General features: G+C 44.8%; 99 protein-coding genes and 4 pseudogenes (1 of these 103 running past the window's edge). 36 read left to right on the top strand and 67 right to left on the bottom strand.

Annotated elements, in window-relative coordinates; all coding sequences use genetic code 11:
* On the bottom strand, positions 1-1424 hold the 5' portion of the coding sequence (locus QUB77_RS14490; RefSeq protein WP_333323180.1) for a DUF1998 domain-containing protein. The gene continues 445 nt to the left of window position 1, outside the view; 1424 of the gene's 1869 nt are visible here — the first part of the coding sequence; its start codon is at positions 1422-1424; its stop codon lies off the left edge, out of view.
* Between the two features lie 111 nt (positions 1425-1535).
* Positions 1536-5336 (bottom strand): DISARM system helicase DrmA, encoded by a 3801-nt coding sequence (gene drmA / locus QUB77_RS14485; protein WP_333323179.1) that lies wholly within the window; start codon positions 5334-5336, stop codon positions 1536-1538.
* Positions 5337-5494: 158 nt separating this feature from the next.
* On the opposite strand from drmA, the gene QUB77_RS14480 reads away from it, so the two are divergent.
* Together QUB77_RS14480 and QUB77_RS14475 are read left to right on the top strand one after the other, a co-directional pair.
* Positions 5495-5911: an element excision factor XisH family protein gene (locus QUB77_RS14480; RefSeq protein ID WP_333323176.1), complete on the top strand. Its 417-nt coding sequence runs from the start codon at positions 5495-5497 to the stop codon at positions 5909-5911.
* A complete protein-coding gene (locus QUB77_RS14475; protein WP_333323174.1) occupies positions 5899-6246 on the top strand; it encodes a XisI protein in 348 nt (115 codons plus the stop codon). Before QUB77_RS14480 ends, QUB77_RS14475 begins: the two co-directional genes overlap by 13 nt.
* 73 nt (positions 6247-6319) lie before the next feature.
* Here QUB77_RS14475 and QUB77_RS14470 read toward each other — a convergent pair whose 3' ends face one another.
* The 15 genes from QUB77_RS14470 to QUB77_RS14400 all read right to left on the bottom strand — a co-directional run bounded on the left by QUB77_RS14470 (position 6320) and on the right by QUB77_RS14400 (position 26598).
* Positions 6320-6922 carry an REP-associated tyrosine transposase gene (locus QUB77_RS14470; RefSeq protein ID WP_333323172.1) on the bottom strand — a complete coding sequence of 201 codons (603 nt, stop codon included), beginning with the start codon at positions 6920-6922 and terminating at the stop codon, positions 6320-6322.
* A gap of 112 nt (positions 6923-7034) precedes the next feature.
* On the bottom strand, positions 7035-11300 hold the full coding sequence (locus tag QUB77_RS14465) for an Eco57I restriction-modification methylase domain-containing protein (RefSeq protein WP_333323170.1): 4266 nt from the start codon (positions 11298-11300) through the stop codon (positions 7035-7037).
* Positions 11301-11323: 23 nt separating this feature from the next.
* Positions 11324-11926 carry a hypothetical protein gene (locus QUB77_RS14460; RefSeq protein WP_333323168.1) on the bottom strand — a complete coding sequence of 201 codons (603 nt, stop codon included), beginning with the start codon at positions 11924-11926 and terminating at the stop codon, positions 11324-11326.
* A 51-nt stretch (positions 11927-11977) separates the two neighbouring features.
* Positions 11978-15130 (bottom strand): DISARM system SNF2-like helicase DrmD, encoded by a 3153-nt coding sequence (gene drmD / locus QUB77_RS14455; protein WP_333323166.1) that lies wholly within the window; start codon positions 15128-15130, stop codon positions 11978-11980.
* A 307-nt stretch (positions 15131-15437) separates the two neighbouring features.
* On the bottom strand, positions 15438-16835 hold the full coding sequence (locus QUB77_RS14450; protein ID WP_333323164.1) for an AAA family ATPase: 1398 nt from the start codon (positions 16833-16835) through the stop codon (positions 15438-15440).
* Between the two features lie 367 nt (positions 16836-17202).
* Positions 17203-17397, bottom strand: a complete 195-nt coding sequence (locus tag QUB77_RS14445; RefSeq protein ID WP_325314622.1) for a hypothetical protein — start codon at positions 17395-17397, stop codon at positions 17203-17205.
* 385 nt (positions 17398-17782) lie between these two features.
* A complete protein-coding gene (locus tag QUB77_RS14440) occupies positions 17783-18097 on the bottom strand; it encodes a hypothetical protein (RefSeq protein WP_015211720.1) in 315 nt (104 codons plus the stop codon).
* A complete protein-coding gene (locus tag QUB77_RS14435; protein ID WP_333323162.1) occupies positions 18069-18416 on the bottom strand; it encodes a hypothetical protein in 348 nt (115 codons plus the stop codon). Before QUB77_RS14435 ends, QUB77_RS14440 begins: the two co-directional genes overlap by 29 nt.
* A 100-nt stretch (positions 18417-18516) precedes the next feature.
* Positions 18517-19101 carry a hypothetical protein gene (locus tag QUB77_RS14430; RefSeq protein WP_333323160.1) on the bottom strand — a complete coding sequence of 195 codons (585 nt, stop codon included), beginning with the start codon at positions 19099-19101 and terminating at the stop codon, positions 18517-18519.
* Between the two features lie 100 nt (positions 19102-19201).
* Positions 19202-19810 (bottom strand): hypothetical protein, encoded by a 609-nt coding sequence (locus QUB77_RS14425; RefSeq protein ID WP_333323158.1) that lies wholly within the window; start codon positions 19808-19810, stop codon positions 19202-19204.
* Between the two features lie 473 nt (positions 19811-20283).
* Positions 20284-20829 carry a tyrosine-type recombinase/integrase gene (locus tag QUB77_RS14420; RefSeq protein ID WP_015211723.1) on the bottom strand — a complete coding sequence of 182 codons (546 nt, stop codon included), beginning with the start codon at positions 20827-20829 and terminating at the stop codon, positions 20284-20286.
* 55 nt (positions 20830-20884) lie between these two features.
* Positions 20885-21088 carry a hypothetical protein gene (locus QUB77_RS14415; RefSeq protein ID WP_333176454.1) on the bottom strand — a complete coding sequence of 68 codons (204 nt, stop codon included), beginning with the start codon at positions 21086-21088 and terminating at the stop codon, positions 20885-20887.
* Between the two features lie 236 nt (positions 21089-21324).
* The gene (locus QUB77_RS14410; protein WP_333176456.1) at positions 21325-21918 is read right to left on the bottom strand and encodes a hypothetical protein; all 594 of its coding nucleotides are present in this window, start codon (positions 21916-21918) and stop codon (positions 21325-21327) included.
* A gap of 606 nt (positions 21919-22524) precedes the next feature.
* Complete coding sequence (locus QUB77_RS14405; RefSeq protein WP_333176458.1) at positions 22525-26301, bottom strand: DUF3987 domain-containing protein; 3777 nt, start codon at positions 26299-26301, stop codon at positions 22525-22527.
* Positions 26302-26424: 123 nt separating this feature from the next.
* Complete coding sequence (locus tag QUB77_RS14400) at positions 26425-26598, bottom strand: hypothetical protein (protein WP_333176460.1); 174 nt, start codon at positions 26596-26598, stop codon at positions 26425-26427.
* Positions 26599-27142: 544 nt separating this feature from the next.
* Between QUB77_RS14400 and QUB77_RS14395 the strand changes: the two genes are divergently transcribed.
* Entirely contained in the window at positions 27143-27466 is a 324-nt protein-coding gene (locus QUB77_RS14395; protein WP_333127736.1) for a helix-turn-helix transcriptional regulator, read from the top strand.
* A 152-nt stretch (positions 27467-27618) separates the two neighbouring features.
* Positions 27619-27894: a lipase gene (locus QUB77_RS14390; RefSeq protein ID WP_333176462.1), complete on the top strand. Its 276-nt coding sequence runs from the start codon at positions 27619-27621 to the stop codon at positions 27892-27894.
* A gap of 346 nt (positions 27895-28240) precedes the next feature.
* On the opposite strand, the gene QUB77_RS14385 is transcribed toward QUB77_RS14390, so the two are convergent.
* From QUB77_RS14385 to QUB77_RS14325, 13 genes are all read right to left on the bottom strand, one after another.
* Positions 28241-28993 (bottom strand): hypothetical protein, encoded by a 753-nt coding sequence (locus QUB77_RS14385; RefSeq protein ID WP_333176464.1) that lies wholly within the window; start codon positions 28991-28993, stop codon positions 28241-28243.
* 126 nt (positions 28994-29119) lie between these two features.
* Positions 29120-31117 (bottom strand): hypothetical protein, encoded by a 1998-nt coding sequence (locus tag QUB77_RS14380; RefSeq protein WP_333176466.1) that lies wholly within the window; start codon positions 31115-31117, stop codon positions 29120-29122.
* Positions 31118-31131: 14 nt separating this feature from the next.
* Positions 31132-31848: a hypothetical protein gene (locus QUB77_RS14375; protein WP_333176468.1), complete on the bottom strand. Its 717-nt coding sequence runs from the start codon at positions 31846-31848 to the stop codon at positions 31132-31134.
* Positions 31849-31872: 24 nt separating this feature from the next.
* Positions 31873-33003: a hypothetical protein gene (locus QUB77_RS14370; protein WP_333176470.1), complete on the bottom strand. Its 1131-nt coding sequence runs from the start codon at positions 33001-33003 to the stop codon at positions 31873-31875.
* A 265-nt stretch (positions 33004-33268) separates the two neighbouring features.
* Positions 33269-34225, bottom strand: a complete 957-nt coding sequence (locus QUB77_RS14365; protein WP_333323155.1) for a hypothetical protein — start codon at positions 34223-34225, stop codon at positions 33269-33271.
* Between the two features lie 5 nt (positions 34226-34230).
* Positions 34231-37482 (bottom strand): hypothetical protein, encoded by a 3252-nt coding sequence (locus QUB77_RS14360; RefSeq protein ID WP_333323153.1) that lies wholly within the window; start codon positions 37480-37482, stop codon positions 34231-34233.
* A 16-nt stretch (positions 37483-37498) separates the two neighbouring features.
* Positions 37499-38215: a hypothetical protein gene (locus QUB77_RS14355; protein ID WP_333323151.1), complete on the bottom strand. Its 717-nt coding sequence runs from the start codon at positions 38213-38215 to the stop codon at positions 37499-37501.
* A 21-nt stretch (positions 38216-38236) separates the two neighbouring features.
* Complete coding sequence (locus tag QUB77_RS14350; RefSeq protein ID WP_333323149.1) at positions 38237-40603, bottom strand: hypothetical protein; 2367 nt, start codon at positions 40601-40603, stop codon at positions 38237-38239.
* A 110-nt stretch (positions 40604-40713) separates the two neighbouring features.
* Positions 40714-41136: a plasmid mobilization protein gene (locus QUB77_RS14345; protein WP_333323147.1), complete on the bottom strand. Its 423-nt coding sequence runs from the start codon at positions 41134-41136 to the stop codon at positions 40714-40716.
* 437 nt (positions 41137-41573) lie between these two features.
* A complete protein-coding gene (locus QUB77_RS14340; protein ID WP_333323145.1) occupies positions 41574-41831 on the bottom strand; it encodes a hypothetical protein in 258 nt (85 codons plus the stop codon).
* 798 nt (positions 41832-42629) lie between these two features.
* Positions 42630-42959 carry a XisI protein gene (locus QUB77_RS14335; protein WP_333323143.1) on the bottom strand — a complete coding sequence of 110 codons (330 nt, stop codon included), beginning with the start codon at positions 42957-42959 and terminating at the stop codon, positions 42630-42632.
* Entirely contained in the window at positions 42947-43363 is a 417-nt protein-coding gene (locus QUB77_RS14330) for a XisH family protein (protein ID WP_015211743.1), read from the bottom strand. The genes QUB77_RS14335 and QUB77_RS14330 overlap by 13 nt, the downstream gene beginning before the upstream one ends.
* 319 nt (positions 43364-43682) lie before the next feature.
* Complete coding sequence (locus QUB77_RS14325) at positions 43683-47561, bottom strand: hypothetical protein (protein ID WP_333176483.1); 3879 nt, start codon at positions 47559-47561, stop codon at positions 43683-43685.
* Positions 47562-47706: 145 nt separating this feature from the next.
* On the opposite strand from QUB77_RS14325, the gene QUB77_RS14320 reads away from it, so the two are divergent.
* Positions 47707-47937: a hypothetical protein gene (locus QUB77_RS14320; protein WP_333132173.1), complete on the top strand. Its 231-nt coding sequence runs from the start codon at positions 47707-47709 to the stop codon at positions 47935-47937.
* Between the two features lie 315 nt (positions 47938-48252).
* Here QUB77_RS14320 and QUB77_RS14315 read toward each other — a convergent pair whose 3' ends face one another.
* From QUB77_RS14315 to QUB77_RS14255, 13 genes are all read right to left on the bottom strand, one after another.
* The gene (locus QUB77_RS14315; RefSeq protein ID WP_333176485.1) at positions 48253-49848 is read right to left on the bottom strand and encodes a DUF2357 domain-containing protein; all 1596 of its coding nucleotides are present in this window, start codon (positions 49846-49848) and stop codon (positions 48253-48255) included.
* Positions 49820-51484: an AAA family ATPase gene (locus QUB77_RS14310; protein ID WP_333176487.1), complete on the bottom strand. Its 1665-nt coding sequence runs from the start codon at positions 51482-51484 to the stop codon at positions 49820-49822. Before QUB77_RS14310 ends, QUB77_RS14315 begins: the two co-directional genes overlap by 29 nt.
* Positions 51485-51545: 61 nt before the next feature.
* Positions 51546-52376, bottom strand: coding sequence for a ThiF family adenylyltransferase (locus tag QUB77_RS14305; RefSeq protein ID WP_333323141.1), 831 nt, complete (start codon positions 52374-52376; stop codon positions 51546-51548).
* 22 nt (positions 52377-52398) lie between these two features.
* The gene (locus QUB77_RS14300) at positions 52399-53130 is read right to left on the bottom strand and encodes a hypothetical protein (protein WP_333323139.1); all 732 of its coding nucleotides are present in this window, start codon (positions 53128-53130) and stop codon (positions 52399-52401) included.
* Positions 53123-53770: a hypothetical protein gene (locus tag QUB77_RS14295; protein ID WP_333323137.1), complete on the bottom strand. Its 648-nt coding sequence runs from the start codon at positions 53768-53770 to the stop codon at positions 53123-53125. Before QUB77_RS14295 ends, QUB77_RS14300 begins: the two co-directional genes overlap by 8 nt.
* Positions 53771-53802: 32 nt before the next feature.
* Complete coding sequence (locus QUB77_RS14290) at positions 53803-54615, bottom strand: hypothetical protein (RefSeq protein WP_333323135.1); 813 nt, start codon at positions 54613-54615, stop codon at positions 53803-53805.
* Position 54616: 1 nt separating this feature from the next.
* Positions 54617-54865: a hypothetical protein gene (locus tag QUB77_RS14285; RefSeq protein WP_333323134.1), complete on the bottom strand. Its 249-nt coding sequence runs from the start codon at positions 54863-54865 to the stop codon at positions 54617-54619.
* A 2-nt stretch (positions 54866-54867) separates the two neighbouring features.
* Positions 54868-55065, bottom strand: coding sequence for a hypothetical protein (locus tag QUB77_RS14280; protein WP_015211755.1), 198 nt, complete (start codon positions 55063-55065; stop codon positions 54868-54870).
* 28 nt (positions 55066-55093) lie between these two features.
* Positions 55094-55795 carry a hypothetical protein gene (locus QUB77_RS14275; RefSeq protein ID WP_333323132.1) on the bottom strand — a complete coding sequence of 234 codons (702 nt, stop codon included), beginning with the start codon at positions 55793-55795 and terminating at the stop codon, positions 55094-55096.
* A 61-nt stretch (positions 55796-55856) separates the two neighbouring features.
* Positions 55857-56123 carry a hypothetical protein gene (locus QUB77_RS14270; RefSeq protein WP_333323130.1) on the bottom strand — a complete coding sequence of 89 codons (267 nt, stop codon included), beginning with the start codon at positions 56121-56123 and terminating at the stop codon, positions 55857-55859.
* Between the two features lie 109 nt (positions 56124-56232).
* On the bottom strand, positions 56233-56928 hold the full coding sequence (locus QUB77_RS14265) for a siphovirus Gp157 family protein (RefSeq protein WP_333323128.1): 696 nt from the start codon (positions 56926-56928) through the stop codon (positions 56233-56235).
* Between the two features lie 3 nt (positions 56929-56931).
* Positions 56932-57183 carry a hypothetical protein gene (locus QUB77_RS14260; protein WP_333132183.1) on the bottom strand — a complete coding sequence of 84 codons (252 nt, stop codon included), beginning with the start codon at positions 57181-57183 and terminating at the stop codon, positions 56932-56934.
* Positions 57184-57225: 42 nt separating this feature from the next.
* Positions 57226-57720, bottom strand: a complete 495-nt coding sequence (locus QUB77_RS14255; RefSeq protein ID WP_333132184.1) for a hypothetical protein — start codon at positions 57718-57720, stop codon at positions 57226-57228.
* 196 nt (positions 57721-57916) lie between these two features.
* On the opposite strand from QUB77_RS14255, the gene QUB77_RS14250 reads away from it, so the two are divergent.
* Entirely contained in the window at positions 57917-58921 is a 1005-nt protein-coding gene (locus QUB77_RS14250; protein WP_333323126.1) for a hypothetical protein, read from the top strand.
* A 31-nt stretch (positions 58922-58952) separates the two neighbouring features.
* On the opposite strand, the gene QUB77_RS14245 is transcribed toward QUB77_RS14250, so the two are convergent.
* The 5 genes from QUB77_RS14245 to QUB77_RS14225 all read right to left on the bottom strand — a co-directional run bounded on the left by QUB77_RS14245 (position 58953) and on the right by QUB77_RS14225 (position 65009).
* The gene (locus QUB77_RS14245) at positions 58953-59444 is read right to left on the bottom strand and encodes a hypothetical protein (protein ID WP_333200657.1); all 492 of its coding nucleotides are present in this window, start codon (positions 59442-59444) and stop codon (positions 58953-58955) included.
* 416 nt (positions 59445-59860) lie between these two features.
* Positions 59861-61945, bottom strand: coding sequence for an ATP-dependent DNA helicase RecG (gene recG, locus QUB77_RS14240; protein WP_333323124.1), 2085 nt, complete (start codon positions 61943-61945; stop codon positions 59861-59863).
* A gap of 468 nt (positions 61946-62413) precedes the next feature.
* The gene (locus QUB77_RS14235) at positions 62414-64105 is read right to left on the bottom strand and encodes a relaxase/mobilization nuclease domain-containing protein (protein WP_333323122.1); all 1692 of its coding nucleotides are present in this window, start codon (positions 64103-64105) and stop codon (positions 62414-62416) included.
* A 57-nt stretch (positions 64106-64162) separates the two neighbouring features.
* Entirely contained in the window at positions 64163-64540 is a 378-nt protein-coding gene (locus QUB77_RS14230) for a hypothetical protein (RefSeq protein WP_333176512.1), read from the bottom strand.
* 190 nt (positions 64541-64730) lie between these two features.
* Entirely contained in the window at positions 64731-65009 is a 279-nt protein-coding gene (locus tag QUB77_RS14225; RefSeq protein WP_150111731.1) for a hypothetical protein, read from the bottom strand.
* Positions 65010-65359: 350 nt separating this feature from the next.
* Here QUB77_RS14225 and QUB77_RS14220 point away from each other — a divergent pair, with 350 nt between their 5' ends.
* From QUB77_RS14220 to QUB77_RS14200, 5 genes and pseudogenes are all read left to right on the top strand, one after another.
* A complete protein-coding gene (locus QUB77_RS14220) occupies positions 65360-66541 on the top strand; it encodes a ParM/StbA family protein (RefSeq protein WP_333176515.1) in 1182 nt (393 codons plus the stop codon).
* Positions 66534-67013, top strand: a complete 480-nt coding sequence (locus tag QUB77_RS14215; protein ID WP_333176517.1) for a hypothetical protein — start codon at positions 66534-66536, stop codon at positions 67011-67013. Before QUB77_RS14220 ends, QUB77_RS14215 begins: the two co-directional genes overlap by 8 nt.
* A gap of 158 nt (positions 67014-67171) precedes the next feature.
* A complete protein-coding gene (locus QUB77_RS14210) occupies positions 67172-68053 on the top strand; it encodes a mobilization protein (protein ID WP_333176518.1) in 882 nt (293 codons plus the stop codon).
* Positions 68050-68733 (top strand): DUF6753 family protein, encoded by a 684-nt coding sequence (locus QUB77_RS14205; RefSeq protein WP_333176520.1) that lies wholly within the window; start codon positions 68050-68052, stop codon positions 68731-68733. The genes QUB77_RS14210 and QUB77_RS14205 overlap by 4 nt, the downstream gene beginning before the upstream one ends.
* Positions 68734-68967: 234 nt before the next feature.
* Positions 68968-69694 (top strand): annotated as a pseudogene (locus QUB77_RS14200) (IS1 family transposase).
* A gap of 144 nt (positions 69695-69838) precedes the next feature.
* Here QUB77_RS14200 and QUB77_RS14195 read toward each other — a convergent pair.
* The 13 genes from QUB77_RS14195 to QUB77_RS14135 all read right to left on the bottom strand — a co-directional run bounded on the left by QUB77_RS14195 (position 69839) and on the right by QUB77_RS14135 (position 83345).
* Positions 69839-70813, bottom strand: a complete 975-nt coding sequence (locus tag QUB77_RS14195; protein WP_333176522.1) for a hypothetical protein — start codon at positions 70811-70813, stop codon at positions 69839-69841.
* 198 nt (positions 70814-71011) lie between these two features.
* Complete coding sequence (locus QUB77_RS14190; RefSeq protein WP_015211780.1) at positions 71012-71206, bottom strand: heavy-metal-associated domain-containing protein; 195 nt, start codon at positions 71204-71206, stop codon at positions 71012-71014.
* A gap of 546 nt (positions 71207-71752) precedes the next feature.
* Positions 71753-72166: a MerR family DNA-binding protein gene (locus tag QUB77_RS14185; RefSeq protein ID WP_333323120.1), complete on the bottom strand. Its 414-nt coding sequence runs from the start codon at positions 72164-72166 to the stop codon at positions 71753-71755.
* A gap of 178 nt (positions 72167-72344) precedes the next feature.
* The gene (locus tag QUB77_RS14180; protein ID WP_333323118.1) at positions 72345-73322 is read right to left on the bottom strand and encodes a cupredoxin domain-containing protein; all 978 of its coding nucleotides are present in this window, start codon (positions 73320-73322) and stop codon (positions 72345-72347) included.
* A gap of 441 nt (positions 73323-73763) precedes the next feature.
* The gene (locus QUB77_RS14175; RefSeq protein WP_333323116.1) at positions 73764-76022 is read right to left on the bottom strand and encodes a heavy metal translocating P-type ATPase; all 2259 of its coding nucleotides are present in this window, start codon (positions 76020-76022) and stop codon (positions 73764-73766) included.
* A gap of 45 nt (positions 76023-76067) precedes the next feature.
* Positions 76068-76268: a heavy-metal-associated domain-containing protein gene (locus QUB77_RS14170; RefSeq protein ID WP_333323114.1), complete on the bottom strand. Its 201-nt coding sequence runs from the start codon at positions 76266-76268 to the stop codon at positions 76068-76070.
* Between the two features lie 890 nt (positions 76269-77158).
* A complete protein-coding gene (locus QUB77_RS14165; RefSeq protein WP_333323112.1) occupies positions 77159-77515 on the bottom strand; it encodes a XamI family restriction endonuclease in 357 nt (118 codons plus the stop codon).
* Between the two features lie 95 nt (positions 77516-77610).
* The gene (locus QUB77_RS14160; RefSeq protein WP_333323110.1) at positions 77611-78345 is read right to left on the bottom strand and encodes a response regulator transcription factor; all 735 of its coding nucleotides are present in this window, start codon (positions 78343-78345) and stop codon (positions 77611-77613) included.
* A gap of 94 nt (positions 78346-78439) precedes the next feature.
* Positions 78440-79519, bottom strand: a complete 1080-nt coding sequence (locus QUB77_RS14155; protein ID WP_333323108.1) for a hybrid sensor histidine kinase/response regulator — start codon at positions 79517-79519, stop codon at positions 78440-78442.
* Positions 79516-80130, bottom strand: a complete 615-nt coding sequence (locus tag QUB77_RS14150) for a hypothetical protein (protein ID WP_333176390.1) — start codon at positions 80128-80130, stop codon at positions 79516-79518. The genes QUB77_RS14155 and QUB77_RS14150 overlap by 4 nt, the downstream gene beginning before the upstream one ends.
* A gap of 581 nt (positions 80131-80711) precedes the next feature.
* Positions 80712-81638 carry a ParB/RepB/Spo0J family partition protein gene (locus QUB77_RS14145; RefSeq protein ID WP_333323106.1) on the bottom strand — a complete coding sequence of 309 codons (927 nt, stop codon included), beginning with the start codon at positions 81636-81638 and terminating at the stop codon, positions 80712-80714.
* Positions 81628-82389 carry a ParA family protein gene (locus QUB77_RS14140; RefSeq protein ID WP_333323103.1) on the bottom strand — a complete coding sequence of 254 codons (762 nt, stop codon included), beginning with the start codon at positions 82387-82389 and terminating at the stop codon, positions 81628-81630. Before QUB77_RS14140 ends, QUB77_RS14145 begins: the two co-directional genes overlap by 11 nt.
* A 164-nt stretch (positions 82390-82553) precedes the next feature.
* Positions 82554-83345 carry a hypothetical protein gene (locus QUB77_RS14135; RefSeq protein WP_333323101.1) on the bottom strand — a complete coding sequence of 264 codons (792 nt, stop codon included), beginning with the start codon at positions 83343-83345 and terminating at the stop codon, positions 82554-82556.
* Between the two features lie 390 nt (positions 83346-83735).
* On the opposite strand from QUB77_RS14135, the gene QUB77_RS14130 reads away from it, so the two are divergent.
* Positions 83736-85313 (top strand): hypothetical protein, encoded by a 1578-nt coding sequence (locus QUB77_RS14130; RefSeq protein ID WP_333323099.1) that lies wholly within the window; start codon positions 83736-83738, stop codon positions 85311-85313.
* 554 nt (positions 85314-85867) lie between these two features.
* On the opposite strand, the gene QUB77_RS14125 is transcribed toward QUB77_RS14130, so the two are convergent.
* Both QUB77_RS14125 and QUB77_RS14120 read right to left on the bottom strand, forming a co-directional pair.
* Positions 85868-86905, bottom strand: coding sequence for an IS701 family transposase (locus QUB77_RS14125; RefSeq protein ID WP_333323256.1), 1038 nt, complete (start codon positions 86903-86905; stop codon positions 85868-85870).
* A gap of 281 nt (positions 86906-87186) precedes the next feature.
* Positions 87187-87628: pseudogene (locus QUB77_RS14120) on the bottom strand (transposase); the annotation flags it as partial.
* Between the two features lie 65 nt (positions 87629-87693).
* Between QUB77_RS14120 and QUB77_RS14115 the strand changes: the two are divergent.
* The 4 genes from QUB77_RS14115 to QUB77_RS14100 all read left to right on the top strand — a co-directional run bounded on the left by QUB77_RS14115 (position 87694) and on the right by QUB77_RS14100 (position 91479).
* Complete coding sequence (locus QUB77_RS14115; protein WP_333323254.1) at positions 87694-87963, top strand: SRPBCC family protein; 270 nt, start codon at positions 87694-87696, stop codon at positions 87961-87963.
* Positions 87964-88212: 249 nt separating this feature from the next.
* A complete protein-coding gene (locus QUB77_RS14110; RefSeq protein WP_333323097.1) occupies positions 88213-89562 on the top strand; it encodes an HlyD family efflux transporter periplasmic adaptor subunit in 1350 nt (449 codons plus the stop codon).
* 26 nt (positions 89563-89588) lie between these two features.
* On the top strand, positions 89589-90794 hold the full coding sequence (gene devC / locus QUB77_RS14105) for an ABC transporter permease DevC (RefSeq protein ID WP_333323095.1): 1206 nt from the start codon (positions 89589-89591) through the stop codon (positions 90792-90794).
* A gap of 13 nt (positions 90795-90807) precedes the next feature.
* Entirely contained in the window at positions 90808-91479 is a 672-nt protein-coding gene (locus QUB77_RS14100; RefSeq protein ID WP_333323093.1) for a DevA family ABC transporter ATP-binding protein, read from the top strand.
* A 662-nt stretch (positions 91480-92141) separates the two neighbouring features.
* Here QUB77_RS14100 and QUB77_RS14095 read toward each other — a convergent pair.
* Positions 92142-93062 (bottom strand): vitamin K epoxide reductase family protein, encoded by a 921-nt coding sequence (locus QUB77_RS14095; protein ID WP_333323091.1) that lies wholly within the window; start codon positions 93060-93062, stop codon positions 92142-92144.
* Positions 93063-93123: 61 nt separating this feature from the next.
* Positions 93124-93468: a metalloregulator ArsR/SmtB family transcription factor gene (locus QUB77_RS14090; protein ID WP_333323089.1), complete on the bottom strand. Its 345-nt coding sequence runs from the start codon at positions 93466-93468 to the stop codon at positions 93124-93126.
* A gap of 143 nt (positions 93469-93611) precedes the next feature.
* Here QUB77_RS14090 and QUB77_RS14085 point away from each other — a divergent pair, with 143 nt between their 5' ends.
* From QUB77_RS14085 to QUB77_RS13995, 19 genes and pseudogenes are all read left to right on the top strand, one after another.
* A complete protein-coding gene (locus QUB77_RS14085; protein WP_333323087.1) occupies positions 93612-96053 on the top strand; it encodes a heavy metal translocating P-type ATPase in 2442 nt (813 codons plus the stop codon).
* Positions 96054-96700: 647 nt separating this feature from the next.
* The gene (locus tag QUB77_RS14080; RefSeq protein ID WP_333323085.1) at positions 96701-97417 is read left to right on the top strand and encodes a DUF305 domain-containing protein; all 717 of its coding nucleotides are present in this window, start codon (positions 96701-96703) and stop codon (positions 97415-97417) included.
* Positions 97418-97490: 73 nt separating this feature from the next.
* Complete coding sequence (locus QUB77_RS14075) at positions 97491-99440, top strand: efflux RND transporter periplasmic adaptor subunit (RefSeq protein ID WP_333323083.1); 1950 nt, start codon at positions 97491-97493, stop codon at positions 99438-99440.
* Positions 99441-99523: 83 nt separating this feature from the next.
* The gene (locus tag QUB77_RS14070) at positions 99524-102649 is read left to right on the top strand and encodes an efflux RND transporter permease subunit (RefSeq protein ID WP_333323082.1); all 3126 of its coding nucleotides are present in this window, start codon (positions 99524-99526) and stop codon (positions 102647-102649) included.
* A gap of 55 nt (positions 102650-102704) precedes the next feature.
* Positions 102705-103181 carry a DUF2808 domain-containing protein gene (locus QUB77_RS14065; protein WP_333323080.1) on the top strand — a complete coding sequence of 159 codons (477 nt, stop codon included), beginning with the start codon at positions 102705-102707 and terminating at the stop codon, positions 103179-103181.
* 101 nt (positions 103182-103282) lie between these two features.
* Positions 103283-103777 carry a hypothetical protein gene (locus QUB77_RS14060; RefSeq protein ID WP_333323078.1) on the top strand — a complete coding sequence of 165 codons (495 nt, stop codon included), beginning with the start codon at positions 103283-103285 and terminating at the stop codon, positions 103775-103777.
* Positions 103778-103828: 51 nt separating this feature from the next.
* On the top strand, positions 103829-104755 hold the full coding sequence (locus QUB77_RS14055) for a cation diffusion facilitator family transporter (protein ID WP_333323075.1): 927 nt from the start codon (positions 103829-103831) through the stop codon (positions 104753-104755).
* A 246-nt stretch (positions 104756-105001) separates the two neighbouring features.
* Entirely contained in the window at positions 105002-105469 is a 468-nt protein-coding gene (locus QUB77_RS14050) for a hypothetical protein (protein WP_333323074.1), read from the top strand.
* The gene (locus QUB77_RS14045; protein ID WP_333323072.1) at positions 105459-105689 is read left to right on the top strand and encodes a hypothetical protein; all 231 of its coding nucleotides are present in this window, start codon (positions 105459-105461) and stop codon (positions 105687-105689) included. Before QUB77_RS14050 ends, QUB77_RS14045 begins: the two co-directional genes overlap by 11 nt.
* 238 nt (positions 105690-105927) lie before the next feature.
* Complete coding sequence (locus tag QUB77_RS14040; protein ID WP_333323070.1) at positions 105928-106419, top strand: hypothetical protein; 492 nt, start codon at positions 105928-105930, stop codon at positions 106417-106419.
* 99 nt (positions 106420-106518) lie between these two features.
* On the top strand, positions 106519-107025 hold the full coding sequence (locus QUB77_RS14035) for a hypothetical protein (protein ID WP_333323069.1): 507 nt from the start codon (positions 106519-106521) through the stop codon (positions 107023-107025).
* A complete protein-coding gene (locus tag QUB77_RS14030; protein ID WP_333323067.1) occupies positions 107000-107416 on the top strand; it encodes an acyltransferase in 417 nt (138 codons plus the stop codon). The genes QUB77_RS14035 and QUB77_RS14030 overlap by 26 nt, the downstream gene beginning before the upstream one ends.
* A complete protein-coding gene (locus QUB77_RS14025; protein WP_333323251.1) occupies positions 107379-108179 on the top strand; it encodes an acyltransferase family protein in 801 nt (266 codons plus the stop codon). Before QUB77_RS14030 ends, QUB77_RS14025 begins: the two co-directional genes overlap by 38 nt.
* 16 nt (positions 108180-108195) lie before the next feature.
* Positions 108196-108327 (top strand): annotated as a pseudogene (locus QUB77_RS31740) (peptidoglycan-binding domain-containing protein); the annotation flags it as partial.
* Positions 108328-108618: 291 nt separating this feature from the next.
* Complete coding sequence (locus QUB77_RS14015; protein ID WP_333323063.1) at positions 108619-109095, top strand: DUF2808 domain-containing protein; 477 nt, start codon at positions 108619-108621, stop codon at positions 109093-109095.
* A gap of 96 nt (positions 109096-109191) precedes the next feature.
* Entirely contained in the window at positions 109192-109455 is a 264-nt protein-coding gene (locus tag QUB77_RS14010; RefSeq protein WP_333323061.1) for a hypothetical protein, read from the top strand.
* A 392-nt stretch (positions 109456-109847) separates the two neighbouring features.
* Positions 109848-110484, top strand: a pseudogene (rppA, locus tag QUB77_RS14005) (two-component system response regulator RppA).
* Between the two features lie 204 nt (positions 110485-110688).
* Positions 110689-112059, top strand: coding sequence for a two-component system sensor histidine kinase RppB (rppB, locus tag QUB77_RS14000; protein ID WP_333323059.1), 1371 nt, complete (start codon positions 110689-110691; stop codon positions 112057-112059).
* A gap of 580 nt (positions 112060-112639) precedes the next feature.
* Complete coding sequence (locus QUB77_RS13995; RefSeq protein ID WP_333323057.1) at positions 112640-112861, top strand: hypothetical protein; 222 nt, start codon at positions 112640-112642, stop codon at positions 112859-112861.
* A gap of 20 nt (positions 112862-112881) precedes the next feature.
* On the opposite strand, the gene QUB77_RS13990 is transcribed toward QUB77_RS13995, so the two are convergent.
* Together QUB77_RS13990 and QUB77_RS13985 are read right to left on the bottom strand one after the other, a co-directional pair.
* Complete coding sequence (locus QUB77_RS13990; protein WP_333323055.1) at positions 112882-113067, bottom strand: hypothetical protein; 186 nt, start codon at positions 113065-113067, stop codon at positions 112882-112884.
* A 24-nt stretch (positions 113068-113091) separates the two neighbouring features.
* Positions 113092-113247 carry a hypothetical protein gene (locus QUB77_RS13985; RefSeq protein WP_333323053.1) on the bottom strand — a complete coding sequence of 52 codons (156 nt, stop codon included), beginning with the start codon at positions 113245-113247 and terminating at the stop codon, positions 113092-113094.
* A gap of 478 nt (positions 113248-113725) precedes the next feature.
* On the opposite strand from QUB77_RS13985, the gene QUB77_RS13980 reads away from it, so the two are divergent.
* The gene (locus QUB77_RS13980; protein WP_333323051.1) at positions 113726-115327 is read left to right on the top strand and encodes a reverse transcriptase domain-containing protein; all 1602 of its coding nucleotides are present in this window, start codon (positions 113726-113728) and stop codon (positions 115325-115327) included.
* The last annotated feature ends 16 nt before the right edge of the window (positions 115328-115343 follow it).

The raw sequence follows: 115343 nt of genomic DNA, 5'->3' as shown, positions 1-115343 counted from the left end.
CCGGGAAAATTAGTATCAGGATCTAAGGAACGCGCCCTGCGCCAACGACGATGCGCTTCTAAGCTTTGTTGTTCGTATGTTTTTAATCGAGGTGTACTGGATAACCATTTTTGTAATATTTGCTCTTGAAATTGCATAAAAATACCTTCGCCGCGCACTTCACAAGCTGGCACCCATGTAGGTTTAGAACGACTCAAAGGAGCCCAGTATTCTTCGGGTAATTCTCCTGTTTCAGCATAGTCATTAGGAGATTCGATGCGCGTAAAACCAACTAAAGCACGAACTTCTCGCAAGCGTTCTACTAAGACAACTTTTTCAAAATAAGCTTCGTAACCATCAGGGGCGGCGACAGATGTTAACCGAAAATCAGCGTTATTTAAACTGGTGTTTACGTTAGAAAAAACTTGCCATTCTGGAGTTTTGATATCTTTCACATCCAGAAGGGGGGCTTCATCAGCCCCCTGACGTTTTTGTGCGATTTCTTGCCAGATTTCAGCATCTGAATATTTAGCAAATTCTTTGAGTTGACCGATTTGGCGGAAAGCAGCTAAAATGTCAATTGTAATCGCTTTTTCTAACACCGTCCAATGTTTATCAATCAGTTGCCCAAGGTGATTAATAGTAGTAGGAATGGAGAGCACGGAAAGGGTGATGGGAAACCAGCTATTTGATGCACCGAGTAATATACTTTTCATTTGTTCGGTACATCCGTCTTCTGCAAAGTTGCGTAAATGGGGATGGCGGCCGCGACATTGAGGCATATTCATTTTACCAAGTTCGCCAAAGGCATCGGACAGCCGACGAGATTTACTGCAACCATCGCATTTTACTTCAATATCGGTGGCAGAACCAGAGATGCCCTGTTCGTAGAGACGCAGAGAACCTTTGCAATTACTATTACCTTTATGAACGAAGTAGCGCCAGGGAAAATCATCTAAGTGTCCGTGTTGACAAGCTACTAAAAATCTGGCAGGGATGACTGTTGGAGAAAATTTGCGACAATTACTATGAATATAGCGATTTTGGTCGGGTCGATGGCGGTCGGTTTTTAACTCAAATAGTCCCGATTTTAAAGGTGCAAGTAATCGACATTGGGGACAAACTACCCAGGTGGGGAAAGGTGAGACGGGAATTCCTACTTGGGCGCTTTCATCAAATAAGTTAGGGATGAGGTTGTTTGATTCAGATATAGGTGGCGTTAGCAGTTTTTTGACTTGATTAAGGTTTTCTTTTTTTTGCACTGCTGCTAGTAATCGGGCTTCTCCTAATTCTGAGGCATGAGTGAGCTCCCAATCATCTAATCCCATTACCATTGTTGATAAGTTGGGTAAATCTACAATAGAACCAATGCCTGAAGAGAATAAAATTTGGCTGGGTCGGAGTTCGCCGACTTTGTTTTTAGAAGAAGATTGATTTGTTGTCATTGTATTAACTAATATATGGCGAACCTAAATGATTTGTGCAAATATCTAGCGGTGGTGCCGGCGGCGCGCCCGCCCGCCGGCCCACAAGTGAATCGTGGGGGATTGCTTCTACTACAAGTCTAAATCAATTGGGGTAGTTTCACTCATTGGTTGGGTTGGACGATCGTCATCATCGGGGATGCGATCGTCTAAAATTAATCCAATATTGGGTTCAACATTTCTCAATGAATTTAAACAAGTAAATGATTGCCAATTGCTTTGTCCTGGTTGTTCTAATAATCCCATTGTCACCCCATCTTTTTTAGTCTGATATCCTAATACTTTTCCTCCCGTTGTATCCGCTTCTGCTAACCAATAGTCTAATTTAGCTTCTAATTCCTGTTTTACTAAATCGCGGGTCTTAGTATCTCCTACTGCTAAAGCCCGATCGCAAATCGCATTAATAGCAGCTTCCACATAAGGATGATGGCGAGAAATCCTACCGGCTTTATCATTGGCATTTAACTCGCTACCTGCCAAACGCACTAAAGAAACGAATAAAGCAGCTAACCCTCGGTCAATAGCCCGGGGAGCAAAAGGAGTAATTGAGAGGGCTTCAACGTGCTGATAGAAGGTAGCATGATAATGTTCAAATTGCTCGTAATGAGATAAATCTCTCGGTCGTGCCCAGTTATAAACAGTAAATACTAAACCGGGGAAACTTCGCCCTACCCGCGAGGTTGCTTGGATGTATTCAGCAGTGTTTTTGGGTTGACCTGTCACTACCATTACGCCTAAACGTTTTACGTCTACGCCAACAGAAATCATGTTAGTAGCTAGTAAAACATCTAAGGGTTTGCGCTTGTTAGTTTTGGTGGACTTCTCTGAGGAAAAAGGAGTTTCTAACCAATTTAATACGATGGGAATATCGGTAGAATTTTTGCGCGAGGTCAATTCTTCTACTTCCAGTCTCAGACGTTTTGCTAACCCTCTGCGATCGGTTTTTCCTAAGCGAGATTGAATGTCATCATCCACTAAACGCCGAGTTCCTCCTAGTTCCCGCATTGAATTAAAATAACCCACTAAGGTCATCCAAGGGTCAACCACATCGCCCTCTTGGTCAAATAAATATTGAGAGGCTGCCAATACTGCTGTATATACGCGAATTAATGCTGCTTTTAATCGCCTTCCTGTGGCACAAATCCCCAAATATCGCCGACCGGGATAATCCTCTGAAGGCGGACGCTGACAGGAAAAGAAGTTATCTTCAATATCTAATCCTTGGGGTGGAAAAACTTGTACTTGGCGCAAAAATAGGTTATGCACTTGGTCGCGGGCTTGTCTAATTGTCGCAGTGGAAGCGATTACTTTGGGACGGACTATTTTACCGTTGACTTCCCACGATGCAAGCTGATCTACGGCGGTTTCATACAGTCCGACTAGGGTTCCCAAAGCGCCACTAATTAAGTGCAATTCATCTTGAATAATTAAATCGGGCGGCCTCAAGGCATTAGTCGAAATAGTTTTAGCAGTAGGGAGTCCGTATTTACTGGGGTGAGAGTCTTTGTCTTCGATTTCAGGAGAACGAAAACCGTGACGGGTGCAATATCCGTCTACTTGTCCGAATAGCATTTGTACGGCACCATTCCAGGGCATTTGGGCAAATTTGTCAACAGTTGCTATGACTAATGTTGGCAAACGACGATAAATTTCTTCATCTACAACTACGATGGGTAAACCTTCGGTGGGAGATTGTTTTTGGGTAAATAAACATTTGCCTAAAGCATCACCACAGTAAATTAAAGTGCGTCCCGATCCTTTGGCAAAGGATTCTACTTTAATATGTTGTTTGCCGGGGTCAATTTGAGAACCACACCAAGGACAGTTAGTTAATTGATGGGGGGAACCGCTGCTAGTGGGTTGGTATTGTCCGAGTTTTTGTTTGAGAAATTCATTGCTTTGTTCGGTTCGGTTTGGTGTGGTTTTCATCCCTACCCATAACCCAATTCTAAACGGTTCTTTACCCCATTTATTTTCATCTTGGCGACGGATTTCTTCGCAGGCACAAATTAAGGTTGTGGCGCGTTGAAATTGTTGTAATGTTAAGAGGCGGAGGGTGTAGCGCATGAGGACAGCAACGCCTGCTGCGCCGGAACGTCCGGCAATATTTCCTTGCAATCTTCTCAGTCCAATGGTGTAGGCTGTTAATCCTAGATAGGCTTCGGTTTTACCGCCGCCGGTAGGGAACCAAAGTAAATCTGCGATCGCATCTGTGGGATGACATCGATCTGGGTGGTCTAATTCGGTGATACTGGGAAGATTTAGCAGGATAAAAGCTAACTGAAACGGTCGCCAGGTGCGATTCTTGGGAATATCAATATTATCCCATTCGCTGGCTTCGCCGCGCCGTTTATTTTCTGCATAAATTGAGTGAATCCGCTGTTTCCACATGGCGACATTCATAAATCGGAACGCTTCAGCAGCCTGAGAATCTGTTTGTAATAACGTGATTCCTGCTTGAATCCGATCGCAAGTTATTTGACAATTTGCCAAGGCCGATTTTGCCGCATCCTGATAATCCTCTAAATCGGCGGTGGAGTCGGCAATTTTCGCAGTTTGTTGGGCAATCCATTCACTATAAGCAATAGTTAAAGAACTTAAAGCAGTTGATAAATCGGGAATTTCTGCTAGTTCTTTCATATCTAAAATTAATCCCGCCAGTCCCGGTATTTCCTCAATAGTTGGTGGCGTAGTTTGGGGAATTTCGTAAGCAGGGACGACTTTAGTCTCAAGGCGGATAGCCCGATGCTTTTGGCTGGCTTCGCGATCGCACTTTCCGCCTGAAAGTTCCGCGTGTACGCCTGTCCCGTGTCCGACGGCAAATTCTATGCAGTTGCGGTACTGCATCGCCATTGCTTGTTCTTCGGCAAATAAGACGGGGTTGAGTTTACCGACTTGGCGTTTCAGCCGCCGTTTAATGAAAATATCGGGATAATTGGGGTCAGCAGATTCAACGCTTAATTCTGGTTGAAATAACCAAGCGCTATCGCGTCTAATTTTCGGTTCTTTTTGTCCGTTAACTAAGAAGAGAGTCACGATCCAATCTTGATGCTGTTGGCGAATTTGACCTTGAACAAATACTGCTTTTTCGGGATCGATTTGCCAAGGATTAATCGCGCCTACTTTTAAGATAATATCCGGTGAGGTTCCTCGAATCGGGTAGCGCCGCCACAAGGTTTTTGCTTCGCCAGTCGAAGTTTGGGCGCTTTCGCTTTTCCCTTTTTCGTATTGTCCCCACCCTGCTTTTACTTTAATTGCTGTGGCATTTCCATCAACACAAAAAGTCATGCCAATTGCCGAGGGAAACATTTTCTCGGCGGGGAGAATGTTACTTTCGGTTGTGCCTTCTTCTGAGGTACCGCTACCGGAAATGGCTAATTCATCCATTTGTTCGGGCGTTTCTTCGAGTTCTTCGGGTATGATATGCCGATCGCTAGGTGCGATTAATCCGACGAGATAGCGATCGCTAACTCGCATTTCGTCTATTTCTTCATAGTCTCCCCCCGCTGGGCCGAGTAAATCATCTAATATTGCTTGTTCTAATTCTGCCCGAATTTGATAATAAGTTGGCGTTTCTAAAAGAGAAGGATGATTATTTTTACTATTTTGATGGGTATTTTTTTCAATATTTGGATGGGTATTGAAATAATGTACAACTTTTTGAGCAATGTTATCGGACATTGTAGGATTTTCTAAGTCGATGACATCGCTATCATCTAAGCTAAGACCCTTTAATAAAACTGCTAAATGTTGTTCGTTGGCAGAAACTACGCTACTCCAATCTAGTTGGGCGGCGCGATTTTTTAACTGTTCGTTAATCGCTGCGAGGTCTAAGTTGCCAGGTAGTATAGCAGGGAGTTGGATAATATTCATAACATTGCAATATTTCGTAATATTCATAAATTAGCAATTTAGCATTTTAGCATAATACCACATTTAAATACATAGGGTGCGTCACGGCTACGCTTAACGCACCATCTTTCACTAAATGTGATAGTTTTAAATTGCACCTTTATATCAAATCGTCTATTGTGGCTAAGGATCGTTTTCATCAAGTTGTTAAAACTGCTCTTACTAAGGATGGGTGGAATGTTACTCACGATCCACTTAAAATTAAAGTGGGCGGTGTAGATATGGAAATTGACTTGGGGGCAGAAAGATTACTGGCAGCAGAGCGAGGAAATGAGAAAATTGCGGTAGAAGTCAAAAGTTTTTTAGCTAGTGCATCGGCAATTTCTGAGTTTCATACAGCACTGGGGCAGTTTATTAACTATCGGGCTGCATTGCGTCGTGAAGAACCAGATCGCATTCTCTATTTAGCCATACCCGATTTAATCTATAACAGCTTCTTTCAACGGGATTTTCCAGCAGCAATGCTGCAAGAAAATTCCGTAAAATTGATTATTTACGACATTGAACTGGAGCAAATTTCACAATGGAAAAACTAACGGATCAATTAACCAACTATCAGCAAATTGTACAGCAATTATTGATGGGTTACGCAGAAATTAAGCCAGCTTATGGTGATATTGAAGTTGAAACTATCTTTGATACACAGCGAAATCACTATCAAATTGTGCATCTGGGTTGGCAGCATAAACGCTGGGTACATGATTGTATAATACATCTTGATATTCGCAATGAGAAAATCTGGATTTTTTACAATTCAACAGAACATGATATTGCAGCAGATTTAGTCAATTTGGGTGTACCAAAACAAGATATTGTGTTAGGTTTTTATCCTCCTTTCATGCGGGAAATGAGTGATTATGCAGTGGGCTAAAAGTAGAATAAAGTTCGTAGTAAGCACTTTAGTGCGATTTGGCGTTAAAACGCCTACTACAAACTTATGCGATTTAACAGGGAAAATCATCCCAATTTTTTCCGTAATCAAGTACAGGATATCTCACCCAAGAATCTCTCAACCATTCCCTACCGAAAGTTTCAAAATACCAGTAAACACTACTTTCTACCCAATCATAAGGAGAATTAACAAAACCATGTTTCACCGGATTATAATGTATATAATTTAGAGTTGTATAATAATGCCTTTCTGAACGAATAGCCCGATCGCAAAATCGATACCATACCTTGCGCCCAGTTGCATTATCCTCAATATTCCACTCACGAGAAGTCGCACCGTGATTTTTTCTAAATATTTCACTCAACACATCAAAATTAGTCAAATGTACTAACAAATGATAGTGATTAGGCAAAACCACCCAAGCAAGTATTTCTACACCATTCATTACAAACCTTTCAAAAATCAAATTTAGCATTTGCTGACGACGAGATTGAGAAAACATGATTTTTTTATGTTCGTAACAAGTAGCAGTTAATAGATAAAATTCTCTATCGCGCACTTGATGAGGTGGTTCGTGAGGTGGAAAACCTCGTGCTAAACGTTGTGCAACTAATTCGGCGCGTTGTTCTGGTGTAAGCTTGCGATATTCGTACATAAATTTACTCCTTGGGTTAAGCACTAAAGTGCTTACTACGAACGTTTGTAGTAAGCACTTTAGTGCTAAAGGGACTTCAGTCCCTACTACGAACGTTTGTTTCATCTGCTAATCAAAATAAGCTTAACTGTCCCTCAGATGATACCTGTTTTTTAGCAGTTTTCCCCCCACTTTTCCCCTTTTTCTTCCCTTTGTCGTGCAACCCTTGGGCCTTTTCTTCGTCGTAGCGTTCGTGATTCAGCAGCAAGAGTCTATCTAGCACTTCCCGCCGTGCGGTTTCGCTGATGGTGTAGCGCAATCCTTGTTTGGTTTCGTGGAAGTCATGCCCTAAGTCTATGTCTTGCCAACCATAAGCGGCGGCAACGGCATTATCCATTTCTACGTGCAATTCTCGCAGTTGTTGAATATCGGCGGCGGTTTCGTCTCTGTTGTGGAAGCGGTTGTAGGTTTTGGTTAATCCTTCTTGGCGAGAAAGCATGATGGATTGGCGGTGGGTGTAATATTTTTCGCCAGTATCTTCTAGGTTTGTAGGAAACACTTTAGTGCTTGAAGGACTGAAGTTTTTACTACAAATGTGTGAGGGGAAGGGGAAGGTTTCAAAACAGTCTGAGGGAGTGTATCGAGTTCCTGCACCAAGAGTTGAAGAATGGTAAATAAACCATTCCGTATGTGCCATTGATTGCAAAATCGCTAATGAAGTATAATCTTCAAAATCAAATACTACTATCATCTCTGACATAACTAAATTTGTTGTCACAAATGTGATAGAGTTAGTATTGCTAACACGGGCACGGACTAAAACTCGCTTCTTATTTGCGATCGCATCATAGAGTGCTGGACGTTTGTCTGCATAAATCCACCACTTTTGCGGTAGCGGTGTCCTAAGCACAAATTCCCCGTTTTCTTTCTGCCGTGTTCTCTCAGGCTTAACCTTCTCTTCTACAACCGCCAAACAATCAGAATAATCAACTGCATAAGGTCTACCCTTCGGCTTCTTCGGATCGTCATGTTCAGCATCCAACGCCCAATCGTGGAAATTAATCACCCAGCGATTCGGTGATTGGTCGGCGTTAGTATTCAAATCCTGACCGTTTAGATAAGGAAATAAAACATCTTTGTTGCAAGGGTCTTTTTCAATTAATGCTTGGGCTTCTTCTGGAGTCAGGACAAAACCCATACCTAACACATATGAACCTATGAAAGATTTATCCTGGTTCGTTGCTAAACGATAAGGGTTTCCTACCACTTTTGCTGATGTTGTCAGAAATGGCGTAATTCCATAAACAGGCTTTTCATCTAAGATAAATTCACCTTGCCAGCGCCCCTGATGAACCCAAACATGAGCGACTTCTAAACTAGCACTTCCTTCCCATTTGCGACTTGGTACAGCACGGGGAATTACACAACCATTTGCAACTAATTGATCTAAACCTACCTCGCGGGTATCCCCTTGAGCAATTGTATTTGTCGCAACTAAACCAAATCCACCATGAGAACTAAGTAGCTGTTGCGCCTTTAAGAAAAAATAAGCACATAAATCAGCATTTCCTCTTTTTCCACTTGCAATCCTTTCTACTAGAAAATCTCGATAATCCGTACCGAGTACGCCTGTAATCTTTTTCCCTCCCTGAAATGGAGGATTTCCCACCAACGCATCAAACCCCAACTTTGAAGCACTAAAGTGCTTACTACGAACATCTTTTCCCCCGTTCGTAGTAGGCACTTCAGTGCCTCCAATCAAAAACACTTCTGGAAATTCTAACGCCCAATGAAACGTTTTTCGAGGCGGTTGTTCCACAGGTTTCCCAATATCTAACATTCTTTGCGCCTTAGCATATAACACCTCAATTTGTCGCTGTCTTTCCTCACCCTTCACCGCCAAAACTCCCGCCACCTGCTGAGATAAAACCGCCAAATCCTCAGCCACCAAATTACCCGTTTTACCCGCTTGCATCAACGCTTCTCCCACCAGCAAATCACCAATAAACCGCACCTGATTTAAAGCTGTTTCCGCTTCCTTCAATAACTCATCCTTCCGCTGCAAATCCAGAATATCATTAACCGAAAAACCTTCTAACTCTTGACGTTTAGCAATAGCTTCTTGCAACAAAGGTCTACAAATCGTCGAAATAATCGGTAATTGATTTCCCTCTTTCGGATTAAGGTGGAAAAACTCAATTTGCTGGGCATCCGTCACCCCCAACAGCGAATCACCCCATTTCAAAGCATGATTTAAAAACGTAAACGGTCGCCCCTTTGCCAAAGTTATCAACCACAAAGATAACTTCGCCATCTCCGCCGCCAAAGGATTTTTATCAACACCATAAAGACAGCGTTCCGCCACAATCCGCCGCGCCACCGTCAACCGTTCGTCACTATCTTTCGGAATCGGACATTCATCAGGACGAAACTTAGATAAAGTCCCCTCCGGCGCAATCACTACCTGACCCGGATTTTCCCGTTCCGCCACTTCCCACGCCTCCACCAAGCGTTCCGCCAAATAGCGACAAGTCTGCACCAAAAACGCCCCACTTCCCATCGCCATATCGCAGACTTTGAGTTGCAGTAACTCCTTCGCTGACTTGAGTCGCCACTGTTCCTTCGGCTTCCCCTCTGCCACCCCTTCATAAACCAACGGTTCCAGGGTATATTGCACGATAGGTTCAGTTAAACTGCGCGGTGTATAATGCGTCCCCGTTTCCCGACGATTTGAACCTTTCGTGACGTAGACACTGCCCTCTGGAATCACCATTGGGTACTCCAGCGTGTCCAGGCGAATCAATCCGGCAAACGGCAAAACGCGCTGATACAAATCCCCATCATTATTGCAAGCCGCCCGCAACCGCTCCTGCACCCTTGGCAAAATCCCCACTGAGAGAGCCTTACGCAGCGCAGCAGGGGACTTATTCGACTGCTCTTTGACAAATTTGACCAAATCCTCCTCGCCCTTGGCTTGCAGCCGCTCCAACTCCCAAAGCGCCACCTCTGGTTCCCGTTCCCGCGTCCCAATCAATCCTAAAACCGGAGACGTTGCCCTGACCGCCGTATGGTCGAGCAAGCCTTCATAGACATGACCGATTTGCTCAATATCCAGCGCCCGAAACGAAAGTCGGCGCGGTTCCAGCGTCCCGCCCACTCTGATTTGCAAAATTTGCAACGCTTCCAACAAATGCAACACAATCCGATTGTTCACCGGGATAGGTTCAGCAGAAATCTCCTGCCATCGACTTCCCTGCACTCGCCCCTCCAAAAACGGGAATCTGTCCGGGTCGAACAAACTGCCGCCATAGGCGGGAATATCCAGCAAATCGTGGCGAATTCCCCCATGCACAGCGCGAAACGTCGCCAACAACCGACACCACGCATCGCTGCGGCGTTCCAACACCTCCTCACCAAACTTATCCGCATCGCTGCGTAACTTAGCGGAAATGGTAGAAACCGCATAATATTCGTGATAAAGCGCTTCTCCCCCCGCCGAAGGAATCAACTTCCGTTCCTCCGCTGAAAACAGAAACACCAGACGCATCATCACCGTCAGCGCCGCTTCGTAAAGCTGAGGTTCCGAAATATCTTGCAAAAGAGTGCGATTTCTATCTTGGTCAATGCGGTCTAATGCCTGTACTAACACTTCCACCGCCCGCCGTACCTGATAACCCAATTGGTCAGTAACTTCTTGCTGGTCATTAATACTTTGAGTTAGCAAAGTTTCCAGTATTTCCGAGTCATCCACCCCAAAAAACCGCCGCACCCCCAACAAACTGCGAAACGCCCGCAACGTCAAATGTTCTTCCAACCACAGCGTCCCATACCAAGAAATAAAACCCGTGGTTTCACCTCTAGGCGCATTAACTAACATCCAATGTTCGCCATTAGTTACTAACCCCAACCGCACATTAGCAGCGTGCAATAATTCCATCATCCGAGTCGCGGGACTTGCTTTCCAGCGTTGTCCTGCCAAAGGTTTCTCCAAATCCTGTTCCGCAGGTACAATCTGAACTAATAGCCGGGGTGTCCCTGCATTAGGTGTTTCTTGAGGATTAACAATTACCCAATCTGGCCGGAGAGTTTCGCCCTGTTGTGCAACAGTGGTTTGCAACCCTGGCGGAATGCGCTGCCCTTCTAACAATACCTCCTCCGGCAATTCCAAAGTCTGCCGCAAAACAAATTCCACCCAAGCGCGATGAATCGCTTTTTCAGGACGCGCCCCGAGTTGATTATCCTGCCATTCTTCATAGGCTAACCGTAACAGCTTAAAATGTTCCGAGTCATGGGCATCTAACCCGCTGGGAAACACTTTCAGCAATACCGGTAAACTTAAAAAAGGCCCGGAAGCTTCAACCAGAGATAACCATTCAGCGTGGTGACGTGCGGTAGACATGATGGGTAATGGGGAATAGGTTTTTATTGCTGTTGAATGGCGCTGACTAAGATACCTAAAATTTTCTTGATATCCTTAATATAATATTCGCTTAGATCGATCGAAATTACTTTATCCTGTAACTTTAGAAATTGCCAAATCGTGCCGATAGTGATTACTCCATAAATACTTTTGATTTCATTTCCTTGTCGTTCATTAAATAACTGTGCTGCTACCATTTCCGCAATACACTGCGCCAACCCCGATTTTAAGTTTTCATTCTTCGTCTCCACCAGCGTAATTACCGGGGCGCGAACAAATAACTGTTCTTTCGATGAACTAATGATAAAATCACAAAAGCCATTTAAACCTTGTTGGACATCAACCGTAAAATCCACCCCCGAAAATAAGCTAATTTGACCCTTAAACTTGCGCCTAATCTCTAACAAAACTGGACTAATAATCATTTCCGAACGGGCTTTTTCCGTATTAATCGCCACCGCCAAATCGACATTTTCACCGAGAATTGTCACCAGTAAATCGCTACATTCTGCTTCCGGTACATCCGCAAACATTCCCGATGCTTCATTCACCGTCAATCCAAACCGTTGACTTACTTCATTTAACTTAAAATCGCTGTACGCCATTTGCCTCACTCCTAAAAATTGATGATAAATTCCCTCAATCAATATGATAATTTACATCACAAGTTTCTGTGGAACTAAATAAGTAACCGCCAAAGGAAACAATCGCGGCGTTGGATTAGCAAATCTCGCCCTAATCAGATCCGTTTCCTGTTCAATCTCGCGAGGAATTTGCTCAATCCTCAACTTTAAACTATTGACATTTCGCTCAAACTGTGCCTTTTCCTCCGTATTAAATAACTCCAATTGCTTAAACTCCGGTTCAACAAACTCTTTTTCAATACTAAGCTTTAACTCAGTTAAAATAGCCGTAATATCCGCCACCTCTTTATCAGCCCGGTTCTGCAAATCCCGCTGTAAACTAGCAGTTCTCTCACTCATCCGCGCCTGCAAAGTTTTCAGCAATTCATCGGCATAATTCGGCCAAAAATTTGCTAATTTTTGTTGAACGCTATCTGGCGCTGCGTCTGGTAAAACTGCATTTAACGCCTTTTGCAATTGCATCACTCTCAACCGGGTAAATTTCCCATCCTTCAAGATTCCCCCCGCCGCAATCACCTCTTCATGTAACCGTTGTTGGTCGGTTCCTAAAATCACCAATCTACCATAAGCAACCACCGCCGGAGTTTCCAACCCCGAACTAGCAGAAACTAACCTCGCCGTCACGCGATGCAAGCATTTTCTTTCCTCCCCAGACCACACCTCAGCCCGCAACAAGCGCAAACACATTTGTACTAACCGATGATTCAAATGTGCTAACACCACATTATCTTTACCCTGGGCTAATTCGGGGTCAAAAACAATGGGACGAATCGCCTTGGTATGGGGATGGGCTAACCCTTCGCTACACATCGCCCAACTGCTTTTTAGGGCTGGTAAATAAAAAGCTTTTCCTTTTAAACCTGCTACCTGAGTTTCTATCAGTGGCGGTTGTTCGGCTAACTCTAGCCCTATTTTTACTACTGATTCTATATTATCAGGAGTCAACCGTAAATTTTGGCGAGTTTCGTTTAATTGTTCCCGCAATTTATCAATCTGTTCTCTCACTTTGCGCTCAAACTTTAACATCCGTCGCACAGGTTCCGATTCCCGTTCAGATTTGCTAGTATCTAAAGTAGTCCGATATCCTAACATTGCTTCTTCTACTTGCTGGGCAATCACCATACCCACTTTACCCAAATCTTCTCTAATATTATTAACTTTTAATGCCGCCCGCATTAAAAATTCTAAATCACCTTCTAAATCACCCGGTTTAGTTCCCGTTACCGAATTTTGTTTATAATCTTTGCCGACAAAATGATAAACTAAAACTTCCTGAGCTTTTTGTCCGTGACGGTCAATTCTGCCATTCCGCTGTTCCATCCGATTCGGATTCCAAGGAATTTCATAATGAATCAACTTAGAACAATAATTCTGTAAATCTAACCCTTCCGAAGCTGCATCAGTTGCCAGTAAAATCCTCACAGGGGAAATATCAGGGTCGGTTTGAAAAGCTGCTTTGACTTTTTCCCTATCTTCCGAAACCATGCCGCCATAAAGAGTCATCAATCTGTCTCCTTCGATTAATCTTTCGGCTGCTAATAAATTATACAACCATTTTTGAGTAGCGCGATATTCGGTGAAAATAATAACCCGTTCTTTCGACCATTTCCCATTAGGTTTGATCTGAGTATGAATCCAATTCAATAACTCTTGAGCTTTGGCATCCGGTCGTTTGGCGGCATCTTCTGCCCATTGTCGCATTTCTTGTAATAATTGTTGTTCTGCTGCCGAAAGTGGGCGAAACAATCTGCTAGTATTAGTAATTGCCTCATCGGTTGCTTCTTCGTAAACCGCATCATCGGCAAATTCTTCTTCAACTTGCTCTAATTGACGGCGTAAAATTCCTTCAGTTGGTCGTGATAAAGTGGTAGCAGTCCGGCGGCGGGCAGAAGTTAAAGATTTTTCGTGCTGGGCTAAGGTAATCGCAAAAGCTTCTGGTGAAGAAAACAAGCGTTTCTTTAACAGTTTTAAAACAAATTCAGTAGCATACTTTTCTGTATTATCTGCCACACCTTTACCGCGTAATTCGGTGTAATGTTTTAAAGCTGCGTGCGCCCTCCGTTCTCCGGCGGGATAATCAACTAAAATAGGGGCTAAATTCCGTACTGGAAATAAAGGCGAACCATCCCAGTTTTGCATCTCCTGTTTCAGTCGTCGCACCATGACAACTTGCAGTTGGTTTTTGTCAGGAGAAACACCCCTAGCAAATCTTTGGGAGTCTAACAATTCTAATAAAGCGGTGAAACTTTCGGGATAACCGTTATGGGGAGTGGCGGTTAAAAATAATTTGTGTTCAAAATGAGGAACTAATAATCTAATTGTAGTGGTTCGGAGCGAGTCAACTGCATATTTTCCGCCGCCGGATGGTGCGACGTTGTGCGCTTCATCGACAATCAGCAAGTCAAAACGGCGGGGATAGAGGGGTTCGCCTTCGGCGGGGAGGAGTTCGCGAAAAAGACGCAGGGGGCGATCGCGCTTGATAAAATCGATCGAAGTAATCAATCTGGGAAAATGCTGCCAAGGATTAACATGAATCCCGCGAGAACGCCGTAACTCCTTCATCAGATTACTATCCACAATCCGGAAATCTAAACCAAATTTATCCCGCATTTGGTCACGCCATTGAATTTGTAGCGCTGAAGGGCAGATAATCAAAATACGGCGGCAACGATGGCGAATTGTCAACTCCTGCGCGACTAATCCCGCCTCAATGGTTTTCCCTAATCCTACATCATCAGCAATTAGTAAGTTAACGCGGGGCATTTGAATGGCACGCACAACGGGGTCAAGCTGATAATCTTCAATATCAATACCGCTGCGAAAGGGAGATTGTATAGTACGAATATCAGCAGTTGAAGCGCCCCCCCAGCGTACCGCATCCAAAAAAGCGTCTAATTTAGCGGGTTCATCAAAACCTGTAGGTGGCGGTAGTTCCATCCGTTCGCGAATAAAAGCCCCCGGTTCTAATTCCCAGATTACCTGTAATTCTTCCCCCAAAGCGTCATCTTCCACAGAGGAAAGCATCACCAGGTTTTGCAACTGCTGTAACCCTGGTAGCATGGGATTAACAGGTATGGCAGTTGGACGTATTTCGGTGACGACGTATTGGCGCGATCGCACTTTGACTAACTGACCCAGTTCTGGAATTGCTCTAGTTAAACTCATACCATCCTCTGGAAAACTTTGGCACTACTTCCGTCTGTGTGGCACTGTTTTAAGTTGGTGCAACTTTTTTGATGAGATAAAGAGTGCGATCGCAACCTAACAATTTTCTCAGCTTTTAGTCCCGTATTGTTATTGTACCCGATGCTATCTTTATATAAACATTACTGTAATCGCCCTTGAGTACGATTAAAAAAGTAGCACATTTCAAGGGCGATCGCGCTTGCGCTGACTCGATGGCGGAGGCGTAGCCAGCCACAGGCATCGCCCTTAAACTCTAAAAGTGCCATTCACCAAATATAAAATGGGTTCACTTAGTAACAAAAACCCGGTGCTTCGCACGACTACAACTCACGTACATAAGCTGATTGTGCGCTCGAATACTGTCGCGGTATTCTTTGACAAATTGAGCTTTTTGACTAGGGAAAAGTTGAGCGAGATACAGCAATTTACTAGCGACTTTCCTGCCGATATCACTGCTATCAATTCCCACCTCCGTGAAAGTAGAGCCTTGAGAATTGTGTACAGTAATTGCCCAACAATTTCTCATATCTGCAAAAATTTCACAATGGTCGTACCATGCCTTCCATAAGCTCGGATTGCTTTTAGCATTTTGCAGCAACCTAGCATTGTCCTGTTGGAATCGGCAAGCGTCACTTTCGTGGAGGATGTAAACTTGGCGTTGGTCGCCTGCATCGGTTTTAACCTGGAGATTCCAGGCTTTATAGCCAGAGTACCTATCCTCTTGAAATTCGGCAATTTCCACTTCTGCTGATGTGGGCAGGATGACGGTTTTGCCGTCGGGAGCAATAACGGGAGCTTTAGCAATCAACCTCTCTCCAATAATAAATCTGGGAGCATTTTTTCCGTAGATTTTGGCTCTGATTTTGCTATTCCAGTAGGCGACGCGCTCGTTAGTGTAGCAGAGGATGCGAAAGCAATCAGGGTCTTGAGGGAAAGTAGAAGAGAACTTTTTTAAAGCGTATTTCAGCAGCGTTTTTTCTCTGACTAAGAAGGCTCCGTTTTTTTTATCAAGGCTGAATTTGGAGAAGGGTTTGAACGCCTCTTTGCTCTTGACAGCCGTGCGGCAAGCTGTTACGAATTCTAGCAGGGGGCTGCCCGCACCTTGCCTGACGACCTCTGTTAAAACGGCTTTTTCAGGCACGCTGAAGGATTGAGATTTTTTCTCTTCTATGAAGCCATTATTAACAGGAGGCAATTGTGCGGGGTCGCCCATGACAATAAGCTGCCGATTGCTGCCGATGAGTAAAGCGCTAGCAATTCTTTCTTGAATAATATTCCACAGTTCTGCTGTAACCATACTGCACTCATCGAGAAAAATGGTGTCGTACAGGTGAAGGAAAGAAGGAGAAACTTGTTTGAGGATTTTATTTTGCCCCTGTTTGACTGGAGCTAACCCCAATAGCTGGTGGATGGTCATAAAGTCTACTCCTCTCAGTCCTTTTTCAGCAGCCATCCGTCGCAATACGCCTACAGCTTTATTGGTGGGAGCGGTGAAAGCGACTCTCTTTCCGGCGCTGACTAATTGTTCTGCTACCAGGTTGACAAGGGTTGATTTTCCCGTACCTGCATATCCAAATAGCCCGAATACCCGTTTAGAACTTGCTACAAATTGTTCGAGGAGTTGGAGGGCGTTGTTTTGTTGAGAAGTTAATTGAAAATTCGGTTTTACCAGTGTTTGAATCATAGGGTTGGTTTCTTCCACTATCTTTCAAACACTAATCAGCGCTAGCTGAAATTTACACAATCATTAATTGATGGAGACGATAATAATAACTCTAACAGGACTTACGCATAACCTCTATATGTAGGGTGAGCCATAAGCACCTTACCGCTACCAATAGTGTATTTAAACACTTGGGGCGTAAGTCTTGTATAATTTGTTCTGTTGATTTGACTGCTACTCAAATTTTTCATAGTTAGGACTTATGCACCCATCAAAAACTCTCCCAGTTATCAGTTGGATTGATAACTAGGAGAAATTGTGGAGAAGCGGAGTTATTAATCTAATGCAGGTACTTTGACTAATTCGACTTCAAAATAAGTTTTGCCCATCAATCTTGAGGCAAAGCTGGCTGTTCTTGACTATCAAAAATAATCACAAATGTGCGATGTTTAACCAACCGTTGCAAAACCCGCAGATGCTCATCTGCATCGTTTCTCTTGCGAAATCGCGCCACAACAATACGCTGGCAATTAGGAAGTAAGCGAATTAAGCACCACGGGTGCAACTTCTCAAAATAGGTCATTTTAACCTCCTGATAACAGTAACAAATTGTGTTTGTGTTTGATTACCTGCCATTACCTTAATTGAAACAATATTGTCAAAGACAGGTCACGGTGATATTGACAATTGACTATATTTGTGCTGAAACCCGCTCAAATTATTTTTTGATGCTGAAAAGGCTTGATGTATATAAAATCAAAAACAATAGTGGCGCGTCTATTTGGAAATGAGGCATTAGAAATCTCCTCAGAAACTCGCAGGGGAGAACGGGAGAACGGGAGAGGGGGAGAAAGAGTTTCTTTGATCCATAACGGGTGCTGGGTCTCCGTGAAATGCTTTGAAGTTTATCAATTTGAGAAAACACGGGCAATTGTTCAATGCACTAATTTCAAGCAGACGCGCCACTACTAATGCACGCTATTATCTTCAGAAAGCCGACATAGCAAGGTTGCTAGTGCCTCTGGAATTTCCTCAAAATGTTCCAGCAGAAAGTCCATTACTGCCAGATGACGCAAATCGACAGGAGTAGGAAATCTTCGATTTTTCCCCTTTTTAAACCAACCCCGCACTGTAGAATTAGAACGGGAACAAATAAAAGCGATTTCCTCGTAACTCACCGCCCACTTGCCATAAAACTGCTTCGGCGTCATTCCCAATTGGCATTGGCTGTAAGCTGCAATTAAATTGCGCTCTCTATCTGTCAAAGTCTGCGGCTTTTTCATCCTCAAACCCCTCCAAATCTTCCTCCCGCGCCGTATCAAACTGACACCAAGCTGCGCTCTTGGAATTAGCAGCCAGCCAAATTATGTAGCACCACATCCAGCAGCAACGGGGCGGTTCGTAGTTGTAAAATTTGCCGATAACTATTCCCCAATCGGCTTCTTCGCCAACATCAGCCCAGCGCACCATCTCGCCGCACTCAAAGCGCGGCGTGTGAATTTTGGCAAAATTAGCAGGCAATTCGATTGAAGGTGGCATCCCCTTCAAATCTCTTAGCAACAGCGCCGAAATCAAATCTCGACTTCCTTTTAAGATTGACATAAGTTCATAGCTGTGAATCGATTGCACCTGACTTTTTTTGACAGGTTTTCCGGCAAATTTCTTGATAAAGAAATTGCAGCGCGATATTCCCCTAAATCAATCAACTGAAATCAAGCTGTGTAAATTCCTTTCTCCGGCATAATTGCCCTGTTTTGAAGTTAAATGCTAAGCCGTGACCCGGACAGGTTCCTAAATTAGGGTGCTTGGTATTTGGCAAAAGTTTATAACCTTTGTGGGGGCAAATATTACCAGGCAGCAAGGAGCAGTTCGAGTAAGCTTCCTCCAAGCGTGGCAAGAAGTTGTAGTCGGCTGAAAGGATTGGTATATTGCGGTAGCACAAGCGCACCACTTGTTTTATTTCGATAACTTCACAAGCTAATTGAACTCGTGCTTGCCAATCTTCAGCAGTTTCCCCATCTGTGAAGAATAAGTTGATAAGTCGGTCATGCCAAAAGCGAAAGTCAAAGTGATAGTGGAGCGGTTCAAACTTGAGAATTTCTGCATCAGAGTGCGGTCGCTCAGGAAGTATAGGAATCCAGAAAGGGATGATTTCCCCTGGAAATCTTGATTCCCAACTGGGAGGACACCAGCTTTTAACGCATTGTACAAGCGCTCTTTCTCCAATGGCTACTACTTGATTTTGTGTTTTATTTTTGTTACAGAAATAGGCAGAGTTTTTGGTCATTAATTAGTGTTGCTAGGAATTGGCACTAATACCAATTCCTCTCATAGTTACAAGGAAAGATTGCGTTCGCTTAAGGGTAATGATTCTGCTGTACCCAAATTTAATGGATGCGTTGCAAAAATCTTTGCAGTACAGAAATCGCTGTCCAATTACCTTTATTAGCAGCTTCGACGTATCGCCGGATCGAATCTTCAGTTAGTTGTTGGTCAAGCCAATGCCCCAATTCCACTAGCTCCTGCTTTTGTTGTTGATTGTGCCCTGCCAACAACTCAAACATCCCCAACTTCTGGAACGTAGAAATGTCAAAGTTTGCCAGTTCTTCCTCAATCCTTTGCCGTTGCTGTTCAACTTCTTCTGGTGACAGAGTGGGCAGCGGCGGGTGCTGGATGTTGAGAAATTTCTCTACTTCTGGGTAATCTCCGACGTACATCTTTCCTTCCAAGCGATCGCACACAATTGCATGGGTGGGAAATTCATCATCGGAACCGAGGTGGTATGGTTCCAGATCGAGGGCGAGAGCGGGATGTTCAGTAAGTGGCTCGTACACGGCATAATAACTGAAGGTCCCTAACCCTCTACCATCAGTCCAAGTAGCTTTGCTGCCCATATAAAACATGGCGAAGTATCGGGAATCACCAACGATACCCACCATTTCTGGCAGCATGGGCGGTAGTGGTACTGGCAGTAAATTCAAGTTGTTTCCGTTCAAGGCGAGATAGCCTCCCTCTTTGAATTTTGTGTGGTTAATTGAAAGGGAGCCAGTTAACTGAAATAGAAGTCAATCATAATTCTTAACAGCTAACTGGCTTTTTTGAGGGCGATCGCCCGTGATGAAGGCTTTCCTAGGTGAATGCGTTCGCTATTGTTAAGAATGGATGAAACTTAAATGAGCAGGTCACTCCCAATAGCGGCGATAGCCGCTCTTTGACCAGCCCGCTGGCTGAGTGCGATCCTCTTCTCCGGCTGCGCTAACGACGTATTTACGTCATCCTAGGTACTCGCAATCGATCGGAAACAAGATTTATTGTCGATCGCGGTTGAAAAAAATCAGAGCGAGCGATCCTCTTCTCCGGCTGCGCTAACGTCGTCAACAACCAAATGGAAGGTGTTTGAGAGCCTTCTTCACGCGCGCGTGACAGGGCTGCTGTTGAAACAATCTGGCGAACCAAAGTCGCGATCGCCTCACTTCAGAATCCCGAGCGCCTTGACAAGCTGTTCCGGCTGCACTTCTAAATAGCGCTGGAGGCTCGACAAATTTTTGTGACCTGATATCTCCATAATTACCCGCAGCGGCACCCCAGCATTGCTCAAGTTCGTGAGTGCTGTCCGCCTCATCGAATGTGTGGAAGCTCCCTTAATTCTTACCCGTTTGCAAGCTTCTTTAAAAATCAAGTCTGCCTGAGAGCGTGTCAAAGGCTTCGTACCCTCTCGCCCCGGAAACAAAAAACCCGCATCTGGATTGTAAGCCAATAAAAACTTAGCCAACATAGGATGTAGCGGCAGCGTTCGCGTTGCTGACTTGCCCTTAGTTGTCGCTTTCCGCAGCGTCACCACACCGCCAACAATGTCCTGAGTTGTTAAAGCTAACGCCTCTGAAATACGACAGGCACAATAAAAAGTCACAGCAAACAAAAGCCTATCTCTTGCTGTAACAAAACCCCGGTCGAACAGCCTAGATATTTCGGCGGGCGTCAAAATCTTAGCACGCCCGTTGCCTTGAACCTTCACGGCGCAGCCCTCCAAAATGGAAGCTCCCTTATTATTGGACGAAAGTGCGCTTTCGTCAAGTCTGCCGAAAAGCTTTTATCGCTTGATGGGCCACTTGCGGGGCGCTGCGCCGAGGATGCCGGAACCCGCGTCCTTTATTGCAGTTAGATTGGCTTTTATTGCTACTCAACTGACTTAAATTCTCAGGAAAGTTGATAATTGGCAAGGTGGCGATCGCGTCTATGAGGTCTCGGAAGGTAACAGGTTTAATTGCCGCCATAACAGTACGCTCAAATAGAAGTGGCGCTTGTAATAATTAGATTATACTATTTTTTGATTCACTTTGCAAGTTGTTTTGCTAGTTTTGTTTCCCTTTAATAAAAATTTATGATTTTATTGGAAAATCGCTTATTCTGGTCAAAAGAACTGCCCAAACCTTATGAAGGCTTGGGCATTGTTATAAGTTTCGGAGGGTAAACGAGTACGCTGGTTGGTTGAGAAACTTTTCGTTCGCTGCTAGGACACTGAACGCGCACTTTCACCTAGTTCGGAAGTAGCAGATGCTAGGGTATTTGCAATCACCGCTTTGGGAGCAAGCTTGAGGATGATAGGCATCACAATTAGGGGATAATTTTCCAGCCGATTTTTGATTTGAGCCTGCAACCATTCAATAGAGGAATCAGAGCCGTTAACTTTTTGCTTGAACCCCAGTTCTGGCGCAGCAGCTTTGATGGCGCTAGCAATTTTGCGAGCTTGCCTAAGTGAAATCAGCGAAGTATTAACGGCAGGAAGTGAGGTTGTGCTTGCGCCTGAATGTGCGGCAAAATCAATTGGTTTTGCTGGTTTGTTTGGTGTTTTTTTGCCTGTGGTCTGATGGCGAGTGTGATGGGAGCTGGCTGGTTTCTCAATTTCAATTGTTGCTCCATTTACCTCGCTGTTGGCACTGTCAGATTGCGCTGCGGCTGTTGCCACATTTACTTCAGTTCGATTGTTTGTGAGTTCTTCCGATTGGACTGCTTCAGGCTCGTGCAGGAATGCTGAGGCTAAGCAAAAAAGGGTGGTAAAAAGGAAAGGCGGAAATAGTACATCGTTAATAGTTTCGATAGTCATCTGAACAAAAAACTCCCAATCAAATTTTTCGCGGTAAGCATTGCTAACCTTTTTTAGATTGCAACAGTTGACAACATGGTGCAGCATGGCTACACGGGCTGAAGAACCGGAGAATTAACTTCATCCTTTTGGATGATTAACTGAGGAGAAATCCACCTAATCTGATAATTTATTCAACGGTTCCGGCCTGCTATACAAGGATCTAAGCGGTTTCAGGAAAGCGAAAAGTTGTGTTTTCTTTCTTTGCGATCGCCTCGCGCGTGACGGGCGCCAATGCGAACGGGACATTGGCGGATGAGCATTCAGTCGTCACAATTAGCACTCTCTGCGGAGAGTGGTTTCAGTAGCTGACTTTTTTAGCTGCTCCGCGACGGTAGGCGCGGAGGTTAATCAAAAATTAATCGGACATTACCGATTTTACGGAGTGGTGCGTCCGTGAGAAAGGCAATGGAAAATTTTCCATCATCGACAAGCTGACAGGAGGCGCGCGATCGCGCGGCCTTCCATCCCACAGAAATGGAGTTCAACTTGGACAGTCACGTTGTCTAACACGATCCGCAAATTGCCTGTAGGCGTCATTATTCCGTTTTTCGGCTACGCAAGTCGTTACGGGGAACTCGCCTCACTTTCGCCCAGGGTTGGGCGTTCGGTCAGTTCAACAGTGGGGCAAGGTTGGTCAGCAGGTGTTGTGGAAGTCTGCGGCTCGATGGGTAGAATAGCGGGATTGGGCAGAAGATCGGGGCTATCGCTCACTGTGGTAGCCTCCTTGTCACTATTGCCTCGGACGCTAGACGCGCCTGGAGGTGCTAGTTCCGTAGTGCCAATGCGGTCGGGCGGTGCAGTCGGTTTTGGCACGCGATCGCCGTATAGCGGGTCGCTATCCAAGTCTGAATCGTCACCTGGATCTAACTCACCCTTCCATTCGCTGTTGGTATCGTCACTTGGATCTAACTCACCCTTCCATTCGCTGTTGGTATCGTCACTTGGATCTAACTCACCCTTCCATTCACTATTGGCATCGTCTCCTTCACCGCCTAACTCGTCGGAAATTCCGACTTCGTTCCGACCATTTTCCGACAGATTTTCATCGCCTACAATTGGCTCTGGCTCAACTTCTGAAACCTCATCGATGTCAGAATTCCGACAATTCCGACACATTTGAGCAGGCGGCGAATCCTCTTCTATTTCTGATTCGCTCACCGTTGGCGCTGCGGTAGCAGGTGGCGACTCCTCTTCTATTTTCAATTCGCTTGCTGTCGGCATTGCAGTAGCAGGTGGCGAATCCTCTTCTATTTCCAATTCGCTCGCTGTCGGCATCGCAGTAGCAGCTTCCGATACCGAGGCGCACATGGATGATGCCGGACTCACCCATTCATCTTGTAAATTGCCGGAGCGCCGCGCTGGAGTGTCGGAATTGCCGGAATAGCGGGGGAAAGGGGGTTCAACGTTAACCATGGCAAGTGCTTGGGCCATTTCTGGGATGCCGGAACTTTTGCCGGAATCTGTCGGAATTCCGACGCGAGTTTTAGATAATGGAAGCGCTCGAATGCGGAGGTCTTTTCCCTTGCCAGAGAGAAGTGCATACCCGTTTTCTGTGAGAACGGCGAAGTTGGAGCGAATTTCAGCTAATGTGGGTTTGCGCTTGCACCGTTTGAAGACGCTGTTCTGGATTTGAGCGGCTGAAACCTCCTCCCCCTTCCGCAGGGCATAGGTGTAAATTAAGGAGAGATGGGCTCCGGCCGAATCGGAGGCGTGGTTATTCGTTTGCAAGATGCGGAATTGCCCGATGCTGAACTTAGCCGCCGCGATCGCCCGCTCTAAGGTATCGAGGCCGACGCGCAGCGGGTCTGGCTTTTCTTCGTACTTCAATTCCATGCAGTGCAGCAGGAGGGCTAACCTCAAGGTTTGAGACAGCATTTTGCCCAAATAGGCAAAAAATGCTGGGTCTTCAAATTCCACTGCTTGTTGGTTGCGCCTGACTTCTTCCCACCACCGCTTCCACCGCAGATGAGCCTCGGTCGTAAACGACAGCAGAACGGGGGGCAATTCTCCACCTTCACTCGCGGCAGACAACCCCGCTAGCTCTCGGAGATCGCCGTGGAGCGATCGCAGGTGGTCGTACAATTCTTGCAATTCCCCGGAGATTGCAACTTGCGAGTCTGACCAAACTGCAAAGTTATCAGGAGTTGACGGCACCGCTATTAAAAAGCGGCTGATTAGCCCGTCGCCGTCGTCGGGGTCGCTAAACAATTGTTGGACTTTGGATAATTGAGTAGCCCCTGTCAAATTCAAGCACAAATCTTTAAGTTCAAAGGCATCTTTATCGTCAGCCCGTTCAAATTCAATATCTGCAGGCGAGTTCCACATTTGTAGCAGGATTTGCCGAGTATCTCCCCCCTTGTCTTTATACTGATCCAGCTTCAACAACCGCACCAATTCGTCGAAAACCCAAGCGCCGCCACTCCTGACCGGGAGTTCGCTCATCCGCCGCAGAACGCCTTCGGGACTTCCTGCTTCAATAAGTTGCTTGGGCACGGGGGGAGGCATTGAAGCTTTAAAGACTGCGGGATCTGACAAGCTATTTTTGAGTTTTTCTTTCTCTTGAGTAGATTTTTGTTGCCACGCTTCTTCTAGTTTTCCTAGCTGTTCTTTGAGCCGTCGATATGCGGATTTTGCTTGCTTGTAACGCTGTTTGACACTGCCAAAAACTGAGCGCATTGTCTGGCTTTTGCCAGCCGAAGCTAAAGCAACTACCATTGTCCAGAAGATAGGATACTCTACCCAACTGTCGGCTATTGTTGCACCTTCTTTGCCAATCATTCCAATATGCCCCCCCATTTGGCTACCGCAAGCGGAGAGGAGGTACTGGTAAATGTAAATGGGGTCGATGCGGTCAGAAGCGGCTTTAGTCAAAATTGAAGCGGCTAGAGGAGCGGGCAGAATTTGAGCGATGTCTAGTTGCTGTTGGCGGTAATTGAGGATTTTTTTGAGTTTTTGAACTTCTTGTGCGTGAGTTTCTCCATAGCTAATATGAGTTTCTACTTCGGTGGCTAAATCTTTTACTCCTTTCAAAGGAAACCTTTCACGGGCGGATAGTTCAATTAAAGCGGCTGTCTGTTGGGGCGGGTTGATTTCACTGTTAATAATGTCAGTGACGCGATTGTACAAGTAGTGATCGTTGTTGGATCTGTTGACACCGGAGCCGTTAGAAGAGGAACCAGGATTAGGTTCGCTGCCGCCCGTGCGATCGCTCTCTTCAGAGATTTGGTTAGCAGGATTTAGTTCGCTCGTATTGCTAATGTTTTGGGAATTTTGAGTTGCTTTCTGCTGTCCATTTTTTTGACTGTCGGCTGCACTGTGTCCCTTAAATGGTGAAGTCCACCCATCCTCTTTCGCCCAGTACGCTAGCGTGCCGATGCCCACCCCACTGCTTTTGAAACTCCTCCATTTTTTGTCGCATTCTCCCGGCTTGTATTTGGGGGATTGGCGGCTCCACTTGTCCCATTCATAGAGGAGAGAATCATCGATGGAGTTGAGAACCATGCCCACGACGCACCATTCGTCGTAGTTATCGGCGCGGCCGGGAGACAGAGCAGCTAGGTAGGATAGCGCCCAATCGATATCAGTCCACTCGGGTTCTGGGCGGTGAGTGCGGTGTAGGTGTGGCCGGCGGGGGGCGGGAGCGGTAGAATTGGCTTCAGCTTCTTCTAGAGCTTTTTCTAGAGGGAGGTGTTCAGAATTTTCTGATTCCCCCAGCGGTTCGGTCAGCATTTGTTCAACGATCCACTGGGGGGCTAATGCCACGCTCGTTTCATCGGGAGCGCAGCCTTTGAGCCAGACGTACTCGCCAGTAGTCGGGTGGACGCTGTTCGGCAGGCAAGATTGCAACCCCGCCCAGCGGAGTTCGAGCTGTTCGCCTTTGCCGTCGTCTCCGATAGCGTCTGTGGGGAATTTTTTGGTGCGGATAGCTCCGGCGTATTGTTCTGGGACTAGGAATAGGTATTGGCAGCGGCCGGGCCGATTGGAGGTAAATGCGACGGTGTGGGGTAATTCTTCGCCATCGGACAGTTCAAGGATTTTCGCTCTAGCACTAGCTCCGTCTTGGTCTACTGCCATTAAATAGTAGGTGCTCCCGTTGGCAGCGATCGCAGTTCCAGTGATCAACCCATATCCTTTGGGGTAGCAGCGGTATTGAGTGCCGTCGGCTCTATCTACCATTTGGCCAAGAGTTACAGCTTCTTTCATTTGGGCGGGACTGAGCGGTTTTTGCTGCCAGCCCGTGCCTTGAGGGACTTTCTTGCCGTCGAGCAAGCAGAGTTGCCAGTCTTGAGGAATCCGCGACAAGCCCTGGTACAGGCGGGTGCTTAGGTCGTTGTAGTGCATTTTGGCTCCTATTCCAAAGGGTAGAGGAAGCCGAATGTTGGAGCAGCAAATGTCTTAAATACTAGAAATTATAAGACATACCTATTGATTCAGTGCTTCTAATGGTTTAATATGGAAAAACCATCAAGGCAGCTTCAACAAGTCGGCCAGAGATGTACTATCAAAAGCTGGCTCTAACAAGTCGGCCAGAGATGTACCATCAAAAGCTGGCTCTAACAAGTCGGTCAGAGATGTACCATCAAAAGCTGGCTCTAACAAGTCGGCCAGAGATGTACCATCATCAAGAGTCGGCTCCAACAAGTCGGCCGATAGATGTGATGTACCGCCATCAAAAGTCGGTTAAGTCCGACCGATGGAAGTACAGTCAAGAGTCTGCCCGATCTGGCAGTTAACTCTAAGTCAGATGACAACTTCAGTAGCTCCGGTGGCGATCGCTGTCAAACAGCCGTCGGTGTTTAATGTCTGGGAAGAGTTCAGTTCAGAAAAAAATCAGAATGGGGATTCTAAGGTTGTTTTTCTGTACAACTGTATCTCTTCCACTGGTAGAATAGCCTCACTTGCGATTCAGACTAGGATTAGGGTGAGGCCAAATTTTTAGAGGATGTGATAAAAGTATTTATCATTTAACCAGCATATAGCCAAGTTTAACTTTTATCAAGTAAAGAATTGTTACGTTTTGGGTCAAAGTATTAGTGGCTATCATTATCCCCTCTAAGGCTAGCGATTGGAATTTAGATTAAGTTAGGCGAATCATACTATTGACTGTAAAACGAGTTATTCTGGTATAATACAGGCGATACAATTATGCCTGTGGCAACTCCTTAGCTATTAGAAAACAGGAATGTCAACGAAAGTAGAGGAAAATTTAGCGTTCGATAGTGGAATCCAGAAACGTCTCGGTCAGTTAATAGAGGCGTTGGTGGAGGATGAGCGCGTTGGTAGTTCTAGGGAACTAGGAAGGATTACAGGAGTTTCATTCAACACGCTGGTGAACTGGAGCGAGGGCAAAGCCGATCCCAGATTGCAAAAGTTAGTCCAGTTTGCCTATGCGATCGGTTGGTCTATGACAGAGTTGATGCAATATGCGGAAGGGGATGAAGATCCCTATGAGGCGATCACTCGTAAAAAAAAAGCACGACAGCAGAAGTATCGGAAAGCGTCTTAACAAGAGAAAAAGATCCATTTATTCAATATTTCAAGGCCACGGTAACTGCCGAACAAATTCAGAAGCGCGACTTATTTTTACAACGTATTAAAGCTGATTTATTACCGGATATAACATCCCGCAAAAGGCTTTATGTCTTGTTAATAGACAGCATGGCAGTTAAGGGTATTTCCGAATTAGATATCTTTGAAAAAACTTCTATTACAGAAAAATTACTGTCGAAGATTCGGAATCTCGACATGGAATTTCAGTTCGGTCGTTCCTACTTAGAACAGTTAGCGCCCTATCTTTTTCAAGTGGAGGATTGGGAAGAGTTAAGACCTGTTTTTAAGGTGCCATACATCTCTTATCAGGGGTGGGTTGATAATCTGATTGAAGACTTACAAGTGGCTGAACCCCTATCTATAGCTATAGCTTCAATGAGATAGTTCCTAAAAAATGACCGATAAATTTGAGATGGGAAAGTAGGAACTGAGGTCAAACTTAGAGTAAAATAACCAAGTTTTGTGTTGCTGAATTGAGGTAGGATTTAGCAATCGCGTGCGGTGAGTAATGCTCGATAGGAATAATTAATTGAATATGGAACGGGAACATCACTTCGGACAGTTTTAGAGTGTCAACCATAGAATGCGGGTTTTAGCCCGAGCTCAAAGCAAAACTACCAACAAAAAATCAAGGATTTCAGGCTTTGAGCTAAAAACTGTCCGGACTATTGCTTGATACGAAGTTGAAATTTTTGGTTGAGCAAACGGATTTAATTTCCTAGAGTTCGAGTTAAAGGGAGAGCTTTTGAGATGGCGTTTTTGGAATTTCAAACAAAGGTTCGCGGCTCAACCCTAACTGCCCTAGTGAAATAACAACAGACATTGATAGATTAGTTTTCTCAGCAGCTTTAGCAATAGTTGTGCCATTTCGAGCTAGAGCGATGAACTCTCGAACTTTGAAAACAACGGGATCATTGGGAGGCGTGTAACCTCTTCGGATGGCAATGTCTAATCCCCCTTCGATGTCCCTGAGCGCCGCCGTTCGATTGTCTGCTAAAGTTACGCTTGGCTCCTGCCCGGGCACTACCGTAGAGATGGCAATGCCATTATTAGTAGGTTGCCCGTCCCGGTGAACGACATTGAAAGTATAAAGGCGTTCAATTCCTTCAGGAGAGCGAGTTTTAATGAACAGGTTAGTAATGTTTGCTGTTGTAGCGCCCGGAAATTGTAAGGGTTGAATCGGTTGGACAAATATGGTTCTAGCTTGGTTAGTTTTTAATTCAGCATCAGTGTTAAAGACAGCCCTGGACGGATCTGCCAACCGGATGTACGTAATGACTTCACCAGTCTGGCTAAAGTCAATAACGCTGGAACGACCAGACCATACTTGAAGGTTGGTAGTTGCATTTGTTGCTGCATCTCTTCCTACAATTTTTAGCGCCGATGCTTGAGCTTGCCCAATATTGACATTGCTGAATGCAGTGGCAATTAGTAAGGCAGGAGAAAGTAAAGCCAGACGAATTTTTCGAGTGAGTTTTTTCATGGTTATATTACCTCCAAGATTTTTGTATAAAGCCCGGTGTGAGTAAGCCGAGTCATGGAAAGAGGGAGTCCAAGAAGTGATTCTTGGAATCTCCGTTCCTTTAGGGCGGGGAAGATGTCAACTCCGTTATCTCTGCACTGTGACAAAGGCATTGACAAATACTGAAACTTGAGTTCCTTCTGGTACGATCGCCACATTGCCTCGCTTCAAAAGTTCTTGCGCGTCGCGATCCGCTCTTTCTCGCAGCCGTTGGGCAGTAGGTGTAAAGAATCCCTCTAAAGCGGCTGCTAGGATGTTGGGTTCACGCGAGGTTGTTGTTTTAATAGCCGTACTTCCAAAAAAGCCGCTCTGCTGGCTGAAATTTTCTTGGGCGGGTCGATTAATTATTTCTCCTACCCGCCCCAAGCTGCCGAGAATTCCCACTAAAATATCAGCCTTGGCTATTTCAGAACCTCTGTCAAATAAACTGTCGGCAATGAGAGGTTGGTTATCGGTTCCGCGAACGATTAAGTATCCGGGAGGAATGGGTACTTGTTGGATGCGGCCAGCAGAATCGGGGTAAACAAGCGCCACCACGCTTTGAGAAACCAGGCGATTTCCGCGCGTGACATTTTCTACTTGAGTGATTAAGACGGTGCCAGATGGTAAGGCGATCGCCCCGTCAGTTGCTATCACGTCCTCGGTCAATTGGACGGCAAACCTTCCGGCTGTTGGGCTTTGGCCTGCTTCGTCCCAAATCATCGGCACGATTACCTTGGCAAGAGCAGATGACCCGATGGCTATCTCTCTCATTGCTGTGCTGCCTTCAGTGTTTTCGTCGGCGGTCGTGCGGTTGAGGATTCCAGCTTCTCCAGGACTCATGACCTTGGCGTTTACAGCCGAGCCAGCAGCTCCAATTGCGATCGCGGGTATCTCTTGCATTGGTGCAGCCGATTGTGGGCTTTTTGGCGAACTGACTAGCACTGGCTGCGGGTTTTGAGAAATCGGCGGCACCGGCTGCTGTTGGGACAATGGTACCGGTGCTGCTACTGGCGCAATTGCTACTGCACTGGGGGGCGGTGCCGATACTGGCATTGCTGGCGGCACGGCAGGGTAGCTTGCCGCTGTCATCCCCGGCGCGATTGCGCTAGGAAAAGTTGCGGAACTGGCAGAAATACCTCCAGCATTTAGCTCTTTAATTGCTTGACCTCTGCTTTGCCCCAGAGAAGCTAATTGCGCCCAGCGCTCGTAAGGGTCTACTTTTTCTGGTGAAGGCGACCGGGGTGGTGGCGCAGGTCGAAGTGCCAGCAGTGCGGGTGGCGGCACAGGGCGCGGTAATGGCGTCGGACGAGGGCGAGGCGGGGGCGGTGCAGGTGGCTGTGCAGGGCGCGGTAACGGCGGCTGTGGAGGAGGAATGGTCTGTACAGTCCTTGGCGGTGGCGGATTAAAGTTTTGAACCGGCCTCGGGGTTTGAGACCTTCTAGCGGCTGGTGCAGGTTTTGGTGCAGGCGTCGGTTTGGAAGCAGGGGTCGATCGATTTTTAGGTTCAGGCGGCTGAACTTCTAGCGCCCGCTGCTGATCTTGAAATGCCAGCCGGCTTTTTAGTTCTCCTGACTCGTCTTTAGAAACTTGAGTCGGTTTAGGGTTCGGCGTCTTTGCCTGTTGGCGGACAGGTTTAGGAGCAAAGAACACAAACCAAAAGAATCCCAAGATGCCGAGAACTGCGCCAGTACCCATTAATACTGAAAACGTCCGAACTTCGGGCTTCTCAGAAACAGGATGAGTTTCTGCTCCTTCGTTGTCCTGTTTAATTCTGTGTTCAGAGGTCAATAATTCATCGGTTTCTCCGTCATGTCCAGCTAATTCTCTTTCCTCCTCACGGCTCAACTTTTTACCATTGCTGCTAGCGCCATTAGAAGCGTTAGCTGCCTGAAAACCGTTAGAACTGTTGGAAAAGTTATTGGCTCCATTAGAGGAGTTGTTGCCATTAAAACTGTTGGAAAAGTTATTAGCTCCATTAGAGGAGTTGTTGCCATTAAAAGGGTGGCTAGTTGTGCTGCTAGGCGGCGTACTGTAGGAACTTTCTTCAATTTCATCGGGTTCGCCATCAAATTCGCGCCAATTTTGAAGTTCTGTTTCGTTCATGTTTTTACCTGCTATTAATTGGGTTTAAATTCGGTAATTTTGTTGATTTCTAGGCCCGCCGAGCGAAGCTCATAAACTTTTTGTTCAAAAGCTGAGGCTTGGCTACCTAGCGGCGGGGTTTGGATTTCTACAGCTTTGATTCGGAAAGTGCGATTGAAAGGAATTCTTTCATCGATTCCTGACGTGCGATCGACGAGCAACCGGGTAGCAATCATGTCAATTTCCCATTCGCCCGGACGGACTTCTCTGGGTTCGGATAAAAAAGAAATGATGACAGTTGCTCGCAATTGACCCGTAAAAACTTTATTGGGGACGAGTTCAGCTATGTCAGGGAGAGAAGCTTTGCCAAAATTGGGTTCTAGGAGTAACGAAGCAAAATAACTGCTGGTAGGAACTCGTTTGGAATTGACTTTAATTCCTGAATCTGTATCGTTAGTTCCTGGTATTTTATTGTCCCAATTGAAGGTTAACTCTGCCCAAGTTTTGACAAAATTTTGGATAACTGAGGGATACCGAAAAAACCGATCTCGTTCCGCTACATAGTAAGTTTGACCGTTGATTAGCTGGACTTGCGTTGTCTTCATAGCAGCTACCGAGTTGATTCGGTACGCGACGAACAGGTGCAGAATTAGGGAGAGGATATTCACTCCAGTTAAGATGAGGAAGCACAATGCCAGTAGATTTTTAGCTTCTGGCAACAATGCAGTTTGTGAAAATCTTTGTAGTTTCATAAAATCTTTCGGTAATTAGTGACATCACTTAAATCCTTTGTTCATTGCCAAATTAGCGGCTGCTCCTATAGCGTTGCTCAAAACATCGATGAGTTGTTTGGCATTGCTAGCGATGCCGCTGTACAGGGCAATTCCTCCTCCGCCGGCGATTAATAGAGCTAATCCGGGTGCGAAAATGCTGATTAAAAAGAGAAAGGCAACATCGCTAGCTAATTCGGCTCCAGAATTGACTAGCACGGTGGCTGCCAATCCGACGACGATGTTATATCCAAGTTGGACGCCAAATAAACTCAGAAATCCAGTTGCCCAAGCCCAAATCGGTCGGCCCTGCAAGGGAAGTAGCGACAGCCCCATCGCGATCGGGGAAAAGAGTGCTGTTAGTAAGAGCGCTGCTTCCAGGATGTTGACAAACGCCCACTGGATGCTATACAGAATGAATCGGATGATTGGCACTGCTTTTTCTCTAAACACTGAACCGGGGTCAGTTATAAAAGTCGCGGCATCTTGAGCAGCGCCGGGCAAGCTATTATTCCAGAGGATTTCAGCAAAAGCCCGCAGCGCTTGCAGAGGGGCTGAGCCGGCGGCTTGCCTTTCAGCTTCGCTAACAATTTTCTGAGCAGCTTCTTGCTTGGAATTCCAGCAAGTAACCAGCTCTTCTCCTACTTTATTTCGGCATTCGCCGTAGAGATTTTCTAGTTGTTGCCGGCCGATGTTGCTGATAGTGACGTTGGCGATCGCGTCCCTAAATGTCATTTCTCCTAGTTGCGCTTCGAGGACACCTTGGACTTGCCTGTAAGCAAAGCTCCTGGTAAAAATGACGGTATTTGCTAGCAATTTGCCGTTAGCGCCGAGGAACAGCATGATGACGAGCGGCCAGACGAACAGTGCTGCCAGTTCTGACCATGACTGCTTTTCGATAATGTCTTTCCCGCTGCTTAGAGTTAAGAAGAGGATGCTGACGGCTGCTAGGGTGATGCCGAGCGATACTAAACCGACCCACAGCCCAGAAGCGATCGGGTCAATCGTGCTAATCCAAACTTTGTCCCAAGATTCTGAGGTAGTCTTAGCCAGGTTAATTGACTCGCTAACAATGTCCAAGGATGACCCTTCTGCGCCACTCGTCGGTGGTGTAATTTGTGCTAGAAATTCCATCATTTGTTTTTAGGGAAAAACTTCAAATTTGTATTCAACAACACGGTCAGTCTGCACGCAAACTAGGCAATAGTCATCGGTGATGCCTGCTTGCTCCCCAACTTTGCATTCAAGCCAGCCGTGTTAGAAGCGCTTGACAAACTTTTTAAGAGCGATGCTTGACAATTTTTTTTAGAGCGATACAGTCAACAGCTACGCTCAATTTGTGTTGTCAAAATCTTTGCTAAGCCAAGAGACGATCGCCGATTCAATTTAGCTGCTCGGAGCATTAATCGGGAGCGACGAACCTGTTAGCTGAAATCGGGGTTGTGCTGCTGCCACTCGGTTTTCCCAAGTAGCCGCCGCCGGGGAGCATCAGCATTCCCGCCTGGTAGCTGGCTTGGTTTCCAGACGCAGTGCTGCCTCGGCGATCGCCCGTGTTGAGCGCGGATATTTCCTTAGCAGCTTGCGACAGCAGCACGTTATTAATGGCCCGATCTGTGCGAGCTTGCTGAGCTTCCTGTAAATTTCGCATCTGGACTTGTGCGCCCAATGCGGTCTGCTGCGAGAGGTTTTGGAGAATTTGTTGAGTAACGTCGAGGCTCTGCGATTCTTCGCCCAATTGGACGTTTTGTTCGGTATCTTGTCGAGTTGCTTCTAACACTTGGAAGCTGTTGTTTTGAGCTTCTTTGCTGAGGGTTGCTCCGTCAGCTATGCCGATAGCGGCGCTGCGCTGAGCTTGAGCGTCTAAGTCAGACATGATGGTATATGAACCTTTGCCGTCTAATTTGCTCGACTTAGTTTCGAGTAAATCTGACAGTTTCGTTCCTTCTGTCTGGGACGTTGGAGCTTTAATAATTTGGCTGCTGACTTGGCTCAAATCAGGAATTTGGATAGCTCCGAGAGAAGAGGAAAGGAGTTCGTTTAAAGAGCCAAATAGCTCGTTTTGCACGAAACCTTGGATGTCGCCGATAAAATCGTTGACTTGTTTGAAAACATCTTCAATGGGAGCTAAGAAACTTCCTGCAGTTGGGGCTGGATATCTCACAGCCGATTCTTGTGTATTTGGTACGAAAACGCTTGGGGTTGGAGCTTTCACGGCCGCTTCTTGTGTACCGGGCACGAAAGGAGGAGTTGCTTGAGCTAAACTTGGCGTGACTTGAACGATTAATTCCAAGCTGGCTAACAGGGAAACTGCTGCTAGTTTTGTAGCAGGTTGCTGCATCAATTGAAGTCGGTATTTCATGCGAGTTATTTTGGTATTTTTGCAAAAAATTGAGAATTGTTGCTGTGAAAGTCGGATGCCATTTTTTGCTGAGCATTGGCAGCTATGGTAGTAATTTCTAAATTTTGACCAATGTGGTCAAAGCCTTTTCCTTCTTTCACTGCTGCAATGTATTCTTGGGTGAAATGCTTTAGCCCTTGAAGCTGCCCTTTGAGGGTAGGAGGATATTGAGCCATGATGCGATCTCGGGCTTCTTTTTCATTTTGATTGTTAGCAACTGATGCCAACATCATCTCTCCGGGGTAGAATCGCGATCGCCAAAATCTTCCTCCTTTCTCAATCAGCCAGCACGAGTAGAGGTCAGCAGCTCTTGGCAGAAAAGATTCCGTTGCATTTGAACTGATAATTTGCGGGTCGTACCCCAAATATTTGTGAGCGGCTGCCACCCCAGAATTGGTTATTCTTCCGGTAATTCGGTAGACCATATTTTGCAGAATTTGTGTTCCTGCGGAACATTCGCAGATAGCATCAAAATCTTGGCTCAATAGCAAGACAGCTATGCCATCTTTTCTGCCAGTGGCGCAGAGTTCGCCGACAACTGATGCAAAACCATCTTTTTTGAGTAGGACGCTCAATTCATCTCCAATAAATAAGCTTTTGGGGTGAGAAAGAGCGTTGCGGATGCAAGCAGCATGGGCGTTAATTGCCATTAAATAGGCATCTTGTTCGTTAGACAGTCCCGATAGGGCAAAAAACTTAACAGCAGGTTCCGGCGAAAACGTGCTGGGCTGACCGATCGCTTTTCCCAAGCGGGATGTTAGCAAAGCATTTCCTTGGCTGAGGATTTGATTGATGGCTAGCCTATCCAGTTCTTCAAACGATTTGAGGTTGAGCCTTTCTTTGCTGCAAAACCTCAGCAAATCTTGGAGAGTTGGCATTTGCTGCCATTCGGGAGATTGCCACCCTCTTTCAAATGCCTTGTTGTAGCGAGCGATGATTTCTGGATCTCTAAGGTACATATCGAGCATTCGCAGGATAATTGAATCTACCCGCTGGGCTAAGTGGGGATGGTGAATTTTGCCCATTGCGATCGCCACCAGAGCTTTGCGGATAAATTCTTTCCAAGATTCCATCCGCCGCTCTCTTTCGGCTTTGTCGAACTTGCGGAGGTCTGGCGGTTCTACTAAATTGCTAGATCCTTGACTGATGTCGTAATATGCGCCTTGGTCGCCCAAAAGTTCGATCGCGGTTTTGAAGGTACTGTTACCCCCGCTGCTGATGTCCATCCCGACAACAGGGATATTATTCGCCAGAGCTTCAGCGGTAAAACGCCACCCCAAAACGCTCTTGCCTGAACCAGATTCGCCAGTAATTAAAGCGCGGCTAATTTGGCTGTAGAACAAGTCAATAAAAATTGGCTTTCCGCCTCGATGGGTAATAAATTCAACTCCTTTTTTATCCAAATCGCGGGGAACTGTTAGTGGCAGAATTCCAGCAGCAGTTTCAGTGTCGAGGGTGAGGCGGCGTTCGCTCAAAAATGAACCGCTATGCAGCAACCATTTCCAAGTAATGGGCAGGCATTGCAGCCAAATATCCCAGGCAACGTTCCGCTCGCGGATGACTTTCGCAGTTCCAAAACTATTAGAGAGTACGTTACAGGCTTGGCTTAATTCTTCCGCAGTGTTTCTGTACACTAAAAAGGCAACGGCTGCATTGAGGGGTACGGCTCCTTGGTAAAGCCGACGCTGGGCGTCGAAAGATTCCTCCTGTTTAATTTCAGCGCCAATATCGCGCCCTTGCCCTTTAGTTATAGCTCTGCTGCTAGCGGCTTTTGCTCCTTTCGCTTGTCGGGCCAAATTATCATTAATTACAAGGGAATTTCCGGCGCTAATTTCTACAATAGCTTCTGTATCGCGGACGTAGCTTGAGGACATCACCTCCCAAATCCATTTCAATTGCTGGCGGGTATTAATCCAGCCTGCGGGCGCGTCATACATTGTCAGAACAGCGCATTCTTTTCCCTTTCCCGTCAGATAGACGCGGTTGTTGCTCTTGCGGTGTTCTGGGCAGGAGGATACGCCATTCGTTCCTTCAATCAAAACTGTACAAATGTGTTTGTCAGTCGTCTTAATTTCGCTGAGTTGATAGCCAGAAGGCGTTTCTTCAAGTTTAACAACTTGAGGGATTTGCGGTGGTTTACTGCTGTTAAATCGCTGCCACAGCCACTCCCAAAGTTCAGATGAATTCATGGGACTAATTTCGAGTCCCATTTTGGTATTCAGGAGAATTTCCCAGCGGAGGAATCCTTGTTCAAAAGAGTTGAGTAGCAGTTTCGTGTAAAATTGCTCTCTGTAAATTCGCGTGTTGCCCGCAATGGTTTCCACAATCGAATCGCACAATTTTTTGACCCCATCAATGGCTTTGCCAATGAAATCCCTGGAGATGGTTTCGCCTTCGTTATCGGCCGTCCAAGTACAGAAAGCAATTTGCTCCCATACCTGCCTGGTACCTTGATGAGTTTGTTGGCGGAGGCGGTACTGTTCGTTTCGGAGCAGTACAGATACAGGTTGGAGTTCAGCGGTGTCAGCCAATTGCTCTAACTCTTTTTGCCTCGCAGCATCACTGCTGTAACAGCCGGCGCAGAAAGTAATTTTTTCACTGGGTGGGATGTCTTTCATTCCTTCTTCAAGAGAAGCTGCAAATGCCGACACTTCGTTCCTAAACAGTAGGTTGTGAAGCCCTCGGAGGCGGAATCCAAATACCAGTTGGTAGTTAGTCCCGTTATTGAGGAGCATCCCAGACACTTGCCTGCCATCTTTTTCAATTTCCACCAAACAGCAGAGGTTAATTTCATTTTGGAAAGGCATAAATTTGCTCCTTCCACCATATTGATTGGGTACAATTTTGGGCTTCAATTTGACTCGCATTTGCGAATCGTAAGGCTTGCCTTGGATGCTAGGAGGGCGCAGGGAAGAGATGGGAGAAATATAGAAGCTGTCGCCGCTGCACCACTCATCTCCGGGGGGCTTGCGGAACTTGTCAGTAAAAAGGTGGGGTTGATTTCCTGTTAGGAGCCACCAGCTTACAATCAGCCAAAGCGAGACAGTGAAGAACCAACCCAGTCCCAGGCTAAATAGACCCATCGTTAAGATGTATGCAATGGCGGTCAAGAAGCACCAAGGTAGAATTTGATTGGCTGGAATAAACCCGATACTTGCTTGTTTGCCCAGGATTTTATTGACTCTGATAAAGTCTTTTTCGGGATCTTGCAAAGCCATTGGTGACTCCTTTTTCTTAGTTCCAAAAGGTCAGACTTGTAATCACTCCCAGCGGAGGAAGGTTGGGAACCAAGCCGGCTGTAGTACCGCTGCCGTCGCCGACGAACAAGAACGTTATTACGTCTATGGCAATCACAATGCCGAAGGCGAGGGCAATTTGGGTGACAATTGGACGCCAATCATTGCCTTGTTGCGCTTGGTTGTAAGCGAATAAAGCTGCGGCGGCTACTAGCAAGAGAAATACGCCTCGAATGGCATTGAAAATTAAAACGATCGTTGATTCGTCAATGGCTGTTCCTCCTCCTGCTGCTCCAGCTTCGCTTGCTAGATTGGTCATAAACGCTTGGAGACCGCTTAGAAAAATGGCTTGTGCTGGGGTCTGAAAGTTATTCAGGAACATTGTTACTGTTATGACAGCGACAGCTAAATGCCAAAAGCGAATTTTGCTGCCCAGCAGTTTTTCGAGGATGGGAACGCTGCGGGTAATTTGCCATAGTCCGAAGAACACCAGAGATGCACAGCTAAATACGCTGACAAATAAGGGCTGGACAAGAGTTAGATAAATGGCTGCAATTAGGCAAATTGCAATGAAGGCTAAATCGGCGTTATTGAGCTTGAATTTACGCATGAATGTGCTAAAATGGCTGCGGCGCTTGTGGGTAATGCCTAGGTTAGTAACCCTTGCGCGATCGTTATGAGAGCGGTAGTTGTTGTTCAAGTAATCGTTTTGCATTGAATTTTTCCTCAAAGTGGTTTAAGCTTGCAATTCGTTGCGGTCTTCTCGCGACTGTTCTTTGCGTCCTGGCGAGGTATAGTTGTAGTCTTTAGATGCTTGAGAATCTCTAAATTGAGTTTTTTGTGGCTCTGGGGAGCCGACTACAGCTTCCATTTCTTCAACAGCAATGTGGCACTGCCGAACCTCTGGTGGCTTTCCTTTGACCAGAACGGCATCGAACACTTGTGCGTCACCTTGGCGGGGGTCAGTTCCTATCAGTTGTTTTGACCCGTCTGGCAGATCCAGGATTTCAAATTCGTATTTGACTGCCCCGGTCGTGCCGTCTTCGCGACGCGATTCTTTCCAAGGAAACACTGGATCTTTTTCCCCGCTAAAGCGTTTGGGGAAGGTGTCCTGAAACTTTTCAACTAAAGCCTGGGCAGTTGCTAGCTTGTTGTATTCTTCTTCCGACTGAGGCAATTTGAAAATGGCTTCTCTTTCTTCAGGAGTTAGTTTGTCCCGATCCGGCTCAAATTTCCAGCGAGATCCATTCTTGGTTCCCGAAAAAATTTCGGTATTATCGCTGCCTTTTACAACAACTTTAACTTCGTTGTTTTCAGCAGTTACATTCAAGCTGCCGCCACCATCAAAAGCAATACCCGATTGGGGAGACTGCCCCGTAGCGAAAGCATAATTGACCAAGCAATCTGCTACAGTTTCTCGCTGCTGCTGTACTTTTGTTTGAGCTACCATTTTACTAAGAAGATCCTCTGGTTCGCTTTCCTCCTTGTCGATACTGTTAGGTGCAGTAACGGTTGGCTGAATTTTTTGACGAGTTTCTGGTCCTTGTGAATTAGGATTAAATTCTGATTCAACAGGCATCTGAACGGTCATTTTATGTTCCAGTTTGTCAACGATACTTTCAAGGCGATCCAACCTCTTTGAGAGGTGGCCTAAATAGTCTTGAATTTGGTCTAACTGTTCGCTGATGCTGGTATCTTTATCGAGCTGTAGAGGCTTAGATTTCTGGGAGTTTGGGTTGAGCTTGCTCTCTAGATCGCCAATCTTTTCGCCAATTTGAGCTGCCTTGGTTTCGGGATTGTTGATTTTAACTCCCTCGGTGACCTTGGCTTCAATGTCGCGCTCGCTTCTCTGAGGCTGGCTCGTTTCCAATTCCTCGGGTTCAGTTGCAGCAGGCGGTTCTAATACCTGCTTAGCCCGTTCAGCCAGTTTTTCAGTGCGTGTATCTATCGCCTCTATGCCGGAAATGACATCAGCGTGTTTAGCACGAGTCGCAACTCGGTCGGCGCGATCGTTTAATGAGTCAATTTGTTCGAGAATTTTTTCGAGTTTTTCTGCCTGTTCCTTTTCCCTCGCTCGTTCAATGTAATCAATTAGATCTCCAATACTCTTGGCTCCAAGTAGACCCATTAAAGAGACAGTTTGGACGGTTAAGCCACTTACGGTTAAGCCGTTAATTTCGCTTCCCATAGAAGCGACACTTGCACCTTGACGATCGGTTTCTTTTAGAACAGTTTCAAGGGTGTCGAGGAAGGGATATTTTGCGTCGGGCTGTTCAGCAAGTTTTTGCTTGATTTGTCCGTTATCATTCTGAGTTATAACGCGGCGATTTTTAGCTATCTTGCCCAATACACCATTGGAGATAGGAGTATCTTCATCATCAGAAAGTAGTTCTTCAATATTATCTTCTTCCTCCTTTTTTTGCGTTTTGCTGGCATTTTTTTGAGAAGCTACTGACTTTCCTAGCTGGCGTTTGGACTGCGATGACTTGCGAGTTTGCGTATGGTGGCTGGGAAAGTCTGCATCTTCTTCTAAATCGCTTAAGTCATCTTCCAATTCATCATCTAGTTCTAAATCGCTTAAGTCATCTTCCAATTCATCATCTAGTTCCTCATCAAATTCTTCGGAAATGCCGTCCTCCTCTAATTCATCACTGGCATCCAGCCCGATTAAGTCCATAATTTGGGATGGAGTATAGTAATTGTTATTGTCTTTCGTTTCAACGCCAGCCTGTTTCAAATTTTTAACTAAATAGACACCGCTGGTTCTCTGGCTGGGGTCTTTAGTTAAATAGAAAACAAAGCCAGACACCTCGCCTCCTTTTCCTTCAGTAACTAAATCCATGCTGACACTAGCTTTCTGATTGCCAGAATCATTGATTCTGTCGGGTCGTTTGTTGAAGGATTCAACGAAGTTTTTGAAATCTTCCCAGTCCTCAATGCCACCTTCTTCTTGGATTGTTTCTATGGCAGCATCGAGGGTTTCCTGAATGTGTTCCAGTTTTTTGACGTGTTTGGGATCTGTGGCTGTTAGGACAGACCAAGTACGTTTTGGGGCAGAAAATTGTCTTTTGGAGTTGGGTTTAGTTGAGAGTTTTGCCGCCATTTTTTCTCACCTCCTACGAGAAAAATTGAGGTTATCATTAGGTTTTAGCTTGAACTTTCAGCAGCACTTGAGATTGTCAAACAAGACTATTGGCTAGTTGAGCGATCGCTTTATTGGTAATCCACAAGCGGGGGTATTTGTTCGCAGGTTTCGCTCAAAAGTTCTCTCCTGACTTTGCCTCTTAGTTCTTGGTGATATTCGCCTAGCATTCTGCTGAATTTTTGCAGAAGTTCTAGGCTTTGTTTGGGTAACTTTCCTGCTTTTACTGCTGTCTCTACACCTCTGGTCATTTGGCAAATGTGCGCGCTCATTTTTCGCAGTTGGGCACAAGTTGCTTCATCGATCGCGGGGACTGTACGGTCAAGGCTAAAGGCGCGTTTGCGCAAGTAGTCAGACAGGCTTTTTTCACCTGATTCTGCGGCACGTTTCACTAAATCTGCCTTTTCCAAGGTGGTTAGGCGCACTCGGACTACTTCAGTCTTTCCGTTGGGTTTGGAAAGTTGGTTTTTGGGAAGAGTTGCAGTTGTAAGCACATCAATTCTCTAGGGCTAACTAACGGTTTATTAAGGCCAAGTTAAACAGCAAGGGATTAGGTCAGAGCGGTTGTTGGCATCAAGTTAACTTAATGCTGAGCAACCGATGTTCGCTACAATTTCCTGAACCTTGATGGCAAGGTTTGCGCCGTAATTCATCCATTGCTTTTATTGATTCAATTTTCAGCAATTCTGTTGGAGATGAGGCTGTTTCTTTCGGTTTATGTTTTGTTCGGTCACAAGTCGCATTAGTGAGAAGTGACCGGAGCAGTTTTTATCATCCAGATGGCTGATTCGAGGGTGGATACTGCTGCCTGGATTGCTTGTAGCTTTTGACTGTCAAAGTCGGACATGCAATCGTGCTTTGTTGTTGAGGACGGCTCTTAGTTTTGCGATCACCGCCGCTCAACAAAGTCTTAATATTTCGTGCTGGGAGTTTAAGCAAGTCTGAGTTGATATTCCCAGAAGAATCGCTCTGTATTGTTCGGGGTGCGACACAAGTATTTCCAAATGTCCAAGTGTGTGTCCATTGCCAAACCTATGACGATATAAGATTCTTCATTGTCTGTCACTGCATCCCCAAAGTTAAAATCCGGTTGCACCCAATGGTCAGGCAGGGCGATCGCATTCGGTTCAGGGGCAGTAGCATTGGTTGGATGCGCCATTTCAGTGGGCGTGTAGTGTTTTTGTGGCATTCGGTCGATTTTAAGGGCAAGTGAGCGCCCTGCTTACTGGCGGTAGCCAGAGAAGAGGTATCCGTCAGCCACTTGTGCTGAAGCGAAGATATGTCGTTGCCCTTTGCACAAATTCTGACAATTGGGTGATTTGGGCGATTTACTCATTTTTACCCCCCTATAACGTCTATTTGACATGGCTTGCTATGCGACTGGCGTACTAACTAGGAGGATTGAGGAGGTGTCGGAGTACAAAAAATCTATTAAAAAGCAGCGAAATTTAATTTAATTTAATTAAGATTTGTGAAATTTGGAGGAAAATTTAGGAAATATTAGGGAGAAGTAGGAGATATTAGGGAATATTAGGAAATATTAGGAAACAGAAGGGTTAAAATATAAAGCTTTTTGTGGCTTTCAGTAACAATTGTGGTGTTATTTCTCACAAAAAGTTGCACCCTCTGTGTGGAGGATGCAACTCATGCTTTTTGTTAGCAGGTGCTATTTCTTAGAAGAACCTGACCTTGGTCGTAACATCAGTGGGGTTAGTACCTGAACCAGCGAGGCAACAGAGCGGATTAAGATAGCGATCGCTAAAATGAGTCAGCGGATTTAGGCTACATCCCTCTAGCTATTGAGACTTGCGATTATGCCTTATCCATTGCTACAGAATTAGGCATCCCATTAGCCCAAGAATGTCAGGAGTTGAAAGAAAAATTGCTAAGCGAACAAACATAAACTGTGACGAATCAGTGGCAAATGTTTAATAGGAGAGTAAAGAGGGATATTTATCAAAATGACTAAATGCGATCGCTCCCATTTTCAACTCACAGCAAACTCAGTAAATTTTCGTTTATAGGGAGCTTTAAACGCTAAAACTATATCTAGCTTAGGAACTCCAGCTTCTACTAATTCGTTAGCAACTCCCATTTCTGTACCATCCCGTTCGATCCAAATTTTGCCATCTTTTATTTCCACGTAAATGATACAGCCAAATACTCGTGTTAAATCTTGCCAACCAATATTAAGAACTTGATAGCGATCGCGTTCCGTATCAAATATCAGTTGGACTTCAGTCTGGCTATTTGACCGATTTTTGGCATGACTTTTAAGAATTGTTTGCACTACTTCACGGTAATTCATTCCTTCCATAGAACAATATCCTCTCGTTCGGGGTTAAAAATAAGCAATTTGAGTTGATGTTCTGCAATTACTCTTTGAATAAATTTACGACTAAAAAATTCATCGTAAATATCAACTGTAATTGCTAAATACAAAGTTCTCTCTGGCTCTGTCAATCTCAAGGCTGAACGGTAGTTGAGGCATTGACCAAGTGCTATGTGAAACTCAGTCACGTCTGACGCTCCTAGAAAAGATTTTACCTCTACTGCTATCTTTTGACCAGTTTTTTCAGCAGCTAGGATTCTCTCTGCTGCTAAGTCTATGTAAAAATCAATATCCTCAGCTTGAATAAATAGAGGATCGTCTGTAATTGTCCACCCATCTTTTTCGAGAGATGTTTTAACTGTATTGTGAAAGAAATCTTTAGCTGACATTAAGAAACTTTGTTTTCAAGCTAATTGTTAGGATAGCACAAGTATACTACAGAGATTTGCGAAGCGAAGCGTTGGTCTAGGACGAGGGTAAAAAGTGGTTTAAGTATAATCCATAACATACTTTTAGCTGTGCGTACAACAGAAGTCAATGGAAAATTTTCCATTGACTCCTAGGCGATCGCCCCCTAATATCAATTCCGGTTAGACCGGAATGATGGTCCGTGGTCCGTGGTCCGTGGGGGAATGGGGAATTATTGACCTTGACTTTATCATTCCCATCCAACCGGAAACGATATAAAACCCAGCCACCCCCACTCGACTAAACCATTTCCAACTCCCTCGGTTTCGATTCAGTCGCAGGCGTGAGAATAGTTCGGGACTGGGCCAAATCTTTTTCCCGTTCTACAATCATCTCTTGAAAACGAGCCGCTGCTTGCTCTGTCAGGGGAATTTGAACCTCCCCGGTGTGAACGTTGGCTTTAAACACGGTGCGCTTGGACTCGTTTCTGACAAAGCAATCCCCGTTCGGCTGCACGTAAGCGGTCCATTGGTTGTCGCCAAACTTGAAGTGCTGGGTGCTATGGGAAGGAAGGTGCGATCGCCGTTGCTTGTAGGTTTCCGAGACGACGCCCAAGAGCGTGTCTTGCAGAGAAAGCCGCCAGTTTTCAGCTTTAGCGTTAGTGGTGTCGCGCTTTCCGTTATTAACTGCCGTTTCTGGTTTTGAAGCAGGTTCTTGTTGGAATTTTGGCGGTTGGTACGTGCTACTGTTTTGAGCAATTCCTTTTGGGCGAAGCGCTTCGCCAATCCCGCTTTGTGCAGGCTTCGCCAACTCAGAAGTCTGAGATACTTCAGGTGAATCGATCGATGGCAATTGAATTTCAGGCAACCGAATCGATTCGCGATCGACTTTCAGCATAACCGACCGGCCGCCTTTGTCGGGGGAAAGCGTCGCCTCAAAAGTGGTTCCAGGGGGAAATTTAGGACTTTCAGGGGAAAATGTACCCAAGTTTTTCCCGGTCAACTGGATAATGGGAGTGCCTTGAAATCGGTAATATTTCTCGTGAGTGGGAGGTAAATCTATCGTTCCCACTTGCAGAGTTACTTTCCGATCCTTCCATTTTGACTTGGAGAAATCTTCCTCTGAGTAATCGTTATCGGGATGTTTGACATTGACTACTTCTATTTGATTTACCCGATAATTTGACAAAGCATCGGAGATTTCATCCATGAATAATTTGTAGACAAGTGCGCCTCTACCTGCTTTATCTTGAGACTCAATCCACCGACAATCGACGGGAGGGACGATGAGGAGTCTGGTTTCATTACCGGAGTAGTTTGTTACCTTCAAAGAGTCGGTGTCGATATGGTCGTTGGAATTATCTCCATATTTGGCATCTAGTTTCGCCACCATGCTTTGGGGTAAGTTTTTGAAGGCGAATTCAACTAACGGCAATTCGGGATGAGCAGTGGCTTCGTATGCAATCCCTTTGCTATCGAGTGCGTCTTTCCATTGGTTAGGAAGGTCAATGGTTCTGCCGTCTTTAGTTTTCACTTTCTGGAAAGGAACTTGTAGGACGTAGACATCTCGCGGTAAGGCTTCGTGGAGCAATTCGTAGTCTTCTTGTAGGGAAAAGGTAATTTCTAAATCCTCTGCTACCTTCTGGCAAATTGTCCGGTGTTTGCTCAGGTTATCGGAAGTGTGGGTAGCTTGGAATAAAGCATGAGCAGCCCTGGTTTTTCTTTCAGGAGTATCCCAAATTTCGTCAATCTCGGCTCGATAACTGTCATAAAGTTTCCCCATTTCCTCTTTTCGAGCTTTGATATCGCTGCCAGTGCGATCGTAGATAATGCTTTTGTCCTCTTGAAAGCGCTGCACCAGGTCTTTCGCCCATTGCAATTCGTTTTCTTCCCAATGCAGGTCATTTTCTTTGCTGTGTCGGTACTCGATTCCTCTCTCTACTAAGGTATTTTTGTACTCATAGAAAACGTGCAATTCTTTCCCTTCTTTTTCATACTCAATGCCTGCTGCATCCAGTTGCTGGCGATTGTCTTTCGACACGATTAAATGAGCCGGAATTGGGGGAAGAATGTGCTGAAATTCATCTCGGTTGCGGTGGATGAGCCGCGTCTGTTCCCAATAAGGGTTAACGGCCTCTTTGGCTAAGACGTAAACAGGATTGGGAAAGTCAGCAGGCATGGGAAATTGTTTGTACAGTCGCTCGTCTCCTTTGTACTGGAAAAAGTAAGTGCAGCTTTTGTGTTTCTCGCACCATTCATCTACTTTTTCTAGTAAAGTGTCGGGATTTAGATTTGTTTTCTCTTTCACTTCTTTGGCATCTTTACCCCGCAGCGAGTTTTTCTGGTAGTCAACTTCGTACTGTTCCATAATGCTGAGAGCAGCGATAAATCGCTTTTGCTGCTTGAGAAATAGCTTTTCATCTTCGCCGGGGTTGGGGAGTGCTGCTGCTACTTTGCCAATGGCTAAGGCGACGATTCCGACTTCATTTTGAGAGCTGGCAACTCCAATTTGTTCTAGGGTAGTAAATTTGCGTTGACCTGCTTTAACTTTACCTTCTCTGACTTCAGGGTCGTCTTCTCGATACCGAGCTTTAGTATAGGGAACTTTCTCGGCTTGTACCACTTCTCCGAAGTCAAATAATCCGTCTTGTGCTGGTAAGATTTGTTGGGCAATTTGAGGGATTTTTCGAGATTCGATGCCAAACGGTTCGTCACCGTCAAAGTCTCCTTGATGGAACTTTTCTAAGTCTTTGGGATTGAACCAAATTACCCCTTTGATTTTCGACATGACAGCACGGGTTTCCTCTGAAATATTTTCCAGGTTTTTTGCGTGTACATTTTGATATATCCTCAGACCATCTTTGTTGAGAATTGGGAATCGACCTTGAACGCATTCTCCTTCTTCTAAATGGTTAGCGCAAACCGTGCCTTTGGGTAAATCTTCGCAGGGTAGAGCCATTGCAGAAGTCATTGATAAAGCTCCCCTGGTTGCCAGATTTCGCCATTTGGATGCCAGCCACCTTTCTGCCATATTGGTGAATTCGGGACTGCCTATCATCAGTCCGAATTTATCGGCTTTGAGCATCTGGATGTCCTGTCTTTCCCGCTTTTTATCCTCGGTACTTTCCTCGCTGTCACCGTTAATTTCGTCGTCAATTGTAGTTGATAGTTTTTCCTGCTGTTCTTTGAGTTTTTTTTCATTCAAACGCGCTAAAAATGCTTCGCGCTTGTCATAATCTTCAATCATCGCTTGGCGCAATTTCATGGGGTCGCGTTGCAGTGCTGCCAGTCTTTGGGCTTCGGCTTTAGTTGTTGGTACTAAGTCTTGCCTTTGGGCTTCTTCGTCGAACCAAACTCCAGTAGACTGCCAGCTTGTTTGGGTGATGCCGATTTGACTGTTTTTGCGGTTTCCAAGGATGGCTTTTGGTAATTCGTAATCGCCACAAGGAATGAGTTCTTTGAGTTGTTTTTTATTGATGCCTTTGATGCTGGAACGGTCTAAAATAAGTTGAGGTTTGTTCCCTTTAGAGTCGGCGTCGGAGTCGAGTAAATTGTCATCGGGACGGAGGGTTCCTTTAGCCAGAAAGCTGACTTGGGGTGTGGATTCTGTATTTTCTGTATTCCAACTGCTCAGCCAAGCGAAACGAAATTGACTGGCTCGATTTTTCTCGCCGCCGATGCTTTTGAGTAATTCGGAACTGATGGCACCGTGACAGTCTCCGGTTCGATATTTAGCATATTGCGGGTCGGTGAAATCAACAATTTTTACTCGCAGATGGTCGCATTCTGATACGCCGGACATACAAGTGCTGACTAGAAGGGAACCGTAGCGACAGGCGGTGTCTTTTTCGGTTACGAATAAGTCTCCTATCTTTTTGGCTAGGGTTTCGTCACCAAAATAATAGCTGTTTCCAGATTGAAATATCATGCGTCGCTTGATGCCGTCTTCAGGGTCGTGGATGCTGGCGCGTAATTGGCTAGGATCTGGATTGGATTTGTCAAGTTTGACAATCATTAATGTCTTCAGTTCCTCTGGTTCAAATATTGCTTGCAAAATCGAGTGCCGCAGGATTTCTGGGTTGTTGAAAAATTTTCCTACATTTCGACCTTTGGCATCAGTGTAAGCGGCATCAAAAACGGGAATCTTGAGTCCTTGTTCGGTACAAACTGTGGCGACCATGAGTTGATTTCTCCCTAGAATCGAGGTGTTATAATAGGAATTGTTGAAACAGTTGGTAAGGCAGGTAAGAAAAGTCTATCTAAGCCTTAACAGGTTGAAACTCGGTCAAGTGTTGACCGTTGGAAGTGTTTTTGAGGTGATTGAAATGGAACTAAAGGTTGATACAATTGTTAATCCGGCTCTGTTTGAAGATGAAGATACTGAGCTGGTGGAATTGGCGATCGCTCCTGAAGATGAGGATAAATACCCATTCGTGCGTCCCAGCAGTGCTCCTGCGGATTTGATGGACAGACCGGGGAGGGTTATTGAAGAATGGGAGAATATGGACTTCGACGAGCGAATTCAGGCTGACCCTACATATATCGATAGGGTCTAGGCGTAGGGGGACACATAGCAGAGGCATGGGGTGTTTGGTTCGATGGGGCGGCGGTAGCCGCCCTAATATGATCTTTGAGCTTGGCTAGGCTCAATGGAAAATTTTCCATTGAATAAGCAGTTGCGGTGGGACAGTTTGCGACCAAACGTTCTTTGGAGAGTTTTCATGCAGGTTTGATTGTTTAGGTTCCTGCTCATCGTAAATTTTTACAACAAATTCGCGTTGTAGGTATAGGAAATATGAAGCATTTCGATTAGGTATTGGCTTAATAGGATAGGAGTTTTTACTTTCCTAATTGCAGCACTATTTCCTTAATTAGAAATTCATCGCCGATTCAAAGACTCGGCGGAGATGTTTGTGCAGTTCCCCAACTAACAAAGGGTCTGTGGGTAGTGCTTGTAACCCCTCATCATATTGCTCATAATTTCCAGGGTACAAGATAGCTGCATATTGAACTACTCGCACCCCACCAACTCCACGAATGGCATCTCGATAGCTGTGCATCTTGTCAATGTCCTGTTTGAGAGGAACTTTACAACCTTCTCGCGAATCTACCTTGTACTTCGGATCGAATAGATAAATGCTAGGAACCTGGCTAGACGGATGCCTTACCTCTACGACAATATCTGGACGCTGGTCAAAGCTAATGCTGTAGGTGGCTGCACTTGGGTCGGTTGCAAAGGTACGCTCCGGGGTAAGCGTCACCGATACTTCGGTCTGTGGATGCACCAGTTCTACGGCTATTTCTCCGTTTGGTAGCACCACCACCAACTCGTTTTCAATCGGGTGTGTCAACCGATTGTGCTTTAACCGATATCCTTGCTCTGCTGCAACTTTCAGCAATACCTGGATTACTTGAAGTGTTCCCCATAGTTGATACAGGTATGGTAGATTTTGCAACGGCACATCCAGCGCCGATTGCTCCAATCGGACTTCCATCTGTCTGCAAAACTCCAAAAAGCCCTCTAGGGCTGCCCGGTAAGCAGGACGCTTTACGAACACCATTGTCAACTGGTTGCTCAAAGACTGCGGTAAGCTGACTTCCGAGAGAAAATGTGCCTGTCTCTTAGCATCGCTTAGACTCTTTACCAACCTCTGTAGCTCTTGGATACAGTCGCTGTAATCATTGCGGGATGGCAGCAACATTAGCTCATTCAGCCACCGCTCTAGTCGCAGCAATCGCCGCTCAACTTGATGCACGTACAACTTCACCAGACGGTTTTCATACACATCCAACGTATGCTCCACCCGACAGTCGAGGACACGCACTGGTTTACCAAATTTGTCCAGATTGTGACCCCGCATTGCCTGGGGTAATCCGCTGATGGAAAGCCGCCGTGCCTGAGCCTGCGGAACCCATACCTCCTGCGATCGCAGGACTTGATGCGGGTCAAGTGCTAACTTTGGTAAAAGACTTTGCAATCCGGGTCGTTCCTTTGTACCCAAAATCGTTCGTCGTAGGCGGTTAAGTTCCTCTGCTACCGTCGTTTCCTGTGGCATTCGGAACACTAAATTGCCAAATGCTCCAACCCGTTGTAGTGCCACTGCCACTGCTGCTGGCAACTCCATTGATAAATCGGTTAGTAATTGAGTAAAGGCATCCAGTGTAATCTTCTCCGGTAGAACCGTGACGATCCGCTCTTCAACTGTACTTCCACACTCTAAGCGCAACTGATAATAGCCAGGGTCTGACCGTTCCCACTCTGCAACTATGCAATCCTGACCGTGGATAATGCGCCGTTGCACATCTAGCTGACGACCTTGCCGAAACAACTTTACCTGTGACCACTGGTCAAGTGGCAAACGCACCTCGATCAGCGCTCGTTGCCACTCCTTTGGCCTATCCAAACTCTCGCCTTTGTCGGTGCAAAACCCTAACTTACTAGAAGTATGAGGTAAATCCATGTTCATTAAATTTATTCCGCATATCTTCGGCTTTTTTAAGGCTCAGTTCCAAGTTATTGTTATTTGCAATCTTTAAAAACTTTTTTAATGCTTCTCCAACACGGCTATCTCCTCCTTTAAACTTAGGCAATACTTTTTGGAGCAACTGTTCATCTAAGGCTTCATTCCACGGCACGCTCAGTTTTTCAGCTTCTTTTACGTATGTTACTATCTCATCCATGACCCGGAATGCAAACGGCGCAACAGGGTGAACATCCTTCCAGACTTCCATCAGTACCTTAGCACAGTCACTATTACAAGCTGTTTTTACCAGATAATCCCTCAACTGCTGCTCATTAATAGTCAATTCAATTAGTTGGGCGCGATCGTAAACTTTATCCGCAAAGCCATGAGTTGTCTCATCCACATTGACTGTACCAATAAAATAAAGGTTTGGTGTCAATAATACCTCACTCTTCCCTGTTTCTTCGTTTGGCCCTAGCTCTATTCGCGCGGTTCCCTCTCGCATTCGCACTTCCATTGCAGACAGAAACTTTGCAAAGTAGTACTCCACCTTCGCTAAATTCATTTCATCTAAAACTAAGTGATAAAGCTTTGGTTTTCGGCCTTCCTCTTGTGCCTGTTGATATTCCTTCGCTGCTGCTTTCAAAAAGCGGTTGAACTCCGTATCATGATACTTCTTATCAATCGGATTGAAATATCCTAATAAGTCTTCATTGGTTAGCCAGTTGGGGGCTACTGGCACTAACAGGTATTCTGCACTTATGGCTTCTGCATACGCCTTAGTCAACCAGGTTTTTCCTGTCCCGCTAACCCCGGACAAGATGACGAACTTTCGAGTCTCTAGCCCTAAGTGATAACGCCGTAGCAAACGCTCATCTATTCGCAATCCCAGTTCGGCAACTTGTTGTTTGATGTCCTCAAAATATGTAGTAGTCATCTCTCGTCCGAACTGTTCCCGGTTTACTGACGCTTGCACCTGTGCTGCTAGCTCATCCCCATCCCCAGTCCACTCTAGCAATCCTTCACTCAGTAATTTCTCTCGTTTCTCTGAGTTAAACAATGCTTCTACAAGTGTTTGGTGATAAATACTCTGCTTTATAGAAAATTCATTTTCCTCTAGCTCCTTGTAGATACTCAACGCTTTCTCATATGCTGTCTGTGTGTCGCCATACCAGCCATTTTTTTTCTTCCACTTCTTTAGGTACTTAGTTTCCACTTGGTCATAAGAGTCTTTCAGTTTCTCTGGTATTCGGTGATACTGTGGTGCTTTTTTTCTACCCATCTTATCCTCTCCAACGAAAGGAAAAATAAGTTTATATTCAGACGGTTTTGAAAAGGTGCATACTCGCCAACCCTTGAAATCAAGAACCAAAATCCACTGACTGCAACACCAAGATTTGTTAAATGACTCTACATTATTTTTATAATGAGAATCTTCAATACTCTCCACTCCTATTGGTTTCAGCGCCTTAAGAAGATAGCTGTGGTCTATGCGGGAACCGGGTTCGATGCTCAAACAGAACTGCGGATCTTCTGCATTATTAACACCTAAGAACTTTAGAGTGTCTTTTAAGTAGTCAAATGCTTGATTTGCCTCTTCCTCATCTGAGAAGATTTCTGAAAACGGCTTTGCTAACATAAATCAATCATAAATAGGAACTAGCTCTAGTATTCCCTCTGTCTTTTCCAAAAGCTTTATATCAAGCATTGGATTTCAAAGCTGCACACACAGACTGCTGAGTAATGTAAAGCGATCGCGCCGTCCCACTCTCCAAATCAAAATAGGTCGCAAACCGCTTGAGATTGCCCGCAGCCATCCGGTACAAATAATCCGCCGCCTCAGCCGCCACTCGAACATTCACGCTCTCGCTCTGCACATTCAGCACTGCCATCTCAGCACAAGATAGATTATTTGTCAACTCTTCAGGTTTCGGTTTCAAAAGGTCAGGAGCCAGGAGCATCGGAGATGGCAGCCTAGCACATCCCAGCCCCCCAAAATGATAGAACTCCGGGTCAGTTTCCAAAGAACTGCCCAGCAAGATTTGTCCGGCTGCTGCATGATTTCCGCAATCGAGATACCACACGCGGGGAATTTCAGAACGGCTGTAAAATTGGTTTAACTCCAGAGCCTGATTAATTCCCGCTCTCCCGGCTGCTGTATCCACGCACCCCACCAGGATGGTCAGTTTGTCGTAGGCGTAGCGGATTAGCTTGGGGTCAAATTCCTGCACGAAAGCCGTCGTGTCAACTCCCCAAGCGATAGAGTATCTCAACGCTAGAGCCTGCGCCTTGGGCAGTCCAATTTCCTTATCGCAGAAAGCTTGCCTGCTGATGTTGGCGAATTCAACTCGATCGGGATCTGCGATCGCAAATTGCACCTTTTTCCCCGACTTACCCAAACTCCGTGCCAGCCGCGCAATGTGATACGACAGCCAAGAACCCGTTCCTCCCGCCCCAATTAGCCAAAAATCAATCGAATCAGCTTGTCTGACAATCAGAGGCGAAGCTTCCAAATAATCATAATTAAACATGGGGTAAATCTCCAAATCTTGTTTACAATTCGATTGGGTCATCTAACAAAGATGGCGCAACAGAACTGGAGTAGAATTTATCAATCAAATCGTCTTTTTCTCTACCAACTGTGACATCTACAATGAAACTCGGTAATTCAAATATCCAGTCAGCCGGAACGTGCCAGAACTGTCGATAAACTCCCACGCGGCAAATAATTTCAGCGCTCGATTCAGTCACTCTCCCTAAAACTACGAAAATGCGGAAACCCCCTTCATCTGCATCATCTGCACCTGAAAAGAAAGCTGCCATCCGATTGTGCGAATGTACCTCTACAGTGGCGTTAATGTACGAAGAATCTAAACCGTATTCAATTGCTCTACATTTAGCAGAACTTTGCGTTTGCTCGGGAATTACGAGCCGCCATTGTCCTTGTTCCTGATGAATGTGGAAAGTGATTTCTAACGGTGGTTCTGCAAGCGCGGCGATACAACTTTCTTTCCACATTTGGATGAGTATCTGCTGAGGGATTCGTCCGGGAGTTAATCGGACTAAAGGCTCAATCGGTTCTAAACCTCTGATTGACGCGGTAAAAATTTCCACCGGAATTATCACTTCTAACCCCAGTCTAACCGCTCTCACAAAGATGCCATTGCTGCCAATCAGATACTCGAACATACTGCTAGAGTGAGACGGCAGATTGTCTCCGAGTTTGACAATCTTATATTCGACAAATTCTAAGTTGTAGTGATTCAGTTTAGGTAGTTCAATCATCAGTTATTGCTGAAACTAATTTGGCAATTGTTTGGTTCGTGCTGACTAAATCTTTAACTGGGTAAGATGAACGTTTAACTACTTTTTCGAGCTGCAAGCGCACGTCACTGGGTTGTGTCCTAGATTTGCCGTCACTCAAATGTCCGTTGAAGGGACTAGAGATGAACAATTCCCAAGCTTTTTTTATAGTATTGGGCGAAGCTACAGGCGGTTTATTATCTCCCCAGCAGATGCGTCCACAGGGTTGATAGGAATGCAAATAGACGTTGGGCAGCGGAACGTGAAAAGCATCTGCTTCCGGGTCAAATTTAGAGCCTTTAATTGCCCAAACCCAGTAATCAGATTTCAACCCCAAGAACACCAATGCTGGTAAACAAACCAAGTGCTTTGATTCCAACAAATTTATTTCGTGTTTCTGAGGTAGCACGAATTTGATTGTCCATTCCCCGGCGCTGCCAGTTCCCCAACGTACTATCCCCGATTCAGGGTTTATCCAACCCGAATCAATGGGTGTATTGGCAAAAGCTGCTCGCAGAGTTGCTGGAGACAGGCATTTGTACTTGGAACTGTCCCCCGATTGATAGTGAAAAATGTAAGTACCGCCCTCAATAAAGAGAAGTTCGGCTTGAATAGTGGACAATTTTCGGGGGGCTACCTCCAGTACCTCTCGAATTATTTCAGATGTAATGTCAGATTCCATAATGCTAAGAGGTGTGAGAAATTGGTGTTAGGCTCAGATTCAATCCAGTCAATCAAGTCGCAGGCTTTATCTAGTAGCTGAGTGGCTTTCTTCCATTCACTTGCTAGGAATTTAATGTCTTCAATTGTCCAGGGTCTTGATTCAAAATTGCGATTCCAGTAACTTTCACAGCAAACACTTTGGTCTAGCCAAATATTTCCTGTTTCCAAGTCAAGGAGTGCTAATGCTGTCGGCAAATCGCTGATAGGAGGTGCAACACGACGGGCTAATCTTTTAAGAAGTTTGAAGTTAGTTTTTTCGGGATGTGCAATGTCTTTCAAGCTGTATCCAAACGTGCATTCGTACCACGATTCCCCTTCCTCACCTGCTATCGATTCCAACCACCATCTACCTGACTGCGAAAGCGGCAGTAATATCTGCCATCCGCTTCGCAATGCGTCAATTCCTTCTTCATGGTCTTGCCAATCTACTCCTTTGGGCGAGACAGGAATTTGATAGAGGCGCTCTTCATAAGCGCCCTCTAAAATTATGTCGTCAATCGGAAATAAATGTTCGTTAACTAGCGAAATAAACTCCAATTCCTTGGGACTGTGATTTTCATCTTCCGAGTAGAGTTCCGCTTGGCTTTTTTCCCATTCCAAAGGAAACAATTGTTGATAAAGACTGAGTAGCTGATAGGTGTTCAGTTTATCTAACAAATAATCTGTTGCTGATTTAAAATCGATGATTGGTTGGCACTGCTGTAATATTTGCAGAGCGGATTTAGCATTCCAAATTGCAGCCATATTAAAACCCCATTGGAACTGCACCAGCTACAGAGCGACTATTTAACAGTCGTTCCTTGGTTTGCTCAACTGCTCTCACGTCGTCTGTCCCTTTTGAAATAGCTAAGTCAATAGCTTTTACCATTTCTTTCATAGTCGCGCTATCGAGTTCGCCAGAAAGCTCTAACCGTTGTAGTTTCCGGCACATAGATAGTGCTGGATTGACTTCTTCTGGTGCATTGATGAGGAATTCTAAAGGAGTCATTTTCATGGTTATTTTACTCCTTTAGAGCCGTTGCGTTTGGCTACTGTAATCAATTCTCCAGGTTTTCTAATGATGTCGGCGTTGGCGCAATCGGGGTAATAAGTTGTGAGCAATTTGCGGAGTTCGTTATCATCATTTGCTATTTCCTCATCAACAGGATGCTGTTGCCCCTCGAAGGAAATTAGCACTTTCTTTTTTGAAGTCATTTTCTTATCCCAAAAGTAGGTATGTTGTTCAAATCCCAAATAAGGTCAGTTGCGTTCCAGTAGTTTTAGACTCTGTAGAAGTTGTAGACGTAGTGGTGCTACTTGCTTCGCTTCCAGGTTTATTTGGGTTAGCGCTTCTTTTCTTTTGGTTGCGAGCATTAGCAATCTGTCGCCGCACTTGGCAATTAGGAAAATCTGCTACAAGTTCCTTCAGCAGTTCTTTGAGAGGTGGCGGTAATTCTCCCAATGATGACTCTCTTATCTTTTCGCTAACTGGAAAGTCCCTGTGACTACTTGCGGAAATAATTACAATTCGTCCGTCTGGATGGCCGTCATCTGGTTTAAATGTCAGGTGCACTTCGACAGTACATTTCTCTAAGATATAAGGTTCTTCTTGATGTTCGGATTGTAAATTGTGGGATCCTTCAGTTTCAGAGACAGCATTTTCTTCATCTTCCTCTGCCCAATTATCATCATCTATTGATTCTGAATCGCTTGCAGAGGTTGATGATTCAGTAGCGACTGTTTTTTTAACTTTAGCTGGCGAGAGGAGACCTAGATAATGTTTTTTGGCTTGCCAGCGATCGCGGTCAAATAGCAGTCCAATCTTTTGGAATTTTTCCTCTATTGTTTCTTCATCTTCGGCTTGAATTGTATACTCAATTAACTCTTCGCTCGTTACCGATAAATTAGCAGCCGCGACTGCCTCTTCTGGTGTCAACCATTTCATTTTTGCTATGCTATTTAATAGCTTGTCATACTACTTATGGGCGTTAGCCCCCTTATTGGTATTAATTAAACTTATTCAAAGATCCACTTAATAATAGTAGCGGCTCATCCGCGTAGGCTTCTACTTCCAAGTAATCGGTCATTGCTTCAGCTACAGCAGCTCTTATAGAACCAAGGAGGACGAATAATCGCCCATCTTTTATGGGAAACGATATATCGAGGCGATTGTCTCCATCCTCAATTAAGATGGCAAGTTTCCCTCGATGAATCCGGTAGGTAATTGTGTCAAATGTTGAAATATCAAAGGAATGGTTGTTTTGTTTATTCATGGATTAAGCTGTCCTAAATTACTTCAAAAAAATGGTTTAGCAGATAGCGATATAACAACTATCTGCTGTTAGTTAAACCTCCCACGCTTGTTTGTCTGAAGATTTACCCCTAGCCGGCTCGTGCTTTCATCTTCTTGTTAGAACCATCAACGCCTTTAGCGCTCGCCTTTTCTTTTCGCCTACTATTTTGTGTTATAGTTGAATGATTCTCCTGAGTATTTGGTGCTGCAGCACGATTAGAAATTACCTCAGTTGCAGAGGTCAGATTTGATGGTACTATTCCGTATTCAACTCGGAGTTTACGCTCAATTCGAGTGCCATCAACGGGAATGCCTTGTTTCCAATCAGCTACGATTTTGCGTTTGTTGGGTGTAACGACTAGCTTTTCCGTGCGGTACTCTGTTGGCAATTCACAAGGATTGATTAATACTTCGCAACTCGGCGGATTTTCCTTGAGTCGGATGTGACGCGAGATCCCCACAATCTCTGTGGGAATTACTCCCATTGAATGAAATTGTAGTAGGGTTTTATCCAGACTGTTGCGCCAACGTTCCAATCGTTCAATTGCCTTATTATGCAGTTCTACTAAGTGTTTTAAGCGTGCTTTGACGGCACAAATTTCAGCATCTAGTTGATCTGCTAGTTCGGCTTGCGTGTCAGCAGCAATTTCCTGGTTTGTCTGGTTTTCCCAGATTTCTTTGAGAATAGCCTCCTCTTCTTCGGGAGTTTCAGCAGTTTCCAATTGATTCCAGAGTTCGACTGCTTGTATCGAATATCTGGCTAACAAATCTTTGGCTAAATACATTAGTTACCACCTTCCGCAACAATGAAAATACTCATCAAAAGTTTCAATGCGAGCGAGTATGTCTAGCGTTCCTGGCGTGAGTTCGTCTTCCAAACTATGAGAGTCAATGCTTTCATCGCCTACTTCCAAAATTTCCGTCTCTGGGATAAGTTCTAGGGAGTCGGATTTGAAATCCACTCTTCCCAGCAAAGAAGTATTAGTGTAGGAAATGAGTGTATTTCTTGTGTCGTCAGCTTCACATTGTTGTAGGGACACGGTTGTGTAAAACCTCGTCTAGGATTTCAAATTCAACAATGCTTAATAGTGCTTTCCATTTCGCGTAGAAGCCCTTAAGCTTTCTACTTTTTTCAAAGCAGGAACCCGCTGCTTGCGAGAAGGAAGTTTTTCTTCAGATACATCTGATAATTCTTCTGAAAAGTTATCTTCGTCGCCTTCAAGATCGTCGTTAGTGAAATCAGCATCGTTATCCTCATCCGCGTCATCCACTTCGCTTTCATCTGTCTGAACTTCTGGTTCTGGCGATGCAGCAGCAGGTGAGGCAGTTGAGGTAGCGATGATGTCATAGCCGAGTTCTAGGATTAGCGATCGCACGACGCTTTCCATCTGCTGTTCCGATAACCCAGGAGTCGTTCTTTTGAGTTCCTGCCGTTTCATTAGCATCCACACTTCCAGAGTTTCTTCTGGTGTTGCAGTCTTCAATGCCAATTTGATTTTTCTAGTCAGTTTGTCCCGCGTGGATTTGAGACGGTCTGTGGCAATTTTTTGTGTATTATTGGGCTGATTTGTAGGCATAAGTAGTGGCGTACCAAATTATTATTTCCACCCCACTCTCTGGGCGTTAGCCCATTTATAAGTGGATGACATCGGAAATTAGGTAGAGGAGTTTGTCATTCCTGGGCATGATGTGATACGACACGCATATTTAATAGGTTAAAGGCTGAAAATACACATAGCCTGAGCTTATATATCGCCTACAAAAAGCATAACCATGAGCCAAATAAGAGGCTTTTACCCAGTTATTCTTCTCCCGGATTCCATTCGTCAGTTCTGCGCGGATAACCCGATACCTATTTTGGAAGAAAGTGCTTCTTCTACAAAAAAAATGCCTTTTCCGCCGCGACCGCCAGTTTCCAATAATTCTCGTTATTCTCTGGTAATTCAACTTTGGATAGCTAGTGTTGCGGTAGTAATGTTGGTTAACTGGCTGTTTGGCATGAGTGTTATGGCTTTCTGGTCATCGCTGACCTGTTCCTCAGTGAGTGCAGTAGCGACTTTCTCTTATCTGCGGTTTGTTGATTTTCAAGTGCGCGATCGCTACAAGCAACGACTGGCTGACTACCAACAACAATTATCCAAATACGAAAGTTATCAATTGTGTCGCTTGCAGCTAAATCACAAGGAAACTGAGCAATATAATTCTCTGTTGCAGGAACGATCTAAGCTGCTTAATAATTTGTTGAAAAAGATTGTTCAACCGCCAGCAAGTCAGGGTAAGGGAGGAGTACAACAAGGGGTAAGTGAAAAGCAATTTTTTATTTACTTATGTCGTTATTTCTCTGGTTTTTATGACTTCTGTATGGGTGGTGAGTTTCCTATACCCGGTACATCTTTTCGTTACACCGCTGACTTTATTTTGGTTCATAAACCGACTGGTTTAGCTATAGATATCGAGATTGATGAACCTTATGATGGGAGAACGGGAAAGCCTCATCATTGTGTGGATAGGAATAAAGATAATCAGCGCAATCAGTTTTTCTTAGAAAGAAATTGGGTGGTGATTCGGTTTTCTGAGTTGCAAGTTGTTAAATATCCTGATGGTTGTTGTAAGGCGATCGCTAGAGTTGTTTCTCAAATTACAGGTGATTATAGAGGATTAGTTCAGTTACAAAATGTTAAAGAGTTACTGCCCAAAAAACAATGGAAAGTTAAGGAAGCTGTTTATATGGCTAAGGCTAAATTTCGTAACTCTTACATAAGAAATAATTTTTGTTAATTAAGGAATTATACTAAAATTTTCAATAAATTTATAGGCTTGCTAAATGCGGGTTGTTTTCACGAATTTTTTGTAACTTAGCTCCCTCAAGTTTAATAGCTGCGGTTCGATCCAACCAAGAGTAAAGATTAGCTGCCAAAGAAGCATTAAGGCTAAACGGTTTAGAATTAAAGCCCGCTCTCATACCTCGACGAATTTCAGGTAGGGTCAGTCCTTGTTCGAGCAGAAAAGGAAGAATATCAATTAATTCTTGAAAAGCGTTCTGTGGCTGAAAGCTGTTATCTGGATCAGCTTTAAGGGTGAATCTGCGACGACGCTTAAAAGGATGTTGCCAAGCCCAACGATAGTGATCCAGATATGCTTCATCAGTATCAATAATAGCATCGGTACGATCTATAGTATTAGCATTTTTCCAATAAGTTTTTTCTTTTATAATAAATACCAAATCACAATAAAGGTTATTGAAATTTGGAAAAGTATCGCCACTGACCCAAAAATTGATATCACCTACTATGGAAGACATTTGTGTAATGTGACAATAGGAATGCAGGAATTTACAATTCCAAATGTAAGGATCTTGATTGCCACCAATAGAATCATGATAAACTACGATGCTATCGAATACTGATTTAGTACGAGATGGATGGTAGATAAGATAACCGTTCAAAATACGACCTCAATAGTAATTATAAAGTACAATTATATAATTAAAAGTATATCTTATGAAATAAAAGCTCTGTTAATAGATTGTTTGAGGTTAAGTAGAAAAATATTCTTATAAAAAGCTAAGAGGATATTTCAAAAGCTAAAGAAAGCTATATTTAACTGCTGATGAGAGGAGGGAAGCAAAACCGTGTGATGTGAGCCAATATATTGACATACTCGATCGGGCTGGCACTCTGTTCACCATAATTTTTTAATATCCTCTAAGCAAACCTATTAATTAAGAGTACAATCCCAACTCGTCAAACCCCGTCTTGTGAGTTCTGCAACCATCAATGGATATCGATCTAAATTCGGGCTACTTTTGCCGATCGCTACTGCCATATAACGAGCTAAATTCAGCAAATCCTCATCATCGAGTATATTCGCCAAAGCGAATTCCGAAATTCCCGACTGGCGATAGCCCATCACAACACCTGGCCCGCGCAGTCGCAAATCCATCTCGGAAATAAAGAATCCATCGGTGGATTTTTCCAATACCTCAAGACGTGCTTTGGCTTCTGCTGTTTTACTGGTATTGAGCAGCAGACAATAGGAAGGGTGCGAACCCCGACCGACGCGACCTCTTAATTGGTGCAGTTGAGCCAAGCCAAAGCGATCGGCATGGTCAATTAAAATGACTGTAGCATTGGGAACGTCAACGCCCACTTCAACCACAGTGGTAGAAACGAGGATTTGGGTTTTGTTGTCGCGGAATGAGTTGAGGGCTTCATCTTTTTCGGCTGATGTCATCCGACCGTGCAGCAATCCTACCTCAAATTCGGGGAAGATTTCCGTTGAGAGTCGATCGTATTCTGCTACCGCTGCTCTTAAATCTAGCTTTTCCGATTCTTCGATCAGGGGAAGGATGATGTACGCTTGACGACCTCGAAGTACCTCAAGGCTGATTAAATCGTATGCTGAAGCGCTTTTATTAAGCACTTTCGTGTGAATTTTCTGACGACCGGGCGGTAACTCGTCAATCTGACTGACATCCAAATCCCCGTGCAAGGTCAGTGCTAAAGTACGCGGAATAGGAGTCGCGGTCATCGTCAGTACATGAGGTCTATTTCCTTTGTTCAGTAAATCCTGCCGCTGTTGCACCCCGAATCTGTGTTGTTCATCGATGACTACCAGACCGAGTTTGTTGAAGTTGACCTTCTCTTGCAGAAGCGCGTGAGTTCCTACCAATAGTGAAAGTTCACCCGTCTCTAATTGGGCGTGGATTTCTCTGCGCTTGGCGGTTTTGGTAGAACCCGTCAGCAATTCAACAGAAACGCCAAGGCGTTCAAACCACGCCGCAATCTTCCTGTGATGCTGTTGGGCTAGCACTTCTGTAGGTGCCATAAGTGCCGCTTGGTAGCCAGACTGGATGGCAGCGAGGATAGCAACGACAGCAACAACTGTTTTACCAGAACCGACATCCCCCTGTACCAGTCGGTTCATCGGCGTTTTGGAAGTCATGTCATTGAGAATGTCGTTAATGACCCTACGTTGAGCTGAGGTAAGCGAGAAGGGAAGTTGAGAGTAAAACTGTTGGATTAGAGGGCCAGCAGGAGTTATTTTTGTAAGAGCCGATCGCGCCAAAAGCCGATGGCGACGCACTATAAACGATAGCTGGAGATAGAAAAACTCATCAAATACCAGGCGGCGGCGGGCAGCTTCTAGTTTGGTTTCGTCTGGGGGCTGGTGGATGTTTGCGATCGCCTCCTGTAAATCCATCAAACCACATTTTCGTCTGAGCTCTTGCGGCAGAGGGTCATTTAGCAGTTTGGCAGATTCCAAAACTGAGGTTACTGCATCTTGGACAATTTCGTTGCTAACTCCCTTTGTCAAAGGATAAATTGGGATAATTAAATTTTTCGTATCCTTGGCTTCGTCTAGACCGATTAATCGGATTTCAGGGGAAGTTAATGTCATCCCGCAATAGCGATCGGCTTTGACTATCCCAGATATAGCAACAATGCCTCCAGCAACATAGGTGGCGGCTTGCTCGTTCCTCCACTTTTTTGATTGGTAGTACGGGTGGCTGAAGAAACGCTTGCAGGCTATTTTACCGGTTTTGTCTTTGACAATAATAGTCTGAATTGTTAGCCTAGAATTTTTATGCGGACTCACTACTTCCTGATGTTGAATCTTACCTACAACCGTGACTGAATCGCCTACTTTCAACTGATAAACTTTTACTCGCCGATACTTGATGTAATCACGGGGAAAGTAGAGCAGTAAGTCTCGTACAGTTGCAAGGCCCAGCCTTTCTAGCATTTTGTAATTGCTTGGGTTTAACCCTGGCAGATCGCAAATGGGTGAATGCAGTTTCATGATGATAGTTGGGAATTTCTCAAATTCAAATTTTTGTTAGTAAGCCATTCATAATGCTGCGCTAGCAGCCACTTCACCAATGGCAAATCGCTGAATTTAATTGGGAGATACACTGCTTTTAGTCCTTCCATTACTTCTAACAAAGCAGAGTTCCATTCTCGCTGGTTGCACGAAGATTTAGGGCGCAGTCGAGAGAAGTAAGTGACGTAGATTCATAATTTTAAGGTGGCGCTTCCACTCTTTCACACTACTGATAATAGAGTCTGAGTCACGGCTTGGACAAGCCGGTTTGGAAAAAGCTCTTTTCCAAATAGCATATTGTTTGGTTTTTAGGTGGGTTGCAGCGACGGTTTTACTGCTCAAACAAGTCGAAAAGGGTGGGCAATAAGCAATTTGTTTATCGCCCAACTTCAGTCATCGTTTCCTGGTCCCATGAAAGCTGCGTAGAATACTAATAGTGAGCTTTGATTAATCCAAAATTACGCCAAAATTGCGCTCGATTGCTTCATCACGATCGTTAAAACCATTTTCTGTTTCTTGCTCTTGAGATGCTAAGATTGCGTTCCAGCCGGCAAAGCCTGGATTGATTCGCTTTGATTGAGGGAATGTTTCAATAATTTCTTTTGACAGTCGATCGCCGTCTCGATCTCCTTTGAAGCCGACTACTATAGTTTCTACTTCCTTAAGAAAGCCGGTTGGCAGCGAAGAAACCGCATCAATGCTTAAGTATAAAGTCGGCCTATTATTGAAATCTGGATCTAAGGCAATTACAGACAGGAGTTCTACCGGGTTGCTGGCAATAATGGCTCTTTCAATATTGTTTTGAACCGCTATCCAGAAAACTCCCTTTTCACTGTTGTCGCCTCCTTGATGTGAGCCTTCCTCATGACTGTCAATGGAAAATTTTCCATTGGCGTCTAAGGTGCAGGTTCCTCTGTACTCTCCTGCAAGAGTGCGGAGTTGGAATACAGGGCGGTTCAGGCTGTCTGCGTCTATCCATCCCCTGTCGTGTAGGAGGTCGATTAATTCGACTGGCAGACAAGCATTTTCTATTAAATTGCTTCGTACAGACTCCCAGTTAAGTGAGTCGAACCCCGATGTTTCGCGATCGTTGGGCGAGTCGGGTTTGCCTACATCTTCTGACTCAGCGATTAGAGAATCTTTGTCGGTTTCTGAGGAAGTCCCCCTGCTGCTTCCTTCTCGCTCTGGCCTGTCAATGTTAGAGTAGCTTTGCCAGTATATTGGTGAAGAATTGCTTTCGATGCTGCTGTTCCTCATTTCGCCACAGTCATCAGCATCACTATCATTGTTCGCGTCGCTATTTGGTTTAGAGTTTTCTGTTTCCAAAATTTCGTTCAATTCTCGCTCTTGCAATGGGGGAATGGCTTCCACATTTATGTCAGTATTAGCAGAGTAAGTGACTCCTCTGTATTTTTGCAGCCCCTTGAAGGTGTAAGCTTTGCCTAAATGAGTGCCGCTAAAAGCAATATTGCCTAATTTGTAGCTAATCCCTAATTCGCCTGCGGGGGTAGGTTCTATTTTTACACTAATGCCTTGTTCAACGAGTCGGTCAATCAAAAGAGCGAGCGCGGGACTGTCAGTGGTTGCTCTATCTAGTGCTGTTTGCAGTTGTTCCCGCGTGCTGATTTCCCCCGTTCTTGCTAACCGTCGGTGTTCGCCAGTCGTGGGAGAACGGCGTTCTTTATCAAAACTGCGGGAAGCTGGTGTCAAGTCATACTTTTCTTCCAATTCTTGAATCAATTTTTCGCTGCGTAGATAGTTCCAGCTATCTGATACGCAAGTTCCTTGCTCATCCAATTTGATACGGCTGGCTGCAATGTGAATGTGGTCGTGGTCGCGGTCGGTATGGCGGATGATAGCAAACAGATTTTTATCGAGTCCCATTCCTTCTAGGTAATCTAGAGCGATCGCCCGCCATTTGGCATCAGGGATATACTCGCCATCCGGCACGCTTAAGGTCGCATGGTAAACTGGTTTTTCAACTCTAGGGTTGAGTTGTTTGGAGAACAGAAACTCAGCAGCTAATTCCTGGACATTTTCTCCTACCATATTTCCTCCAATCAGTGAAGCTCCTTCTTTGGAGAAGAGGTAATTGAGCAATGGGGTAAAAGTTTTACCGATTTTCTGCTTGCCAATCATTATTTACTAAACTTAAAACTTGTGTAGTAAAAAAGTGATGATTTGTGGATGTTTTTATTAAAAGTTTTCGCTAGGAGCTTCTAAATTTTCCTCAATATCGCTTAAATTCATTAGAAGTGGTACGTTCATTTGCTGTTGCTGTACTTGCTTGAGCAGTGCCAAAGTTTGCTCAATCAGATCCTCAAAGTTGGCTGGCTGTGTAATTTTTTCCCCCATCCATAATGCTTGTTCTGTAGCAAGGGCAATCGGTTTGAGGCGGAGGTTAAGTTCGGCTAATTTTTGGCACAAAGCTGGTTGATGTTGTTGTTTAAAAGTGTGGTATCGGAACAGACTGCTGATGCTCACCTGGAGATTTTTAGCCATTGTCTCAGCAAGTTGAAGTTCTTCTGGCGTTAGGTATACGGTTATTCTTTTGATTCGTTTGGATCTCGACATGGCTAGTTTGCTCGCTATTTGGTGTTGGGTAACGAACTTTATCCTTCGGCTGCGATCGGGTAGCGTGCGCGGAGGGCAATCGCGCCTCAGCCACTTGCCACTCGCTTGTTGCCTGGAGGGGCTTTAAGGCATGGCAACTCGATGTCAGTCTTTCCAATGGAAAATTTTCCCTTGCCACTAGGGCTTAGACTCAGGTTTGGCTGAATTCAACAGGCGTGGGAATTTCCAATGGAAAATTTTCCATTGTCACTGTGGCCCAGAGCCAGATTTGGCTGAACTTAACAGGCGTGGGAATTTCCAATAGACATCTGGGAAAATCAATGATGCGTGCTCTTCCACTTTTGCTTGCATACGCGATCGCCCTTGTCTCTACATCTTTTTTCGAGATGTCTGTGTGAAGTACCCGATGCTGATTGCAAGCAATACAGCGCGGGGCTTCCCGTCTAATAGCTAATGGAAAATTTTCCATTGAACAGCGACAGGCTGGCAGCAGCGCTCTCCTCATAGGGGTGCTATCCCGTTAGAGAAAGCAGTTTGCACGCACCTCTGACACAGCTTGCTACCAAAAGCTCTGTCCCAGCCTAAGCCGTGAGTCCGATTTTTGTAGATGCTGGGATTCAGACAACTGGCTGAGGGAGGGAAGGTTTTAGGAGGGGTTAATAAGTAGTAAGTGCGTTTTAATCCTTGAATAGCTGTTGTTTTACAGCCTTCTTTTGAGGTGGCACGCTTGGCTTAGCGTAAGGGTTATTTCTGCACGTCCTTTCCGTACAGGGCTGTTTGTTTACCACTCTTGAAACTTCAATTAGGAAGACCTGCGATATGAGCGAAACTACTATCGAAACCATCTGGCCTCAAGCGATCGCGGCCTGCGATTACGGGGGGTCAGCTACCAAAATTCTTTACGCAGGGCCAAAGAATCAAATTCGACTGCTGTGCATGGAACCGGAGGTCGTATCTGTACCGCACGAATCAATTTTGGCTTATGGCAGAGACCAATTGGGGTCAGCCGAGCCTGAGAATACGGCTTGGGTTGCCTTTAGGAACGATTACAGGGCAGTAGGGTATTTGGCGAAAGAGAGGTTTCACGCCAATGCTGGCCTTTCGGAGCTTAAGTACGAGAGGGCGCTGCACAAAACTCTGGCTGGGATGTGGGCCATTAAGGAAAAGCTGAATTTGCCTGCGAAATTTACGGCGGCGATCGCCGTGTTGTTGCCACCGGGGGAATATGAAGACCGAGGGAGGTTCGAGCGGGTGCTGCGGGAAGCTTTAGCAGATTACCAAACTCCTACAGGCTCAATGAGCGTGGAATTGTTGGCGTTTAACTGCAAGCCAGAGGGCGGTGGTATTTACCTGATGCACAACAAGAAAGTTGGTTCTGTTTTGAAAGAGCGGGTGTGCGCGATCGCCATGATTGGCTACCGCAATGCTAGCCTGCTGGTGGCTCAGCGGGGAGATGTTAGGCCGGGAAAAACAAGCGATTTGGGCTTCATCCGCATGGTGGAGAGGGTGGTAGCTAGGACTTCAGGGCAGACTGCGGAGCGATTGACTCCGGCGATCGCAGCAGCGGGATCTGAGCTCAAGGCAGCTCCTTTAATGCGGTTGGCTCGCAGCACGACTAAGCAAGGGCGGGCTGAAGAAGTGCAGCAGATGATAGCAGCAATCAAAGAGGCACGACCTGAATATGCGCGGAGTCTCACCAGTTGGTTGGATGAGAATTTGCCACCGGATTGCGATGAGTTGGTGTTCTGCGGTGGGACGGCTGATTATCTCCGCAAGGAGTTAAACGAACATTACGATCGCTTCCCAATTATTTGGAATGCCGAAATTGCTATGCCACCTATTTTGGAAAAGAAAGGGTTTGAAAATCGGCTCAATGATGTCTATGGGATGTTTTCGTATTTCAAGGCTAATTTGAAAAAGCAGTTCACTTCTCAGGTCACAGAATCCGCTGTTTGTGGGTCAAAAGGTTCCGTTTTACAGGAGATAGTTGGTCGTGGCTAAGGAAAAAGAAAGGGTTGATTTTTTGTGGCGCTATCAGCCTTTAAAATCTACTGATGATGGAGTTTTGATGTCCTATATTAAAGGTAATTTATTGCTGCCTTCGAGAGAAATGATTCTCCAATCTCTGCGACCTTACTGGCTGCCGCTAGCATATCTGGAAAAAGAGAATATCGATCCAGTTATTTTAGGGCGGTTATTTAGAAATGCCGTCTATGCTCTGGAAAAGCACGCTCTCTATTTGCGCGAGCGAGGCGGGATTGAATATCCTCCTACTAATATAGGGGGAATGCCTATTTCCCAAATACCATCTTCGCGAGAAGTACCTGCTGGCATTGAGGAGGCAGACCGTTCTCTGGTTTACGGTGTGGAAAGCTTGACGCCTCCTAACCATTCCACTCGTAGCGGATTGACTGCGGATGACTTCTTTGAATTAGAGGGTGGCGAGGATTTCGATGATTCAGGATTCGCATGAATGAGCTTCAATTATTGAGCGAAATTTGACCATAATTACCTCTGCAAATACAGGTATGCTAGTCATTGTATGGGATTTGCGAATTTATATATTAGGCAAATCTTCTAGCTGGTTGGGCAGTTATTAGCTATCCCTAAAAAGCAGAAATAACTGTATTTGTGTTAGGAAATCAAGCTGAAATAGGACAGTTCGACATGGCAAGTAGAAGTAGAAACTCGAAATATCAAGTGCAACTAACAGATTCTGTGGTTAAACAGGTAGATGAAGGAGGAGATTCAGGTATGGATACAGCGATAGAAAACTCGAATGGTTTCAAAGAGTGCGGGTTAGAGAAGGTTGAAAAACCAGCTACTAAAATTCATCTGATTGATGGAGAGAAAGGCGGGGTTGGCAAGAGCTTATTTGCTAGGGTTTTGATTCAGTATTTCTTGGACAAGAATTTCCCATTTTTTGCCGTAGATACCGATCGCTCTAATCCTGATGTATCTCGAATCTATGAAAGCGTATGCCGTGAAGCTCTGTTTAGCGAGGACGAGAAGAAGTTTTACGAAGCGGATCGGATTTTTGAATTGGCGTTTGAGAAGAGCGTAATTGTCAATTTACCGGCTCAAGTTTATCCTTTGGTAACTAAGTGGATGGGAAGAAACAATTTAATTGAGTTGGGGAAGCAGTCTCGCATTAGTTTTTGCAAGTGGTTTATTTGCACGGGGGGCTACGATAGCGTGCAGCTCTTTTTGAAGTCAGTTAAGCATTTTGACAATAAGATTGCTCACGTCCTCGTCCGCAATTTGGGATTGGAGGATGATTGGAGTTCTGTGGAAGAGATGGAGGAGGTGCAGAATGCGATTAAAAAGTATGAGGTGAAGGTGATTGATTTCCCTAAGTTTTATTCGCGGGAAAGGAATGCGATAGATGCTCGGGGGATAACTTTTGATTTGGCAAGGAATAGCCAGGAACTCGGTGTGTTGGGCCGACAGCGGATTAAGTCGTTTATGTTGTCAGCTTATGAAGCGTTTGAAACTACGGGGATGTTGCCGTGAGTTATGGTGCTGTTGATACTAAATCTTTGCTTGATATTGCTTTAGAGGGGCAATCTGAGGAGTACAGGCGCAAAGTTTTGGAGTTGGCTTTTAAGGGAAAAATTGAGCCAACTGACCCGATTTTTCTGATTTTGTTGGCTGCTGGCCGATTGGAAGTGCTGATTCAAGAGAGTCCAAAACCAGAGGATTTTGAGTTAGCGTTCGATCGGTGGGTGGGGCGGATTAACAAGACTTTGGCGAGTTACGAACGGGTGGCGGTAGAGAAGCAAGAGGGACAAATTGCTGAGGCTGTTAATTCTCTGGTGCGTCAGACGGAGTTGACTCGGTGGAGGACATCGGCTCTTGCTTTGATACCGGCTGCGGGTATCCTGTTGGTGGCGTTAGGTGCCGGTGCTGTGATGGGGTGGATGGGTTTACTTTGGTCGCAAGGAGGGTTTGCACCGGGGGAAGCAGTTTCTTTAACTCAGGAGCAGGCGGAGACTTTGCGGTGGGCAACAAGTGCTGAGGGGAAGTTTGCTCGGAATTTGATGAGGTGGAATTCGGATAGTCTTACTGATCTGGAATGTAAAAAGGATGTCAAGCGTCTGGGGGTGACTTTGGAAGTGGCGGGAAGGCCAGCTATTTCGGGATTCTGTACAATTTGGGTAGAATCGCCAGAGTATCGTAAATTTAAGGATTGAACACTGGTGTGACTTTACCTAGAAATTAGCTAACTTTTCCAAGTTCTACTGATAATTATTTCGTTCATCTTGCTGCTGACGTGTATAGTATTTCTTCCTGTAATTACCATTTTACTGCTAGTTTGGTATGCTTCAAGTTTTAAAGCTCGTGAAAAAGATAGTTTGAAAATATCCGGGTAGTAATGCACAGTAATGGTTTAATATTAAATCAACATAAATTTTCGAGGTAAAAGTATGGAATGTCCTAATTGTCAAAGCGATTTTTGTATTAAAAATGGAAAGACTTATTACGGGAAACAGCGATTTAAATGTAAAATTTGTAGCCGTCAGTTTATTAAAAATTCTCAATATAAGCAGATTTCACTCCTATACTAAAGCCTTAATTGAGCGCCAGATTTTAGAAAAAATTTCTCGAGCAGGAATTGCTATAGCTACGGGGGTATCCATTCGATGGCTTCAGAATTATGTAAATAAAAAGTATGCCGAAAATTCTGGGGAAATTTTGGTGATGAAAAAACCTTCATGTCAGTTGACTTTACAGCTAGATGAAATGTGGTCATTTGTCAAAAACAAGCGAAAAAAGCAATTGCTCTGGATAGCTTTAGATCAAAAGACCCGTGAAATTGTTGGACTTTATATTGGAGACCGGTCAAAAAAGTCTGCGTCCAAGCTCTGGCAATCTTTACCTCCTGTCTATAGACAATGTGCTGTTTGTTATACTGATTTTTGGGAATCTTATTCAGAAGTGCTACCTTTTAAAAGACATCAAGCTGTAGGTAAATAATCGGAAAAAACCAGTCATATTGAAAGACTTAATAATACTTTACGGCAGGGAATTTATCGTTTAGTTCGTAAAACCTTGCCTTTCTCAAAAAAACTGCAAAACCATATTAGAGCAATTTTTAACTTTGTACATCACTATAATTCTTGCATAAGAAAACGATATCATTACTCTGCATGACTACCCCATAGTTTACTCATGATTTATCGCCAAGGAGTTTTGCTATCAGCCACCAGTAGTTAGCTGATAGCAAAATGTTTAGAAATCAAGCATTTGAAACAAAAATCTGTTTCTCTGCTTCAGAAACGAAAAATGCGAGTATAACTATTCCACGTTTACCCAAAAATCAGCCGTGACAATTTGACCATTACGATTGAACTGCCCCCAAAGCTTATATTTTCCTGGTTGGGGGAAACTGGTCATAAAGTGAACCTCTCCTGCTGGAGTATCTTTCAAGCCATGAGCATGAATATAGTCGGCCTTTGTCAACGGTGATGACTGCTTGAGGATAACTAAGTGTCCTCTTTCCCCTAAATAGGGCTGTAAATCCTTCAGCGGTTGGTTGCTACTAGCATCTTGCAAATTGAAAATTAAGTTAACTCCTTGTCCTGCTTTTATTTGAGGTTGAGAAAACGTGAGGTTAGCCTTAGTATTTCCCAAAGTTTTTGTGGTAGCCATGTCAACTTTTGACGGAGCTAAAAGTTGACCAGGAACTTGCATTTTTAAAACAGAAATTTGTTCTGAATTTTCGGCTGATTTGTAATCACTGAACAGCGTGTAACCACCTGAGCCGGGAAAATCAGTTTGAACTTCAAAGCGTCCATTTCCTTTATAGGTGGGGTGAATATGATTGAAATATTGGAGGTCATCGCTAACGACAATCAGGTGCATTAATTGTTCTTGGAATTTATCAAAATCAGAAATAGACTTTCCCTCTTTGTTTTGAACTTCAATTACCAAAGGTACGGGAGTTTTTGGCGCGATATAGGAGGGAACTGTCAGCTTAGCAATAGCATTTGCAGGCTCGGCATCGGAATGCCCTGAATGATTACCATGATGATGTTGTTCTCCCGCGTCATGGGTTTTGGAATCCTCCATATTATGACCCTCATGAAGATTTTTATTAGCTCCTGATGTCTGGACATTATCCATTACATGACCCTCGTGAGAACTTGTATTTGCCACTTGTGAGGCAGAAGAAGTTGATGTTTCGCCAGATTTCGTGCTTGAGGGTGAGAAGCAACCTTGAGCTAGGATGAGAGTTGAAGTAATAGCAATTGCAGTTAAAAATGGCTTCATTGTTTTCTCCAGTTAGTAAACTTGAGGTTGTCGATTTATCAGGGGTTCAGACTTTGCTGTTCTCGTTTGGAGTTTTTAGTTAAGGGCATTCTTGTAAATGAATCCTCTAAACTACTGATAAACTCCACCGTTAAGATGAATATTTAGGATTGGCGGCTAGCCAAAAGCTAACCGCTGGCAGGAAAAAAACTAAAAGGTTTACACGGATGGATAGCCAGCCGCAGCTATTGCTTCTTTGATTGCTGTTTCGGAGGCTTGAGTTTCTATGCTGACAAGTTTGGTTTTTGGATTGGCTTGAACCGAGGCAGTAGAATCAAGCGTTTGAATAACTTTGGTGATAGCATTCACGCAAGCGGAACAAGCCAGTTTAGGAACAGTTAGTTGCAGTACCATAGCCTTCAATTTCTAATCGATGGTGATTAATGGGTGAAGTTTGTTGAGTAAATCAATCGTGAATTTACTCAACCTAATAACAGCTTAAATTCTCTATTCGACTGGAGAGTCAAGGGGTAGCGAAAAATTTTTGACAAATTTTTTCAGAATACACCGATATATAAGTAGGTAGGCGGGAAAAATTATCTTTATGTAACGAAACATTAAGTGTGGTGATTGGATTTAAATTTAACACGTTGGTACGGTAGTTTTTCTTTCTCCTCTATCTAACTTCTACTCCCTGAATTACGGCGTAGGCAAGCTCTAGCTCATTGTCAAATATTTGCCCTGCTAATTCATCTTTTTTAATGTGTTGCAACTCTAATATTTAGGCAGGCAGAAAATATATAAACCCTGATTTTTTCTTGACCATAACTGTTGAACTTGCCTTAATCAGTGTATGGGGCCGTTGTCTTGAGCGATATTATTTTTTGATAAAGAACCAGTGTGTCAACTTCTATAACCTCCGTTGACACACCGATCGAAACAATTAAGTTATAGAAGAATTTACTTTTTTTGAATCAGAGGACAAATGATGGAATCAACCTTTTCTAGTAAGGTGGGCGAACCTGAAAGTAATCCTTCCAACTCTAGTTTGAGGAGAAGTAGTTGCTGAATTTGTAGCTCGATAGCGAGCAGTTTATCTTGCAACTGGACTTTGATGTGTTCACAAGGCAACTCTCCCCCATCGTGAACCGTCAATAATTCTTGAATCTCGGCTAAAGTTAATCCCAAAGTTTGGGCGCGTTTAATAAAGCTTAGCCGATTCAAAATATCAGAATTAAATAATCTATATTTCCCCTCGGTTCTGCCTGATGCCTTGATTAAACCGAGTTCCTCATAGTAGCGAATGGTTTTGATCGGTACGCCGCTTTCCTTCGCAACTAAACCAATGAGTTTTTGCTTTTCTTGGACTAACATACTCATTTCCTCTATTGAATCCAACTCTAAGCTTATGATAAACTATCCAGTGGGATGGAGAGTCAAGAGGGGCTAGACATTTTTTTGAATGACAGAGTGACGATCGCCTGAATGTCGCAACTTTGGGTAGCAGTAGGCGTCTGGACAAACCATTCGAGCGATCGCACTTGGTTGACGGTCAGTTATTTAAGGCTTGAGCAGCCATTTCATCTGGGTCAGAGACGTTAGCGGCTTGCACTTCTATGGTACCGCGAAACATATTCATGCCACAACTAAAAGTGTGGTTTCCTACGTCTTCGGGAGTGAATTCAATGGTTGTTACTTGATTCAAAGACAAATCGGTAGCAATGCCAAAATCTGGAATCAGCACTTTCGCTAAACAACCACTAGAAGTTTCACGTAAAAAGTGGAGTTGAACGGGTTTACCTGCTTTAACTACCAGATGATTGGGCGTGTAGCCTTTGTTAACAATGATAGTCCCTTTCTGGATGCCCTGGTCAACAGTTGGATTGATTTGCATAGCTTCAGCGTCAATTATTGTTTCAGGCTGATGTGTTGACATGGATGAATTGAACTGGGATTCTGTTAGTGTTTGAGGTTCCTCGAACCCCGTTGATTCAAGTTGTTGGTCTTCGGCGGCGATAATTTCGCCTCGAAACATATTCATGCCACAGCTAAAGACATAACTGCCAGCTTTTTTAGGTGTGAATTCAACAGAGGTTACTTGATTCAGATGCAAATCTGCTGCAATATGAAAATCTGGAATTAAGACTTGTTCCAAACAACTGCTAGGATCTTGGCGGTGAAAGTTAAGACGCACGGGTTGTCCAGCTTGCACAACAATGCGGCTGGGTTCATAGCCACCATCAACGGTGACGGTTACTTCTTGAATTCCTCCACTGGCTGTAACTGCTTTCTGAGATTGGGGTTTGCTAAGGAGAAACCACCAAAGTTCTAAACTAATTAATCCCATTCCAGCCAGAGTAACTAAAATCTTGTTACTTAAGGGTTGTTCAATGCGATGAAACTGACTTCTTTGCTGTGTTTGAGTTGGGTGTGTTTCATGGGTATTTTGCGCTATTCCTTCACCAGATAACATTCCTAGTACAACCCCGAGACTAGCAATAGTACCGATAATTTTTGTTCTGCCAAGCATTTTAAAACCTCCTAAAAAATACACAAGATTATGGGAGTAAGAGCGGGTTTTGAACAAAGGTATTTAGTAAATTTCCTTCGTAATTGACAAAACCCGTGCTATCGTTCAATGTTTCATTCATCAATAGTTCGGACAGTTTTTATATAGCCCAATGGCTTATTCTGTAGGACTTTGAGCCACTGTGGATAATTAAATCAATGTCAGCTCCACCCCGCAAGTTGCATTTAATTGGACTTTATTTATGATCCTTGCGCTGTAAAGCTTGTAGTCTCGTTCCAAAAACTGTCCGGAGTATTGATTCATCAGAGTGCAAAAATAGGCTACGTTAACACTCCAAAAATTGAACCGGAAATTACCCCAAGCAGAAATCCAAATCCTGCTAATGTTCCTAGAAATGTAAGTTGCTTGTTCATCATTATTCCCTCTTAAGCAAGAATCAAATTAGCCAACATTTTTTGGTCGAAAGTTACGGAGACGCAACGCATTTGTTACTACAGAAACGGAACTAAATGCCATTGCTGCCCCGGCAATAATTGGATTGAGGAGCCATCCAAAAATCGGGAAAAGAATTCCGGCGGCGATCGGAATGCCTGCCACATTGTAGACAAAGGCAAAAAACAGATTTTGTTTGATGTTTTGGATCGTAGCGCGAGACAGTTGGATGGCAGTAACAATGCCTTGTAAGTCACCAGAAATTAGAGTGATATCGCTAGCTGCGATCGCGACATCTGTTCCTGTGCCAATTGCCATGCCTACGTCAGCTTGAGCAAGTGCAGGTGCATCATTGATTCCATCCCCCACCATTGCGACAATTTTTCCCTCGGCCTGAAGATTTTCGATTTGAGCGGCTTTTTGATCGGGACGAACTTCTGCAATAACTCGTTTGATGCCGACTTCCCGCGCTATGACTTCCGCCGTGCGACGGTTATCACCTGTTAGCATTACCACTTCTAATCCCATCTTTTGTAAGGCACGAATCGCGACAACAGAAGATGGTTTCACGGCATCGGCAATGCCCATAATTCCTTCTACTTTGCCATTTACGGCAATCCAGATAACCGTCTTTCCGAGATATTCCAATCGATCCCACGGTGGCTGCAAACTACTGGTATCAATTCCCAATTCGTTCATCCAACGATGAGTTCCAATTTGCACCCATTCATTGGATACATACCCTTGCACACCACTGCCTGCGTGAGCCTCGAACTCCCGTGAATCCGCCAACTCCACTCCTTGAGATTGGGCATATTGCACCACCGCTTCTGCCAGAGGATGTTCTGAATTCCGTTCGACGGATGCAGCGAGGCGCAGAAGTTTTAGCTCGTTACCATTGGCGGTACCATTAACCGTTATAAAGTCCGTTACAGTGGGTTTACCTTGGGTAATCGTGCCTGTTTTGTCTAAAACAACAGTTTGCAGTTTGTGCGCTAGTTCTAAACTATCTGCACCTTTAATCAAAATTCCGTTTTCTGCCCCTTTACCTGTACCCACCATGATCGAGGTTGGCGTGGCTAAGCCAAGCGCACAGGGACAAGCAATAATCAGCACGCCCACGGTGGTAATCAATGCCATTGTGACGTTGCCCATGATGTTGTACCAGATGATGAAGGTAGCGATCGCAATGGCAATCACAACAGGGACAAACCATCCCGTAACGCGATCGGCTAATCGCTGAATCGGTGCCTTGGAGCCTTGCGCTTGCTGCACCAGTTTAACGATTTGCGCCAAAAACGTATCTTTACCCACTCGTGTGGCTCGAAATTTGAAGCTTCCAGTCTTGTTAATAGTCGCTCCAATCACTTCATCACCAGGCTGCTTTTTCACGGGTACACTTTCACCCGTCACCATTGCCTCATCAATCGTTGAGGACCCATCAATAATCTCGCCATCCACGGGAATCTTTTCACCCGGACGAACTAGAATGACATCTCCCAACACTACCTCAGCGATGGGAATGTCCACCTCTTGTCCATTACGAATTACCCGCGCCGTTTTTGCCTGCAAACCCATAAGAGAACGAATTGCTTCTGAGGTTTGTCCCTTAGCGCGGTTTTCCAACAGTCGTCCTAGCAAGAGCAATGCAATAATTACAGATGCCGCTTCAAAGTACACATCTGGTTTAAGACCCTGACTGATAAACCACTGGGGAGAGAAGGTGGGAAATAGAGAATAGAGGTAAGCTGCCCCTGTCCCGATCGCTACTAGCGTATCCATTGTCGCCGTATGACGCTTCAAGGCTTTCCAGGCATTGATGTAGAAAGACCTACCCGCCCAAAACAATACTGGAGTAGTGAGTACAAGTTGTAGCCAGGGATGGTGCAGCCACATGGGAATAAAGGGAATAGCTAATCCCGTCATCGCAGGCAGCGAGCCAATCACGATAACGGCACTGATAATACCGCTAACCCACACCTTGCGGGTCAAGTCCTGATTTTCACTTTGCCGCGCCTGCCGTTCTGCATCATCTTCTGGGGCAAGTACATCATCTTGCATCGGCAGAGCAGAATATCCAGTCGCATCCACGGCATCCTGAATCGCTGCTACATCAGTTTGGCTGGGATTATATGTAACGCTGGCTTGTTCAGCTCCAAAATTAACATTGCACGTCTCAACTCCCGGAACTGAGCGGATTGCCTCTTCGATGTTACTTGCACAAGAGGCACAACTCATGCCTCGCAGTTTCATAGTGGCGTTTTCCATACAAAACCTCCTTATTTTCATCCTTAAAATGGGTCTGAGAAATCTTTAGTCACAGGTAACGGGATAACCTGCCGCTGTAATTGCCTCTGTAATGGCGGCTTCAGATGCTTGAGTTTGGATATTGACCAGTTTGGTTTTGGGATCTGCCTGAACATTTGCGGTGGCATCTACTGTCTTGATGGCTTTGGTAATTGTTTCGCCACAAGCTGAACACGCCATGTTAGGGACTTTTAGCTGTAGTGTCATGGTTGTATTTTTCCTTTCCTTTGAGGGGTTAATCCTATCTTGCAGTATCCAGTCCACTGGAGTGTCAAGGGGGAATGAAAAGAAATTTTTGAGAACCTCTAAAAAGGAGAAATCAACACCCTGGGCACCACGATCCGCTGTCTCTTGAATCCCTAGGGCGTGTTTTCAAAGTCGGTGTATCCTAGATTGGGGCGACGATGTTTAGTTTTAAAACTTGTTGTTTAAGTCCCGCTAGCATGAAAAAGCGATCGCCACTCTCGGATTACAGCGATCGCACAATATCAAGAGAATCCTTACCCCTACGCCTCTTCTTTTAACCCCTCCTCAAACAGCATCTAACATTTACCTGCTCCGAGCGAGAATACTGCCAATGGTGCGATCATTACCAACATCGGTAAAAGTTGGTTGGGACAATTATACCGATCGCGAGCGAGTAAAAGAGAACGGCTACGGCCACTGGAATCAGTCTACTGGCTGAGCTTAATAGCTTTTCACGACTCGACCGTTGCCGTTGAGAACTAACGAAAAAGTATCTGAATAAGGAACACCTTGACACAATACGGTTCAGTTAACGCTGTCCGACGAATTTAACCTTACGATTTTATGGGAAATACAGGCATCTTTTAGCAGTCAGATTGCTCTTAACTGAACCGTATTGCACCTTGACAGGGCTAGTTCTATAGAACCCATTTGACATCTTTTACTGTGATGAAGTAAAGTCATTGCCAAAACCAAATTCAGCCACCCTGCCGTATTCCAGCAGCTTAACGGACAAAGAGTGGGACATACTTGAACCCTTACTCGTTGAGATATTGCCGACGAAGAAACGGACGAGACCGACCAACTGGACGAAGCGAGAACTCGCTTGATGGCATCAACGCCGATTTTTGTTAGTTCAGCATCCAGAGCTGCAATGTCTGCCCGCGGCGGAATTCGTTGTTCTCTTCCATATTTTTGACCAGGTTTTGCGACACTCCTGCTAAACCGATCAGGCGATCGCGCGCAATTGGCGGCGCTGCCGCCATGCGTAAAATGGGCAAAACCTCTGCATGCTGTCGCAATAATGCGGACGTGATGTTGGTCAGATTGGCTGTCTCTGCTAAGGCGGATTCAACAAGTTGAGTTGTAGCAATGCGAGTGTCGCGGTAGGCTTTGGGAGCAAACTGCATGAACCAATTGTTATAGAAGTCTACCGACAGGGCAATATCGGGTTTCCACAAGTGTGGTTTGTCGGCATTAACTGGCATTGCACCTCCTCTAATCGCGACCCTCGCCTAAATAGCTTAGATTGCTGGAACGTCTCTGTTGTATTATCCACCAAGCGGTTGCTCTTGAAACGGATTTAGTCAACTAAACCCGCGCGAAGGGCTCTGACAGCAGCTTGAGTGCGATCGTCGCAAGACAGCTTATTAAGGATATTACGCACATGAGTTTTCACAGTACCGAGGGAAATGTATAGCTGCTTGCAAATTTCCTCATTACTGCACCCTTCGACAATCAACTCTATAACCTCTTTTTCTCGTTCTGTTAAAGGGTTTGCCATTAACAACTGACTATACTCTGGCTCAACTCCATTGATTGACACAGTGGAAATGGGGGCTTTGTTAACAGCTTCCTTGAAAGGGTTATTCATGCGAGCCAAAACGATTCTAGCAATTGAAGAATCGATCCAGTTTTCGCCAGCATTTGTCTCAACAACAGCTTCCACTAACTTTTCAAAACTGACATCTTTCATGCAGTAAGAGTCGGCTCCCGCTGCAAAAGCTGCCAGTACGGATTCTTCGTTATCCTGCATCGTCAAAATCAACACTTTCGGTTGGTTATCTACGCTTGGGGCTTTGGAAGTTTGTACGTATTCTTTGAATCTTTTTGTCAATTCAATCCCATCTACCAACCCCGGTAGTCCGATATCAACGATCGCTACATCAGGCCGGGTTTTCTCCAGTAAAGTTATCCCTTGCAGACCGTTAGCTGCCTCTCCGATAAATTCGAGTTCTTCGCAGTCTTCTAAAGCTGCTTTGATTCCAGCCCTTGTCAGGTGGTGGTCTTCAATTAAGGCAACGCTAATTTTATTCATGGTTGGTTTATTCAAAAAAAGGACAATTGTAATTCAGCGGCACGAGTGTGCCCAAAATAGAACGTATGCGCTCTTTTGTATCCAAACAAGATTTTTAGAGCGAGATAGGGAGACGTACAGTAAATGTGCTGCCTTGACCCACCGTTGATGCCACGTCAATACTGCCAGAGTGGGCTTCTACAATCCGGTGAGACAAGTGCAGCCCCAGGCCGCAACCTGCTCTAGCATGGTTTCCGGGGCGGAATCGTTCAAACAGCGAAGCTTGTTCTGAGGCTCTGATACCGGGGCCGGTGTCTTCTACGGTAATATTTACCCACTTGGCATCTGAACGAACAACGATTTTCACACAACCAAAATCGGTGAATTTAATGGCATTTCCGACTAAGTTGGTGATGACTCGGCGGAGTTCGAGGCGATCGCCTTCAATCCGTAGTGGTTGCGGGTCAGAGTCGTCGAAAGTTAGGACAAGTCCTTTATCAATAGCCACAGCCTCCTGTTCCTTAACGACTTCTTTGACCAGTTTTTTGAGGTCAAAGGGGGCGCGCGCCAGAGTTTTGCAACCAGATTCAAATCGGTGAACTTCCAGTAAAGTATTGACTAACGAAAGCAAATTTTGGTTACTGCTGCCGATGGTTGCGATCGCCTCTACCGCTTGAACGGGCAGTTCACCGAATTTCCCTCGTTGGAGTAGGGTCAGCATTCTATCAGCGCCGACTAGGGGAATCCGCAAGTCGTGGGTAAGACGAGCCACAAAATCCTCTCGCGCCTTTGTCACTTCCTGCATCGCATCTATACTATGTTTGAGCCGGAGGAGGCTGCGGACGCGAGCCAGCAACTCATTTACTTGGATGGGCTTGCAAACGAAATCGTCAGCCCCCAAGTCGAGTCCATCTGCTATGGTTGTTGAGTTGTCAGTCGCAATTAACAGGATGGGGATAAAGGGAAGTTGAGGATTTGAGCGAATTCTGTAAGTCACTTCGTAACCGTCTACTTCTGGCATCATTACATCCAAGAGGAGTAAATCTGGGGGCGACTCCTCAACTAAAGCTAAAGCATCAAGTCCGCTAGAACTTGTACTGACGCAGTAGCCTTCTTCGGAGAGGATAGCCTGCATAATAAATAAGTTGTCAGTCGTATCATCAACCGCCAAGATTTTACTGCGTTTATCTCTCATTGCCCTGAATTTCTCTCCCGCCTCCATCCAAAGCTTACGAACGAGTCCATATCTTCTGAGTCAGCCTTTTGGCGGATAAAACTTAAAAACTGTTGATAATCTTGAAGCTGCTTGGATTCTTCCAACTTTCGCTGCTTTCTGATTCGCAACAAGTAGTCTTTGAGACGAGCGTACCGCCATCCAACATGGAACCCCAGATCGTAGATTTGAGGGATTTTCGGATTCGCGGTCGCGTTGAGTAAGGTTTGTGCGACGTTTGGCGAGCCTTTGTCAGAAATTGTTCTCCTGCTTTTTTTTCCATCCCTACAACCTTTCCAAAACTCTTGGCTGCTAGTTGAAGTGTGGATGGAAATCTTGTACTCTTGCAGCGTCGTTTCAAGCCAATCTAAGTCTTGTTTTCTGTCGTTTGAGAGCGAATCGTTGGGCTGATACTTGTTCCAAGCGCGGGCTAAAGCATTTAGCGACTTTTGAAAATCTGCCAAAAAACAGTCTAACACGGTTTGATACTTTGCCGGCAGTGAAAGTCGGCTGTGGTTTGAAAGAGTGTGACTTTGTGGCATGACTGTCAGCATAAGCCAAACAGGGTTTGAGTTTGCTTTTTTCGGTTTCATCTCTATGTCTCTAACCTATCAACTGCCAACCTTGATCGAATTCTACCTAAAAGCTGATTTCTCATTCACTGTCGCAAAGTTAATAATTTCTCCTTCACTGCCACTCTTGGTTAGAATTGTTAGCGTGCGCGACTTTTCTTTTTACAGAAACAGTTGTGCCGTCCCGTGCGCGATCGCCTGTATCACACCGATAGCCAAAAAAGAATGTTCTCTCGATTAAGAGGGCATCCTTGACAAAAACTTAAACTTTGCCTCCCAACAGCCAGGACAGAAATAATATCAAGCCCTGTACTCCGCGCGATCGCGCCGCTCGCCCGAAGTATAGCTAGGGATTAGGGGATCTCTTACTAGGGACTAGGGAAAAAACCAACTAGAACCAATCGTTTCAGCAACTTGGAATATCTTAACCCCCTTGTCTTTGTTGTATGAAAGCGTCCGGTAGAAGCCGCATATTTAATTCCTCAGAAGTGTCCGAACGCTTCTGTCTTTTAATGGGTACGACCATGCCTTCAATCCCGGAACTTCTTCTCTCGAATCCGGTTGCACGGATTAGGCAGAATGCGGCGTTGCCCTTGTTTTTTCTAATCTACTAAGAGGGATTCTAGCTCTATTAGAATTTTTTGGAGGCGCTTCTGCTTTTTTGGATCGCTCCAAGCTTTGGACTTATTCGCTTTTGTTAAAGCTCCCTTTATTTTGGTTTTCAGATTTTCTTCCGGTTCTTCGGACGATGTACCTGCCTTTAAATCCGCGATGCGTTCTTTAATCTGAGTTAAAGATAGACATTCAGCGATCGCCGCTTCCAGAAGCGACTTTCTTGCCTGCTCGTCTTTAACTTTGGCGATCGCTCGCGCCTTGGTATACTCGATCTGACCTCGGCGGAGGGCTTCTTGGATGTCTGACGGCAGCTTCAGCAGTCCCAGTCTATTGCTGACGAAAGACTCCCATGACATCCGCCCCAATTCGCTAAAAACATTGACGACTATTTGCGTTTCATGATGAATGATAACGTTATCATTCATCCTCTGTACGTCATTTTGCATCCGGTAGAGCAGCCGTACCACCTCTTCTAGATCGTATTCAAGGTAATGAGAGAGCAGTTGCAATATCCCCTCCGTTTCTTCGACTGGGTTGAGGTCTTCCCGCTGGAGGTTCTCAACTAATGCAACGCGCAGAGCTTGCTGTTGTGTCAAGTCCCGAATGATAACAGGGACTTCTGTCAATCCCACTTCCTTTGCAGCTCTATACCGCCTTTCGCCTGCTACTAGCTCGTATTTTTCCTCTCCCAAAGGACGGACTAACAGAGGTTGGAGAATTCCATCAGTTTTTACTGACTGAACCAAAGCCTGCATAGCTTGGGAGTCGAAGTATCGGCGAGGTTGAGAAGATGGAAGCTCGATCGACTCTATTGAGAGCTGTTTTTCTGCCGTTGGTTCTGCTACTTCATCATCTCCAAACAAAACGCTCAAATTGGCCTTACCTTTATAGGGCTGGTCATTCTTACTTGACATTGAGTTTCTCCATCTTGGCGGATAGCTGGTTTAATATTTTGACGACGGGATTTTTAGGTTCGTAAACAGCAAGCGGGACTTGTTTCTCGGAAGCATCCGCGAAAGCAGTTATGCGCGGGATGGGAGTGTAAACGGGCCCAAAGGTCGTAAACTGCTCGTTTATGGCTTTGAGAGTCCGCTTGTCCTGAGAGTTGGCAGCAGCATAGCGAGAGGGAACAAAACCAGCTATCTGCAAAGAGCGGTTTCCTTTCTTTCTGATTCTCGCTACTGTTTGCAACAGGAGGTTGGTGCCCTCAAAGGCTTTGTAGTGAGTCTCAACGGGGACTAAGACGTGAGTAGCGGCTACCAGGCTGATATAGCTGAGCAACCCTAAACTGGGAGGGCAATCTATGAGGATGAAATCGTAGTTGTCTTGAATTGGGGCGATCGCATCTCTGAGGCGAACTTCCCGAAAATCCATGTTAACCAGTTGAATTTCAGCCGCGCTGAGGTTGATGCTGGTAGGAGCCAAATCCATACCGTGAATGCCCGTCTGGATGGAAAGAGGTTCCTCATTGACAATGGCATCAAACACAGTTTTATCCAAATTCTGAGAGTCAACCCCCATGAAGAGCGTTAGAGAACCTTGAGGATCGATATCGATGAGAAGAACCTTGTGGCCTCGTAAGGAGAGGTGGTAGCCGAGATTGAGCGCGATCGTGGTTTTCCCCACACCGCCGGCTTGGTTGAACAGCGAGATTATCTTTGTCATGAATTGCCCTCCGGTAGCGTGCCACCATAGTTCCAAAACGGAGTGCAAAAGGAGGTGGCGGTTAAAACTGTAAGCATATTTGCATTTTTGTTGAAGTTTGGGAATGTCTGTACTTTAGGCATGAGTCCTCACTATCCCCAGACCGTTTTGTAGAAAAACTATAGTTATACTCTCATATCAAGGCGATATCTCTGAAGGTGCATTAGGAATTTTTTTATTTTTTCCCACTCCCAAAGGCAATTGGCAACAGTGACCATGCCGTTGCTGTGAAAGACAACGGCAATGCGGTCGCGTTCATGAATGCTAGCAGGTGACGCTAAATACTTCTTTGCTCGCTCTTTCATTGACTTGTAGGAATAAGGATAGTTGATTGTTAGTTTGAGCGAGCCAGGAAGTATCTCTGGTTGATTAATAATGCAGTAAATGAGATATCCAGCCCGTTCCACTTCTGCCCAAGCCAGAGGCGAGAACTGGGCTGATTCACAAATGGCGCGTTTAATGAGTCGCGATCTGCTGCGGTTCTTAAACAGAGCTTGCACAAACTGAGTGGGATTGGCTATGGCAGGAGACAGAAGCCTGCAAAATTTTTTAGGATGAACTGTCCGAAGGTAATGGATAGCAGCTTGTCCATTAAATGCTTCAACTAGAGATGGGGAAATTTGCAAGTGCTGAAGTAGCAACTCAATATCTTCATCAGTATTGGTTACTGCCCATAAATTATTCTCGATCCACCCCCAAACTATCTGCTCAGCCTCTTTGTCAGTTGCTACCAAAAAGCGATTTCCTTTGTAGGTAAACCCTGATACGTGGGGCAGTTGGGGGAGAGACCAGTCGGCAAGAGCGCGATCGCTGTCCAGTAGCAATAGGACGGATGCTAGTATGTGCCTCCTGCTGTGCCGCAGCGGATCGGCGACGGGTGCAGGCTGTCTAGAGCTGTATTGATAGTTAAAATGCATGGGAACGCCGTTCTCCTATTAACAGTAAAGTTATTGCTTAAAGCTAAAAGCTAAAGGCTGTAAACTCAATCCGCCGTCCCTCCTAATTTCCCACCTCAAAAGTCATCGGCAAACTTAATCTTGCGGACTATTAAAACGAGATCGAGAGGCAAAACTATCGTCCGAGTGGCTGTTGTTTTTTGTAATTCCAGCTAGTTATAGCAATAGGGAAAAGGCATTTGTTCAATGGCTTATTTCCGGACAATACTTTTTGATAAAACAATTACTGGTTCAATGTTCTATGCCTTGAGAACTAAAGTTAGTTACAACTGAAGGTGTACCGAGAGCGACAAGAGCGCATGATAGGTTGGTTGCTAAAAGATCGACGCGCTTTTAGATGGCGGAACACTTATGTTTTTAGACACCATACAGAGATTTTCCCCTGACTATATCTTGAGGCTAAAACAAATAGGGCTGGCTTTTTTTGAGAAGATAGCAACTGACCAAGCAATAGCTGGAGAAACTCAAGATTTTTACCAGGGATTGCTGGCGGGATTGGATGGGGCAGTTAAATTAATAGACGAAGAAAGCGGAGTACAAACGCTTAGCCTTTTAGAAGCTAAAATAGCAACTTTTATCAATGATGAAGAAGATAACTCATTCCAACAAAGTTTAAGTTCAAGTTCAGTAGAAGGTGATTGTAAGCTATCCATTTCTAGGTTGCCTGTTAGATCTATTTCTCAACTCAGACAAATTGGAAGAGAAACCGATTGCGGACCAGATATAGAAGATTGTGTCTGCATCGGCGAGACTCAAGATTTCTATCACGGCTGCCTCGCTGCTATTGATTTTGCTCTGTCCTTAGCAGGTGAGAAATATGCCTATGCTCAAATCAGTCTGGTAAAAACTAATGCCGCCAATTTCATCGAATTAAACAAAGATTGCGAACGCCGAGTTCTTGAGCTTAAAGGCTTATCTTCCTCAAAAAGGCAAGATTGGCAACCAAAACAAAATTTGCTTGTCGAGCTGTCCCAAGTAGATGGCGACAATCAAGTTGGGACGCTGGGCAGTGAAGGAGAGGGTGATGAAACTGATTCGCGATCGACAAAAACAGGAACTTTAGAAGCTGAACAGGAGCAAGAGTTGAAGAGCGATCGCTCTGATTCTAGCGAACTAATCGTACCTCTTGCTTTAAGCAATCCGGCTATTTTGAAATACCAGAATGAAAGTGAAGAGGGAGTAGGAGAACAGTTTACAGAAGAGGTAGTAAAGCTGCCAGAAGAAGAGCGTTTAGAGCTAGAGAATTTGCTATCTAGGACTTTATTAGATGGCTGCCAACAGTTGAAACTAGGGAAACGCAAAGTTATAGAAGATTGGACAGCATTTTTAGAGGAGGGTGAAACAATCAGGGTGATTTCAGATCGAGACAGCCACATCGTCCTACGGATTACTTTAGAGGGTGAAGTGCAAAGCGCTCTATCTTATGGCGATGCAGAGGTATTGGGTGCAACTGTTAAAGAAAACTCAGAGGATTTGGCTATATTCTCGAATTGGTTAGAGCCGATAATTCCGAACCCGCCAGCAGGCGATTTGAATCCTGATTCAGTACCGCCAGCACCGACAATGGATATTCAGCAGGTAAAAATGGCTGAGTCTATCCTACCAACGGCTCAAAGAGCTTTTGAGTATTTACTCGATCGTGCTCCCGAGCGCGTGGAAGAGACTGATGAGTACACTCGCGTTCGGGTAGGAGATTTGTACGATCTTATCGTGAGAGAGTCGGAAGGGGTTTTGGTGTCTTCTCTGACTGTTTCTGTCCGAGGGGAGTTAATCAAGGTTCGCGGAGAAGATTTGATTTTAGCTCAGGATATTTCCTCTGAAGATATTGATTTTTGGGCAGTGGTTGCAGAGCAGCTAGATCGGATAGAGGCGAGGAGTAGGGATTATGAGCTAGAGGAACCAGATAGTCAAAGTGGTTTAGGGGGCTGAATCCCTGGAAATACCCTTCTTTTGTCACTGTGGGAAAATAAAAATAAGAACCCAATTTTTTACGATCTTCTGTCACTCTAAGCAGAGGAAAATAGGAAATCAGGGGTAAAAGTCTTTTTAGTAATAGGACTAGGAAAGAAATTCATCAAAGAAATCAGCCGAGGAAATCCCAAAGATAATTGCGGAATCGGAAATACCCCTCTTCTGTCATTTCGGCAGAAAATAATCCGGGATGCTTAGAGCATAAGACTTTTATCAAAAATCTTGATTTCCGCCATTCTGTTAGAAAATAAACGCTCAAATCCCCGCTCTATCTACGGTTAAAAATTTTGCTCTCACTTTTATTTTCCCAGAGTGACAGAAGAGGGATACAGCCTATTGCAGGATTATGAAGTACATAGGACTTACGCATTGACAAGTCTGCCCAAATGTGAACCAAGTGCTAAAATTACGGAATTCCTTTGGCAGATAAAGTTTGGACCATCACAAACAATTGCAAAAAGCCCTTAAATGCAGAGTTTTTGCGAGGATATTAATAGGAACTTAGCGGTTAGTTAATATTCAGCTTTTAGACCTACTTTTTGATTCAGGTAATGGAGAATAAAATCACGGGCTACTTCTAACGATAAATTTCTTTGAATTTCATACCAATTATCAATCAATGCCTCTGCCCTCATCAATTCTAATTGGACAAAAGCCCGAATTGAACAGAAAAAATGGGTGACAATAGCCGGAGAACTTCTCACCATAAATTTTTTAATCCCACAAAGTTGTTTGATAGCTCTGTGGTAACATTCAATTCCCCAATGTATCGAATGTGTGGTCAGAAAATCACTTCTAGTTATAACTTCAGTATCTTTGATATCAGGCCAAAACATGATATAGTATCTCTCTGTGTCGTTTTTGAACTTCTTCTGAAATACTTTCACTTGCCCGATTTTTTTGAGATGAACAACTTGCCCGCTCGGGGGAATTTCGAGATTTTTCACAGCCGTATATTTCCCTGGAATCCAAGCCACTTGGCGGTTTTTGGCTATCCCCATCATAAAACCTAGTTTTTGGTCTCTCAAAAAATTCAAGTTTTCTTTACTGGAATACCAACTATCTCCTGTCACCATCTGTGGCTGTAATCCCCACAACAACACTTCCGCAATCATTTCCCGAAAATAATAATTTTTAGTTTTTCCCTCCGGTTTGTTATATATCCGATAATTTACGGGTACAGACTTACCATTGCTCTCGGTGTAATACAATGTAATCAGATTAATTCCTTTTACCGGACGGTGCTGATTACCTGACCAAAAATATCCAATAAATTCTGTTAAATTGGGGTCACTATAAGGCTTTTCAATAACTGTGTCATCCACACTTAATGTCCCGCCTATTAACTCAATATGTGGTTTGAGTTCATCAAATAAATCTTTTGGTTCATACCTTTCTCTTAACAAAAAACGGTTAATACTATCGTGAGATAGTCCATCTAAAATGGAGGATAGCCGACAGCAACCTGAATATTTAGACTCCGCTAAAAGAAAATATGTGTACTTGGACAGGTCGCAGAGTGCGGTGGATGGCTTAGTTCTGGTTCTAATATTTTTTCTCCCCTGATAACTTGAGCAATTTTACCCAATCCTGTTTTTTTTAGCAATTGAATTCACCTCTGTTCCAGATATACACAATAGAGTTATTTTGTCAATGCGTAAGTCCTAGTACAGTAACAGCAATTGGTAAACCAGTTTTTTAAATGCTGAGGATTTACCAAATAAGCGTGCAATGCTTATAAGAATATCAACCATTTGGGCAGTAATGGGAGAAAACTGGCGTAAAAAAGATTTTAATTGTGACCACCAGTGTTTAATGGGATTAAAATCAGGAGAGTAGGGGGAGTGATATTATCAATTAGCCCCCAGGCTGTGACCGCGACAATTCCGTTATCTATCTTTCCGAGTTTCCCTAAATACTGCAGACTCACATAATCAGTGCTTCTTCCTTTCTTTTTATCTCCGGTTTCATCAATAATTACAAAGATTTTTCTGTTTTTTAAGGCTTGTAAAGTGAAAGATAGCCTTTGATTTCTTAATTGTTGAGCTTGCCAAGGAGATTTAGTTAAAAAGTGATGTAAGGATTGTTCATTAGTTAATCCAACTACTTCGGCAATGGCAGGCACGAGTTTTACGTTTGATTGGGGAGAACATCCCTACGTGTAGTTACGTAAAAGCCTTAAAACTCCTCACATCTGAAAACAAATTTCTATATGAGGCACAATATTCATCAATAAAATTGATGGTGGGTTGAGATGGTCGGGCTTCATCCATATACAGCAAGTGGGTTTTGGTCGTTTTTAGCTATTATACTCCTATCAGAGTGACAGAAGAGCGATATACTTGCTAACATCAAGATTCCCTACTCGGCAGCGCAAGTATGGCAAGTCATCACAAACTATGAATCTTTCCCTGAGTTTATGCCCACCATGACCGAGAGCCGACGTTTAGAGCATCCCTCGGGAGGTATTCGCCTAGAACAAATTCGGACTAAGAGCTTGGTGGGGATAAAGATATCTGCTCGTTCTGTTGTCGATATAGAGGAAAGGTTTCCTCATGAGATTCATTATCAACTGATTGAGGGAGATTTGAAGGAGTTCTCTGGTTAGTGGCACTTAGAAACAATAAGCTCATTGCAATATCAAACTGGCGTTGAACTTATTTATGACTTTACAGTTTTGCCTAAGCCAATTATACCAGCACCAGTATTCAACCACTTTCTCAAGAATGATATACCTGGTATTTTACTAGCCGTTCGCCAGCGAGTGGAAAACCTATTTGGTTAAACTGGGCTAAAGATGCTTATGCGTTGCATCTGGTGAAGAACCTAACACACTAACAGTCTGTACTAGCATGAAATGAAACATAAAGACATCTCAGGTATAAGCAGTGGGGTTTCTAATCCAAGTTCAGGTAAACCACAACGCTGGCTGTCTATTTCGGTAGGATTGGTGACAGTGATGTTAGTGGTGGGTTCGATCCTGGCGGTGCGACATTTTCAGGTAAGTTCAGCTCCGAGCGAAGTAAAAACGAAAGCACCTGCACCACCATTAACGGTCAGCGCTCTGGGACGGTTGGAGCCATTAGGGGAAATTGTGCAGGTGGCGGCTCCAGCGGGGACGGCTGGGGCACGCTTGGAGAAACTACTGGTTGCAAGGGGAGATCGAGTGAGGGAAGGGCAGGTACTGGCGGTTTTGGATCTGCAAGCGAAGTATCAAGCAGCCGTGGAGCAAGCCCAGAGCCGGGTGCGAATAGCGGAGGCTCAGCTAGCCAAAGTGAGGGCGGGTGCAAAGCAGGGAGAAATCCAGGCACAAGCAGCCGTGGTCGAGCAGTTGCGGATTGAGCGGTCAAACCAGATTGCGGCGCAGCAGTCCAAAATTGATCGTATCCTTGCCGATTTGCAGGGAGAAGTAACAGCACAACAAGCAACGGTGAAACGGTGGGCGGCAGAGTACCGTAATGCCAATATGGATAGCAATCGGTTTAAGCAGCTTTATACCAGTGGTGCTATTTCGGCATCACAGTACGAAAGTGCTAAGCTGAAAGCGGAAACAGCAAAACAGCAGTGGGCAGAAGCCGAAGCCATGCTCCACAAAATTCATACTTCACGGCGGGCAGAAATTGCAGAAGCGAAGGCAATACTAGAGCGAATTCAAGCAGGACAATCTAAACAGATTAATAGCGCCCAGGCGAACCTTGATAGAATTTCAGAAGTGCGCCCAGTAGATATACAGATTGCTCAGGCGGAGATTGCCGAAGCACAAGCGAATTTACGCCAAGCCCAAGCGGTGTTGGAAACGGCAAATATCCGTGCCCCCCAAGCAGGACAAGTGCTGAAGATCCATACGCGTGCGGGGGAAACTATACGCAGTATGGGTGATATCCTGGGAATTCTGGATTTAGGGCAAACGCAGCAGATGGTTGCGGTGGCTGAGGTTTACGACAGTGATGTGGGGAAGCTTAGAGTAGGTCAGAAAGTGACGGTTCGAGCTCCCTCAGTTCATGAAACGCTGCAAGGAAAGATTACGGAAATTGGACATATAGTACAGCGACGAAATGTGATCAACACAGACCCTACGGCAAATATTGATGCACGCATTGTCGAGGTGCGAGTGCAGCTCGATTCAGAATCTAGTCAGAAGGTGATGAATCTGACTAATTTGCAAGTAGACGTGTCGATACAGCTTGGGCAGGAGGGAGTTCAATGAAGGTCTTCCAGAAACCAAAATCTGCCATGCCAAAAGTGCCATCCGTTGCCCCAAAAACGCTTAACCTTTGGCAACGCTTGCGACGTCGGACTCCTTTGGGGTGGCTGCAATTAAAGCATAAAAAGGGGCAGTTCATTATAGCGATTTCGGGAGTCGCCTTTGCAGATATTTTGATGTTAATGCAATTAGGGTTTCAGGGAGCGCTGTTCCAAAGTTCAGTGCGAGTTCATGAAACCTTGGAAGCAGATATTGTGCTGACCAGCCCGCAGATACGGAATATGTTATATCCCAGCGAATTTTCGCGGCGACGGTTGTATCAGGCGTTAGATGTTCCGGGAGTGGCATCGGTCAATCCGCTCTATATCGTGCTGGCGAATTGGAAGCATCCAACAACGCGCAAACAAGGCATGATGCTGCTTTTGGGCGCTGATCCGAGTCGTAAATTCATTACTCGATCGGATATTAATCAAAATCTCGATTTATTGAAAGTCCCCGACACATTACTCTTTGACCAGAAGACGCGAGGCGACTATAAAGCAGCGCTGACAGATTTTGCTCAAAATAAATCTGTGCTTACGGAAATCAAAGGGCAGAAACAACAGATTCGAGGTTTATTTTCGATCGGTTCCTCTTTTGGTGTAGATGGTAGTTTGGTGACGAGTACAGAAACTTTTCTACGACTACATCCTCAACGTGGTGCTGGCAATGTGAGTTTGGGGCTGATCAAAATTATCCCTGGCAGTGACCTACACCAAATTGCCCAGGCATTGCGACAAAAATTATCGAATGACGTAAATGTGTACACCCTAGAAGAATTTATCGAGTTCGAGAAAAACTACTGGGCGATGAATACCCCTATCGGGTTCATCTTCCGCTTGGGTGTAGCTATGGGCTTTATTGTAGGGGTAATTTTAGTGTATCAAGTGCTGTCCACCGATGTAAATTCCCATCTTCAGGAATATGCAACCTTCCGCGCTATGGGCTATACCCAGCGTTATTTATTGGGCATTGTGTTAGAGGAGGCAATCATCTTAGCGGTGCTGGGATTTATCCCAGGTGTGGCTATTTCTAGTATATTATATCATCTGACCCGACAGGCGACGAGTTTACCGATCTACCTAACAATTGCCCGTGCGATGGGGATACTAATAACTACAATTTTTATGTGTTTGATTTCCGGTGCGATCGCTACTCGCAAACTTCAATCTGCCGATCCTGCTGATATTTTCTAAGCCTGAATTTCTCATGGAATACGCAATTGATATTCATAACCTCAATCACTATTTCGGTCACGGTAATCTGAAAAAGCAGGTATTGTGTAACATTAATTTGCAAATCAAAACGGGGGAAGTCGTGATTCTGACTGGTCCATCGGGATCGGGAAAAACGACACTGCTGACATTAGTGGGTGGTTTGCGGGCTGCCCAAGAAGGCAGTCTCAAAATTCTTGGTGAGGAACTCTGCGGTATCAGCGCAAAAAGGTTAGTCCATGCTCGCCGCAATAATGGATATATTTTCCAGGCACACAACCTGCATCATAGTTTGACAGCACAGCAAAACGTGATGATGGGGCTAGAAGTGCATCCAAATTACAGTCGTGAAATGATGCGGCAACGCGCTACGGAGATTTTGCAGCATGTAGGTTTGGACAATTATATTCATTATTACCCGCATGATTTATCTGGGGGGCAAAAGCAACGGGTAGCAATCGCACGGGCGTTAGTTAGTGGTCCACGTTTTGTTTTAGCCGATGAACCGACAGCTGCACTCGATAGTAAATCTGGTCGGGCAGTGGTAGATTTAATGCAAAGTCTTGCACGGGAGCAAGGGTGTACGATTTTGCTGGTGACACATGATAACCGGATTTTGGATGTGGCAGATCGGATTGTGCGTTTGGAGGATGGGCAATCTCTTTGAGTCTGATTCGCCGCAGCTTACTGTGCCTACCTAAGTGCCTACCTAATATGAAATGAGCTTTGATAGGGAGTATGGCTAATACCAATTATCCAAAGCTATGCAACAGTAGTTAGGGCTGATAAAATATAATCCAGTAATATTATGTCCGGTCGATTGACTGCAATTCCTGTAGGGGTTCTCTTCATCAAGCATAATTGCCAAAAATCGACAATCTCAAAAACCAGCCCCTACCTATGTATTATGCGCGATAGATCGGACTTGATATGACCGACAGTCAGGACACGGCTTGGCCTAAGTCCCTACAATTGATCGGGCGATCGTTACATTTTTCATTGAGGAAGATTGATTATTTTGGGGTAAAGAAACGGCATTGCCGTGTCAATGTTTGGTATTATTTACCGCAATCACAGATTACTAGAAAATAGTCTGCAATAGCAGCCAACTATTTAATCCTACTATAATACTAGCCACTAACCAAGCTACCGCTTTCAGCCCAAATGGATTCACAAACTCTCCCATTAAGCGGCGGTTCGCGGAATATCATCAGTTTGATCGAAATCCGGCAAAGTTGCAATAAATATGAAATTGTGTATTTTTTCATACTTTAAACCGAGATGCGTGCGATCGACTATGATGAGGTCGATCGCCAAAAATCACTCTTGTCAACGTTCCTGATTTGAGAGGTTTCTAAATTCGCGAGTTCCCTGATAACCTGATAAATCAGCTAACTCCTGCAACGATTTTTGCCCTCGGTAAAACTTACCATTAATTTCCCAAGTGGGAGTCGCTTGAATCTTCGCAGCTTCGCAAAGATCGCGCCGAGCATTTTTCCCTTGAGTATTGCACTCGATATAATTGATAATGCCAGCCGCTTCTTTGCCAAAACTTTCTTTTTGCGCTTGACAATGATCGCAGGTAAAAGAGCCGTACATTTTAGCTCCCACTATTTTTAAATGTTGCGCTAAAGCAATTTCGGAAGAACCGGAAGATGTTGTAGTCTTCATGCTAGTCTCCTTAGCTGTACCGAGATTATTGACATCGGCATAAAGAGCCAAAGAGGAAATCAGAACTAACATAGACACCAGAATTCCTATAAAAAATAGTTGTCCAATATCATCCCATTCGCGACCGATTAATGCTAAGACAAACAAGCTAGTTGCAAACAAAGCAGACGCAATACAGTAAATACAAGCTGCTTTGATATCAACAGCCAGTACATACATCAGATAGCCGCTGAAAATCGTCATAGCTGTGCTACCAGCAAACATAAATAGTCCCGTCCAAGACTCTAACTTAGAGCGGAGACTCTTCTGTTCTGTGGGATTAACAAGTAAGGGAGCTACGGCAAAAACTATCATGCTCAAATAGCCCAAAAAACCGAACAAAGAAAGAGGTAAACCAAAGACATAGGCATAGGGACTCGAAAGCACGATATCGCAACCTCCAGTCGGACAAGCTGCTTCGTTACCAGCTAACTTGCTATAGGTCAGATAAGCCGTCACGGCTGCCCCAATTGACGCAATTCCTGCCATCAAGGGACGTGACCAGCGATGAATCCAGGGGGTAGAACGTTTACGTCTCATGGTTACGAAACAAAGAGTAACGTGGATATTGAGCAAGCAATTGGCTTCAGTCGATTGAACACTAGCTCAATCTAGTTGTTGACGGCTCATAGTGAGAGCATTGACGAACGCCTTTGGCTACGTCTGCCAGCAGTTCATCCGCTAAATCTAAAAGCGTTGCAATTCTCCTATCAGCAAGCTCGTAGTACACAAATCGACCCTGTTGCTCGCGTACAACCAGGTCGCAACAGCGCAAACAACTGAGATGATTAGACACGTTTGATTGGTTAAGCCCCGTTTGTTGAACAATTTCGCCCACTGTTAATGGGCCGCTCCGCAAGGTATTGAGGATAGACAGACGAGAGGAGTCAGAAAACCCTTGAAAGAGCTTTGCCTTCAAGTCCGCCGTTTGAGTGCAGGTAGTCATTTGCTGATTGGTAGGCTTTAGACCCTAACATATTAGCAATTGCTGATACATTGATAATATATCAGTAATGGCTAATGTATTACACATCAGTCAGCACTGATATGTCTACCTCAACCAGAACACGTTTTTGAAGGGCTGCGAAAATGAACTCAGCTTCAGCACTGAAAACCTTACAGGCACAAATTGGTGGAATGGACTGCGGCGGTTGTGCCAAGACGATCGAAGCAACGTTGCAGCAACTTCCCGGAGTCGCTGAAGCGAAGGTCAGTTTTGCGACAGAACGGCTGAAGGTAACTTACGACGCCCAGCAAGTGAATGAGGTCACCATTCGCGATCGCGTCATCGCATTGGGCTACACCCTTAACCCCATGCCAAATCAGTCTCCTCCAGTTCCACTCCCCTCGACTCAAACCCTCCAAGCCCATGTCGGTGGCATGGACTGTGGTGGTTGTGCCAAAACCATTGTCGCCAATCTACAGCAGTTACCTGGAATCGCTGAGGCAACGGTTAATTTTGCTTCAGAACGATTAAATGTGACTTACAACCCGCAACAAGTTAGCGAAACTGACATCATTCAGCGGGTGACGAGCTTAGGATACACAGTCGAAGCAGACAGAAACTTTGACAGAACCGACGATATACCAACTTCAAGCGATCAACCTGCGACTGATTCGCGATCGCGCCAGTCTGACCTAACCGGATGGCAGTTCTGGTTAAAAACCCGTCGAGGGCAAACGGTTGTTTTTAGCGGCATTGGCTTGCTCTTAGGCTTGATTGCAGAGCGTTCATTGCTACTGTCGCTAGTGGCTCAGGGGTTTTATGCAATCAGTTTAGTCATTGCCATTGTGCCCATTTTACGAGCCGCCTGGATTGCGCTCAAACTGCGTCGAGCCGACATGAACCTGCTGATGACTTTAGCCGCGATTGGGGCAGCTATTCTCGGTCAGTGGTTTCAGGGCGCACTCGTCATTTTCCTCTTTGCACTGGGAACAGCACTACAAAATTTCACACTTGGTCGCACCCGCAATGCGATTCGAGACTTGATGGATCTGACTCCTGCAACCGCAACAGTCAAGCGCAATGGGCAAGAAGTTTCTGTTTCAGTGGAAAGTGTTCAGGTAGCCGAGGTTCTGACGATTCGCCCCGGACAACGAATTGCGCTCGATGGTGTTGTCATCTCTGGTGTCAGTGCAGTAGATCAGTCTCCGATTACTGGAGAGTCGTTGCCAGAGAATAAGGAAAAAGGAGATCAAGTATTTGCAGGAACCTTAAACCAAACAGGGTTTCTAGAAGTGGAGGTAACACACACGTCCAAAGATACAACCGTTGCTCGGATTGTTCATCTGGTGGAAGAGGCACAAGAGAGCCGTGCGCCAATTCAGCAATGGGTCGATCGCTTCTCTGCCATCTATACCCCAATCGTCCTGATTCTTGCGGCTGGCATTACACTGGTTCCCCCGCTCCTGTTTGCTCAGCCCTTCCAGCCCTGGTTTTACAAAGCTCTGGTGTTGCTGGTCATTGCTTGCCCCTGCGCTCTGGTGATTGCGACGCCTGTTTCGCTCATTAGTGCGATCGGAGCCGCCACTCGTAAAGGAGTGCTCTTCAAAGGTGGAAATGCGTTAGAAACTGCGGGACGGCTCACAACATTAACCTTTGACAAGACAGGCACAATTACTCAAGGGCTGCCTGTGGTGCAGAAGGTACACAATCTGGGTGCGATGAGCGATCGCACGATCTTGATGATCGCTGCCTCGTTAGAGCAACAATCAGAACATCCGTTGGCAAAAGCGATTGTCGCTGAGGCAACGGCTCAAGGATTGGAGCTAGAGTCTCCAGAATCCTTTACTGCTATTCCTGGCAAAGGAATTTGGGCAAAATTTGGACTGGTAATCTACTTTGTGGGCAATCGTCGATTGTTTGAAGAACAAGACATTGAACTTTCAGCCGCCGCTCAATCGATCCTGGCAAAAATTGAATCTCAAGGGCAAACTCCCGTGTTAATTGGAACACGACAGGGATTGGTGGGGGCGATCGCGCTTGCAGATGGACTACGGCTTGAATCCACAGAAGCCGTGCGGTTGTTGAAACAGATGGGTCTGAAACGGCTCGTCATGCTGACGGGCGATCGAGCAGAAATCGCACGACAGGTTGCTCAGCAAGTTGGGATTGAAGAGTATCAGGCTGAACTACTCCCCGAAGATAAATTGCAAGCGATTTACAAATTGCGTCGCTCTGGTGTTGTCGGCATGGTTGGAGACGGCATCAACGATACACCTGCCTTGGCTGCTGCTGATGTTAGCTTCGCTGTCGGTAAAATTGACGTTGCATTAGAAGTGGCTGATGTCGTGCTGGTCGGAAATGACTTAAGGCGATTAGCCTATGCGATTCAACTGAGTCGTCGAACCCTATCGGTCATTAAACAAAGTATTGCAGTTGCCTTAATTTTGAATGCGACGTTTATCGTTTTAGGCGTTTTTGGAATCATTGGACTGCCAATCGCCGTCTTTGAAGATATGGGGTCTTCCTTGCTCGTAACACTCAATGCTATGCGTTTATTTCAGAGTAAAGTCAATGAATGGAATTAACCCTCTTTTGTCAGTTTCGGCAGAAAATAATCTGGGATGGTTATATCATAAGACTTTTACCAAAAACCTTGATTTGGGCCATTCTGTTAGAAAATAAATGCTCAAATCCTCGATCTATCTACAGTTGAAAATTTGGGCGTTGCTGATTCACGGTATGAATTAACTTTTCGCTTGAAGTTACAAAACTCACCCTACTTGGCTTATAGCCCTTCCGAAATCTTGAATTCATACCCTAATTCAGCAACGCCATATTCTGCCTTCTGTCTTCAGCTGCCAACAGATGCGATCGCTTCCCTAACTTCATTTTCCGGTTTCACAGTTTGAATTGTCACCAACTTCGTCTTGATCGGCTTAAACAACGGCGGCTGAGTCAACTGCTTGGACTTCTCTAGTCCACTGGAGAGTTAATGGGGGATTGCGAAATTAATCAGGAATTATGGAAAAAGTGGTTTGACACCCTACCGATAGGGGTAAGGCGCGCACTGTGTACCCTACATAATTAGGTTATGAGTCCTGTAAATCTTAAATTTGAGTTCGATCGACGGCACAGCAATAATTTTTTACAATTCCGATGCGAAAATTTCATCCTAATTTCATTTATATGTGGAAAGCTGAAGATAAATAGTCGTTTTAAGCATATAAAATCTATGAAACCAATTTCATTAAAAACCGGCTTTGCAGGGCTGACATTGATCGCCACAGCCGCCCTAACCAGCGGAGTGCTTGCAGCTTGTTCAAAAGCTCCTACAAGCCAAACTCAAGCCCCAAACGTTACGGCTGCAACCGAAGTGAACAACAAGCCAGACGCGGCACAAGGTGGCATGGGTGGCATGAATCATGGCATGGATCACAATATGTCAATGGATTTAGGCCCGGCTGATGCCGACTACGATTTGCGGTTTATTGATGGCATGACAATACACCATCAAGGCGCTGTAAACATGGCTAAAGAGGTACTAAATAAATCCAAACGCCCGGAAATGAAAAAAATAGCAAATGAGATGATTGCCGCTCAGAACCGCGAAATCAATCAAATGAAAGAGTGGCGAAAAGCTTGGTATGCCAAAGCCAGCAGTACGCCAATGGCTTATCACGCTCAAATGAGTCACACGATGGCAATGACTCCCGAACAAATGCAAAGCATGATGATGAGCATGGATTTAGGGGCCGCTGACGACCAATTTGACTTGCGATTTCTCAATGCGATGATTCCCCACCACGAAGGAGCTTTAGTGATGGCCCAAGATGCTTTGAAGAAGTCGAAGCGGCCGGAAATAAACAAATTGTCCCAAGAGATTGTGACTTCGCAAAAGCAAGAAATAGAGCAAATGAAAGAGTGGCGACAAGCTTGGTACAAACAGTAATACCATATTTCAACCGGATTTCATTTTTATCTGCAAAACTGATCTTTGAATTCAGATTCTCCCCTACTCAATCATGCAATACTACCGCCGTGTCCGCTCCCTAGCACCGATTGTTCACTTTTCGGGAATACTCCTGACTCTTTTGTTATTCATCGAGTCCACCCCCGCTTTTGCCCACGCTGGCCACGGAGATGAATTTAAGCATAGCGACGAAGCAACTGAAACTCCTACTGCTATTTCTGTCGATGCCGAAACAGCAAAACGATTAGGAATTAAAGTTTCCCCTGCCACTCGGCAGCGACTAGATATCGGCATCAAAACCACCGGACAAATTGAAACTTTACCCAACGAAAAAGTAGAAGTGACGGCTCCGGTTGCGGGGAAAGTAGTAGAGTTGTTGGTTAAGCCTGGAGACAAAGTATCAAAAGGTCAACCGGTTGCGGTTTTATCGAGTTCAGAATTAGGACAGTTGCGGGTTGAATCTCTCTCGAAACGTGCCGAAGCTGAGGCAGATTTGCAGCAAGCGGAAGGCGATCTCAAACTAGCACGAGAAAATTACGATCGCCTGGTAAAAATAGCTGAAGCTGAAATAGCACAGGCCAGAACTCAATTAGCAGCAACTAGCCAACAGTACGAAAAAGAGCAAGAATTAGTAAATAAGCGCTCTGTTGTCAAAGTCGCTAAAGAAAACTATCAGCGCCAAGTTGAAATAGCGCAAGCCGAAATAGCGCGGGCAGAAACTGAATTAACTGTGGCAAAAGAACAGTTCGAGCGCGACAAAGAATTAGTGGCATCTGGGGCGATCGCACGACGCACAATGCTGGAATCGCAAGCGCACTTCGCCGAAGCACAAGCCGCTGTTGCTAAGGCAAAAAGCCGTCCTGAAGTTATCAAAGCCCAAACCGAAATTAAACAAGCCGAAGTAGACCTGCCGATGCGGGAGTTGCGGGAATCTCAAGGCACAGTAGCAGAAGCAAAAGCTCAACTTACCCGAGCTCTGAGCCGCCGGGAAGTCCTAGAAGCCGAGAACCAACTCAAACGCGCCAAAACTGCCGTCGAAGTCGCTCAGTCGCGCATTCGGTTGGCTGACGCAGCCTATCAAGCGCGGCTGCAACAATTAGGAACTGCTGCCAACGATCGAGGACTCGTTACCGTAGTTGCTCCGATTTCCGGGACGGTAGCCGATCGCGAAATCACCCCCGGAGAGTCAGTAAACGCTGAAAAACCGTTGATGAGTCTGTTAAATGACAGCCGCGTTTTTGCCACAGCCAATATTTACGAAAAAGACCTGAATAAAGTAAAACAGGGTCAAGAAGTCAGGGTAAAAGTCGCTAATTTACCCGATCGCGCTTTCAAGGGAAAAATCACCTTCATTGGATCATCCGTGTCAGGAGAAACGCGGGTTGTGCTGGTAAAAGCAGAAGTAGATAATATTAACGGCGAATTAAAGCCCGGACTGTTTGCTGAGTTGGAGATTTTAACCGACAAAACTGCCACAAATATTTTAGCAATTCCGAGTGCAGCGGTAGTAGATGTTAACGGTAAAAAAACCGTTTATATCCAAAATGGGAATGCTTATCAAGCTGTTGAAATTGAACAAGGTCAAACTGCCGGAGATTTAGTTGAAGTTAAGAGCGGTTTATTCGAGGGAGATTTGATAGTAACGCAGCGAGCACCTCAACTTTACGCACAATCTTTGCGGGGCGGCAGCCATAAACACTCAGAAGACGAGGAAAAGAAAGAGGCAACTCCAAAGGTAACAGAGGTTAATTTTAATAATTTACCCGTGTCTTTATGGTGGGCAGGAATAGGGGGAGGAATTGCGATCGCATCCCTGACTTTCACAGCCGGCGTGTTGTGGGGAAATCGGCGTAAATTGCCAGCAATAGCAGCGGATTCAGGAAACCATGCCGAAAACAGTAGTTTTTCCGGCTCTGCATCGGCGTTGGACAATGAACTGGTGTTACACAATGACAACCATCACGTTAAAACTCAAGAGGAAGAAGTCAAGAGTTTGAAGTAACAGCACGACACAGAAGTCACGGATACACGGATAGCTGTTTTTATCAATGCCCAATTCCCAATGCCCAATTCCAAAATTATTAAATGTTCAGCACAATTCTTAGATGGGTAATAAACCGCCGGTGGCTAGTCGTTGTCGCCACCATTATTGTTAGTCTTTGGACATTTTCTATCATTCCCCAAATGTCGCTGGATGTCTTTCCGCCTTTCGCACCCCCACAGGTAGAGATACAGACGGAAGCGCCGGGGCTCGCGCCGGAAGAAATCGAATCTTTGGTAACACTACCGATCGAAAGTGCGATTAACGGAACTCCTGGAGTAACAGCAGTGCGATCGTCTTCCGCTGTGGGCCTTTCTGCAGTTAAGGTAATTTTTGATTGGCAAACTGACATTTATCAAGCGCGCCAGTTGATAACAGAAAGGTTACAGCTAGCGCAAAGCAAACTCCCGGCTGGGGTAGAAACACCGCAAATCTCTCCGACAACTTCTCCAGTCGGTTTGGTGATTACCTATGCTTTTACCTCAGAAACTACTCCTTTAATGGAAGTGCGCCGTCTGGTTGACTGGCAAGTCACAAACCGCCTTTTAGGCGTGACTGGCGTTGCTCAAGTCGTTGCTTACGGCGGCGAAGAAAGGCAGTATCAAGTATTAGTAGAACCTGCAAAGTTAAAAGCTTTTAATGTGTCGTTGCAGCAAGTTGCCGAAGCGACAGCGGCTGCGAATGTTAACGCGCCGGGGGGGTATTTAATTACGCCGGATCGAGAAACTTTAATCCGGGGGGTGGGGCGGATTGAGTCTGTGGAAGATTTGCAGCAATCTGCGATCGCATCTCGGCAAGGAACAGTCGTCAGAATTGGTGATGTCGCTGATGTCAAGGTTGGTGCTGCTATCAAGCGGGGCGACGGCAGCTTTAACGGCAAAAAAGCTGTGATTGTGATGGTAAACAGACAGCCAGTTGCTGATACTCCGACAGTAACGAAAGCGGTTGAGGCAGCAATGGCTGAGGTGCAGGAAGCTCTGCCAAAAGATATTAAAGTTACTGTGACTTTTCGACAGGAAGAATATATTAATTCCTCGGTGGAGAATGTGCGATCGGCTTTAGTTGAAGGCAGCATCATCGTCACCCTTATTCTTATCCCGTTTTTGATGAATTGGCGCACTCTGGCGGTAGTTTTGCTGGATTTCTTTCTGACTTGGCTGTTGGCGCTGCTGGCGATGTATTGGCTGGGGCTGGGATTAAATACGATGACTTTGGGGGGTTTGTCCGTGGCGATCGGCACTGCAATCGACGATGCGATCGTTTATGCCGAAAATACCTACCGCAATTTGAGAGAAAATAAGGCTTCTCTTCATCCTCGCCCGGTGATGGATGTGATTTTTGATGGCAGTCAGGAGGTGCGCGATTCGTTAATTGGAGCGACTGTTATTGGGATTGTTGTGTTTTCTCCTATTTTTACTTTGCCCGGTGTAGAAGGTCGGATTTTTACGCCGATGGGGATTACTTATTTAGTTGTTGTTGTGATTTCTAGTTTGGAATCGCTGTTAATATCTCCGGCCCTTTGCGCTATCTTGTTGCCTACCAAACGCATGAGTTCCGAGGAACCTTGGCTGCCGAGATTTTGCAAGAAAACATATCAGTTTTTTGTAGAATTGTCAATGCGCTACTCGTGGATTATTTTAGCTTTAGCTGCTGCTAGCATGGTGGCTGCATTAATTATTTTACCTTCGTTTGGACGGGTGTTTTTGCCGGAGTTTCAGGAGCAAACTTTGGTAAATACTATTCAGCTTTATCCGGGGGTGTCTTTGGAGACAACAGATAGCGCAGCTTTTGCTATTGAAGATGCACTTAAGAATGATAGCAGGTTTGAATACGTGCAAGTGCGATCGGGTAGGGCTCCGGGAGATGCGGATGCTGCGGGAGTCAATTTAGCTCACATCGATATCGGTTTGAGCGAGGAGGGCATGAAAAATAGACCGAAAACTTTGGAGGCGCTGCGGCAGGAATTTGCTAAATTGCCGGGAGTTGCACCAAATATCGGTGGTTTTATTTCTCACAGAATGGATGAGGTTTTATCTGGTGTCAGAAGTCAGATTGCTGTCAAAATCTTTGGGCCGGATTTGGATCAGCTTCGCAGCCTCGGTACAAAAGTTGAAGAGCAGATGAAAACTGTTGAAGGGATTGTAGACTTGCAACTCGAACCGCAGGTGCCAGTGCAGCAGATTCAAATTAAGTTTAACCGCCAAGCTGCGGGTAGATACGGTTTGAAAATCGGAGAGCTTTCTGAAATAATTGAGACAGCTTTAAACGGCAAAGTTGTTTCTCAAGTTTTAGAAGTTCAGCAAACTTTTGACTTAGTTGTTTGGTTGCAGCCTGAAGCCCGAAATAACTTAGAAACTATTCAGAATTTGTTGGTTGATACTCCAAGCGGTAACAAGATTCCCCTCGCCCAAGTTGCGACTGTTAAATACGGTACGGGGCCCAATACGATTAACCGCGAGAATGTTTCTCGGTTGATTGTAGCAGCGGCTAATGCTAAAGGTAGGGATTTGCGAGCAGTTGTGAATGAAATTCAAGCTAAAGTCAAACGAGAGGTAGAGTTGCCTTTTGGCTATTTTATCCAGTACGGCGGTCAATTTGAAGCAGAACAAAGAGCTTCGCAAAATATTATGATATTTAGTGCGATCGCCTTTTTGGTAATTACAGTATTGATGTACTTGTCCGTCAAGTCTATAGCTTCAACTGCTATGATTATGATTAATTTGCCGATCGGATTAGTGGGAGGAGTAATTGCGGTAGCTTTGACGGGCGGCATCATCTCTGTAGCTTCTTTAGTTGGCTTTGTTACATTATTCGGCGTTGCCACCCGCAACGGTTTGCTTTTAGTAGACAACTACAACACTAAATTGGCTGAGGGAATGCCTTTTAAGGAAGCAATTATTAAAGGCTCGATGGAACGGCTCAATGCTATTTTGATGACGGCTTCAACTTCAGCTTTAGGTTTAGCACCTTTAGTCTTAGAAGGCGGCGCGGGAAAAGAAATCCTGCAACCTTTGTCAGTAGTAGTTTTAGGAGGATTGTTTACTTCTACAGCCTTAACGCTGCTGGTGTTACCCGCGTTGTACGCCAAGTTTGGAAAATTCTTAGTGCCTAAACAAACACCGCCCGTTTCGGATAACGGGAAGGTAGTTCAAGCCGTTTTTGAAAAGTAATTTTCACGGTATATTGCTCAAAATTTCTCGTTTGTTTATGTCCAAAAGAATCAAGATGAAAAAAATACTAATTAATTCGGTTGCATTGACTTTGGCTAGTACAGTTTTAATGGCTTCTAGCTATGCAACTTTCGAGACAGATGAGAGTAAGATTTCCAATGTTGACGGAGACGTGTACTCTTCCCCGACTCGCTGGCAGCTTGTCAAACAAACTTTCGTATTACACTTTCCTGAAAACAGCAACCCCGTTACCCAGATAATTATTGCCACTCCACCCACTGTCGCTGTGAGTAATGATATTGAGGTGCTGGAACACAAAGGTAAAAAAATTAGCATCAATGTTTCTGTCAATGGCAGAAACATTATATTAGACTTCCTGAAACCCGTCGCTCCTGGCAGCAGGATTGATATTAATCTCAACAAAGTTAAACAACCCATTCTCGATTCTACTTCTATGTACCGATTTTCAGCTAAAGTCGTTGGTAGTGACACAGAGATTCCCATAGGTGTAGCTGAGTTTCGCACAGATTAATTAATCTAAAAATTGGAATTAATTCTTAGGGGAGTATGCAAGATAAAGACGAGATAAAATTTGTTAGAATTACTAATCATTGAATGCAAGGAATAAAGCACATGAATTTTTTAAAATCCGGCTTGATTGTTCTAGGAAGTGTGGGTCTGCTTTTCTTGGGAGCTTGTGGGAATAGCAACCAAGCCACCAATTCCGATGCTAGTTCTACTGGTGCACAGCCTGCCGAGTCCGCGTCGTCCGATGGAGCAGCAAAAAAAGAACCTTCTACCCATGCCGGCGCGTCTCACAAAGGCGCTCAAGTTGTCGAGTCAGATCCCTATCACTTAGAGTTTGTCTCTGAGAAAGAAGATAATGGAACTCGTTTAGATTTCCATCTTCTAAAAGAAGACAATAACGAAGAAATCTCTAATGCTAAAGTAACGGCTCAAATTCAGCTACCTGATGGTAGTCAAAAGACACTTCCGATTACCTATGGAGCTAAAGAAAAAAGCTACACGGCTTTGCTTCCTGGAAAGACAGCGGGTCAGTATCAGGTGAAAATTACTTCGGATATTGGCGGGAAAAAAGTAGAGGGTCGCTTTAGTTTTAATCAGTAAATTTTTCCTGTTGGGTAGGGCAAGAGAAACAAGCTTTAACGGTAGTGAATCATGTCTCACAATCACAGTCACGAAGGACAGGGACACGACCACGGAGGTGGTAATTACAACCGTGCCTTTGCCATCAGCATCGCACTCAACACAGGGTTTGTCATCATTGAGGCCGTTTATGGCATTCTTGCCAATTCCCTTGCTCTACTTGCCGATGCAGGTCACAATTTGAGTGATGTTTTAGGTCTGCTACTGGCTTGGGGAGCAACCATCCTGGCCCGTCGGCGACCTACAGCACGCCGCACCTATGGGCTGCGTCGTTCTTCCATTTTGGCGGCTCTGTTGAACGCTATTCTCCTGCTGGTAGCTTCAGGGGCGATCGCTTGGGAAGCTATTCAACGCTTTTCAGAACCCAGCTCAGTATCAGGCGGTACAATTATTGGGGTTGCAGCCGTAGGCATCGCCATTAATACAGGAAGTGCCTTAATGTTTATGGCCGATCGTCATAATGACTTGAACATCAGAGGCGCATTCCTCCACCTGATTGCTGATGCAGCGGTATCTTTGGGTGCGGTGCTGGCTGGCATCGCTATTGTGGCAACTGGCTGGCTTTGGTTTGACCCTGTTGTGAGCTTGATTATTGTTGTTGTTATTGTTTTAGGGACTTGGCAATTGTTCCAAGAATCCCTCAACTTAATAACAGATGCCGTACCAGCAAGCATTGAACCCCTTGCAGTCCGCACTTATTTAGCTGGACTCCCTGGCGTAGCTGGTGTTCACGACCTTCATATTTGGGCAATGAGTACAACTGAGACAGCCCTCACAGCTCACTTGGTAATGCCTACAGCTTATCCCGGCGATGCTTTTTTAGTGCAGGTAAATCGAGAGCTGCACGAGCTTTTTGGTATTGAACACACTACGCTCCAAGTAGAAACTGGCGATCCGAGTTATCCTTGTCCTCTTGCTCAAGAAAATGTTGTGTTGTGAGTATAAAAAATATCTTGATATACACTATTCTCGATACTGTCGCATCGCACCCTCGGCAGTAGCAACTTACCACAACATGAATGAATAGTTTCTTTTGAAAATCTGATTTCTGGATAAATGTGCTTGAACGGTCAAAAATTTCATCCTGATTTCATCTCAATATGTCAATTTAGATAATAACAGAGTCGTTTACTAAGGATTCTGAGGCTTGATTAACGAGATCGGTTGTCATACAGGAGTGAAATAATGAAAAGGCTAATCTGTTCGGCTGCTGTAGCTTTGGCTCTCACAGTTCCCATTGCTGCTGACTATGCCGATGCCAGCATAGGATCTAGTCCTCATATCGATGGAGCTGTACAATTTCCTGAAACTCGGGCAAGGATTGTTCGGCATACGATTAGGTTGCACATTCCTCAAGGCAGTAGCCCTCTTTCTCATCTGACTATTGATGTTCCAGAGGGGTTAATAGTCAACAACAATATCACGTTAACAGAGGATGTGAAAGGAAAAATTAATGCTGATTTTTCTATTGTAGACAACCAAATTGTAGTCAAAATTTCTCAACCACTTGCGTCAGAATCAAAGCTTAAACTTGTTTTGAACGATGTAAGAGTAAGAGGTATTTCTAACGCTTGGCTATACCGAATTTCTACTAAATTGGTTGGCATTAATGGAGAGATTCCAATTGGTGTAGCTCGAATTCGTGTCTATTGATAGGAAAATTTTTGTTGCAGACACACTATCATACTGTCAAGCTGCGGGTAGATACGGTTTGAAAATCGGAGAGCTTTCTGAAATAATTGAGACAGCTTTAAACGGCAGAGTTGTTTCTCAAGTTTTGGAGGTGCAGGGCTCGGCGGCAAAGACAACAGCGGCTGTGCCTGTTGTCAGGAGAACTGCCGTCAAAGCTGCGAGAGTGAATCGTTTTGTCTGAGTTGCTTTAATCATGAATTTTTACCTGGGAATCTAGGATCGAAAAGTTTCTTTGGGAAACTATAAATAGCATAAACCCTCCCGTGGGCTGTAGAGTCAAGGGGGGAAAGATTAAAAATTATAAAAATATTGAATTTCCGATGTCACGATCCGAATACCTGTATGAAAGTTTGAAAATTTCATCCTGGTTTCATTTTTGGGTGTGATATTCTAATCATTGTACCCAAAAAATAAATCGAATGAAAGCGCTAAAGTCAAGCTTAGTTATTCTAGGCAGTGTCGGATTGCTGTTTTTGGGGGCTTGCAGCAAAAGCGACCAAGGAACCGACCCAAACAGCAGCCCAACCTCCGCTCCTGTCGCTTCTCAACCTGCGTCTTCTGCCCCTGCGGCAGCGGATAAAACAGATCATCCTAAAGCATCTAAAGGGGGTCAAGTTGTTGAATCTGGAGCTTACCACTTAGAGTTTGCAGCTGAAAAAGAAGATACCGGAACTCACTTAGATTTTTATTTGCAAAAAGGTGATAATCACGAACCAATTCCTAACGCAAAAGTGACGGCTCAAGTGCAGTTGCCGAATGGAAAACAGCAAACGCTGGACTTCAAATACGATGCTGATGGCAAACATTACGCCGTTGTATTTCCAGTCAAAGATGCCGGACAATATCCAGTAAAGGTGACTGCGGATATTAACGGAGAAAAGGTGAACGGTCGTTTTACCTTCAATCAATAGATAGCTGATTTGCTCTGAACGCATAGGAATTTTGCTTCAAGAATTGATAAATTTTGGGGCAGTCATTGTTCATTACTAACAAACAAAGGACAAAAACAAATGAAATCTCTGAAGACAGGTTTAATCGTTGCAGGTACTGCGGGAATGATGTTAGTAGCAGTCTATGGGAATGCTACGCAGGTCACAAATGCTGCTAGCAGCCCCGCTGCTAGTCGAAATGCTTCTGGAACAAAACCGCCACTATCACTCAACCCGACTACACAAATAGCTGCAACTCCTGGTCATTCTAACTCATCAAAAGGGGGTCAAGTAGTAGAATCAGGCCCTTATCATTTAGAGTTGGTGGTCGAAAAAGAAGCCGATCGAACTCACCTGGATTTCTATTTGCAAAGAGGCGATAACCACCAGACAATACCTAATGCGAAGATAACCGGTCAAATTCAGATGCCCGATCGCACTCAAAAGCCTCTTACCTTTACTTATGACCAGAAAGACCAGCACTATACTGCTTTCCTGCCTGGAAAAGTTGCTGGTCAGTACCAGATGAAGATTACTGCTGACATTAACGGCCAAAAGGTAGATGGTCGATTTACGTTCAATCGTTAGGGATACGGCACTGCCAATAGTTGGCGAATTAAGACTGAAACCATTAACTATATCGTTTACAGCCGATTGTTCCCCTCTAAATACCCCTTGTTTTACAATGCTAAAAGCTTCTAACAGGTGCATCGAATTTGATTTAATCCGAGCTTTGGCTATCGTCAGTGTTGTGATTATTCATGCTGGTTTTTTGTCATTACCCGATCGCAGACTTCTATTTATTTCGATCGATACACTCCAGCTTTTCTGCGTACCAGCTTTTTTACTACTCAGCGGTTTTTTTCTTACCAACAAGCGTGAGAATCAAAATAACCCAACGCTGATATTAAAGAAAAGGCTATCGCGAATTATACCACCCTATCTTTTTTTGGTCGGTAGCCTTCTACATTTTAAATAATTTTGGCAACCTCAAACGATTTGATTTACTTGGATTAGTTAGAGATGTGCTGACAGGTTCTGTGCTGCCCCCCTATTATTTTATAGTTGTGATTGTTCAATGCTATTTGTGGTGGTGGATTCTCGTTAAATTAAGATTTTTAGAACCCCGAAAAGTTTTGGCTTTGGGTTTCACCATTCAAATAGTTTTTACCATAGTCTTTTACTTAGTTGCTCTCAAATACTTACCTTCCATACCTATACCGCTGATAGAGCGCTGGATTTTTAGTTGGATTTTGCCGTTTTCCACTGGTTTAGTTCTTGGCAGTTGTTATGACAACATTAAAGGATACCTTCAGCGCCAAAGAATGCTTATTTTAGCAGCAACTATCTTGTTCTATCTAGCAAGTATTGGGGAATTTTACCTACTCAGTGAAGTGAATTCGGATGCCTGGTTTGCCCGATCGTTTTTTAAACTATCTACTCAAGGATACGCAATTTTGTTCGTACTGTCGATATTGGCATTTTCTAAAAGCATCATACTTCCCAGTAAACTATCGAAATTAGTCAAAATATTCGCGGCTTACTCCTTTCCTATATACCTGCTAGATGTGATGGTAGTAAACTATGTTAATTTAGCATCTTATAAATTTATGTATTCTGCCGAGCCACTGCTCAAGCTCGGAGTTTTAGTAACCGTAGATTTGCTAGTTTGTTTTGGGATTATTTACCTGTTGCAAAAACTTTTACCCAAGAATTACAGTCAGTACATTCTCGGAATTTAATCGGTATTTCTGCAACATCCCTGGGGCAGGGGCGATCGCCGCTGATAAAGAGCTAACTCGCCAAATTCAAATTCGCCTCATCGATTTAGGTTTGCTAGACCCTCCAGCCGACGGCATTTTTGGCTCTGTCTCTCCTGTGGCGCTCAATGGAGAATGGTTTGCTAGCGGGTATAACAACCACGCCAATGGAGCCTATCTCTATTATTGCTACAACTTAATTCGTCGCATCGATATGGCAGATGGGAACTTCAGGGTATATTTCATTTCCAAGTAACAGAGTATAGCGCTTGTTTGCGATTAAAATTTACATTTCACTGATTCAGATTTCATCTTGATTTCATAATTAGCTGTCACTCTAGTTAATAAGAAGCTGACTCTTCACATATGAATGTTGAAGTAAGTTGGCGTACTGTACTTAATTCCCTAGAGAGTCAAAACTATGACAACACTCATTTACGGTGCTGTATTTGCTCTGTCAGTCGCAGTTTTAGTTCCTGCTGTCGATGCGAGCACCAGAACAGGCAGCGAGAATTTTCCTCACATTGATAGTTCAGTACAATTCCCGGAAACTAAGGCAAGAATTGTCAGGCACACTTTCCGGCTGCACCTTCCTCAAGGAAGTAGGGCTATTTCTCAATTAAAAATTAGCGTTCCTGCGGGGTTAACTGTCAGGGATGATATCAGTATCTCTGACGATTCAGGTCAAAAAATTGACACTAAGGTTTCTGTCAACAGCAATCAAGTTATACTAACCTTCTCCCAACCTCTTTCTCCCGAAAATACAATCAAGATTACCATGAATAAAGTAATAATTTCTGGAGTTTCTAACGCTTGGATGTACCAACTTACTGCTACATTAGTTGGCGACAATACAGACATTCTTCTCGGTATAGCACGGGTTCGCAGCTATCAATAAAAAAATCAGGTGTTACGGCAGATCTTTCATCCTGGTTTCATTCATACCTATCAAACTAAGAAATAAGCCAAACGTTAGTTTTCAAGGAGTGCAGTCGTGAAAAAGTTAGTTAGCGTTGGTGCAGTATTTGCCTTAATTCTTGCCTCTTCTATCTCCGCAGCAAAAGCAACAGGAATACCGGGAGATTCCCAATCTCCTCACATTGTCGGAGGCCGTTCCTATCCTGACTACCCAACTTGGAGAGCCTTCCACGATTTTGACGTTCACGTTCAGGAAAAAACTCTTTCGGCACTTGCAATTGATTTACCGGATGATGTGAAAATTCGTAGCAGAATTGACGTAACAAATCAATCTGGTTAAAAAATCGAGTCTCAAGTTTCTGTTAATAACCGTAAAGCGACAGTGGTTTTCTCCCAACCTGTTTCTCTTGACACCATCATATCAATTGATATGCGGCGCATTCACACTCCAGGTAACAGTCACAATTCGAGGTACGCAATCGCTAGTAAAATGGTGCGAATAAACGCAGATATACCACTCGGTACAGTTTTAATTCAAACCTACTAAATGTAGTTGGCATTTGGTGATTTTAAATTGCAACTAACTTGAATAAATTAGAGAAAGTTGCAATTTAAAATCTGCTATTTGTCATTCAAAGGCGAAAATTAGGAGGACTCTAGGTGCTGGTATCTGTTTGCTAGTCAAGTTTTAAAGGGATTTACTGCTATAAATTAGAGCTATGAGAATTTGTTTTGCTAGTTGAAGATGAGCCAGATTTAGGAAAAGCGATCAGTCGCACTTTGAAGCAAAAACACTATATCGTTGACTGGACCCAGGATAGCTGTGAAGCTTGGGAATACTTAGAAAATCGTTGGACTCAATATAACTTGGCTATTTTTGACTGGTTGCTTCCAGGATTGTCAGGGTGGGAGCTGCTGCGACAGCAAAAGACCGAATGGAAGATAAAGTTGCTAGACTCGATGGGGGGCTGATGATTATTTAGTAAAGCCGTTCAAGATGACGGAAGTGTTAGCAAGATTGCGGGCTTTGCAAAGGCGATCGCCCCAAATTCAACCGCAACAGCTACAGGTAGGAAATCTGGTTGTGGACTGTGGAAATCGAACTGTCTGCCATCTCGATCGCAGCGGCAACAGCCAGATAATTTCTCAAACAAACAAAAAGTTTCAACTGATAGAATACTTTATGAAACATCCGAACCAAATTGTCAACACTGACCAAATTCGGAATCAGCTATGGGAGGTTAGTGCAGATACCTTTAGCAATGTCGTAGCAGCTCAAGTGCACTTGCTGCGGCGCAAACTTGAGTCGGTTGGCGGCGCGAATTTAATTGAAACTGTACAGGGCGTAGGATACCGGATGAGAAATTAAAGTAGGGTGGGCATTGTTCAGAACGCCTTTTATTTACCAACAGTCCTAGAGGCAGCTATTGTGTCTGTCATGAGTCAAAGGCAACGCAGTGTAGTGAAGCATTTGTGAGATTCTTCGGTACACTTAGAATGACAGAATTACGTTGAAATAAGTAAGGTCTGACCAATTATCAATTAACATTTATCAATTACCAAGTTATGAAAAATGAATCAAAATAAACTATTTAACCGGACTCGCTGGAAATTAGCCATTTCCTATGCAGCAGTAATGGGTTTGATTTTAAGCTTGTTGGGATTTGGCGTATATAGGGCGATCGCCCACGCTTACTGGGTAGCCCTAGACCGCGAATTAGAATCGGTAGCGGGGACGCTACACGACAGCCTAGACCTCGAATTCCAGCAGCCCGGACGCTTGGAGCCAATAGTAAACGAACTTTTGCCCAACCTCCGCGTAATTGGAGTTAACGACATTAAAAAACAGTTGCCGCGCCACCACCATATTTTTAGCGGTATCAACCAAGGCTATTACTATATTCGTTTATTTGATTATTCGGGGAAATTGATTGCTATAGCAGGCGCTTATCCAGCAGAATTACCACCAGTATTTAACTCCCAACACTGCCAAACAATAACTGACACCAAAGGCAACGTTTATCACCAAATTTCTGTAGAACTGCACACTAAAAGCCAGCAAGATTGGGGATATTTTCAAGTGGGGCGGAGCCTGCAAGACTTTAATGATTATCTCAGTACAGTGAAATGGGTTTTGAAATTAGGATTGCCTACAGCATTGATTTTGGTCGGTTTTTCTAGTTGGTTATTGGCAGGATTGGCAATGAAACCGATTTATGCTTCTTACCGCCGAATTCAACAGTTTACAGCGGATGCCGCTCACGAATTGCGGACGCCTTTAGCTGCTTCGCAGGCGACAGTAGAATCAGCGCTGTTGACGTCTCAATTGGATGAAAAAGAGGCGCGGGAAACTTTGCGGACGATCGATCGCCAAAACCGACGACTGACTCAGTTAGTTGCTGATTTGCTGCTGCTGGCTCGCATGGATAATCAACCGATAGCCTATCGCTCTCAATTGTGTTGTTTGAATGACCTGGTTAGCGATTTAGTCGAGGAATTGGCAGCAATGGCGATCGCAAGAGAGGTAGCGCTAACATCGGAATTGCGGGTGCATCAGCCATTGACTATTATCGGTGATTCTAACCAGCTTTACCGCTTAGTTTCTAATTTAATTGTCAATGCAATTCAATACACTTCACCTGGTGGCAAAGTAAATGTTATTTTAGAGAAAAGTGACCATTTAGTTGTGATTCATGTTCAAGATACAGGGTGTGGGATTGCAGCAGAAGATCAAAGGCAAATTTTTGACCGTTTCTATCGAGTTAACAGTTCACGCGATCGCATTACTGGCGGCTCGGGATTAGGATTGGCGATAGCGCAAGCTATAGCCTTAGCACATGGCGGTAGCCTGACTGTGCAGAGCAAATTGGGTACGGGTAGCATTTTCACACTGCGATTTCGAGAAAGAAATGCGGCGTTGATGAATGATGCCATGAATCATTGAGTAATCGGCACATCCTAGAACTTGGGCGTTGGGCGTTGCACATTTATTGTATGAGGGACAAATATACTTAACTAACTAGGACTTGCTGAATAAGTGGTTGAAGTAAACACTGTATGGATTTTCGGACGAAGAAAGGTAGTAATGGTGCAAGAAAAACAGGTGAAATAGATCAAAACCCGTGCATTACCATCTGCGAGCATATACAGAAAATCTGAACTTGCTCCTCTCCCACCCTTGGACTTTGAGCTAGCCAACAGATACAAAGGGGTTTTTCAAACTCGACCACACATGATTTTTTCGGGTCTATAGCTTGTACAATTATCTTTGATAAGTCGCTTTTTCAATCCTAGGTTTTTTAGCAGGGTTTTATTCCCCTTTTTTTTCCATTATTACTCCCTTTACTCGACCCTAAAAACTGTTGGTAAGACGATTATATTATACAGGTCTGAAAAGCATTATTCCCAGCAATATTAGCCCTCCTATTTTGTTCAATATTTTAATTAAAGCTGATGCTAAAACTCAACATTTGCATCTGACTGCTTACAACTTAGAATAAGGTGAGGAATTAGAACAGTTGAAGGTGCTGTGGAAAGAGTACGGCGCACGGGGCTACGTCATTCCCAAAGACTTGGTAAACGAGCGGTGGCAGTTGAAAGGATTGTTGGAGTCAAAGGGCGATCGGACTTATCAGTTTACCGACTTGGGTAAAATCCCAGTGGGTGCACTTCCCAAGCCGCGCTGTTCAACAAAGTCCAAGAACCGCTGCTGGTGTCGGAGCTGGCTTCATTGGAAGGCTCTGTAGAATTTGCCGAAGCTGCGGGTTTATCCTGCTTGGATGAACGGCGGGCTGATTTGCTGATTTATCGAGCACAGCTTCGTCGGATTTTGGTGAATTCGCTCTATTTCCTTCAGGTTAAAGCGGACGGCCACTGCTTCTATAAAATTGGGGTGACAACTTGAACGATTGAGGAACGAATCGCCGAAGTGCAGCGGGATGTGAGAGCGCATTACTCGGATGTTGCCGTCAACTTACTAAAATTGTGGGAACACCGGGGGAATGTGGAGCTGTACTTCAAACATCGCTACAAAGCTTTTAATTACCGCATTGGCACGTTGACAGAGTATTTCGGTGCGATTCGTTGAAACGTGAATCACGGTAATCAGTCCGTACATAGCGTTTCCAGCCACAAGGCTGAACTCTCGGTCTGATAAGGGTGCAAGCCCCTTCTACCAGACTCAGGTATGACTCCCTATCTGCCCACACCGACCAAGCTCGATTCTTGGAGAGTGAAGCTGGGAACAGGACGCAATCAGACATCCAATGTGGGGTGACACTGGCGTTAATGGGGAGTTCCGATGGTGAAAAGAGAGCCTAGAAAAGTAACTTACTCCGGAGCGGGACACAGACCAACCACCCGACTCCACTGGAAATTATTCCCGCCGAATATCGAAATAATATCGGCAAGAGTCCAGGGAATCCAGTAGTTAAAATGGCTCCACCTAAAGGAACAATCAATCTAACCGAGGGAACGAAGAAAAACGAGCTGAGGGTCAAGGGGAAGTCGAACTCCAAGTAGGCTAGACGAGCAGCGGAACTCCCTTAGTTCGGGTAGGACAGACCGTAATTGGTCGCTCGGTGTTCAGAAAACATAAGTTAGAGCAGAGCATGATTAGACACAACAGAAATGTTAGTGAATCTTGGAAGACGTTACCGTGGAAGAAATTCCGCCGTAATTTATTTCGCCTACAAAAACGAGTGTTCAAAGCGATTCAGGTTGGAGACAAGCAAAAAGCGAAGTCCCTTCAAAAGCTAATTCTGAAATCTCGGGCTGCAAGAATGCTGGCGATACGTCAAGTAACTCAACTAAACGCTGGCAAAAAGACTGCGGGAATCGATGGGAAAGCCTCACTCACATTTGAAGAAAGGCTTGTTCTGAGTGAAGAACTCAGAAACAAAAGTAACAACTGGAAACACCAGAAGTTACGTTCAATACCAATCCCTAAAAAGGATGGGAGTACCCGCCTCCTTAAGATACCGACTATCGCCGACAGAGCGTGGCAATGCCTCGCAAAATACGCGCTAGAGCCAGCCCACGAAGCAACTTTCCACGCTAGGAGTTATGGATTTAGAACAGGAAGGTCGGCGCATGACGCGCAAAAAATCCTATTTAATAATCTACGCTCTTGTTGCAACGGAATAGAAAAACGGGTTATCGAGCTCGATATCGAAAAATGCTTCGACAGGATAAGCCACACCAGCATAATGGAACGACTCATTGCCCCAAGAGGCATCAAGACCGGAATATTCCGCTGTCTAAAATCAGGAGTCAATCCAGAATTTCCCGAACAAGGAACCCCACAAGGGGGCGTGGTGAGTCCCTTACTCGCCAATATTGCTCTCGATGGGATTGAGGAAATACATCAATCAGTCCGTTACGCGGATGACATGATAATAATTCTGAAACCTAAAGACGATGCGAAGACAATACTTGATAAAGTCAGCGAATTTCTGGCAGAACGAGGCATGAAGGTTAGTGAAAAGAAAACCAAGCTAACAGCTACGACAGATGGGTTTGACTTCCTCGGTTGGCATTTCAAAGTGCAAAACAACGGGAAATTTAGATGCGTTCCATCAGCGGACAATTTTAAAGCGTTCCGTCAGAAGGTAAAACACATCGTTAACAACTCGAATTATGGTGCTACGGACAAGGCTGAGAAATTAGCCCCTGTGGTTAGAGGCTGGAGAAATTACCACCGCTACTGTAAGTTAGATGGGTCACGGTTTTCGCTGTGGTTCCTCAACAATAGAGCCTTCAAGGTATTTAACAAGGAATCAAAACAGAACCGCTATACTGTCGAGAAATTGATAGAAAAAGCGTTCCCGGCGGTTCCTCACTCCGAAAACAAATTTGTCAATGTCAAAGGGGAGAAATCACCCTACGACGGAGATATAGCCTACTGGAGTGAGCGTAACAGCAAGCTCTATAACGGCAAAACCTCTAAAGCTTTAAAACGGCAAAACCATAAATGTGGGAAATGTGGTCTAAAAATGCTAGGCGATGAAAAGGTGCATCTACATCATGTAGACAGAAACCATAGTAATTGGAAAATAAACAACCTTCTAGCGGTTCACGAAAGCTGCCACGATTACATCCACATGAGCAAAGGCGCAAGTCAAGAACATCGGGAGCTGGGTGCGGTGAAAGTCGCACGCCCAGATCGTGCGGTTCGTTTCTATGAAACTAGCCTGTATGGGTTAGGGGATTAGAGCCTTTACGCCGCCT

It is taken from the genome of Microcoleus sp. AT9b-C3 (assembly GCF_036705485.1).
Taxonomy (GTDB): Bacteria; Cyanobacteriota; Cyanobacteriia; order Cyanobacteriales; family Microcoleaceae; genus Microcoleus.
This window is presented reverse-complemented; position numbering and strand designations above follow the sequence as displayed.

What these genes read in the sequence shown, in the direction of transcription:
- drmA (WP_333323179.1), bottom strand. Translation starts at nt 5,336, where the DNA reads ATGAATATTATCCAACTCCCTGCTATACTACCTGGCAACTTAGACCTC.
- QUB77_RS14475 (WP_333323174.1), top strand. Translation starts at nt 5,899, where the DNA reads ATGGAAAAACTAACGGATCAATTAACCAACTATCAGCAAATTGTACAG.
- QUB77_RS14470 (WP_333323172.1), bottom strand. Translation starts at nt 6,922, where the DNA reads ATGTACGAATATCGCAAGCTTACACCAGAACAACGCGCCGAATTAGTT.
- QUB77_RS14465 (WP_333323170.1), bottom strand. Translation starts at nt 11,300, where the DNA reads ATGTCTACCGCACGTCACCACGCTGAATGGTTATCTCTGGTTGAAGCT.
- QUB77_RS14460 (WP_333323168.1), bottom strand. Translation starts at nt 11,926, where the DNA reads ATGGCGTACAGCGATTTTAAGTTAAATGAAGTAAGTCAACGGTTTGGA.
- drmD (WP_333323166.1), bottom strand. Translation starts at nt 15,130, where the DNA reads ATGAGTTTAACTAGAGCAATTCCAGAACTGGGTCAGTTAGTCAAAGTG.
- QUB77_RS14450 (WP_333323164.1), bottom strand. Translation starts at nt 16,835, where the DNA reads ATGATTCAAACACTGGTAAAACCGAATTTTCAATTAACTTCTCAACAA.
- QUB77_RS14445 (WP_325314622.1), bottom strand. Translation starts at nt 17,397, where the DNA reads ATGACCTATTTTGAGAAGTTGCACCCGTGGTGCTTAATTCGCTTACTT.
- QUB77_RS14440 (WP_015211720.1), bottom strand. Translation starts at nt 18,097, where the DNA reads ATGAAAAAGCCGCAGACTTTGACAGATAGAGAGCGCAATTTAATTGCA.
- QUB77_RS14435 (WP_333323162.1), bottom strand. Translation starts at nt 18,416, where the DNA reads ATGTCAATCTTAAAAGGAAGTCGAGATTTGATTTCGGCGCTGTTGCTA.
- QUB77_RS14430 (WP_333323160.1), bottom strand. Translation starts at nt 19,101, where the DNA reads ATGACCAAAAACTCTGCCTATTTCTGTAACAAAAATAAAACACAAAAT.
- QUB77_RS14415 (WP_333176454.1), bottom strand. Translation starts at nt 21,088, where the DNA reads ATGGCGGCAATTAAACCTGTTACCTTCCGAGACCTCATAGACGCGATC.
- QUB77_RS14410 (WP_333176456.1), bottom strand. Translation starts at nt 21,918, where the DNA reads ATGACTATCGAAACTATTAACGATGTACTATTTCCGCCTTTCCTTTTT.
- QUB77_RS14405 (WP_333176458.1), bottom strand. Translation starts at nt 26,301, where the DNA reads ATGCACTACAACGACCTAAGCACCCGCCTGTACCAGGGCTTGTCGCGG.
- QUB77_RS14395 (WP_333127736.1), top strand. Translation starts at nt 27,143, where the DNA reads ATGTCAACGAAAGTAGAGGAAAATTTAGCGTTCGATAGTGGAATCCAG.
- QUB77_RS14390 (WP_333176462.1), top strand. Translation starts at nt 27,619, where the DNA reads ATGGCAGTTAAGGGTATTTCCGAATTAGATATCTTTGAAAAAACTTCT.
- QUB77_RS14385 (WP_333176464.1), bottom strand. Translation starts at nt 28,993, where the DNA reads ATGAAAAAACTCACTCGAAAAATTCGTCTGGCTTTACTTTCTCCTGCC.
- QUB77_RS14380 (WP_333176466.1), bottom strand. Translation starts at nt 31,117, where the DNA reads ATGAACGAAACAGAACTTCAAAATTGGCGCGAATTTGATGGCGAACCC.
- QUB77_RS14375 (WP_333176468.1), bottom strand. Translation starts at nt 31,848, where the DNA reads ATGAAACTACAAAGATTTTCACAAACTGCATTGTTGCCAGAAGCTAAA.
- QUB77_RS14370 (WP_333176470.1), bottom strand. Translation starts at nt 33,003, where the DNA reads ATGATGGAATTTCTAGCACAAATTACACCACCGACGAGTGGCGCAGAA.
- QUB77_RS14365 (WP_333323155.1), bottom strand. Translation starts at nt 34,225, where the DNA reads ATGAAATACCGACTTCAATTGATGCAGCAACCTGCTACAAAACTAGCA.
- QUB77_RS14360 (WP_333323153.1), bottom strand. Translation starts at nt 37,482, where the DNA reads ATGGCTTTGCAAGATCCCGAAAAAGACTTTATCAGAGTCAATAAAATC.
- QUB77_RS14355 (WP_333323151.1), bottom strand. Translation starts at nt 38,215, where the DNA reads ATGCAAAACGATTACTTGAACAACAACTACCGCTCTCATAACGATCGC.
- QUB77_RS14350 (WP_333323149.1), bottom strand. Translation starts at nt 40,603, where the DNA reads ATGGCGGCAAAACTCTCAACTAAACCCAACTCCAAAAGACAATTTTCT.
- QUB77_RS14340 (WP_333323145.1), bottom strand. Translation starts at nt 41,831, where the DNA reads ATGCCACAAAAACACTACACGCCCACTGAAATGGCGCATCCAACCAAT.
- QUB77_RS14335 (WP_333323143.1), bottom strand. Translation starts at nt 42,959, where the DNA reads ATGGAAGGAATGAATTACCGTGAAGTAGTGCAAACAATTCTTAAAAGT.
- QUB77_RS14330 (WP_015211743.1), bottom strand. Translation starts at nt 43,363, where the DNA reads ATGTCAGCTAAAGATTTCTTTCACAATACAGTTAAAACATCTCTCGAA.
- QUB77_RS14325 (WP_333176483.1), bottom strand. Translation starts at nt 47,561, where the DNA reads ATGGTCGCCACAGTTTGTACCGAACAAGGACTCAAGATTCCCGTTTTT.
- QUB77_RS14320 (WP_333132173.1), top strand. Translation starts at nt 47,707, where the DNA reads ATGGAACTAAAGGTTGATACAATTGTTAATCCGGCTCTGTTTGAAGAT.
- QUB77_RS14315 (WP_333176485.1), bottom strand. Translation starts at nt 49,848, where the DNA reads ATGAACATGGATTTACCTCATACTTCTAGTAAGTTAGGGTTTTGCACC.
- QUB77_RS14310 (WP_333176487.1), bottom strand. Translation starts at nt 51,484, where the DNA reads ATGTTAGCAAAGCCGTTTTCAGAAATCTTCTCAGATGAGGAAGAGGCA.
- QUB77_RS14305 (WP_333323141.1), bottom strand. Translation starts at nt 52,376, where the DNA reads ATGTTTAATTATGATTATTTGGAAGCTTCGCCTCTGATTGTCAGACAA.
- QUB77_RS14300 (WP_333323139.1), bottom strand. Translation starts at nt 53,130, where the DNA reads ATGATTGAACTACCTAAACTGAATCACTACAACTTAGAATTTGTCGAA.
- QUB77_RS14290 (WP_333323135.1), bottom strand. Translation starts at nt 54,615, where the DNA reads ATGGCTGCAATTTGGAATGCTAAATCCGCTCTGCAAATATTACAGCAG.
- QUB77_RS14285 (WP_333323134.1), bottom strand. Translation starts at nt 54,865, where the DNA reads ATGAAAATGACTCCTTTAGAATTCCTCATCAATGCACCAGAAGAAGTC.
- QUB77_RS14280 (WP_015211755.1), bottom strand. Translation starts at nt 55,065, where the DNA reads ATGACTTCAAAAAAGAAAGTGCTAATTTCCTTCGAGGGGCAACAGCAT.
- QUB77_RS14275 (WP_333323132.1), bottom strand. Translation starts at nt 55,795, where the DNA reads ATGAAATGGTTGACACCAGAAGAGGCAGTCGCGGCTGCTAATTTATCG.
- QUB77_RS14270 (WP_333323130.1), bottom strand. Translation starts at nt 56,123, where the DNA reads ATGAATAAACAAAACAACCATTCCTTTGATATTTCAACATTTGACACA.
- QUB77_RS14265 (WP_333323128.1), bottom strand. Translation starts at nt 56,928, where the DNA reads ATGTATTTAGCCAAAGATTTGTTAGCCAGATATTCGATACAAGCAGTC.
- QUB77_RS14255 (WP_333132184.1), bottom strand. Translation starts at nt 57,720, where the DNA reads ATGCCTACAAATCAGCCCAATAATACACAAAAAATTGCCACAGACCGT.
- QUB77_RS14250 (WP_333323126.1), top strand. Translation starts at nt 57,917, where the DNA reads ATGAGCCAAATAAGAGGCTTTTACCCAGTTATTCTTCTCCCGGATTCC.
- QUB77_RS14245 (WP_333200657.1), bottom strand. Translation starts at nt 59,444, where the DNA reads ATGTCTTCCATAGTAGGTGATATCAATTTTTGGGTCAGTGGCGATACT.
- recG (WP_333323124.1), bottom strand. Translation starts at nt 61,945, where the DNA reads ATGAAACTGCATTCACCCATTTGCGATCTGCCAGGGTTAAACCCAAGC.
- QUB77_RS14235 (WP_333323122.1), bottom strand. Translation starts at nt 64,105, where the DNA reads ATGATTGGCAAGCAGAAAATCGGTAAAACTTTTACCCCATTGCTCAAT.
- QUB77_RS14230 (WP_333176512.1), bottom strand. Translation starts at nt 64,540, where the DNA reads ATGTCGAGATCCAAACGAATCAAAAGAATAACCGTATACCTAACGCCA.
- QUB77_RS14225 (WP_150111731.1), bottom strand. Translation starts at nt 65,009, where the DNA reads ATGGAAAATTTTCCATTAGCTATTAGACGGGAAGCCCCGCGCTGTATT.
- QUB77_RS14220 (WP_333176515.1), top strand. Translation starts at nt 65,360, where the DNA reads ATGAGCGAAACTACTATCGAAACCATCTGGCCTCAAGCGATCGCGGCC.
- QUB77_RS14195 (WP_333176522.1), bottom strand. Translation starts at nt 70,813, where the DNA reads ATGAAGCCATTTTTAACTGCAATTGCTATTACTTCAACTCTCATCCTA.
- QUB77_RS14190 (WP_015211780.1), bottom strand. Translation starts at nt 71,206, where the DNA reads ATGGTACTGCAACTAACTGTTCCTAAACTGGCTTGTTCCGCTTGCGTG.
- QUB77_RS14185 (WP_333323120.1), bottom strand. Translation starts at nt 72,166, where the DNA reads ATGTTAGTCCAAGAAAAGCAAAAACTCATTGGTTTAGTTGCGAAGGAA.
- QUB77_RS14180 (WP_333323118.1), bottom strand. Translation starts at nt 73,322, where the DNA reads ATGCTTGGCAGAACAAAAATTATCGGTACTATTGCTAGTCTCGGGGTT.
- QUB77_RS14175 (WP_333323116.1), bottom strand. Translation starts at nt 76,022, where the DNA reads ATGGAAAACGCCACTATGAAACTGCGAGGCATGAGTTGTGCCTCTTGT.
- QUB77_RS14170 (WP_333323114.1), bottom strand. Translation starts at nt 76,268, where the DNA reads ATGACACTACAGCTAAAAGTCCCTAACATGGCGTGTTCAGCTTGTGGC.
- QUB77_RS14165 (WP_333323112.1), bottom strand. Translation starts at nt 77,515, where the DNA reads ATGCCAGTTAATGCCGACAAACCACACTTGTGGAAACCCGATATTGCC.
- QUB77_RS14160 (WP_333323110.1), bottom strand. Translation starts at nt 78,345, where the DNA reads ATGAATAAAATTAGCGTTGCCTTAATTGAAGACCACCACCTGACAAGG.
- QUB77_RS14155 (WP_333323108.1), bottom strand. Translation starts at nt 79,519, where the DNA reads ATGAGAGATAAACGCAGTAAAATCTTGGCGGTTGATGATACGACTGAC.
- QUB77_RS14150 (WP_333176390.1), bottom strand. Translation starts at nt 80,130, where the DNA reads ATGAAACCGAAAAAAGCAAACTCAAACCCTGTTTGGCTTATGCTGACA.
- QUB77_RS14145 (WP_333323106.1), bottom strand. Translation starts at nt 81,638, where the DNA reads ATGTCAAGTAAGAATGACCAGCCCTATAAAGGTAAGGCCAATTTGAGC.
- QUB77_RS14140 (WP_333323103.1), bottom strand. Translation starts at nt 82,389, where the DNA reads ATGACAAAGATAATCTCGCTGTTCAACCAAGCCGGCGGTGTGGGGAAA.
- QUB77_RS14135 (WP_333323101.1), bottom strand. Translation starts at nt 83,345, where the DNA reads ATGCATTTTAACTATCAATACAGCTCTAGACAGCCTGCACCCGTCGCC.
- QUB77_RS14130 (WP_333323099.1), top strand. Translation starts at nt 83,736, where the DNA reads ATGTTTTTAGACACCATACAGAGATTTTCCCCTGACTATATCTTGAGG.
- QUB77_RS14110 (WP_333323097.1), top strand. Translation starts at nt 88,213, where the DNA reads ATGAAACATAAAGACATCTCAGGTATAAGCAGTGGGGTTTCTAATCCA.
- devC (WP_333323095.1), top strand. Translation starts at nt 89,589, where the DNA reads ATGCCAAAAGTGCCATCCGTTGCCCCAAAAACGCTTAACCTTTGGCAA.
- QUB77_RS14100 (WP_333323093.1), top strand. Translation starts at nt 90,808, where the DNA reads ATGGAATACGCAATTGATATTCATAACCTCAATCACTATTTCGGTCAC.
- QUB77_RS14095 (WP_333323091.1), bottom strand. Translation starts at nt 93,062, where the DNA reads ATGAGACGTAAACGTTCTACCCCCTGGATTCATCGCTGGTCACGTCCC.
- QUB77_RS14090 (WP_333323089.1), bottom strand. Translation starts at nt 93,468, where the DNA reads ATGACTACCTGCACTCAAACGGCGGACTTGAAGGCAAAGCTCTTTCAA.
- QUB77_RS14085 (WP_333323087.1), top strand. Translation starts at nt 93,612, where the DNA reads ATGAACTCAGCTTCAGCACTGAAAACCTTACAGGCACAAATTGGTGGA.
- QUB77_RS14080 (WP_333323085.1), top strand. Translation starts at nt 96,701, where the DNA reads ATGAAACCAATTTCATTAAAAACCGGCTTTGCAGGGCTGACATTGATC.
- QUB77_RS14075 (WP_333323083.1), top strand. Translation starts at nt 97,491, where the DNA reads ATGCAATACTACCGCCGTGTCCGCTCCCTAGCACCGATTGTTCACTTT.
- QUB77_RS14070 (WP_333323082.1), top strand. Translation starts at nt 99,524, where the DNA reads ATGTTCAGCACAATTCTTAGATGGGTAATAAACCGCCGGTGGCTAGTC.
- QUB77_RS14065 (WP_333323080.1), top strand. Translation starts at nt 102,705, where the DNA reads ATGAAAAAAATACTAATTAATTCGGTTGCATTGACTTTGGCTAGTACA.
- QUB77_RS14060 (WP_333323078.1), top strand. Translation starts at nt 103,283, where the DNA reads ATGAATTTTTTAAAATCCGGCTTGATTGTTCTAGGAAGTGTGGGTCTG.
- QUB77_RS14055 (WP_333323075.1), top strand. Translation starts at nt 103,829, where the DNA reads ATGTCTCACAATCACAGTCACGAAGGACAGGGACACGACCACGGAGGT.
- QUB77_RS14050 (WP_333323074.1), top strand. Translation starts at nt 105,002, where the DNA reads ATGAAAAGGCTAATCTGTTCGGCTGCTGTAGCTTTGGCTCTCACAGTT.
- QUB77_RS14040 (WP_333323070.1), top strand. Translation starts at nt 105,928, where the DNA reads ATGAAAGCGCTAAAGTCAAGCTTAGTTATTCTAGGCAGTGTCGGATTG.
- QUB77_RS14035 (WP_333323069.1), top strand. Translation starts at nt 106,519, where the DNA reads ATGAAATCTCTGAAGACAGGTTTAATCGTTGCAGGTACTGCGGGAATG.
- QUB77_RS14030 (WP_333323067.1), top strand. Translation starts at nt 107,000, where the DNA reads ATGGTCGATTTACGTTCAATCGTTAGGGATACGGCACTGCCAATAGTT.
- QUB77_RS14015 (WP_333323063.1), top strand. Translation starts at nt 108,619, where the DNA reads ATGACAACACTCATTTACGGTGCTGTATTTGCTCTGTCAGTCGCAGTT.
- rppB (WP_333323059.1), top strand. Translation starts at nt 110,689, where the DNA reads ATGAATCAAAATAAACTATTTAACCGGACTCGCTGGAAATTAGCCATT.
- QUB77_RS13990 (WP_333323055.1), bottom strand. Translation starts at nt 113,067, where the DNA reads ATGCGCTCTCACATCCCGCTGCACTTCGGCGATTCGTTCCTCAATCGT.
- QUB77_RS13980 (WP_333323051.1), top strand. Translation starts at nt 113,726, where the DNA reads ATGATTAGACACAACAGAAATGTTAGTGAATCTTGGAAGACGTTACCG.